The sequence below is a fragment of the Streptomyces sp. NEAU-YJ-81 genome (genome assembly GCF_017592595.1).
GTDB classification, from domain to species: Bacteria; Actinomycetota; Actinomycetes; order Streptomycetales; family Streptomycetaceae; genus Streptomyces; species Streptomyces hygroscopicus_B.
In genome coordinates, this window is sequence record NZ_JAGFNO010000004.1 from 225,752 (window position 1) to 340,199 (window position 114,448).

The following is a 114,448-nucleotide window of genomic DNA, read 5'->3' on the forward strand; positions in this document are numbered from 1 at the left end:
ACAGCGGCCTCAGCAGCCGCTCGCGCGCCGGGGAGTCGGCGGCTGCGAGCATCCTGACCGGGCTGTGGTGCTGGGCCTGGACGAAGTAGGTGGAGCAGCAGGCCCCGGCCAGGATTTCGGCGATCTCCCGGGCGACCGCGTCCGGCACCTGCGCCCCGCCGTACGCCACCGGGCCGCTCACCCCGAGCACCCCGGACCTCTTGACCTCGGCTATCGTGGCCGGGGAGACGCCCTCGCGGTCGGCGGACTCGGCGCCGGGCGCCAGCACCTCGTCGGCGAGGCACCGGGCCGCCTCGATCAGCGTCGGGGCCGGGGCGGTCATGACCGCTCCTTTCGTTGGCTCGTCGGCGTGGGTGATGCGTCGGCTTGTCGGCGTGGGCGATGCTTTGCGGCGTCGAGCAGCTTACGCGTGAGCGTCGGGGTGGCGGCGGCCCTGGTCGGCGCGGCCGGAGTCCGAGGAAGCGGGGCAGCCGGGATCACAGCGGCACGCGGAGTGAGGACCGGCCCTCCCGCCAGACGCCCAGAAGCTCCTCGGCGAGGCGGTCTTCCAGCAACACGCTGGCATCGACGCCGAACGCCACGTCCGCGGCCAGTCCCGGTTCGCGCTTCAGAAGCTCGTCGATCACCCCATGGCGTACGACCTGCTCGTGGACTGCGTCCGCCTCCACATGCTCGGTGTGGAAGAACACCGCCGCCTCGCCCCCACCCAGCCGTCGCAGCGCCTGGGCCAGCCGGTCGGACGCGGGCGAGGAGGTGATCTCGACCGTCGCGAAGTGTCCCACCAGAGCGCCACGCAGCGCCCTGTGCAGCCCCAGCAGCGACATCATGTTGACCACCGCCAGCATCCGCGCCGACGTGGCGTCCAGATAGTGGTTGTACGTCGGATCCAGAGCCAGGTCGGCCATCAGATCGGCGAACAGCTCCGCATGCACCCGCTCCCCGCGCCCGGCCCCGAACTCGTCGTACTCCACCGCCGCCATCGCAGCCTTGGCCTGGCCCCGCAGCCGCGGAATGACCCACACATGCGGGTCGGCCTCCTTGAGCTGGTACAGCGACCGATGCGCGATGTACTCACGCAGCTGCCACAGCTCACCCTCGTCCCGGAGATAGTGCGACACGCCCGCCCCGTCGGCCGGCTCCACCAGCAGCCCGGCCAGGGCGGCGTCCGGGTCGTCGTGGGTGGTGGCATCGGAGCGCAGCGCATCCAGAAAGCGGCGTTCCAGGGCCTGCCGCATACGGAGCAGATCCGGGTCCCACTCCCACGCGTCGTCCACACCTGAGAAGCTCTGGTAGTGGAGTTCGTAGCACATGTACAGCGCTAGCTGCAGATCCTCGCCGTAGGGGCCGGCCTCCCGGAGCGACCGGCCGACGGGCGGTGTCGCCCGGCCGGGCTCACGTACGAGGGCGTCGACGAGCGCACCGGACACCTCTCCCCGTGCCGTGGGCAGGGGCGTCAGCCGGGTCGTTTTCGCCGGACGCGTTTCGCTCACTGTTCCTTCCACCTCTGTCGCGGCGGGCCGTCCCTGTCGTGGCGGGCCCCGCCCCGGCCACTCCGGAAGGTGAACACGACGTGCGAGGCCATGAGTCGGTGGCGAGGAACGAGAGAGACACCGGCACAAGGCCCTCCGGCGGTCCGTACGACGCCACCGCGGCCGGGGTTCCGCGAGCGGTCACCTCAGCTCGCCCCGGTCACCTACAGCACGGCGATCGCGAACGCGATGCAGAAGGCCGCGAACAGCACCACAAAGGCCCAAATGATGATCGTGGGGCCGGTCGACCAGCCTTTCGTGGGGTTGTATGTCTCCTGGGGGCCCGCTTCCGAGAGGCCGTCTTCGGCCGGTGGGGTCTCCCCCGGGGGCACGCCCACGCTGGGCCGTAGTCCGGGAGTGCGCTCGGGGTCCGGGACTGGGTTTCGCTGATTCATCTCCGATGCGCTCCTTTCCGCCTTCGGGGCGCCGCCTACCCGGGGCCCGCCACCCCGCACGACCCGTACGAGGCGCTGTCCCCGGTGGACTCTTCCCACGATACGGCGGAAATCGCACCCGGCACGGCGTGGCGTTCGCGGCCCACCGTGAGCGTCACGGTTGCTTCGCGTTCGAGGCCGTGCCGGTGGTGTGGAACACCAGGTGCCCGTCCGCGACCTCCACCCGGGCCCGGTCGCCCGGGACGTGCCCGGTTTACACCTGCGCCCCCGACCCGTGCGGCCGTCACGGACCACGTCGTGGCCGGGCGTCCCCGTGCGCTCGATCGCATGGCTAGGGTGATCCGGCATACCGAGGACGTCGCGTGACCAGCAGGAGGTGGCGAGTGGGGTCAGCCGATCCCCTGGCGATACGGGTCCCGGTCGGGGAAGGCTCCGATCGCTGGGCCAGCCGGGCCACCCCTCGCCGCGTCCTGCTGGTGGTGCACAACGTCACCTCTGCCGGACGCCTGCTGGACGTGCTGCCGCTGTTCCACGACGACTTTCGGGTGCAACTGCTGGCCACGTCGACGGAGTCATCCGCCTTCCAAGGAGGGATCCGCGAGCTGTTCGCCGAGCTGGGTCTGCCCGTGCTGCCCTGGGAGCAGGCGCTGGCAACACCGGTGGACCTGGCGGTTTCCGCGAGCTTTGGCGGTCAACTCGACCGGCTTCACGGCAGGTTAGCCGTACTGTCCCATGGCGTCGGATACACCAAGAAGCTGGTGGTGACGGAAGCCGGAGAACGCGAGCCGACGTTCGGGCTGTCCCCGGAGTGGCTGCTCGCGAACGGCGAACCCTTCGTGGACGGCCTCGTGCTGTCCCATCCGGAGCAGCTGGAGCGGTTGCGGCGGGTATGCCCCGAAGCCGAGGAGGCGGCCGTCCTCGCGGGCGACCCGTGCTTCGACCGCCTGTTGGCCGGCCGTGCCTACCGTGAGCGGTTCCGGCGGGCTCTGGGTGTGCGGCGCGGTCAGCGGCTCGTCGTTCTCAACTCCACCTGGAATCCGGAGGGGTTCTTCGGGAACGGCGGTGACCATGACGTCCTGCCGAGTCTGCTGCCCCGGCTCGCCGCCGAGTTGCCGGCCGACGACTATCGGCTGGTGGCCGTGTTGCATCCGAACATCTGGTACGGACACGGTCCGGGGCAGATCCGGGTGTGGCTGGACCGGGCCCGCCGCAGCGGTCTCACGTTGATCGACCCCGTGCACGCATGGCGGCAGGCGCTGCTGGCGGCGGATGTCGTGGTGGGGGATTTCGGGGCGGTCTCCTACTACGCCGCGGCGCTGGGCATCCCCGTACTGCTGGCGTCCGCCACCCAGGACCGGCTGGATCCGGCGGCGCCACTCGCCACGTTCGTCCGGGAGGCGCCGCGGCTCGATCCGCACGGCCCACCACGGGATCAGCTGGAGGAACTGCTGGCGTGGCACCGCCCGCTCGCAGGTCCGGCGGAGTTCACCAGCTCGGCCCCGGGCGCCTCGGCGGCGCTGCTGCGGCGGCTCTTCTACGGCCTGATGGATCTCCCCGAGCCCCCGGCCCCCGCGCTGCTGGAGCCGCTGCCCCTGCCACCGTACGATCCCCCACGGCGCACGGCTCCCCTGAACGTCCGTACCCGTGTGCAGGGAACCGAGGTCCGCATCGAGCGCACCACGGGGCACCCGTACGACGCCGTCGGCGAAACACACCTCGCCGTGCACGAGGACACCCGGGACCCCGGCGACCTGGCCCTGGCCGACGTGATCGTACGCGAGGGGCAGCCGGACGACCCCCGCCTCGGTGGCCCGGAGGAGTGGAGCGCGGAGGTGCTGGACCGGCATCCGCACTGTGCGCTCGCCGTGTACGTGAGCGGGCCGGACCGGTGCACGGTGCGCGACCGGGATCACGGCGTGTTCCAGCTCAAGGCGGGCCCGGGGGCGGACGCCGACCCGGCCGCGTACGCCTCCTCGCTGCACGCCTGGCTGGCGGGCGGCCAAACCGTGCCGCCCGGTGGGACGACGCTCCGGGTGCACACGGCCGGCGGCGTGCACCCGGTGGCGGTGATGCCCGCTAGCGCGGGGGTTGGCAGCGCAGCCGAAGGCGGGCGAGATGGTTCAGGTGCGGAGTCGCCTTCTCCGGGTTGAGCAGGCGCTCGGCCTCGGCGATCTTCGTCAGCGCCTCGGCGTCGTCGCCGGCGTCGTGCAGCGTCTCGGCGAGGTCGGTGAGGGCGCGGGCCTGGTTGTACGCCTCCCCCCGTTCCGCGAAGAAGTCCCGCGCGGTCTCCAGGCGGACGCGGGATTCCTCCAGCCTGCCCAGACCGCGCAGAGCACGCCCCTGGTGGCGTTCGGCCAGGGCGAGGGCACGTGGCAGATCCTCCGCACCCTCCTGGCCGGGAGCGATCCGCCGGTAGATGCGCTCCGCCTCGACGAACCGCTCGTACGCCGCGTCGTACCGCCAGTGGTTCAGATTCAGCAGGCCCAGCATCTCGACGGACGACGCCTCGCCCCGTGCGTGTCCCGCGGCGCGTTCACACGCGGCGGCGGTGTGCACCGCGCGGTCGGCCTCGTCCCACAGCCTCAATTCGCCCAGACAGTGGCCCAGTTGGAAGTGGAGCGCACCCGCCATGCGGGGATCCGCGTGATGCCGGTCGGCACACCGGGCCGCGATCCGGAGGGCGGGCAGCACCTCGTCCCAGAACCCGGCCTTGAGCTGCACCGGCCACAGCGCGCGGGCCATGCGCATCGCCGTGTCGATGTGCTGGTACTCCTCCGCCACGGATACCGCCCGGACCACGTTTCCGGTCTCGGCCAGCAGCGCCGCCATGCCCTCGGCCTCGTCACGATACCGAGTGCCCCGCGCCGGTGCCGGCTCGGTCCGCCAGCTCTGCGGCAGCGCCGCGTGCGCGGCGTGCAGCGCTCGGTTCAGCAGTCCGTCGAGGGCCCGGGACATCGCCGCGGAGCACTCCGGGATCCCGTGTTCCAGGGCGGCGGTGTCCGCCAGAACGCGACGCACCTCGGGCCGGAAACGGTACCGGCCGTCGCCCAGGGCCTCCACCAGCTGTGCGCCCGCCGCTTCGGCGAGCATCCCGGCGGCTTCCTCCTGGCCGACCGCGGCGGTGTCCGCCGCCAGCCGGGCGTCGATCGCGGGCCAGCCGCCCAGAGCGGTCAGCCGGCAGAGCCGTGCCGTGTCCGGCCTGAGGCGGCGGCAGGCGCTCCGCACCATGCCGTGCACCGGATTGCGTGCCGTGGACCCCGCCACGTCCTCCGGCAGCGGCGGCTCATCGGCCAGCAGGCTCATCGCCGCGGCCTTCAGGGCGAAGGCGTTGCCCGCGCAGTGGCCCAGCAGGGACGGCATCCGAGGCTTCGCCAGCGCCACCTTCTCCGGCCCTGCCACCTTGCGCAGCATCTTCACCGCGTCCCGGTCGCTCAGCGGCGGTACGGCGATGCGCTCCGCCTCCAGCGCGAAGGCCGGACCGGAGGCGACCACCAGCAGGAAGACCTCCGGCGTGGCCGGGACAAGGCCGCGGACCTGCGCGGCCGAGGACGCGTGATCGATCACCACCAACGCTCTGCGGCCGGCCAGCAACCGCCGATAGAGGTCCACGCGCGCCGACTCCGCGGGCGGAATCTCCTCGGGCTCGACGCCCATCTGCCCCAGCAGACGCAGCACGACGGCGGACGGCTCCAGTCCGCTCTCCCCGGCGGCATCGCGCAGGTCGACGTAGAACTGCCCGTCGGGGTACTGCGCGACCTGGTCGGCGCCCCAGTGGAGAGCCACCGCGCTGGTTCCGATCCCGGGCGGCCCGTATAACAGCGCGACCCGTGGCCGCCCCGCCGCGGCGCGGGTCGCCTCCCGCTTCAGCCGCCGCAAGACGGCCTGACGGTCGGTGAAATCCCGTGCGGCAGGCGGCAGTCCGGCACCGGCATGCAGCGTCACCTCGGAATCCTGCAAGGTCCGCAGCAGAATGGCCCACTCACCACCGCGCCGCGGATCCCCGCTGAGGCGCGGATGCATCTCCCGCGCCAGCACCTGCCACCCCTCCGGGGTGGCCGGCAGCGGCGTCTCCCGCCCCAGGGTCCGCCTCACCAGTGCGCCCGTCGACAGCAGCATCTGCTTGCCCATCTCCCCGGCGGCGCCGTTCCCCACCGCGGTGAGGAACGCGGTGAGCGCACTCACCGTCACGACCTCGAACACACCAGCCCCTCCCCTGGTACCCATCCGGACCTTGGCCGGACTGTATCCCCGCGGCCACCACAGGAGACAGCCGAGTCTCCCCAACTCCGCTCGACGGCCACCCGCACGACCACGATAGGCCACAAGGACACGACACACTGTTACTTCCATCGGGATGCGGAACCGGCGGCGGCCGAGCCACCGGTGGCAAAACCCTCGCGGTGCGACGGTCGCGTTCTTGCGGGACGCTGGAGACAGGGGAGCGTGCCCGGGTAGTGCGACGGGCCGCGGGGTCGCGCCCGGCAGTGGCGCCGCACATCCGGGGTGACCTCCGCACCTAGTGAGGAAGGCGGGCCGTGATGAGCGCTTCGGATACGGACGCCATGAGGCGGAGCCAGGGCGAGCCGGCCCCACTCTCGGCGATCACGTTGAACGTCAACGATCAGGTGCGGCGTCTCGAGGTGGATCCGCGGACCTCGCTGCTCGACGCACTGCGCGAGCAGCTGCGCATGAGCGGGACCAAGAAGGGGTGTGATCACGGGCAGTGCGGTGCGTGCACGGTGCTGATCAACGGCCGGCGCGTCAACTCCTGTCTGACGCTCGCCGTCATGCATGAGGACGACGAGATCGTGACGATCGAAGGCCTGGGCGATCCCGACCACCTGGGTCCCATACAACGGGCCTTCGTCGAGCGTGACGGCTTCCAATGCGGCTACTGCACTCCCGGCCAGATCTGTTCGGCTGTCGGCATGCTCGCCGAGGTGGCGGCGGGTTGGCCCAGCCACGCCACCGCCGACGTGTCCGCGCCGCGGATCACCTTGACCGATGACGAGATCCGCGAGCGGATGAGCGGCAACATCTGCCGGTGCGCCGCCTATCCGAACATCGTCGCGGCCATCCGCGACAGCGCGGAGGGAGGCCCGGGATGAGGTCCTTCACCTATGAGCGGGCGACGGACACACAGGCCGCCGTCACCGCGGTGGCGCGATCCGGCGCGAAGTTCATCAGCGGCGGCACCAATCTGCTCGACCTGATGAAGCTCGACATCGAGGATCCGAGCCATCTGGTCGACATCAGCCGGCTTCCGCTGCGGGAAATCGAAGAGCTGCCGGACGGCGGACTGCGCATCGGCGCCCAGACGCGAAATTCCGATGTGGCCGCCGACGTCCGAGTGCGCACGCGCTATCCGGTGCTGTCGGAGGCGCTGGTATCGGGCGCCTCGGGCCAGTTGCGCAACAAGGCGTCCACCGGGGGAAATCTGTTGCAGCGCACGCGCTGTCCCTACTTCTACGACACGGCGGCGGGCTGTAACAAGCGGGACCCCGGATCCGGCTGCGCGGCGATCGGCGGGTTCAACCGGATACACGCGATCCTCGGCGCCAGCGACTCCTGCATCGCCACCCATCCCTCGGACATGGCCGTCGCGATGGCCGCTCTCGACGCGGAGATCGAGCTGCTCCGGGCCGACGGCTCGGTGCGCCGCGTCGCCATCACGGACTTCTACCGGCTGCCGGGCGATACCCCGAACATCGAGACCGTGCTGGCTCCCGATGAGATGATCACGGCCGTGGCGCTGCCCTCGCCCCCGACTGGACGGCAGATCTACCGCAAGGTGCGCGACCGGGCGTCGTACGAGTTCGCGCTGGTCTCGGTGGCCGCCATCGTCTCGGCCGATCAGGGAACGATCAGTGAGGCGCGCGTAGCGTTCGGCGGAGTGGCGCACAAGCCGTGGCGGTCCGTCGAGGCGGAGGACGCGCTGACGGGCCGTCCGGTCACGATGGCCACCTATCGCGACGCGGCCGAGGCGGCGATGCGCGACGCGGTCGGGCGGGGTGACAACGACTTCAAGATCGAGCTGGCCAAGCGCACGCTGTGCCGCACGCTGGCGCAAGCGGCCCAGGCGAGCTGAGGAGGCGAGATGATCGGGCAAGCCATGCAGCGTGTCGACGGCCCGCTGAAGGTCGCCGGCCGGGCCGCCTACGCCTACGAGCACTGGGAGGCCGGCCAACCGCTCTACGGGTTCATCGTCGGCGCGACGATCGGCAAGGGCCGCATCATCGGGATCGACACCGAGGACGCCGAAGGCGCACCTGGAGTGCGCATGGTGATGACGCATCTCAACGCCCCCGAGCAGGGCATCCGCGATGAGTCCATTCCGTTCGAATACTGGCGCGCCCAGCCGGTGCTGACCAGCCCGGACATCCACTACTACGGCGAGCCGGTGGCGCTGATCGTCGCCGAGACCTTCGAGCAGGCCCGGGCGGCGGCCGAGCTCATCGAGGTGGAGTACGCGGGCGGGCGGGGGCGGTTCGCCTTCGCCGAGCACGAAGGCGAGGCGTACGTCCCGAAAGCGGTCAACGCCGGACTGCCCACGGACACGTCAGTGGGCGATTTCGATGCCGGATTCGCCGGCGCGGCGGTCAAGGTCGACCAGCACTACACGACGCCGTATGGGTTCTCCATGCCCATCGAACCGAACGCGTGCCTGGTGGCACCGCGTGACGAGGACCTGATCGTCTACGTCAGCTCCCAGATCGTCGACGCGGCACAGGCATCGATCGCCAACACGCTGCGGATCGACCCGGCGCGGGTTCACGTGTTCGCCCCCTTCGTCGGCGGCGGGTTCGGATCCAAGCTGGGCATCCACGCCGAGACGATCCTGGCTGCGCTCGCCGCTCGCGAGCTGGACCACCCGGTCAAGGTCGCAATGACCCGGCAGCAGATCTTCCAGCTCGTCGGCATGCGCCCCACGTCGAGCCAGCGGGTCCGGCTGGGCGCGGAGCGCGACGGACGGCTGGCCGCGATCGCCCATGACGTCACCATGCACACCAACCCGGACGTGGAGTACGCCGAGCAGACCGCCGCCACCAGCCGCAGCCTCTATGCCGCGCCCCACCGGCTCACCAGTCACCGGCTCACTCCGCTCGACCTGCCGCGTGGGACGGACGTCCGCGCGCCGGGCGAGGAGCCCGGCCTGCTGGCGGTCGAGTCGGCGATGGACGAGCTGGCCGATACGCTCGGGATGGACCCGGTCGAGCTGCGGATCCGCAACGAGCCCACCCTCGACCCCGAGCGAGGCGTGCCGTACAGCGACCGGCATCTCGTCGAATGCCTGCGTGAAGGCGCGAGCCGGTTCGGCTGGGAGCACCGCCCCGCCACTCCTTCGAGCAGGCGCGAGGGACGGTGGCTGGTCGGCTTCGGGATGGCCGTGGCCATCCGGGTGCATCTCCAGGGGTCGGCCGCGGCGCGGGTGCGGTTGGAGGCGGATGGCACCGCCGTCGTCCAGACGGACATGACCGACATCGGCACCGGCACGTACACCATCCTCACTCAGGTCGCGGCCGGTGGGCTCGGCCTGCCGCCCGACCGGGTGCGCATTGAGCTCGGGCGTTCCGACTTCCCCACCAGCTGGGGGTCCGGTGGCTCGTGGGGCGCCGCCAACTCCAGCACCGCGGTGCACCGGGCGTGCACGACGCTGCGCGAGAAACTGCTGGCCGAGGCGCACGACGACGCGCGCTCCGCGCTGCGGGGCCTGGACCCGGCGGACGCCGTGTTCTCCGACGGCGACGTCCGCATCGGTGGCGCGTCGGAGCCGCTGAGCGAGATGGTCGCACGCAACCACCCCGGCGGTGTGGAGGCAGAGGGCGAGACCCGCTTCATGGGCGATGAGCCCAACTACACCAACTACTCGATCCACACCTACGGAGCCCATTTCGCCGAAGTGGGCGTCGACGCGGACACCGCCGAGATCCGTCTGCGGCGGATGCTCGGCGTGTTCTCCGTGGGCCGCCTGCTCAACCCGAAGACGGCCCGCTCACAACTGATCGGCGGCATGATCTGGGGTGCCGGCGCCGCCCTCGAGGAAGAGGCCGTCGTCGACCCACGCTCCGGCGCCTTCGTCAACCGGGACCTCGCGCAATACCTGGTGCCCGTCAACGCCGACATCCCCGACGTCGACGCCGTCGTCCTGGACGGATACGACGACAAGGCCAACATCCTCGGCGCGAAGGGCATCGGTGAGCTGGGCATCTGCGGATCCGGTGCGGCGGTGGCGAACGCGGTGTTCAACGCCACCGGTGTGCGTGTCCGCGACTTCCCCATCACGCTGGAGAAGCTGTTGCCCGGGCTACCGCCCATGGACGCCTGAACACGCGACGGCCGTGCCGATTAGTGTGTGACATCGCGAAGGTCACCGACCGGCCCGGAGCTGCCATGCCACCGCAGATGAAGCTGTCCGCGATAACACTCGACTGCGCCGACCCCCTAGTACTGGCAGCGTTCTATCAGCAGGCCACCGGCCTCGAAACGCATCCGAAGTCCAACGCCGACTTTGCCGGTCTCAGCCGTGAGGACGGACTCTTCATCGGTTTCCAGCGGGTCGACGAATACCAGCCTCCCCGCTGGCCCGACCAAACCGTTCCCCAGCAGTTCCACCTTGACTTCGACGTCGACGACCTGGACAAGGCCGAGGCTTGGCTACTGGATTTGGGTGCGGGCAAGCCGGATTACCAACCGAATGAAGATGGCTGGCGGGTCCTCACCGATCCGGCTGGGCATCCCTTCTGCGTGGTGGCCAGAGGCTGATCTTGCTCCCAGAGGCTGCGCAGCCTGGGGATCGGTGACCGCAGCGGCCGCCTCGGCGACGGCGTCATGTGCCGGAGCCGCCCACGGCCGGTCGCTGGAGGCGGTCGACCAGTGCGGCCATGCTCCGCGCGGTCCTGAAGTTGTCCATCTGGAGATCCGCGCCGCGTACGGCGATGCCGTACGTCCGCTCCAGGTGCACCACCAGCTCCATGGCGAAGAGCGAGGACAGCCCGCCGGAGCCGAAGACGTCCATGTCGGCCAGCCAGGTTTTCCCGGTACGCAGTTCGAGAAACCGCAGTAGTTCCGTCTCGATGTCGCCGGGGTCGCCCAGGGGCTCCGGAACCGCACGGTCCGATGACATGGCCATGCCCATTTCTCCCTCGTACTCGTAGAAGCGCCTTCGATCCGCCCCGGGGCCTCGTCGTCCGGCCGGCGCCGGTCGAGGTCGACCGGCGACACCGCCATCCCGTGCCCTGTCGCCTGCGCTCATTCCTCCGAGCGGCTCACCTCGGAGCTCTCGGGCCGCGGTGGGACCAGATCGCCCGAGGGTTCCGTGTAGAACTGCTGCGCCCACTGCCGGTACCGGCCGATCGGACCGTCGCCCTTGGCCAGCCGGGGGCGCGCGACGTGCTCCTGGTGGTGCCACATCAGCAGGTCCGCGCCGGTGTCGACGCTGCCCACCCGTTGCAGGATTTCGCTGAGCAGCCGGGCCAGGGGCATCACCGCCGGGCGCCCCAGCCAGTCCGGCACCCCCGGGAGTCCGTTCAGCTCCAGCTTCGTGCCGAAGCGGACCTGCATCCGCCCCGGGGCGGTCGGGGTCGCGTGGAGCATCACATAGAGGCTTCCCGCGCCCGCGGGCAGGACCGTCCGCGCCGCGATGGTGGCCAGTCCGATCACCGTGAGCGTGTAGGACTGGTGGAACCCTCGCATCATCGTGTTGCGGGCGGTCGCGGTGACCGTGCTGACCGGTTTCCCCGTCACCGGCAGGCCCTCGATGTCGACCTCCTCCAGACCGTGCAGGGCCGGCAGATGCCCCCAGTCGAAGGCGTTCTCGATGACGTCCTGCGGATGACCGGCGATGTCGAACGTGCCGCGGCTGAACGGCTGCCGGTCGTCCATCGGGAAGAGCGGGACGTCCCACTGCGGGGGCATGCCGAGGGCGTGCCACCATACGTAGACCGAGCCGTTGGCCTCGCACACCGGGTACTGCGTGAGCGACGCCTTCGGCGGCGGCTGGTCGTAGCCCGTGCGCACACAGGCACCGGACGGGTCGAACGCGAACCGGTGGAAGGGGCAGACGATGTCCTCGCCCTCGACCGATCCGCCGACGCCGAGATGGGCTCCGAGGTGCGGGCACTGGGGCCGGACCGCCCGCAGCACGCCCTTGGCCGTCCGGTAGAGGACGACCTCGGCGCCCGCGAGCCGTCGGGTGGTGAGGGACCCGGCCCGCAGTTCGTCGCTGAAGGCCAGGCAGAACCACCCGTTCGGGTAGGGCCGCGAGGGAGCGTGCAGGGTGTCGGCCGGCTCCGCGGCGTGCAGGCTGATCTCCCGGGAGCCGAGCAACTGCTTCACCAGGGGCTTGAGGTGAGGCCTCATGGGATCACTTCCCGTGCTTCACCGGGCAGGCGGCGGCGCCCGGCTGGGTGGACGGCTGGACGGAGGCGGACAGCGGTGCGGCGGCGTCGTGTTCCGCGCCCTCGGTGCCGGAGGACCGCCGCTCGGTGAGCCGCAGGCGCAGTCCCCGTGAGCTCAGACTGGTCTCCACCTTGGGCTGGAACGGCTGGTCGCCGACCGGGGACAGCTCCCAGCGGTCGACGATGGCGGTCAGCGCCAGGATGGCCTCGGTGAGGGCGAACTGGTCCCCGATGCACTTGCGGGCACCGGCGCCGAACGGGATGTAGGTGGCCCGGTCGGGCTGGGCGTCGAGCCAGCGGTCCGGGTCGAACCGGTCGGGCTCATCGTAGAGATCGGCTCGGCGGTGCAGAAGGTAGGGGCTGAGCACGATGGTGCTGCCGCCCTTGAACCGCACGCCGCCCAGTTCGGCGTCCTCCCGGACGACACGGGTCATCATCCAGGCCGGCGGATACAGCCGCAGCGTCTCGGTCACCACCCGGGAGGCCAGGCCGAGCGAGGGCAGATGCGCCGGGTCGAGCTTCCCGCCCGCCAGGACCCGGTCGGTCTCGGCCTTCAGACGGTGCTGGACGTCCGGGTTCGTCGCGAGCAGGTGCAGCGCCCAGGCCAGGGTGATGGCCGTGGTCTCCATGCCGCCGAGGAAGAACGTGAGGGCCTCGTCGGCGAGTTCGGCGTCGTTCAGCTGCCGACGGCCGTTCTCGCTCTCCTCGTCGACCGCGGCGACCAGCGTGGAGAGCAGATCGGCGTGGTCGGTCGGATCGGCCCGCCGCTCGGCGATGATCTCCGCGATGGTGGCGGCCAGCCGGGTGCGGGCGTCGTCGTAGCGCCGCTTCTGCCGGGTCGGCAGCCGCCGCAGCAGGGCAGGCGTCATCATCCGGCGGAAGAACGCGCTCACGATCACCGCGGTGTCGGCCAGGCACCGCCGCATGGTCTCCGCCGGCAGCGCGCCGCTGAACATCGTCTCCATGGTGGCCCGCGTCGTGAGCGTCATCATCTCCTGGGTGACGTCGAGGACGTCGCCGTCCCGCCAGGAGCCCGCCTTGGCCGTAGCCGCCCGCGCGAACACCGCGCCGTACCCGGCGAGGCGGGTCGGGTGGAACGAGGGCTGGCACAGTCGGCGCTGCCGCCGATGCAGGGGATAGGCGCAGGTGGACAGGCCGTCGCCGATCACCTCGCGGATCCGGTCGTAGATCGGGCCACCCTTGTCGAAGGTCCGGTCGTTCAGGAACACCTGCCGGGTCAGGTCGGGATCGCAGATCATCACGGCGGAACTCGGGCCGAGCCGGACGCGGACCATCTCGCGGTATCCGGACAGCGACATGATGAACGCCAGCGGATCACGGAGCAGCGGCAGCGCGTGGCCCAGCAGCGGCCACGCCCGCGGGGCGAGCGGCACCGACCCGGCGGAGGCCGTACTCGTGTCTGTCATGGGGAACCTCACTTCTTCGTTGAGTGGCCGTCCGGCACCGCGGTGACGGGATCGCGGGTGATCTCCAGCAGCGCGGTGGTCCAGCGGAAGCCGAGCCCGAAACTCACGACGAGGACCCGTTCTCCGGCCCGCAGCGTGCCGGAGCGGAACTCCCGGTCGAGCGCGAGCAGGACGTCGCACGGTCCGCAGTGGCCGAGGTGCCGGCCGAAGGTCCAGCTCGTGTCGGCGGCCCGCAGGCCCAGCGGCGCACCGCCGAGCAGCAGGTCGAGCACCTCCGCCCCGATCGCGATGGGCACCACACGCGCGATGCCCTCCGGCCGGACGCCGGTCTCCTCGAGGACGGTCTCGACACAGCGGCGCGTGGACTGCCGCAGCGCGTCGATGTACGGCATGAATCCGGTCTCCTCGACGAGGAGCGGCCGGCCGCTGCCGTCGGCCGCCGTCCGGGCCCGGGTCAGCACCTCCAGCTGCGGCTGCGCGGCCTGGTCGGTCGCCAGCAGCCGCGCGAAGCCCGTCCCCCGGGTGAGGACGGCGGCGGCGCCGGAGTCACCGGCCAGATGCCCCATCTCCGAGACATGGCCCCACCGCTCGGGCCGGAACCGGACACCGGCGGTCACCAGCGCGGCCTTCGCGGCCGGTTTGGCGGTGAGGTGTTCGGCCGCGGTGACCAGCGCGGCTCCCCCGCCGTCGCTGGCGGCGCCCAGTTCGATCGCGTTGGTGTCCGGCCCGCCGAGCACCCGCAGCAGATAGGCCGAGGGCGCGTAGTGGTCCTCGTCCTGGAAGTTGGCGTGCACCAGCAGGCTCAGGTCGGCGCCCGTGACGTCCGCGTGGCGCAGTGCTCTCAGACCGGCGCGGGCGGCCATCTGCGACGGCGTGCTGTCCGTGGAGACGGCGGCCGAGGTGAATCCGTTGAGCGCGACCAGGGAGGGCGGCCCGCTGTCCACCGGCTTGTCCCACGGCTCGTGTTTCTGCCGGATCGGCGGTATCCACGCACCGGTCCCGGCGATCGTGATGTCCTGCCACAACACTGCTGTCTCCTCGGCTGTCACGAATCGGCTGTCAGGAACGGACCGGTCGTGGCGCGTCGCCGCGGGGCCGGACGAGTTCTCCGCTGTGGTCCAGGGCGTGTGCGCTGACCCCGGATATCCGGGCCAGCACCTGACCGTCACCGGTCAGCGCGGTCAGCTCCCCGGTGGCGAAGTCGCAGTGCAGCCGGATGACCGGATGCAGCGCGCTGAGCCGGCAGTCGTCGCCCGGTCCGCCCAGGTCGACCTCGTCGAGGCCGGCCATCGGCCCGACCAGCGGTGGAAGGTCACCGCGCGGCGGCAGCAGCAACAGGTGCACCATCGCGTCCAGCAGGATCGCCGGTACGGTCATCCCGGCCAGGACCGGAGCCCAGGCGGCGTGGTCCAGACGGAACCTCGCGCTGTTGCCGTCCGGCCCACGGGCGTAGTCACCGGTGCCGGCGAACGGTCCGGTCAGCGAGATCGGCGGATCCGGGGAGTACACCGGCATCGCGAAATCGGGTTCGGGTTCGTGGCCCGAGAAGTCGGGCGGTCCGGAGAGCGCCGGGAAGCGGTCCGCGAGCAACACCCGCGTCTCGCACAGCAGGTCGTTGAAGCGCAGTACCTTGCCGTTCTTGCCGATCCGGTGTGCCGTGATCCTGACGGCCACCTCGGCGCGGTCGCCCGCACGGCTCACGACCCGGGCCTCCACCGCGACGGTGCGCATCGGCCCGGCGAGCCGGACCGTGATCGACGACCGGCAGACGAGACCGCGGAACCCGGTGACCCGCAGTCCAGGACAGAGGGTCGCAGCCGCCGCGGCCGCCGCCTCCAGGGTGAACGTGCCCGCGAGCGTGTACTCACCGTTGACCTGGTGATGACGCATCCACCGGCCGTCCCGCTCGGCGAGGGTGCCCGGATTCCAGGTCTTGGTGAACACGGCCCAGTCATCGCCCCGGTACAGCACGCCGTCGAGCAGCGGTGTGATCAGCTCCGGGTCCGGCGGGGCCGGAGCCGGCGCGTCCGGGGCCTCGGTCCGCGGCTCGGCGCGGGAGCCGTGGGTGCTGATGCCCCGCCGGGCCAGCAGGACGCGTTCCTCCTCCCGGATGAAGAACGCCACTCCGCCCACCGGCGGCCGGGTCACCGCGGACCGGAACTGCGCGCGTCCCTGCGCGGTGCTGATGTAGGCGTCCATCTTGTTGCGTTTGAGGGTCTCCCGCATGGTGACGCTGCTGGCGACGCCGACTTCGCGCCAGCCGCTCCACAGGACCGCGATCTCGTAACGGCCCGCCGGCCCGTGGCGCTGTGCCCTGGCGCTCGCGTACGCGAGGTACTCGTTGACGGCGCAGTAGTCGATGTCGCCGGGCGCGGGGGCGAGCGTCGCCAGAGTGCTGAAGTTGCACCAGATCCGGGGCGCGCGTCCGGCCAGGGCCCGCTTCAGGTTGCGGTAGCCGGTCGCCTTGGTGGCCCGCACGGCCCGGAAGTCCGTGAGGGTTTTGGCATGCAGCGCACGCGAGCGCAGGTCGAGGACGGTGTTGATGAGCAGGTCGATCCGTCCGTGCCGGTCGAGGATCTCGCCGAGGACGGCGGTGGTGCGTTCGGCGTCGAGGACGTCGCATACGCGGTGGTGGACCCGGTCCGGGCCGCACAGCTCCGCCAGCCGTCGCACCGTACGGCGCACCTCCAGGCGCGCCTCGGCCTTCTCGTAGGCGACGCGCAGCTCGCGCAGGGAGGCGTCGGGACGCCGTCGGCGCTCGGCGGCGATGAACTCGGCCTGCGATGGCAGCGAGTCGTCGGTGTCCGGCAGCGGGGTGCGGCCGATGACGTACACATAGGGCCGGTCGGTGCCGTGGGCCACCTCGTGCAGCAGCTCGGGAGTGATCCCCCGGGCGCCGCCGAAGGCGACCACGACCGCGCCGGAGGGCAGCGGGACGCCGTCGGACGGGGAGACGGGGTCGTCGGCCACGGCCAGGGCGAACCAGTCGTCCCCGCGGCAGGCCAGCGTGTGGGTCGGCACCTGGGCGGCGCCCGCCCGCGCCAACTGGTCCAGAGCGGTCGCCGCGTCCACCGCGTCGCTGATCAGGGTCAGTCCGCCGCACTGCGGCACCTCGGCCCGCACGGAGCGGACGAGACCGGTGAACAGCCCGCTCAGCGGGGGCGGCAGATCGTCCGGCACCTCTCCGAGCAGCAGCGCGGCGAGCGAGCCGCCGGAGCGCAGCGCGGGCAGTGCCGCCTGGAGCGTGGTGAAGGCGAGGTCCTGGAGGCCCTCCATCCGGGCGGCCTCGGCCTCCTCGCACCCGTCGTCGTCGATGGGCAGCCGGGACAGCACGCGGATGTGGCGCGGGACGAACGGCAGGCCGGTCAGCGCGCCGGGCGCGTCCTCGGGCGGGACATGGGCGGTGCCCGCGACGCCCGGCCGCGGTGACCAGACGACGGTGTCCGGGCCGGTGACCGCGGCGGCGAGGTCCGGGGCGTCGGTGATGACGACGGTGCCCGGCGGGATCGACGGCGTGGCGGGCGCGGCCTGCGGCGGGGCGATCGGCACGAGCCGGAAGGTCTGACGGCGGCCGGTGAACTCCTCGGCGTGTTCCGCACCGGCCGGTTCCGACCCGGCGTGCTCCGACTGGAGGGGTGCTGGGTCGGCGTGCGCGGATCCGGTGTTCGCGGATCCGGTGTGCTCCGCCCCGGCGCGTTCCGGGTTGGCTTGCTCCCGTTGGGCCTGTTCCGGGCCGGTGAGCGCGTCCCGCTTCCCCGTCTCCCACCGGTCCGCTGCGGGATCGTCGTCCCGCGGGCCCGCGGGCGGGGTGAACCGGATCAGCGGCGAACCGGTGGCGGCGGGCCGGACCACGGTGTCCGTCTCCGTGACGACGGCCTTGAGAACCGTGAGCAGGGCGTCCAGGGAGAGATAGGTGTGTCCGGTGCCGGCCAGCACGGGAAGGGCGTGCGAGGGCGTGACCGGGTGCCGGGGGTCGGCGACGGCGACCTCTGCGGAGAGCGTGCCCAGGACGGGAAGTCCGTGCTCCAGCGCGGTCGAGCGCCGGGTGACCGCCAGGACCGCGGCGCCTTCCGCGATGGACCGACCCTCCGGCACCAAGTGGGCGAGGTGCCGGTCCCAGCCACTGATCGGCCGCAGGCACACGGCGCCGACGAGGGCGAGGTCGCAGGCCCGGTGCCGGAGTTGACGCAGGGCCAGGTCGACGGCTGTGTGCGCGGAGTCCCGCTGGGAGTAGACGCTGGTCCCCAGGCCCTGGAAGTCGTAGTAGTTGGCGGCCCGGCCCGACAGGATGCAGGAGACCGCGCCGGTGAAGTCGTCCTCGTTCAGATCGCCGGGGATCACTCCCTTGGCCTCTGCCATGCCCTTCGCGAGGTATTCCTTGAGTACCTCCGCCTGCGCCGGGTCGGGCAGCAGGTCGAACGCGGTGGCGCACTCGGCGGCGTGCACCCGCAGCGCCGCCTGGGTGTTGTGCGTGGTCGGCAGGGTCGAGCCAATCACGATCGCCGTGGTGGGCCGCAGGCTCGTGCCCGGCTCGCCGAGCTGCTCCAGCAGCGGGCCGAGCGCCTCAAGCACCATCAGGTGGGCGGCGTCCATGTGGCGCATCGTCAGCGGCGGGATGCGCACGTCACGTGGGGAGGGCAGGGGGTACGGCGTGCCGAAATCGGGCTCCGGGAGTGGCCCGTCGCCGCGGAGCCAGGCGGGCACCTGATCGGGCTCCATGCCGGGAAGGTGGGTGTTCCAGCCCACGACGACCAGGTCCTCCCTGTCGTCGCGTACGTCGACGCCCCGCCTCCGCGCGGGGACGGACCGTGGCACGTGGTCGGACAGGACCACGTGCGCGTCCGCCCCGCCGAGGCCGAACGACGACACCCCGACGACACGTGGTCGCGCCCCGTCGGCCGGCCAGGGGGCGTCCTTGACCGGCACGGTCAGCCGCTCGCCGTCGCCCAGCAACGGATGCGGATCGGTGACCACGGGCTGGCCGGGCACCGCTCCGCGTTCGAGGGCGACCAGCGCGTGTGCGACCGAGACCAGGCCCGCCAGTACCCCGGTATGCCCGAAGACCTGCTTGTTCGACGTCAGCAGACAGGTCCGCTCGCCCGGTCCGAGCCGGGACAGCAACGAACGGAGTTCGATCTCGTCGCCGACCGGCGTTCCGGTGCCATGCGCCACGACCCAGTCCACGTCGTCGGCCTCGACGCCCGCGTCGGCCCAGGCACGGGCGATCGCCAGCTCCTGCCCACGCGTGGCCGGGGCGTGGATGCCCTTGCCCCGCCCGTCGGCGGCGAGTCCGGTGCCCCGGATGACGCCGAGCACCCGGTCGCCGTCCGCGACGGCCCGCGCGTACGGCTTCAGGACGAGCGCGACGGCGCCCTCGCCGATCAGGGTCCCGTCGGCCGCCCGGTCGAAGGGCCGTACCCGGCCGCTCATCGAGATGCCCTGGGCCCGGCAGAACAGCGTGAACCCGATCGGCTCGATCACCGAGGTGCCACCGGCCAGCGCCACGTCGCAGGAACCCTCGCGCAGCGCCTTGACCGCCGCGTCCAGGGCGAACAGCCCGCTGGCACAGGCCGCGTCGAGGGTCAGGTGCTGTGTGTCACCGGGGATCAGCCCGCGCAACGCGTTGCGGACGACGGACGCGGGCAGGTAGGACTGCGGGTCGCCGCCGTCACCGCCGTAGTGCGCGCTGATCGCGTGGTCGGCAAGCTCCGCCAGCCAGTCGCCGTCCCGGTCGGCGGGGATCGCCTCGCGCACCATGCGCCGGTACTCGTCGCCGAGGACGATGCCCTGGGGGCCGAGCCCGGTCTGGTCGTGGATGCCGGTGGTCGCGGTGAGCCAGCGGTCGGTCGGACGCCGGTGCACCCCCGTCAGCGCCTGGACGGCACAGTGCCGCAGCCAGCGGGTGGTCCGCGGCCAGCCGGGGTGTCCGACGTTCCCGTCCGGTTCGGCGATCGACGCGGGGTCCGGCACGAAGTCGTGGAGGTATCCGGCCTCGCGGACGTAGAAGGCGTCGGTCTCCTCGCGGGTGGGAGCCCAGAAGTGCTTCAGGTCGAAGGCGGATGGCTCGCTGGAGAGCAGGACGCCCTCCCGCAGCCGGTCCCAGAACTCCGCCGTGTTGTTGGCCCCGGGCAGTGCCAGGCCGAGTCCGACGACCGCGACGGCACCGGGATCCGCCTCCGCCGACCGGTCCGGCACCTCGTCCGACACCGGGGTCACCACTGGCCGGGGTGCTGGTGGCGGTGCGGGTACCGGTGCGGTCGCGGATGGCACGGGGGCGGGTGCGGTCGCTGACGGTGCGGACGCTGACGGTGCGGGGACCGGTGCGGACGCAGACGGCGCGGTCGCGGATGGTGCGGGGACCGGTGCCGGGCGGACCGGCTCCGGTCGTCCGGGTGCGGGCGGGCTCGCCTCTCGTCCGGGTGCGGGCGGGCCCGCCTCGGACGCTGTCGGCACCGACGCCGACAGGACCGGGCGGCGGGCGGGCTTGCTCACCTGGTCGGCCAGCCTGCTGTGCAGTCGCAGGCCCTGCATCCCGCCGATGCTGATACCCCCGTCGGCGACGAGGGTCTGCCCGGTGATGAAACCGGCGTCCTCGTGGAGAAGGTGCACGATCAACCGGGCCGCCTCCGGCGTCGAGAGGGTGCGGTTCATCAGTTCGTCGGCCGCATCCGCGCCGCCGACCGTCGCCGGGCCGTCGAGGTTCACGACGATCTCGCTGGCAACGGAGCCCAGCAGCACGGTATTGACCCGGATGCCCTGGCCGACCAGTTCCAGCGCGAGATAGCGGACCAGCGACTCCAGGGCCGCCTTGGTGACACCACCGGGACCGTAGCCCGGAACCGGCTGGTGCGCCCCGACGCTGGAGAGGCAGAGGATGCTCGCGCCCTCGCGTCCCGTCATCAGCTCGGCTGCCCGGCGCGAACAGTGGTAGGCCGCCATCACGTTGGTGGACCACGCCCGCTGCCAGTAGGTGTCGTCGATGTCGAACAGGGGCAGGAACGCCCCACCCGCGGCGTTGTTGATCAGGATGTCCAGGCCACCGTGGCGCTCCTGGACCAGGTCGAACATCCGGTCGATCTCGCTGGTCTTGGCCACGGAGGCCCGGATGAACTCGCAGCTGTGGCCGGCCTGTTCCAGTTCCTCCTGGAGCAGCTTCGCCTGGTCGACCGAGTGGAAGTAGTTCACGATCACATGGGCGCCGCCCCGCGCCAAGCGGCGCACGATGTCCGCGCCGAGGCTCTTCGCGGCGCCCGTTACGAGGGCGATCTTGCCCCGCAGGCTGTCGTCCGTCACCCGGCGGCCTCCGCCCGGCCCTGTACGACGCCCTCCGCGATCCGACGCAGCGTACCGGCGGTCAGCAGCGAGGTGTTCGACTTCAGATCGGGCAGGTCGTACCGCTCGGAGACCCGGCCGAGCAGGGTGACCTGCTTGAGCGACTCCACGCCCAGCTCGGACTCCAGACCGTCGTCCTCGCCGAGCAGGTCCGGCGGGTAGCCCAGGAAGTCACCGTAGAGCGTGCGCAGCTCGGCCAGCACCGTTTCGTAGTCCAGCCCGGCAGACGGCGGGGCGACCGCGTCCACCGGAGCGGGCGGCGTGACAGGAGCGGCTGGAGCATGGGCGGTGACCGGAGCGGGCGGAGCGTAGGAGACGACCGGAGCGGCCGGGGCGGGCGGGGCGGGCGGAGCGTAGGAGACGGCCGGGGCGGGCGGAGCGGCGGAGATGACCGGAGCGGGCGGAGCGGCGGGCTCCGCGTAGTACGCCGGGGCGGCGGGCACGGCCACGGAGACCCGGGCCGGCGCCTCGGCGACGGCGACCGCCGAGGGCGGACCGGCCGGTTCGGGCGCGCTCACCCGCGCGGAGGGCAGGAGCCTGTCGCTCGGCCGTACCGGGGGGCGCGAGTAGAACGGGCCGATCGCCGAGGAGTCCTCGGCCAACGCCCGGACGGCTCCGACCGGATCGCTCTCGCTGAGCGGTACGACACACCGCACACCCGGGATCGATGCCTCGACGAACTTGGTGACGACGGGCCACTCCCCGCACTCGACGAAGACGTCGGCACCCGCCGCGTGCAGCTCGCGGACCGTGTGCAGCATCCGGACCCGGGCGGTGAGCGCGCCGGCGACCAGGTCGACTGGGTCGTCGTCGCCGACGTCCCGCCCCAGCCAGGGGGAGCGCACCCGCCAGCGTCCGGAACCGTACGCGGCCCTCGGCGCGGTCGCCCGGAGATCCCGCGCGGCCTGCGCCATCGCCGGAGTGTGCGTCGGGTGCGGGACGTCCAGGGGAAGGCTCGGCCAGCCGAGCGCGTCGGCGACCCGCTCCACATGCCGGATCAGTTCCTCGGGCCCGCTGATGACGCTCTGTCGAGGGGCGTTCTCGCAGGCCAGTACCAGGTGGGGATGGTCGATCAGCCCGGCGAGCGACTCCGCCCGCCGACCGTCCACGCCGACCGCGAGCATCTTCCCCCGCCAGCTCTGCCGGGTCAGCGCCTGGGACCGGGCGACGGCCAGGCGCGCGGCGTCCTCCACCGGCAGGTGGCCCGCGGCGGCGAGGGCCCACAGCTCCCCGATGCTCTGTCCGACGATCGCGATGGGTTCGACGCCTTCGGCGACCAGCATGTGGTGCGTCGCGAGGCTGACGGCGAAGATTTCCAGATACTGGACCTCGGGACCGCGCCGGTCGCTCGTGCCGTTGTCCTCGATCAGCCTGGTGCTGATGTCGGGTAGCCCCAGGCCCCCGGCTGCCTTGTCGATGCGGGACAGTGCGTCACGGACGGTCTCGTAACGGTCGTGGAGGTCGCGAAGGACGCCCCCGCGCGGAGCGGCCACAGTTCCGGGCATGACGAAGACAGCATCCACCTGTGCATCACCCTCATTTCGGTCCCGGCCTCCGGCGAGGCCTCATCCGCCGACCGGGCTCCAAAACGCCATGACGGCGCGACAAAACCCGCGGCAATACGTTCGCTTACTGCGCTATACCGGAGTGGTGGGTCCAGCGAAATGGACCCCGGGCAGAAATTTGTTTCCCTGCGCATTTCGCGTCGTACGGGGCCCGCATTTACGGTATCCGGGCCTCTTCCGGAGCGGCAATGATGTTCAGGCAACTAGTTTCAGCCTAAATCGATCATGCATTTCAATTTGGCCAATCGCACGTAGGCGCCCTTGTCGCCGCGCGAGGTCGCATGCTAGTCCCGGCTGTCCCGCCGCAAGAGCGGTCACCTCATGGTCGTTTCATCACGATTTACTTCCGGGCATTCGCGCACGATTCAACCGCACAGAGGGTCTACTTTGACGATCCGACGTGACCGGGACCGGTCGCACGGCCAGGGCCGGTCCCGTACCGTGGCCCGCCCGCTCCGGTCCGTCCGTCACGTTCACCATTTCGTTATTCGGCCAATCAGCCGACACATGAGGCGGGGTCATGTTTATCGGCGACACCGCCGGACGACCAACGGAACGGCGCCTCTTCGACGGCGGCCCGCGGACCATGACCGTGCCGCCGCGATGACCGGATTCCGGCGGCAGAGACAAGCCGATGTCCGGCAGGCCGGGGGAACGGTCGTCGAGACCGGTGATTCGCCACGGCGTTCCGGCAGGTGAGCACGCCGACCAAGGGACGGAGCGACCACACCCGCGTCGGTTTCCGCACCCTCCTCGGCCGCGGGCGGGCGCGCACGGCGGTCCCGCCCGCGGGCCGCGCCGACATCTGCTGCCGCCCGGCTCTTGCCCTCGTCTCTCAGCAGCGGTAATTCCGTGAGGTGACGCCGTTCTCGTCGCGTCCGGCTGATCCGGACGATCCGCGGTCCGCGGTCCGCGGGCCGCCGTCCGCATGAAGCCGAGGAGGCGTCCATCGTCGACACCGCCGACTGGCGTGGGGGCAGAGGGAGACCTTATGGATCAAGGACTCGCGGCCTTCTTCGCCAGCATGGCGGCCCTTCTCGGTGCCCTCATCGGCGGCGGTTTCTCGGCGCGCGCGGCGCGGATCGGCGGCGAGAAGACCGTGGAGGCCGCGCGCCAACAGGTGAAGGACCAGGCGCAGGCGGAGTCGGAGCGATGGCTCCTGCAGGCTCGGCATGACGCCTATCAGGTCATCTTGGGGGCCATCGACGCGTACGCGGACGCGCTCATCCTGCCTACGACAGAAGCAGAAGCCGCAGAGACAGCGAAACAACGGTTCCGCTCGGCTGAATTACGAGTCAAGGTAGTAGGTCCCGAGACGGTCCGAAACGCCGCCCACGAATTGTCACTTACCTTTATCAGCGTGCAACGTGTCCTCGACGACGGGCAGCCGATCGAGTCCTGGATGGCGAGTCGGATCGAGGAACGTCACAGCGCGTTCGTCAACGCCGTAACCGCGGTGTACGCGTGGGAGCCCGAGACCGCGCACGACGTTCCATGAGGGGATCGGCAACCGCTCAGCGGGATGTGCGAGCCTCCGCATCAGGCGGCCCGCCCTTGGGCTTGGGCGGTACGCAGAACCATGCGAGACCCGCGGCGGCCAGATACGCGAGTGCGCCGATGGCCATGCTGGTGCGCAGCCCCTCGCCGTAGTCGGCGGCCGTGGCCAGCAGGGTGCCACCGAGCGCCACGCCGATGGCGCTTCCGAGCTGGCGGGTGGTGTTGAACAAGGCGGAGGCGGTCCCTGAGTACGCCGGGGGCGCGGCGCTCATGATCGTGGAGGCGGAACCGGTGAGTGCGAAGGAGGTGCCGAATCCCGCCGCCATCATCGGGGCCACCAGCAGCGGGTAGCCGGGGTCGACTCCCGCCGCGACCCAGCCGGCCAGCCCCAGGCCCGCCAGAAGCATGCCGGTGAACACCAGCGGACGGTCGCCGGTCGTGCGGGCCAGTCGCCCGGACAGAACGGAGGCGAACATGGTCATCGCCACCGCGGGGAACAGCGCCAGGCCGGTGACGAGGGCGCTGTAGCCGCGCTGGTGCTGGAAGTCCAGGCTGGCGGTGAACACCATGCCGTAGAAGCCGAAATTGAACAGCAGGCCGATGACGGCTCCGCCGCCCAGCGCACGCGAGCGCAGCAGGCTCGGCGGAACGGCGGGCGAGCGGGCCAGCCGCTCGCGCACCAGGAACGCCATCGCGGCCAGTACGGACAGGCCCACCCCGGCGAGGACGGCCGGATCGGACCAGCCACGCCGGCCGGCCTCGTTGAGCGCGGCGGTCAGCAAGGCCACTGCCGCCACCACCGCGCACTGCGCCGGCCAGTCCAGAGCCCGGGCGGTGAGCCGGTCGGAGGGTGCCACGTGGCGCAGCGTCAGCACCAGGCAGGCGACGCCGACGGGCAGGTTGATGAGGAACACCCACCGCCAGCCCACGGTGGAGACCAGCAGCCCGCCCAGCAGCGGCCCTGCCGAGGCCGCGATGCCCGCGATGGAGCCCCATACCCCGAAGGCCCGCGAGCGGGCGGCCGGAGCCGGGTATGCCTGCTGGAGAAGGGCCAGCGAGCCGGGCACGATCAATGCCGCGCCGAGGCCCTCCACCGCCCGGGCGGCGATCAGGACGGGGGCACTCGGCGCGAATGCGCACGCGGCCGAGGACACGGTGAACACCACTACGCCGGTGCAGAAGATCCGGCGGTTTCCCAGCCTGTCCCCCAGCGCACCGCCGCTCAACAGAAACCCGGCGAAGACCAAGGTGTACCCGTCGGTGATCCACTGGATGCCGGTGAGCGAAGCCGACAGCTCCGGGCCGATCACCGGCACGGCCACGTTGATGACCGTCACGTCCAGGATCACCATGAAGTACCCGGCACACACGGCCAGCAGCGGGACCCAGTACCGCATGCCGGACACGGGGCCGGACGCAGGAGAGGACGCGGGCTCGCCGCCACCGGCCGACTCCGCGAACGCCACGTCCGACTCCGTCCCGCTCGCGAAGGCTCTACAACAAAAGGCACCATAAGGGATGAATGGGGTGCGCAGCGGGAATCAGCGGCCCGGATCACGCCGTGGATACTGGACACGTGGCCCACCCTCGCGAAGATCCGCGGTCCCTCCCCACCGAACTGCGGCCCTACCTGGAGGAACTCGTCCGGCGCACCCGCACGGTGTGCGGACCCCATCTGGTGAGTGTCGTCACGGTCGGTTCCCTCGCGCTGCGGGACTATCGGCACGGGCGCAGCGACGTCGATGTGACGGTTGCCGTGGAGCCGTCACTGCCCGGACCGGCCCTGCACGACCTGGCCGAGGCCCTCGCCCACCCCCAGCTGCCCTGTCCGGCGGCGGGCCTGGAACTGGTGGTCTACGGAACGGATTTCCTCAGCCGCCCCTCCGGTGCGGCCGGGTACCTTCTGGACCTCAACACCGGCCCGCTGCTGCCGAACCGGGCCAGCTTCGACGCGGCGCGGTCGCCGGCGTTCTGGTACGTCATCGACCGCTCCGTCGCCCACCAGACCGGGCTCTCGCTGTTCGGCCGCCCCGCACGGGAGGTGATCGCCGCGCCGGAGCGACCGGACCTGCTCACTGCGATCCGCGCTTCTGTCCATGAGCACAGCGACGGCGAGGGTCACCTCGCGGACAACCGTGTGCTCAACGGCTGCCGCTCGGTGGTGTTCTGCCGTACGGGTCGCTGGATGGCCAAGCGCGGGGCGGCGCGGGAAGTCGCCCTGGCCGAGGAGGACTTCCGGCCGCTCATCGAGGCCGCGGTGCGCAGCTTCGAGCGCCCCCGCTCCTCCGCGATCCCCCTGCCCGCCGCCGAGGTGCGAGCCCTCCTGACCTGGGTACGCGAACGGGTCGATCAGACCGCCCGGGCGACCGGCGCCTGAGTGGGGAGGCCAGGCGAAAGGCCCCATCGGCAGAACGGCCCTCGCCAACAGCAGAGTCGGCTCAGGGGCGCAACAGGATGCGGATCGGGTTGCCCTCCCGGTCACGCAGTCGGCGGATGGCCTCGTTCACTTCCTCCAGTGGCAGAACCGCGCTGACCGACCCGGAGATGTCCAGACGGCCCCGGGCGGTCAGCTCGACCAGGTCCTCCAGGTGCTCCATGCGATACCCGGTGTGCCCGATCACGGTGTGGCGGTTGCGCACGAAGTGGAGTTCGGGGCCCACGGACAGAGGGTCGGGAGAGATGCCGACGAGCACCAGGCGACCCCGATGGCCGAGGGCACGCTCTGCCTGGGTGAAGGAGGGCGCACGGCCGACGCAGTCGAAGGCGACGTCCAGGCCCTTGCCCGCCGTGATCTCCTTCAGCCTGGCCCGGGTGTCCTCGTCCGTCGGGTCGAGCGCGAAGTCGGCGCCCAGGGCGAGGGCGCGCTCGCGCGCGGCGGGCAGGGGGTCGAGGGCGACGATCGGGGAGGCGCCGCAGATGCGGGTCAGCTGCACGAGGTGGGTGCCCAGGCCCCCCAGCCCCCAGATGCCCACGGATTCGGCGGACCGCAGCTGGGCGGTGTCGATGGCGCCGTACGGGGTGGACACGGCGTCGGCGAGCACGGCGGCGTGTTCCAGGGGTACGGAGTCGGGCACGGCGATGAGCGTGGTGGCGTCGGTCAGTACGTACTCGGCCCAGGCCCCGTCGTAGTGGAAGGCCATGACCTGGAGGTCCTCACAGGTGTTCGTGCCACCGCCGAACCGGCAGGCGGGACACGTGCCGCACGCCTTGCCCGCGCCCAGGACCACCCGGTCGCCCGCCTTCCAGTGCGCGGCGCCGTCGCCGACCGCCGCCACCACGCCCGACGCCTCGTGCCCCGGGGTGACCACCGGCAGCCGGGGCGCGATATGGCCGTCGAGCTGGCTCAGGTCCGACTGGCAGATGCCGCACGCGGCCACCTTGACCACGACCTCGCCCGCTCCCGGCCGGGGCACGGGCACATCCTCAACCGTGAGCGTGCCCGCTGCCGTGTCGAACCGCGCCGCGCGCATCGTGGCCGGGAGTGCGTCCGCCACGGCGTCTGCCGTTGAGTGCGCGCCGGAGCGTATCGGTCCTGCGTTCAAGGTCATCCGTGCTTCCTTTCAGGTGCTTCGCCGGGTGGAGCGGCCGGTCACCGCGCCGGTACGGGACGGCGAGTGATCATGATGCCGCACGCAGTCTGCCGTATGCGGCGCATCCGCCGGCCAGCCCCTGAGACCCCGTCACCGATGCGCGTCGCGCAGCAGAGTGTCAACGGTGCGGTCGACGAACGTGGTGAGTTCCTGCGCGTCCTGGCGCCCGAAAGTGGAGGTCCACAGGGCGAAGCGGCCGAAGAGGGCGGACCACAGGAGGATCGCGGTCTGCTCGGCACCATCCGGCCAGCTCAGTCCTTCCTCTTCACATGCGTGGATGGCGTCCAGCCACTGCCGCCACAGCAGGCGGGCCGGGTGGGTCTGGCCGGGCTCGCCGAAGCTGGACGAGTTATGACCGAACATCAGGCGGATGACACCGCGCTCGGTGCGGGCGAAGGTGCAGAAGGCGTTCGCCTGGGCGCGGAGGCGTTCGCCCGCATCGGCTCCATGGTCGGCCGCCTGGGCGTCGGCGTCGCGCATGGCCGCGACGACACGTTGGTAGCCGTCCTCGGCCACGGCGCGGGCGAGCTGGTCCTTGTCGGCGAAGTGCAGATACATGCTCTGAGCGGCGATGCCGACTTCGCGTGCGACCTCCCGGAGGGACACCGGCAGCGGGTTTCCGGTGAGCTTCTGGTCGAGGAGCCGTGCCACGGCGGCCAGAATCTCCGCGCGGAGCCGGTCCCCCTGGCCGCGGGGATTGCGCCTGCGGGTGGTGTCGGTGGCGGTGTCCTCGTTCATGCACCTCATTCTGCGATACCTCGACGGCCAGTCCTTCCGTCGTCAGGGGCCCGCCCGGCTCACCAGGTGACCGGAAGGGAGTTGAGGCCATAGACGATGGAGTTCTTCTTGAACGGCAGCTCATCCTGGGCGATGGCGAGCCGCAGCCCGGGGATGCGTTCGAAGAGCCGCGGCCAGGCGACCTGCATCTCCACCCGCGCCAGGTTCTGGCCCAGGCACTGGTGGGAGCCGAATCCGAACGCCACGTGGCGACGGGCGTTGCGCGCGATGTCGAGCGTGTCCGCGGGACACTCGCCCTCGTTGGCGCCGAAGGCGCGGGGGTCCCGGTTTCCCGCGATCAGCGAGACGATGATCCCCTCGCCCTTGCGGACAAGCTGCCCGCCCACCTCGACGTCTTCAAGGGCCACACGCCGCGGATCGGTGGAGACGATGCTCCAGTAGCGCAGCATCTCCTCCGCGGCGCTCGGGGCCAACTCGGGGTGGGCCCGCAGCCGGTCGCGCTGGTCAGGGTTGACCAGGAGCGCCACCGTGCCCAGGCTCAGCATGTTGGCGGTGGTCTCGTGCCCGGCGCCGACCAGGATCCCGACCAGGACGGGCATCATCTCGGGCGCGAACCCGTCCGGGCCGGTGTGGTGGGCCAGCAGCCGGCTGATCATGTCGTCCGAGGGCTCACGGCGTTTGCGCTCGACGAGGTCCTCGTAGTACGCGAACGCCTCCCGCTGTGTACGGGCGCGCTCCTCGTGGCTGACGTCCAGGTCCGTCCCGGCGTTGGCGTGCCGCTCGAAGAGGTGGTGGTCCTCGTAAGGGACGCCGAGGATGAGGCAGATGGCCCGGGAGGGCAGGGGCAGCGCGAAGTCCCGGATGAAGTCGGCCGGGCCACCCTTGGCGAGCATGGCGTCGATCAACTCGTCCGTGATCCGCAGCAGATTCTCGCGCATCGCCTGTGTGCGCTTGACGCTGAACTCCTTGGTGAGCATCTGCCGCAGCCGGGCGTGCTCAGGGTCGTCCAGCCGCAGGAACAGACCGCCCTCGTGTTCGGGCTGGTTGGAGTGGACCAGCGGGAAGTCGGGGTTGCGCACATCGGCGCTGAAGGACGGGCTGGAGAGGACGGCACGGATGTCCGCGTGCCGGGTGGCCAGCCAATGTGTGGAGCCGTCCCAGATGGTGACCTTGTGGAGACCGCCGGCTTCCCGGAACGCGGTGTGCCGCGGAGGTGCGCTGAACGGGCAGGCGCGCGGGGCGGGGAAGAACGGTGCTTCCTCGGTGGAAGCGGTCTCGGATGCGGTGGTCGTCATCTCGCCTTCCTTGCTGAGGAGTTGATGACAGCCTGACACGCTTCACCTTACGAGTGTCAGGCTGAGCGAGGCAAGGACTGTCCGACCGTCAGGACATGGCCACCGAGAGGCCGACCGCGTGTGCACCTCCTGCGGTGACCGCGGCCACCGCGCCAGCTCAACGGCGGCCTCCACGTGGCAATCACACGGATGTACCATCCAGCACCAACGTGGTGTGCGCCCAGATGAGGGAGCTTGTAGTGGATACTCCTGCCGATAACACCAGCCTGAAATCCCAGTACGCGGCTCAGGTTGCCGCCGATCTGGAACGCAACTCCGCCGAACACGAGCGTCTCAGCTCCGAAATCGCCTCACTGCAACAGCAGTTGGCGGTGCTGGAAGGCAACCGGACGCTTCTGCTCAGCATGCGCGAGACTCTTGGTGACGACGCCGCCTGTGGCGCACCGGAGAACGGTGGCGTCAGCGGCCCTGAGGATGATTCGTCCGCGACACGGGAATCCGCGGCGCTGCCTGCCACGCGCAAGCCCCGGAAGAAGGCCGACGCGACCAGCGGAAAGCGGAAGGGCGCGGAGTCAGCCGACAGCCGCCCGAGCCGCAAGCCGGTGCGCGAAGCGGGCGCGCCCACGCTCCGGGAGCTCGTGCGCGATGACCTCACCCAGCACGGCGAGCCCCGCTCCGCAGCCGAGATCACCGCCACTCTCACCCAGGCTCTTCCGGAACGCGACATCAAGCCCACGGTCGTCCGCAGCACCCTCGAATCACTCGTCGCCAAGGGCCAAGCACACCGCACCAAGCAGCAGAAGTCCGTCTTCTACTCGCCTGCCACCCCGGACGCGGACACCGGTGCGGCCGAGCCCAGCGAGGCACGCGCTTCCTGAGAGACCACGGGCGACGAGGCAAGCTGTGCCGCTGCCCGCTCGGCACTCACGCACGCGTGCCACGTTCCGCACTCACGAGCGCGTGTGTCACGTTCAGCGCGGTTGACGGGCGCGGCGGCGCTCCCGGAGCAGCACCCGAGCGGTGGTCGACAGCGGAGGACGGGCGGGGGCGCGGAGCACGCCGGGACCCTTGGCGGCGGCTGCCGTGGCCGTGAGCTGCTCGATCTCGATCATGGCGCGGAACAGCGGGCGGCCCTCGGGCGGCGCGAGGCCGACCAGGCTCCGGCTGGTGGACAGGGACTGGCGAGCCTGGCCGAGCAGGTGCGCCAGCAGGCTCCGGGTTCCGGCGGTGTCCCGGGCGTTCTCCAGGTCGACGCGGGTGACACCGTGTGCGTCGAGGGTCTCCCGCACCAGATTCAGGCGCCCGTCGGCGAGGTCTTCGGACAGGTCGTTGACGAAGTCCAGGCGCTGACTGCCGTCGATGTACACGCGGCATGCCTCGCGGTAGCCCACCGCGGTGTCCTCCCCTGCGATCAGGCCCGCGATCAGCATGAACGCCGGTAGCGCATACGTGTCGACATAACGCTGGTAGTCCGCTTCGGTGGCGAATCCGGTGAACTCCAGCTCCAGTGGGGCCGCGTCGAGGAAGTCCTCGACCCGGTCGCGCAGCCCGGGGTGCGCGGAGACGGTGTGCAGCAGCGGCCGTACGGCGGCATGCTCGCTTTCGCCACCGGCCAGGCCGTCACGCACCTGTTTCGCCCATTCCGCGAAGGCCCCGGCACGCTCCTCGGCGGGGCCGCTGTCCAGGAGTGTGTCGGTGCGATGCATGAAGGCGGTCGCGGCGATCAGATGCGGGAGCAACGGCGGGGGCAGCAGCAGGCGCGCGGCGAGGTAGGAGCTGCGCCGGTAGCCCGCCACCAGTTTCCGCTGGTGCGTATAGTCCTCCCGTAGCCGGGGGTCACTGATCCCCGCGGCATCCAGCGCCTTGCCCCACAGGCTCATGCCCGACCCTCCCGATGTGCTCAAGTCTCCTGGCGGCCGTCCGCGGACTCCGGCAGGCCCCGACCCCGGCCACCAGAACGCTCCCCCGTACGGCCACCCGGTGGCACTCCGCACCGGCGTGTGAATGCGCCGTACCCGCGTGCCGCCGTCCGCGGTAGAGGCTACCGCCGGCATCCCGCACCACCAGGCAGACACGGGGCACGCCCCGGCCTCCCGTGCCACGCACTTCGACGCACGCCCTAGCGGCGGCTGCGCACGAGCAGTTGGAGGAAGTACGGCGTGCCGATCACCGCGGTCATCAGGCCGGCACCGAGCTGGGCCGGGGCGATCACCGTGCGGCCCAGCAGGTCCGCGGTGCACACGAGCGTGGCGCCGAGGAGGACCGCGACCGGAACCACCCGGGCGTGCTGACGGCCCACCAGGGCCCGGGCCGCGTGCGGTGCCACGAGGCCCACGAAGCCGATCGTGCCCGCGGCTGCCACGGCGGTGGCGCTGAGCAGGACGCTCAGGGTGAGGAATCCCAGGCGTCCCCGTGCCAGACGGAGTCCCAGGAGCCGTGGGGTGTCCTCGTCCAACGACACCAGGTCGAGCTCCGTGCGCCCCACCATCGCGACGAGCACACCCACGGCGAGCACGGCCGCGAGAGGCGACACATCGGACAGGGAGCGCCCGTAGGTGGAGCCCGACAGCCAGGTGAGCGCCTTCGTCGCGTTGAACGGATCGGTGAGGACGATGAGCAGGTTGATCAGCGCGGCGGTTCCGGTGGCGACGCCGAATCCGACGAGGACGAGCCGGTTCTGCTGGAACCCGCCTCTGGCGGCGAGCCCGAAGACGAGGACGGAACTGACCGCGGCACCCGCGAACGCCGCCCCGGCCATCCCCCACGACCCGGCCACGGGGGCCGTTGTCACGAGGAGCACGGCGCCGAGCGCGGCCCCGCCGGAGACGCCCAGGACGGCGGGCTCGGCGAGCGGGTTGCGGGTCACGGCCTGGACGAGTGTTCCGGCCAGGGCGAGTGCCGCGCCCGCGAGAAGCGCCGCGAGCACCCTGGGGATCCGGGTGTCGAGGACGAAGGAGACGGTCCGGCCCGCCCTGCCCTGTGCCCAGTTCACCACGTCGCCCAGCAACAGCTTGCTGTCCCCCAGCAGCACGGCGGCGATCGTCACGCCGACGAGCACCGCCGCGAGCACGGCCGTGGTGGCCAGGAAGACGGCCCGGCTCCGGATGCGCAACCGGTCGGCAGGGGGCGCCCCGGCGCCGTCCCGGACCCGGGTGGCCATCACGACCAGGAAGACGGCGCCGACCAGGCTGGTGGCAACACCCGTCGGTACGGCGACCGCCACGTCCGCCGGTACGGCCGCGCGCAGCAGTACGTCCGAGCCGAGCAACAGCACCGCACCGGCCAGGCCCGCGACGGGAACGCCGGCCCGGGTCCGCGAGTACGCGCGGAACCTGCGGGCGAGGGGGCGGACGAGGGCGGGCGCGCACAGGCCGATGAAGCCGATCGGTCCGGCGAGGGTGACGGCCGCCGCGGAGAGCAGCGTCGCGAGCACGACCACCGTGACCCGGGTGGCGCGGACCGGGACGCCGAGGCCGCGGGCGGCGTCGTCGCCGAGCGCCAGGGCATCCATGCGGCGGGCGAGGAGCAGCAGTCCGGCGAGCCCGATGAGGCCGATGGGCGCCATCTGCACGACGCCGTCGAACCCGTTCTGGGAGATGCTGCCCTGGTTCCACTGGAAGAGGCCCTTCGTCCGCTCGGGGAAGAGCAGGAGCAGCCCTTCGGTGACGGCGGAGAGGCCGAGGGCGAGGGCGCTGCCGGCGAGCACGAGCCGGACGCTGCCCGTGCCCAGGCCCGACAGTCCGAGCACGACGGCCGCCGCCACAAGCCCGCCGATGAACGCGACACCGGAGGAGGCGAGCAGCGGGAGTGAGGTGCCGGTGACGGCGGCCAGGCCGAGGGCCAGGTAGGAGCCCGCGTTCACCGCGAGGGTGTCGGGCGATGCGAGGACGTTGCGGCTGACCGCCTGGAGTGCGGCGCCCGCCATCCCGAGCACGGCCCCGACGAGCAGCCCCGCGGCCATTCTCGGGAGCCGGGAGGCGATGACGACGGACGCGTCCGCCGGGTCGGCCCGGCCGGTGAGCGCCTTCCAGACCTGGGACGCGCCGACTTCGGCCGTGCCCTGGGTGATGTCGATGATCGCGAGGCATGCGGCGAGCAGGAGCAGGGCGACCGTCACCGCGGCCGCGCCCGTCCGGGACGTGGCCGCCGACGGACGGGTGGCGGGAGTTGTTGCGGTGACGGCCATGGTGTTACTTCGTCAGCGCCTTCACGATCGCGTCGATGTACGCCCCCATCGACTGGGGACCGCCGAACATCCAGATGCCGTCGGGCAGCCGGTGGACCTCGCCCTTCTTGACGAACGGCAGCGACTTCCACACGGAGTCCTTGGCCAGGGCGCCGTTGAACGGGGTGCTGTTCGCGTCCCCGTCGCTGCCGATGTAGGCGAACCGCACATCGCCGAGCCTGGTGAGCCCTTCGACGTCGGTGGTGGCGAGGCCGTAGTCCTTGTCGCCCTTGACCGTCCAGGCGTCCTTCAGGCCGAGCTTCTCGTTGACCGCACCGATGAGCGAGCCCTTGGTGTACGGCCGGATCGAGACCTGGTTGGAGGTGATGTATCCATCGGCGAAGGCGAGCTTCTCCCCGTCGAGTCCGGCGGCGGCCAGGGCCTTCTTCCCCTGGGCGGCCTTCGTCTCGAACTGCTTCTTGAGCGTCCCGGCCCGCTGTGTGGTGCCGGTGGCCCGCGCGATGAGGTCGAGGTTGTCGGTCATCTGCCCGATGGGGTCGGAGGCGTCGGCGGCGCGTACCTCCAGGACCGGGGCGACCCTGCGCAATTGCTTCACCGCGGCCGGGGGCAGGTCGGTGGTGGCGACGACGAGGTCCGGCGACAGGGAGGCGATGGTGTCCATGCTCGGCTCACCGCGCGTCCCGATGTCCTTGGGGTCGTTCCTCAGCGGGACCGCGGTGTCCCACATCGTGTAGCCCTTGACGTCGGCGACGCCGATGGGGTCGACGCCCAGTGAGATCAGGCTCTCGACGGCGTTCCACTCGGTGCCGACGACCTTCTTGGCGGGCCCGTCGAGCGTCACCTTCGCACCGGACGCGTCGGTGAGGGTGATGCGCTCGGCGGATTTCTTGCCCTTGTCGTCGGCGGCGGGCTCGGTGGTCCCGCACGCGGTCAGGGTGAGGACCGCGGCGGTGGCGACCGCAGCGGCCATCAGGAGGCGTCTCATGAGGTGGTGCTGAGCCTTTCGCTTCGCGCGTGGTGTCGGCCGATCGCGCGGGTGCGCAACCGGCCCGTGAGGGGGTCGGTGTCGACGTCGATACGGATGCCGTAGGTGTCGGTCAGACGCTCGGCCGTCAGGACGTCCTCGGGGCGGCCGTCGGCGGTGATCCGTCCCTCATGGAGCAGCACGATCCGGTCGGCGACCGCCGCGGCCTGGTCGAGGTCGTGCAGCACGGCGCCGACGGCGATCCCGTGGTCGTCCGCCAAGTCGCGGACGAGGTCGAGGAGTTCGACCTGGTAGCGCAGATCGAGGTAGGTCGTGGGCTCGTCGAGGAGCAGCACACCGGTCTCCTGGGCGAGGCAACTGGCGAGCCAGACCCGCTGGAGCTGTCCTCCGGAGAGGTGCTCGGCCCCGCGATCGGCGAGTTCCGTGACCCCCGTCATGGCGAGGGCACGCTCCACCGCGGCCCTGCCGTCCGGGTCCGCCTTGCTCCAGCGGCTCCGGTACGGATAGCGGCCGAACTCCACGACGTCGCGTACGGTCAGCCCGCTGGGCGTGGGGCGCCCCTGGGTCAGCAGGGCGACGCGGCGCGAGAACTCACGAGGGGTGAGGGCCAGGCCGTCGGTGTCGGCGTCGAGGACGAGCGTGGCGGCCCTGGGCCGCTGCAACCGCGCGATCGTCCGCAGGAGCGTCGACTTCCCGCTGCCGTTCGGACCCACCAGGACGGTCACTTCTCCGGGCCGCAGGGTCACCGATGCGTCGTGCAGGACGTCGACGCCTTCGTAGGCCACGGTGACACCGGTGGCCGACAGTTCATGACCCCGTGGGCTCTTGGCCTCGGAGATCTCTTCAGCAGCTCTCACGAAACGAAGGTTAGCCTAACCTTATTTCGCCCGCGCTGGGGAGGGGTCGCCCGGCCGGTCGACGCGACGGTTACATGACCACGCGGACAAGGGACACGCCTTCGGTGGCGCCTTCACATGATCTTGCCTGGTGCCGCGGGCGCCAACCGTGCCACCGGCGGCAGCGGTGAGTGCTGCGGGGAGGCGCGGAATGCCTGGATGACGAGCGCGGCGAAGCGCCGGGAGGCCGCGACCCGGGTGGCCTTCGATGTGGTGTGGATGCCCCTGTTGGCCATGAGCATGAGAATCAGGTCGTCCAGGACGAAGTCGGGGCGCAGATGGCCGGCGTCCTTGGCGCGGTGGGCCAGTTCGGCGATCGACCTCAGCGCGTACGCACGCTCCGCGGCGATGTCCATCGCGTCGGGGAAGGTCGACATGAAGGCTTCGGTGAAGCCTCGGCTGCGGGCGTGCAGCTCACAGGTCTTCTCGATCACGAGACAGAAGCCACGCCATGGATCCGGCTCGGCGAGCCCCTCGTCGATGAAGACGTGGCACGCGCGCATCTCGTCCGCGAAGGCTTCGGTGGCCAGCATCTGCTTGGTCGGGAAACGGCGGTACAGGGTGGCGGGGCCGACCCCGGCGTGCCGGGCGATCTCGCGCATCGGCACGTTCAGACCTTCGGTGGCGAACAGCGCGCGGGCCGCGTCGAGGATGCGTTCGCGGTTGTCCAGGGCGTCGGAGCGCAGGGTATGAGGCAAACGGTCGGTCACCGCTCTCACTTTAGCCAAACGGACGGGGGCGTCCGTTAGCGTCCGAAGGCATGGAAGCAGGGCGCTTCTCCGGGTGCGGCCCCTCGGCGCCGGGACCGGGGTCGGCCGGTCCCGACCGGTCCCAGCCGGTCCCCATCGATCCCGGCCGCCCCCCAGGACAAAGGAGACGACATTGAAGGCAGTCGCGATCCAGGCGTTCGGACGCCCCGAAGGTCTGGCACTCATCGACCTCCCTGCCCCCACTCCCGCCGAGGGGCAGGTGCTCATCGCCAATGAGGCGATCGGCGTCGGCGGCGTCGACGTCGTGATCCGACGCGGTGTTCTCGCCACCTACGGCTTCAAGGAAGGCCATATCCCCGGCAGTGAGGTAGCGGGCATCGTGACCGCGGTCGGCGACGGCGTCGACACGTCATGGGTCGGTCAGCGCGTATGGGCGTTCACCGGCGTGAGTGGCGGCTACGTCGAACAGGCGATTGCCTCGGTCGAGGAGATCCTGCCCCTCCCCGCGAACCTGTCGCCCGTCGACGCGGTGACGCTCGGGAGCTCCGGAATGGTGGCCCACTTCGCCCTTGCTCATGCCCACTTCGCGCCTGGCGAGTCCCTGCTGGTGCGCGGCGCGGCCGGCAGCATCGGGATCATGACGGTCCAGCTCGCGGCTCGTGCCGGCGCCGGCGCGGTGGCGGTCACGACATCGTCGGCCGAGCGTGGTGACCGCCTGCGTAAGCTGGGCGCGACCCATGTGCTGGACCGCTCCGGCGAGAGAGCCGAGGACGCTCCCGAGGGCTACGACGTCATCATCGACATCGTCGCCGGCGCGGACATGCCGTCCTTCTTCGCCAAGCTCAACCCGAACGGTCGCATGGTGGCCGTTGGCATGGTCGGGGGCCAGCCGCCGGCGGACTTCGGCATGACGATGATGGCGGCGTTCCAGAAGTCGATGTCCTTCGCCACCTTCAGCGCCGACACCGTGGCCGAAGCCGATCGACGTGCGGTGCGGACCGAGCAGTTCGCCGCCGCAAGCCGCGGCGAGCTGCCCATGGTGGTGCACGAGGTGCTGCCGCTCGAGGAAGCCGTTCTGGCACACCAGAAAATGGACGCCGGCGAGGTGTTCGGCAGGATCGTGCTGACACCGTGATCGTGGCGGCCGTGGGGCCGTGACAGGGTACGTACCCCGGGGAAGTTCCCCGGCTCGGTGCAGGGAGGGCGCGTGGAATCCGTGAGCGGGCAGGGCGACGGCGGCACGTGGCCCACGGGGCTTGATGAGGCGATACGCGCCACCGCGGCCGAGATCGCCACAACGCTGCGCGACGCCCCCGACACCGGGGCTCCGGTACCCGGGTCACGGTGGACGGTCGGGGAGGCGGCGGCGCATCTGGCGCAGGCCAACGAGCTGATGGCGCACCTCGCGGACGGGAAGACACGCAGCTACGGGGACGGCACGCCGCACGGGCTGGCCGAGGCCAACCAGCTCGCGCTCGCCGCGTTCGCCGAGCGCCGGGCCGGGCCGCTGGCCGCCATGATCGTGGAGCAGGCCGACGCCTTCCTCCGGTCGGCGGCCCGGCCCGCGTCACACGGCGAACTGGTCACCCCGATGGGCCCGATGAGCCTGGACGTACTGGGGTCGTATCTGCTGACCCATATGCTCGGCCACGGCTATGACCTCGCCCGTGCGCTGGGCCGCCCGCATATGCTCAACCGGGCCCGGGTCGAGCTGACCCTGCCGTTCCTGATCACGGCCATGCCACGGGTGGTCGACACCACGGCCACCGCCGGGCTCACCGCCCGCTTCACCATCCGCCTCAGGGGTGGCGCCCGCTTCGGCGCCACCTTCACCGACGGGGCTGTCACCGTGACCCCGCACCCGCCGAGCCGCCCGGACTGCACCATCCTCACCGAGCCCGTCGCCTTCCTTCTGATGGCGCTGGGCCGCCTCGGCCCGTGGGGCGCCGCCGCCAGGGGCCACGTCCTCGCCTGGGGCCGTAAGCCCTGGCTCGCCCCACGGTTCCCCACACTCTTCACCGCACCCTGATCCGGCCGGGGAGCGGACCGGATCAGAGCGGACTGGGATCGGAGCGGTTCGGGTGGCCTGCCGCGGATGCCCCGCGGCTCAGGTGGCGCAGGCCGGATGGCCCCAGCCGTCGGCGTTCTTCATGATCGTCTCACCCTTGGCGTAGGGCGTACCGCAGCGGCACCGGCCGGGGAACTTCGCCTTGATGGACGCCTTGGAGCGGGTGCCTGTCCCCCGCTGTGCCGCCGTCGTGCGCGGGCGCGCCGTACCACCGCGGCCCGCTGAGCGTGTCGCCGTCTGGGCCTCGGGCGGTGGCAGGGCGGACCCGAGCGAGGTGCCCGCGGGCTCCTGGGTGCGGGCGGTGTGGCTGGCCGCCTGGTCGGCGGCCGCGTTGAACGGGTCCCCATCGACCTGGTGCGCCGGAACATAGACGAATTCCACCTTGCGGCCACCCAGAAGCTCGTCGATACGCATCACGAGCTCGCGGTTGGCCACCGGCGATCCCGAGGCGGTCTTCCACCCCTTCTTCCGCCACCCGGGCAGCCATGTGGTGACCGCCTTCATCGCGTACTGCGAGTCCATGCGCACCTCCAGCGGCACGGCCGCGTCGGTGGACTCCAACAGCCTCTGCAGTGCGGTGAGTTCGGCCACGTTGTTGGTCGCGGTGCCAAGCGGCCCGGCCTCCCAGCGCTCCAGCGCACCGTCGGTGCCCGCGATAACCCATGCCCAGGCCGCGGGCCCGGGGTTTCCCTTCGATGCCCCGTCACACGCGGCGATGATCTGTTCAGCCATACGTCGATACTGCCAGCACTCCGCATCCGGCACGGCGGAGACCTGGTCATCGGCGGTCTGCCGGCCGTGCCGATGGCGGGCCAAGCCGCCCACGCCCGCTCCACACGCGAGTCCTCACGCGAGCCGCGGTCGACGTCGGCCGGTCCTTCCCTTGACCACGGGGCGTTCATCGGATCCACGCCGAACGGGCACACTATGTACACGCGTTCGGGCTTCGCGCATGGGAATCTCCCAGAGCTCGTGCCTTGAACGTCCGTACTCGCGGCGCCGGTTGGCGGTCCGGGTACTCATCTAGGAGAGGACACCCCCCACATCATGTCCACTCATCGCCCGCGCCGATCACGGCGCCTCCCCCTGCTGGCCGTAGTGGCCGTGGCCGGTATCGCCGCCCCTTCGGTCGCCGCCGCCGACACACCGGCCACGACAGACACCAACCGGCCCACGGCCGTGCAGGCGTCGCTGGACGACTACTACCAGGACGCGATGGGCAAGAACGGCCCGGAGCTGAAGGCCGCGCTGCACACGATCATCAGCGACCAGACCAAAGTGTCCTACGACGAGGTCTGGGACGCGCTGCAGTCCACGGACGAGGACCCGGACAACGCGTCAAACGTCATACTCCTCTACAGCGGCCGCTCCCAGGCCAAGGACGCGAACGGCGGCAACCCCGACGACTGGAACCGCGAGCACGTCTGGGCGAAGTCGCACGGCGACTTCGGCACGGCCACCGGACCCGGCACCGACCTGCACCACCTGCGCCCCGAAAACGTCACGGTGAACAGCATCCGCGGCAACAAGGACTTCGACAACGGCGGCCAGGACGTGCCCGACGCTCCCGGCAACCGAACCGACGACGACTCCTTCGAACCCCGTGACCAGGTCAAGGGCGATGTCGCCCGGATGATCCTCTACATGGCCGTCCGCTACGACGGAGACGACGGCTTCGCCGACCTCGAGCCCAACGACAACGTCGACAACGGCTCCGCGCCCCATATCGGCCGCCTGTCCGTACTGAAGGAGTGGAGCGCCGAGGACCCGCCCGACGCCTTCGAGAAGAACCGCAACCAGGTCATCTACGACAGCTTCCAGCACAACCGGAACCCGTTCATCGACCACCCCGAATGGGTCGACTCCATCTGGAAGTAACCCGCGCCCCCGCCGCTGCCCCGGCACATGCGCCGGGGCAGGGGCGTCGGCCGTGGCTCCCGTGGTAGGCAGTCCTCGTGCGTATTCTCTTGCCGCTGCCCGACCGGGACTTCGACGTCACCGAGGTGGCCGTGCCCTGGAAGCTCCTGACCGACCTCGGCCATGAAGTGGTGATCGCCACCGAACATGGCGACGGCCCGCCGGCCGCCGATCCGCTGCTGATCACCGGAGTGCTCTTCGGGCAACTCGGCGCGGAGCCCGAGCCCAAGGAGTTCTACCAGCAGCTCACCGACGCGACCGCCTTCCGCCACCCCCTCGCATGGGCGGACCTCAAGCCCGAGGCGTACGGCGGGCTGATCCTGCCCGGCGGCCACGCCCCGGGGATGCGCCAGTACCTAGGCTCCGATGTCCTGCGCGAGAAGATCGCGGAATTCTGGCGGCTGGACCGCCCGGTCGGCGCGATATGCCACGGCGTCCTCACCCTGGCCCGCACCAGCGACCCGGCCACCGGCCGCAGCCTCCTCGCCGACCGGCGCACCACCTGCCTGCCCGCGTACATGGAGCGGACCGCCTACTACCTCACGGCCTGGCGCCGCGGCCGCTACTACCGCACCTATCCGGCCTACGTCCAGGACGAGGTCGTCGCCGCCCTGAACGACCCCGCCCAGTTCGAACGCGGACCCGTCGAGCTACGGCGCCGCGGCACGGCCACCGACGACACCCCCGCCTTCGTCGTCCAGGACGGCCGATACCTTTCCGCCCGCTGGCCCGGCGACGCCTACCTCTTCGCGCGGCGCTTCGCCGAGATGCTCACCTGAACGACCCTGCCCTGCCCTTCCGGGTAGGGCAGGGCAGGGCAGCACCGACAATGTCAGTCGGCCCCGACACATAGGCGGAGTGTCAGGGCCGACGGTGAATACGCTCAGACTCAAGAGCCCTTAGTCATCAACGCACTTGGGGTACTTCGAGCCCCGGTTGCAGTCGTGGTAGTCGTACTTGCTGACCCGGAACTTCTTCTCGTCGCCACCCTTGGCCGGATCGACGACCAAGTAGAACTTCTTCCCGTCCTTGACCTTGTCGGAGACTGTCCCATCAGGACCCCGGTCAAAGTCCTGCGCGCACCCGGCGAGTGTGAGGGCTGAACATGCCAGGAGGGCAAGGGCAAGGCGACGCATGTCGTGCTCCGATCAACGTGAGGATTGCGAGATAGTCTAGGGGCCTCCGGATCATGCGCAGGCCAGGGGTGTCATTCACTCGCACTCATGGAAACGCTCGATGTGCGGCGGCGAGGGAAACGGCAGAAAAACACGCAACAAAGGTCGTCCGGGATGCGAGCCCGGCCGACGCACGCTCCTGAGCGGTCAGCCGCCGCGCCGGGCTCTTGTCAGTGCCCGGTGCAGCACCTCCTCGGCGTATGCGGGCAGCCGTGCTTCGGTGGCGGGGCCGACTCCGTACATGCCCAGGTTGAGGACGATGTTGTCCTGGCGCACCAGCACCTGGCCGCCGCTGTCGAATCGCCGCCAGACCGCTTCCTGCCCGAGCTCGAGGGGCGACCTGCGGCCGCTGCCGTGCTCTCCGCTGATGGTGTCCGCGCTGCGGAACACCATCACGGCTTCCTGGACAGCGCTCTGACCCGCTTCCGCCTGCCCGATGGTGACCACCAAGTAGATGCTGGGTACCATCTCGCCGTCGGTCGCCCAGTCGCAACGGGACTGCCCATTGCGGAAGGGTTCTCGGGTCGTCGATTCCGGTCGGGGTATGACCCGGGCGGCCAGGCGCTCATCCACCAGCTCACAGGCTTCGGGTACGGATCGGTAGCGTTCGTCGTCGGGGGTGCTGAGGCTGATGACCAGCCCCGGCAGCATCAGGCAGAGCACGAGCGGGGGGAGTGCCGGGACGAGCACCTGCCATGGCGAGGGCGCATCGGGTGTCGGGACGGGGGCCGGCGGGCTCGACCGGGGTGGTGCCAGCCGGTCCTGGAGAGTGCGGTGCCGGAAGGACAGAACACCGCCGGACTGGCGGAGAGCGCCACGTTGGCAGGCGTCCTCCAGGAATTCCATCAGGTGCCAGGGGAGACGGCCGGTCGCGGCCAGCCAGAGTCTGGCGACGCCGAACTTCCCCCACGCCGAGAAGGCGAATCCGTAGAGGAGCAGTGCCACCGCGCTGGCCAGGCACACCAGCAACCAGTCCCCGCCGGTGACCAGTTTCTCGCTGTGGGCGGGGGGCGTCACGCCCGGAGGGTAGTACGTCGTGAGCTGTTGGCTCAGGAACAGCGCCAGCGGCGACAGGAGGCACAGCGCCGCGGCGCAAGCATGGCGGGAGTCCGCGAAGGCGCGCGTGCCGGGCAGCGCCAGTACGGTCCGGCGGTCCGAGCGCAGCAGCGCTCGCGGACTGCGGGCCAGGGCGTGGTCGGCGGTGTCCTGCCAGACCGCGCCGCCCACGAGCAGTACCAGCGGGACCACCGCGTACAGCGACGATCGCAGGTCCGCCGCCGTGGCGGCCATGACCACGAAGACCGCGAACGGGACGACGGCTGTCGTCCTCCGCAGGAGGAGGGGGATCCGGCCGCGGGCCGTGAGTGTGCGGGGCTGCGGGGTGTCCACCGCGTCGTCGATGACGGCGATGACACCGAAGAGGGCCGCTACGGCGAACAGGGGCGGCGAACCCATGCCGAGCGGCCCCTCCACGGGCCGGCTGTAGCCGGTGGGGGTCAGCGCCACCAGGCCCATCGCCATGGCGGCGATCACCGCCGCGTGGCGTACCGGCCACGGCAGCGCGCGTGGCAGGCTCCACCAGGTCACCTCCGGGGTGCCCAGGGTCCGGGCGTGGCGGGCGAGGAAGGTGAGCCAGCGGTGTGCGTCCTCGGCGTCCCAGCGGCGCCCCGGGCTCGCGGCGGCGAGGGAGGCGTCGTAGGTGGCGGGCACGAACTGGTCGAGGAGGTGTGCCTCGATGGCCGCGCTGTCGGGGAAGCGGCTGGGGTCCAGCAGTTCGGCCGGGTTCCGGCCGGTGTCGCTGTACGCCTTGCGGGCCAGCGACACCATCAGCGGGGTGGCCAGCGCCTCGCCCAGGGCCCGGGCCCGCGCCGCGCGCGCCGGGTCGGTCGTGCGGGGATCGAGAACCTGCCGCCAGGAGCTGTGGTGGGGCCGTCCGCCGACGCTGGGGGACGGGGCGGCGGTGCGGGAGAGGTAGGCCGTGAGGTCGGCGAGGGTGAGCGGGCGCACGCTGACTGCGGCGGCGCCGGTGAGCACACGCGCCTCCCCCGCCGCTTCGCGGTACTCGCCCTCGCGGCTGGTGAGGACGATCTGTGCGGCGCGGTCGAGAGTTCCGTTCAGGGTGCGCAGGGCCTGCGGCCGCACCGCCGCGGGCAGTTCGTCGAATCCGTCGAGGATGGGCAGCAGGCGACCGGTGCGCAGCAGTTCGCGTGCGATGTCGCGGGCGGAGGCGGTGCCGGTGGCCAGTGAGGCGTAGCGGGTGCCGAGCAACTCGGCAGCCCACTCCCATAAGTCGGGCTGGGCCTGGGGCCGCCAGGAGGCGAGGGGCAGGATCACCGGGATCCTCTCGCCGGGGGCGCGGCGTTCGAGGCGGTCGAGTGCGAGACGGACCATGAGCACGGACTTCCCGGTACCGGCCGGGCCGAGTACGACGAGCCGGCCCGACGGCACCCGGTCGAGAACATCGGCGATCTCCTCGAACCGCCCGCCGAGATCGACCGGGCCGCCGCCGGTGACGTTCGCCCAGTGGTCGATCAGGTCCTGGCGGGCGGTGTCCCAACGGACCGGGATCGGCGCCGGGTCCTGGAGGCGGCGCAGCCGCTCCTCCCGGCCCAACTGCTCCCGTACGGCGCTCGCGAGCTGGTCAGCAGCCGCGTTCAGCTCCGGGCCGGAGAGGTCGCCCCACAGGACCCTGGAGCGGCGGTGGCGCAGGATGGCGCGGACTGCCAGCCAGACGCCGAACGTGCACAGCGCCATTGCCGCCGGCCCGAGCATCGAACCGGGCAGCGCGGAAGCGTCCCCGTCGTCCCGTGCCCTGAGCACGAACAGACTCGCGCCCACCGCCACCGAGCAGCCCGCGAGCAGCAGTTGACCTGCGAGCCGAAGGCCGGTGACCGGGCGGCGGCCGTCGTTGAAGTGGATACCGCCGTAGATGGTGTGCGCCTGGATCACCGTGTGCGCGGTACCAGAGAACTCGTTGCGCGCCACCGGCTCGCCCTGCATGCGCTCCCCCTTACGCATCCCCCCGCACATGGTGACGCAGGCGCCGCACGGGTGTACAGCCCGGCGGGGCGCCCTCCGTGGCCGACTCCCCCGTGGCTAGGGGCGGATATAGGGCCGGGTGATGATCTCCATGTTGTGGCCACCGGGATCGTCGAAGTACGCGCCACGGCCGCCGAAGAGACGGTTGATCCGTCCGGGGTCGGTGTGGCCGGGGTCGGCGTAGTAGGTGACGCCGACCGCTTCCAGGCGGGCGATCATGGCGTCGAACTGCTCGTCGGGCACGAGGAACGCGTAGTGCTGCGGCTGTATGGGCTCGTCGCGCTTCTCGTAGTAGTCGAGCGTGACGCCGTTGCCGAGATCGACGGGCAGAAACGGGCCGAACGGGGCGCCGACCTCCACCCCCAGAATCGCGGCGATGAACTCGGCGGACAACTGCCGGTCGTAGGCGTAGACGGCGGTGTGATTCAGCTGGACGACGGTGGCCAGGGGCTCGGAGTCGTGCTGGTACTGCGCTTGGTGGGGCATCTGTGGTGTGTCTCCGTATCGTGGAATCCGCTGGAACAGGCGCCACGTACGGGCGCCAGAAGGAATGACACGGAGGAAAGGGCGGGCCTCTGGCCCGCCTCGGGCTCACGCCGAGGCCGGGCGCCTCACTCGTGCGTGGCCCATGGCCGACCCGGCAGTCACCTTGCCGACTCTAGCAGCGCCCGCCCGCCCGTCCGGCTCCAGGGCAGTTGGCGGTGGCGCAGGGCCGTGACACGGTGCGCGGGCACTCGTTGATCCGAGCGTATGTCCGAACACCACGCTGTCCGCCCCCGCATGCCACCCCGCCCGCATCGCTCGACCCCGGCCGCGTCGCCCCTCGTGTCGACGGTCCGCTAGCCTCCGATTTCGATTCCGTGGACCACACGGGACTCGGGGACTCGGGGACTCGGGGGATGAGCGAGGAATGGCCCATGGGTGATGAGCAGCGGATACGGCAGGACGGGGAGCGGTGGGCGGCGGTGGAGGAGCGCGTCCGGCGCGGCTGGGGGCTCCAACTGCCGGAGTCCTTCCTGCGGTTCTTTGTCTTCCTCCAGGGGCTTGGCGTGGCCGAGCGGCGGGTGCTCGCGGACATGGACGTGGCGCCGGTCGGTATCTCCGATCTGTTCGACGACCCCGGGCTGTCCGCCCGGCCGGGGATCGACGCGCGGGCGCACGGACGCTACTACCGCGATCCGCCGGAGTTCCTGACCTTTCTGCACGGCGGGTCGGACGGGCTGCACTACGGACTGTGGTCCGACGACGGATCGACCTGCGACACCGTCGCCTCCTACTACACCCATGACGGCGGCGACATCGACACCAACGCGCAGACGCCGCTGGAGGCGATACGTGTGCTGATCGAACGCCACTGGCGCGACCTCGCCGACGACGACGGGGACGCGGACCAGATGGCCGCTCGGCGTCACGGGCTGGAGCTGTTGCGCGAGGCGCTCACCAGGCTGGAGACCGGCGACCGCGATGAGACCGGCGCCTTGTATGTGCGCGCCTACGACGTCGTGGCCGCGCCCGCCGCCCCCGCGCGGGTCGCCACCGTGGATGGTGCCGGTGCGCTCGTGACCGGCGAGACCTCACCGGAGCGGCCGGTGCACCGCGGGCCCGGTGCCCACCGGTTCGCCCATACCCTGTATCCCCTGCTCGACGACCCCGCGGGCGCAGCCAGGCTCGCGGAGGACGCCCGGCGGCGCCTCGCGCACGGGGATCCGGCAGAAGCGCTGGCGCTGGGCCGTGATCTGCACTGGGCGTCGGCCGGTGACCCCGCCAGGGAGGCGCTGGCGAATGAGCTGCTCGTCGGCGCCTACCAGGCGCTGGGCCGGTCTTCCCTCGCGGGGATCGCCCAAGCCCATCACGACCACCGCGACCTGGCCAACGTCATCGTCCTCGGCCCTCGCTAGCACCGGCCCACGCAGGCTTCTCCCCCGCGTCCACGGGACCGGGAGCGCCATGTCCGATTTCCGCCAGCGCGCTTCCCCTCCCAGGGCGCACAGTGGAGGTGTGATGAGCGACGACAGCAGGTACGAGGCGGTGTGCAGCCGCGACGCACGGTTCGACGGCGAGTTCTTCTTCGGTGTCGCCACGACGGGGATCTACTGCCGGCCGAGCTGCCCCGCGACCACGCCCCGGCGCAAGAACGTCCGGTTCTTCCCGACCTCGGCCGCCGCGCAGGGCGCGGGGTTCCGGGCCTGCCGCCGCTGTCGGCCGGACGCCGTGCCCGGCTCCGCCGACTGGAACGCGCGGGCGGACGCCGTCGGCCGCGCCATGCGGATGATCGGGGATGGAGTGGTGGACCGGGAGGGAGTGGCCGGGCTCGCGGCGCGGCTCGGCTACAGCGCCCGGCAGGTGCAGCGGCAACTGACCGCCGAGCTCGGCGCCGGGCCGGTCGCGCTCGCCCGCGCGCAGCGCGCCCACACCGCGCGGATCCTGCTGCAGACCACTGCCCTGCGGGCCTCGGAGATCGCGTTCGCGGCCGGGTTCTCCAGCGTCCGGCAGTTCAATGACACGCTCCGCGAGATATACGCCGCCACCCCCACCGAGCTGCGTGCCGCCCGGCCCGCGAAGTCCTCCCTGTCCGGGCCCGCGGTGGCCACCGGCGGGGTGCTGGGGACAAATGGCGGGACGGCCGGGGTGCCGCTGCGGCTCGCCTACCGTGGTCCGTACGACACCACGCAGGTCTTCGACTATCTCGCCCGGCGCGCCCTCACCGGCCTGGAGGAGATGGTGGGCGCCCCGGGCGCCCGGACCTACCGCCGCACCCTGCGGCTGCCGCACGCCTGCGCCATCGTCGAGATCGACGAACGGCCCGGAGACGGCTGGCTGGAGTGCCGGCTGCGCCTGACCGAGCTGCGCGATCTGACCACCGCCATCCAGCGGATTCGGCGCCTGTTCGACCTGGACGCCGATCCGTACGCGGTCGCCGAGCGCCTCGGCGCCAACGCCGCGCTCGCGCCCCTGGTGGGCGCACGGCCGGGACTGCGTTCCCCGGGCACCGCCGACCCCCATGAACTCGCCGTGCGCGCCGTGCTCGGCCAGCAGGTCTCGGTGGCCGCCGGGCGCGTGCTGGGCGATGCGCTGGTCGCCGCGTACGGGAAGCCCCTGGCGCGGCCCGACGGCGGGCTCACGCATCTCTTCCCGCGCGCGGAGGACCTGGCCGAGGCGCCGCTCGCGGAGCTCGGCATGCCGGAGAGCCGACGCGCCACGCTGCGCACGCTCGCCACCGCGCTCGCGGACGGCACGGTGCGGCTGGACGCCGGCGCCGACCGCGACCGGGCCGAGAAGGAACTCCTGGGGCTGCGCGGCATCGGTCCCTGGACGGCCGGCTACGTCCGGATGCGGGCGCTGAGCGACCCCGATGTGCTGTTGGAGTCGGATGTCGCCGTACTGGCCGGGGCTCGCGGCGCCGGGGCGCATCTGGAGGACTCCGAGGGCTGGCGCCCCTGGCGCTCGTACGCCATGCACCACCTATGGAACGCCCCGCGAGCCCGGCCCCAGTGAGCGCCCCCGAACGGAACCGCGCCCACCAAGTCGTCGGTGCGTCGGTGTGGGTGGCGGTGGCGGTGGTGACGTACGTGCGGGGCAGGACGGCGTACCGCATGCGCGCCGGGCCATCCCGCCACCGGGCCGGTGAGCGGGCTCAGCGGACCGCCAGGTCGCGGACCCTGCGCAGCCCGGCGGTGACATCGGCGAGGGTCGCGCAGTCTCCCACCGCCGCCCCCGCGGGCAGGACGAGGTCCGTCGGCGGGCGGCGGGCGGCGACGGCGTCGGCCAGGTCGGACAGCGCGGCCCGCAGCCGGGCCGCGAGGGCGGGCTCGGGCTGCGGGGCGCCCTGATCGAGCCGTACGCCGCAGGCCGTGGCCGCGTCCACGATCTCCTCCAGTGCGAAGACCACCGGAGCCCATGCCGCCAGGTCCCGGCCGAACGGCGGGTGTTCGGCGCTTGCCACCTCCACCGCGCGGCGGGCGTCGGCGAGGGCGCGGTATGCCTCGCGGCGCAGCCGCAGCCGGGTGGCATACGGCGCTTCGGCGGTGAGCACCCGGTCCAGGTGGTCGCGGGTGGCGCGGACGGCGAGCGACAGCCGCACCGACACCTGGGCGCGCGGGCCGCCGAGCCCGGGCAGCGCCCCGGCGGCCAGCACCACACCGCAGGCCAGCAGCGTGTCGGTGAGCCGGGTGAACCCGGGGTCGGTGTCGCCGCCGAGGTAGACGAGGGACAGCAGCAGCGGTGTGAGCACGGCGGTCTGCAGGGCGAAGTGGCGTACGGAGACGGGGATCAGCGCGGAGCAGACCGCCGCGACGACGACCGGCCAGATGGCGGGGGCGCCCGCATCGAAGGTGACGCCCGCACCCGGGCTGAACAGCGTGGCGAGCCCACCGAAGACGGCCACGCCCACAGCCGTGCCGAGGGCTCGGGAGAGGGCCCGGGAGACCAGCGGGCCCATGTCGGGCTTGACCAGGAAGGCGGCGGTGGCGGGGAGCCAGTACCAGTGCTCGCCCGGCAGTTGCTGGGCGAGCACGGTGCTGACGCCCACGCACAGCGCCACCCGGGCAGCGTACTCCCGGCCCGCCGGGCCGAGCGCGCGGCGCAGCCGCTGCCGGTGGCCGGGGACGACCGCGCCGACGGGGGGCGCCGGTTCGCCGTCGAAGACCCGGGCGGCGAGCAGCACGGCCCGGTGCATGGCCATGTTGCCCGCGGTGTCGGGTACGGGGGCGGGCAGTCGGCCCGGTGGCAGTCCGGTCCGCACCGAGCGGGCCAGTTGGGCGGGGGTGCGTGCGATGCGGTCGGGTACCGGTTCGCTCTCCCACAGGAGGGTCAGGACGCCCTCGCTGAGTGCTCCGGCCACCGCCAGCCGGTCGCGCAGCCGCCGCTCCTCCTCGTCGAGGCGGTGGAAGGGGAGCCGGTGGGCGTAGAGGGCTTCGTACGCGACGTCGTAGGCGGCGGTCAGCCGACGCCGGGCGGCCTGGCCGCCGTCGGTGCCGACCGCCGTCATCAGGTCGGCCAGGGCGTCGTATACGGCGGCCACCGTTTCCCGTTCATCGGAGGGCGCGGTCTGGCGTGCGGGGATGACGCGTGGCAGCAGCGCGGCCATCGCGATCACCCATACGGCGCCGATGAGCAGCAGACCCGCCTTGACCGGCGGGGGCACCGGGACGGGCATGCCCGCGCCGACCACGGCGAGCACCATCAGCTGCACCCCGGCGGCGGAGCTGACCGGCCCGATGGCGCTGATCGCGCCGGAGACCAGTCCGACCGCGGCGAGTGCGAGCGCGATCCATATCCCGAGGCCCAGCGTGCCCAGCCCGGCCCCGGTCAGCAGGCCGACGGCCCCGGCGAGGGCGGGCAGGCCGATGCGCACGGTCCGGGTGGCGCGGGTGGCGGGGCGGTCGTTGATATGGGCGAACATCGCCCCCAGCCCGGCGAGCATCCCGAAGGGCAAATGTCCCGACGCCACGCCGACGGCCACCACCGGTCCCACGCCGAGGGCTCCGCGGACCACCGCCGCCCACGGTATAGGGTCCCGCAGCGCCCGCGCCCCGCGCAGGGGGTGCGTCAGCCAGTCGGGCGGTGTGGGCCGCGTGCGCAAGGATCCTCCGTGAGGTGGAAATCGTGGACCTCTTCGAACCGTACGTGAGCAATGCGGAACTTTCGTAACCTGCGTATTTCCGCCATGTGAGGCGCTGATGCCCCACCTCGCGCCACGGCGGTCCGCGACCCGGATACCCGGGTGTGACCTGGTGGTTTGGACAGCGTCCCCGGTCCGACCGGACGGCCTGCCCGGGGTGCACATGCCAGGCTCATATGTCTCGCTGCGTGGCCAGCTTCTTGCGGAGCGTGTTGTGCTGGGTACGCAGGAGAACTAGCCTCCCTTCCGCCCGTTACCGAACATTCGTCTGGTAACCGCCTTCCGTTGATCCCCCAGTGCCGGAGAACGCCATGCAGGTGACCTTGCATCAGGACAAATGCGTCGCCTCGGGGCAGTGCGTACTCGCCGCCCAGGACGTGTTCGACCAGCGGGACCAGGACGGTGTCGCCGTCCTCCTCGACGAGCGCCCACCGGCGGAACTGCACGACGACGTGCGTCAAGCGGCCGCCGTCTGCCCCGCCCTGGCCATCGCCCTGGCCGACGCGTGAACACACCGGGGAATGTCGTGGTCGTGGGCGCCTCGGTCGCGGGGCTCACCGCGGCCGTCACGCTGCGCACCCTGGGATACGACGGAAGGCTCACCCTGATCGGCGACGAGCCCCACACCCCCTACAACCGGCCGCCGTTGTCCAAGCAGATCCTGGCGGGCACCTGGGAGCCGGACCGGATCAAGCTGCGCACCGACGAGGAGCTGTCCGACCTCGACGCACGGCTGCTGTTCGGCAAGTCCGCCACCGGTCTGGACACCGCCGCCCGCCGGGTGGTGCTGGAGGGCGGCGACAGCGTCTCCTACGACGCCCTGGTCATCGCCACCGGGGTGACCCCCAACAGCCTGCCCGGCGCCCACCATCTGGCCGGGGTGCATCTGCTGCGCACCCTCGACGACGCCCTCGCGCTGCGCGCCGATCTGCGCCACAAGCCCGATGTGAAGGTGGCGGTGGTCGGCGCGGGTTTCCTCGGCTCGGAAGCCGCGGCGGCGGCCCGCAGGATGCGGTTGGACGTCACCATGATCGACCCCCGGCCGGTGCCGATGCGGCGGCAGTTCGGCGACCGGATCGCCGGTCTCGTCGGGCGGCTGCACACAAAGAACGGCGTGTCCATGCGCTGCGGCACCGGGGTACGGCGGTTCTTCGAGTCCGGCGGCCGGGTGACCGGTCTGGAGCTGACCGACGGCACGCTGCTCGACGCCGATGTCGTAGTGGTCGCCATCGGCGCCGCCCCGGCGGTCGGCTGGCTGGCCGGATCCGGACTGGAGCTGGGCAACGGTGTCGAATGCGATCCCACCTGCCGTGCCGCGCCCGGTGTCTACGCGGCCGGTGATGTCGCCTCATGGCACAACGACCACTTCGGCTGCCGGATGCGGCTGGAACACCGGCTGAACGCGACGGAACAGGCCCAGGCCGTGGCCCGCAATGTGCTCGGCGCGGGCCAACCGTTCGCCCCCGTGCCGTACTTCTGGACCGACCAGTACGACGCCCATATCCAGGCGTACGGCATATTCCCCGCGGAGGCCGAACTCGCCGTGCTCCACGGCGAGCTCGAAGGCGGCCACTTCGTCGTGGCCTACGGACACCGGGGCCGGGTGGTCGGGGTGCTCGGCTGGAACAGCCCGTGCGAGCTGCGCAAACTGCGTCAACTCGTGGTCGACCGGGCACCATGGACATCGATCCTGCCCACCCCGCCGGCGGTGTGGCCCGGCCGACACCTCTCGGCCAGTCTCCGGTGACCGCGACGTCAATTTCCGGCCATGCGCTCTCGCGACCCTGGCGGGGTGCTGCGTCGTGTTCTCGTCCAAGGTGTCGCCGTCGCTCCGGGTCACTGCCGGCTTCTCGGCCTCGCTGGGTCAGTGGCCCTGGCGGCGGGCGGGGCGGCGGCCGGAGCGCTGCCGGTGGGGGATGCCCTCACCCCTGACTCCGGGAGAGAGGCGCTCGGGCTGATCAGCACCTATTTCGGGCTGGTGCTGCTGGTCGCGGCATGGTGGCTGCTGGGACGCGAGGTGCGCGGACCGCGCCCGCCCGGCCCCCGCTCCCTGCTGCTCACGCTCGCCATCTGGGCTGCTCCGCTGCTGCCCGGGCCACCGCTGTTCAGCCGGGATGTGTACAGCTATCTCGCTCAGGGCGCCATGGTGCACGCCCGCATCGATGTCTACACCCATGGCCCCATACGGCTCGGCGGGCCGCTGGCGGACGAGGTGGCACCGGTGTGGCAGCACACCCCGACGCCGTACGGCCCGGTCTCGCTGGCCTTCGAATCCGCCGTCGCCCACGCCTCGCGCGCCGAGCCGTCCCTCGGGGTGATCGGGCTGCGGCTGATCGCGCTGCTCGGTGTGGCGGTGATGGTTCTGGCGCTGCCCATTCTGGCCCGCCGCTGCGGCACCGACCCGAGCGCCGCCCTGTGGCTGGGGGCGCTCAACCCTCTCCTGCTGCTGCATCTGGTGGGCGGGGCGCACAATGATGCCGTGATGCTCGGGCTGCTCGGGGCCGGGCTGGTGGCCGCGACGGGCCGATGGCCGGCCTGCGGCGCGGTGCTGGTCACGCTCGCCGCCCTGGTCAAGGCTCCGGCCGCGCTGGGGCTGCTGGCGGTGGCCACACTGTGGGTGCGCCGGGTGGAGGACCGCAGGCGCCGCGTCGGCGCCGTGGCGGCCACCGGGGCGCTGGCCCTGGCCACCACCGGAGTGGCGACGGCCGTCACCGGCACCGGCTACGGCTGGATCTCGGCGCTCACCACCCCGGCCTCACCGGACAACTGGGCGCTCACCAGCACCCTGGGCCGCGCCACCGGCGCCCTGCTGGAGGCCGTCGGCAGCGGGCTGGCTCCGCTGGCCGCCCCCGCGTGGCACGGTCTGGGGCTGCTGGCCACCGCCGTGGCCATAGGGGTCGCCTGGCTGCGTCCACCCCGCCCCCGGCCCGTGTACGCGCTGGGGCTGAGCCTGATAGCGGTGGCCGTGCTGGGCCCGGCGATCCGGCCCTGGTACGTGCTGTGGGGGCTGTTCGTGATCGCGGCGGCCGGGCCGGGCGGAACGGTGCGCAAGGCGGTGGTGGCCGGGAGCGGGGTGCTCACGCTGGCCGTGCTGCCCAACGGGTTCGCACCGGATTCGCGGCAGCTCACGTTCGCCGTGTGCGGGGGCGTGCTGGCGGTGTGCGCGCTGTGGTGCGTACGCCACGCGCCGGGGTTCGCCACCGGCACTCCGCTCTCCACCGTCCACAGCGGCCACCGATCGGAGCGTTCGGCATGACGGGGCCCACCACACCTCGCGGACGGCTGGTACTGTCGCTCGCCCTCACCGTGGCGGTGGGGCTCTTCCTGGCCTTCGTCCCGCTGCACCGGGACTGGTTCGACCTGAACGTCTACTACGGCGCCGTGGGCCACTGGCTGCGGGACGGCCGGATCTACGACTTCACCATCCCCGGCGCGGACGGGGCGGACTACGGCTTCACCTATCCGCCCTTCGCCGCGCTGTGCATGCTGCCGATGGCCCTGTTCGACTGGCCGGCCGCGATCACCCTGAGCATGGTGCTCAATGTGGCCGCCTCGGCCACCCTGCTGACCTGGCTGATCGGGCCGATCGTCCGCCGGCACGGCTGGAACAAGTGGTTCGCGTTCGTGGTGGCGGCCTGCCTGTTCGCGCTGCTGGAGCCGGTGCGGGACACCTTCAGCTTCGGGCAGGTCAATCTGCTGCTGCTGGTGCTGGTGTTCTTCGACGCCTGGCTGCTGTCCACGGGGCGTGGCCGGTTCGCGGGCTGCGGTATCGGGCTCGCCGCCGCCATCAAGCTCACCCCGGCGATCTTCATCGGCTATCTGCTGATCACCCGGCGGTGGCGCGCCGCCGCCACGGCCACGGCCACCGCCGCGACGGCCACCCTGCTCGCCCTGGCGGTGGCGCCGGGGGCCTCGCGGGTCTACTGGACCGAGGCGCTGTGGGACACCGACCGGATCGGTGTACTCAGTTACGTCTCCAACCAGTCGTGGGAAGGGGTGCTGGCCCGGCTGGTCGACCCGGTTCCGCCGAGCGGGGTGGTGTGGGGGCTCGGGGTGCTCGCCGTGCTGGCCGTCTGGGCGTACCGGGTGCGCTGCGCGGCGGCCGCCGGGGACGAGCGGGCCGGATTCGCGCTGACCGGAGTCGCCGCCTGTCTGATCAGCCCGATCACCTGGGTGCACCATCTGGTGTGGCTGATTCCGGCCCTGGCGGTGCTCGTCGACAGCGGGCTGCGGCCGGACGCGCCACCGGCCCGGCGCAGGCTGCTGCTCCAGGTCTGTGCGGTGGTGTACGTGCTCCTCTGCAGCAGCGTGGTGTGGCTGTGGCGGTTCGACTCCACCGGGGTGGACGGTTTCCTCGGCAGCAACGCCTACGTGTGGATCTGCCTCGGCCTGCTGATCGCGCTCCCGCTGCGCGGCGCGCGTTCCGCGAACATGCTGAGCCAAGAGCCGTATCCGGCACGTACCCCATGACCAGAGGAGTGTCCGGACCGATGCCTGACGTGATGCCGTGCCCCACGGGGCAGCCGCTGGACCAGCCCGTGGAGCAGCCCAAGGAGCGGGCGGGGCGCTGGGCCCTGCTCCGGCGGCTTCCGCTGCGCCAGATCCTGTGCCTGCTGCCGCTGCTCGTCGTCGGTTACTGGGTGGTCCAGCACCGGTCGCTGATCGGCTCCGGCGCCCGTCAGATGTTCACCGCCAATCCGTACTGGCTGCTGACGGCGGTGGCCACGACCGGGCTCGGCTGGGTGGCCGTGTCGTTCGCCCGGCAGGGCACGGTGCTGGAGCGGCTGCCGGCCAGGCGGCTGTTCGCCACCCAGTTCGCCGCGGGGGCGGCCAATCATCTGCTGCCGTCGGGGATCGGCGCGAGCGCGGTGAACATCCGGTTCATGACCGGCTGTGGGCTGCCGCCCGCCCGTTCCTCGGCGGCGCTCGCCCTGTACTTCCTGGCGGAGGCCACGACCCGGGTGGGGCTGCTGGTGGTGCTGCTCCTGGTGTTTCCCCAGGCGCTGCGGCTGGGCCCGCTGCTCCCGGAGTCGGTGAGCGGCATGGTGGTGGCCGGCGCGGTGGTGGCGGCCGGGGCGCTGGTGGCCGGGGTGGCGCTGATCCGGCCGGTGCGCCGGATCGTGGTGAGGTTTCTCCGCACCGCGATGGCCGACGCCCGGTCGCTGCACATGCGGCCGTCCAGGGCGCTGGCGCTGTGGGGTGGTTCGCTGGCGTTTCCCCTGCTGCAGGCGGCGGGGCTGGTGGCGGTCGCGCTGGCGCTGGAGCTCGAGGTGCGGCCGGCGCATGTGATGCTCGCGTATCTGGCCGCCACGGCGGTGGCCGCCGTCGTCCCCTCCCCCGGTGGTATCGGCTCGGTCGACGCGGCGCTGGTCATCGCGCTGGTCGCGGCGGGGGCGCCGGTCGAGGCGGCCACGTCCACGGTGCTGGCGTACCGCTTCATCACGGTGTGGCTGCCGCTGATCCCCGGGGCGCTGGTGCTGGGCGGGCTGGTGCGCTCGAAGATCGTCTGACCCGGCGGGGTCAGGGCCGGCGCAGGGTGAGGACGTCGTCGGGCCGGACGTCGATATGCGAGCCGAGGCCGGACCCGGCCCGGTCGAGGGTCGCGCCCAGCCATGCTGCGTCCTCGTGGCCGGTGTGCTCCAGCCGCATCCGCCGTGACCGCAGGGGCACCATGCGCAGGCTCATCAGGCGGCCGGTGTCCGGGTCCACCTCGGGGAAGTAGAGCAGCCGCAGATCGTCACGGTACCGCTCGTAGCCGCCGATGCCCTCGTAGTCGTCGACCATGTCGCCGCAGCCGTAGAGGATCAGCTTGCCGCGGTACACCTCCAGTGGGCGGGGGTGGTGGGAGGAGTGGCCGTGGACGAGGTCGACACCGCCGTCGATCAGGGCGTGGGCGAAGTGGATCTGGTCCGGTGAGACGCCGTATCCCCAGTTGCCGCCCCAGTGGACCGAGGCGACGGCGATATCGCCGGGGTGGCTGAGCTGCCGTACGCGGTCGGTGATCGCGGCCGCGCGGGCGTCGGAGAGATCGGGCAGGAAGTCGACCCCGGGCCGGTCCCCGGTCGCGGCCCACCGGCCCGGAATGCCACTGGAGGCCGCGCCGAATGAGAACACCAGCACCCGGCGGTGGTCACCGGCCGGGACGACGGCGGGGCGTCGTGCGGCGGCCGCGTCACGGCCCGCCCCGGCCACCCGGAGTCCGGCCGCCGCCAGGGTGTCGAGCGTCTCCTCCAGCCCGCGCCGGCCGCCGTCGAGCACATGGTTGTTGGCCAGGACGCAGACGTCCGGCCGGACGGCGGTCAGGCACGGGAGGTTGTCCGGGCTCATCCGGTAGTGGACGTCCTTCCCCGGGGCGAACTCATCGCTGCGGGTGACACTCGTCTCCAGGTTGAGCACCCGCACATCGGGTGCCGCCTCGTCCAGTACCGCCAGGGCGTCGCCCCAGGGCCAGCAGAAGTCGACCGGGCGCGGGATCGGGCCGTTCGCCTCCTCGGCCAGCTCGACATAGGCCCGGGAGTCGCGGATGAAGGGCTCGTGGAGCTCCGGGTCGCCGGGGTGCGGCAGGATCTGGTCCACACCGCGGGCGAGCATCACATCGCCGCAGAGGAACAGCGTCACCGCCGTGCCACGCATATCTCAACGATCGCATAGCCCGCCATGAGTGACCGTGGCCACGGCGGGGACCCGGCGGTGTGGACGCACAGGGAGGTGCGGCGGATGAACAGAGCGGAGACGAGCGAGAGCCCGCTGCGGCCCCGGGATCTGGAGGAGGCCGCGGCCCGGCTGTCGGAGCAGGCGGACCGGCTGCGGTCGCAGCTCGCCCGGACGGAGGAGGCCGCATCCGCGTTGCGCGCGGACTGCGATCTCGACGCGGGGGACACCGGCGCGAAAGCCATGACGCTCCGGGAGCTGCGCACGCGTGCGGAGGCGGATGAGGTCCTGCTGGAGCGGACCGCCGCGGCGCTCGACCGGCTGCGCGCCGGATCCTTCGGGATCTGCACGCGATGCGGCCGGCCTCAGGGCCGGGAGCGGTCGCTGGCCCTGCCCCACGCGGAGCTGTGCGTCGTATGCGCCGAGGAGCGGGAGGCCGGACCGGGCGGATGAGGCGCGCACCGCTCACGGTGTCCCCGCTCACAGCCTCCCCGCTCACCGCGGCTGGGCACGGGGCGGTGGTCGCCGGGGCAGTGGCCGCCACCGGGAGCGCGGTCGCCGGAGGCGTGGGCGCTACGCGGCACGCGCGCCGACCTCCTCGCCCAGGCGGGCGCAGGTGCGGCTGATGAGCCGGGAGACATGCATCTGGGAGATGCCGAGCCGGTCGGCGATCCGGCTCTGGGTCTCGTCGCAGAAGAACCGCAGGTAGAGGATCTCCCGTTCGCGCTCGGGGAGCCTGCGCAGACAGGGCTTGAGGGATTCGCGCTGGACCACCCGCTCGTAGGAGGACTCGGTGGAGCCGAGGGTGTCCACCAGCGCGTAGCCGTCGTCCGCGCCGCGCAGTGCGGCGTCCAGCGACAGCGTACGGAAGCTCTCGAGCGCCTCCATGCCGACGAGGACGTCCTCCTCGGCCATGCCGGTGTGCCGGGCGATGTCCCTGACGCTGGGCGAACGGTCGTCCGGTGAACGGGTCAGCTCCTGGACGGCGGTACGGACCCGGTTGCGCAGCTCCTGGACCCGGCGCGGCACGTGCAGGCCCCACATATGGTCGCGGAAGTGCCGCTTGACCTCGCCGACGACGGTCGGGACGGCGTAGCTCTCGAAGGCCGAACCCCGGTCCGGCTCATAGCGCTTGACCGCCTTGACCAGACCGACCATGGCCACCTGCCGCAGATCCTCGGGCGTTTCACCGCGGTTGCGGTACTGCGAGGCGATGCGCTCGGCCATCGGCATCCAGGCCCGGACGACTTCCTTCCGCAGGGCCTCCTTCTCCGAGCCGTCCGGCAGTTCGGCGATCCGGCGGAACGCGCCGGAGGTGTCGGGGGCGTCGTCGTGCGTGTGCTTGGGGTGTGCTCGGGGATGTGCTTGTACGGCCGTCATGAGCCGGTGCCTCCCTTGGCTGTTGTCGGTGTCACCACAGGAGGACATTCCAGACAACTCGGGCGACCGTGAACACGCCTTGCCCAGCCGGGCTGTTCCCGTGGCGTGCCTCCGGTCCGAAGCACACTGCTCGCGTGCCCGTCCTCGGCCCCGCGAAACGGAGTTCGCCCCGGCGGATACCGGCTCATCCGATGCGTCATGCGTCACAACAGCCCGGAAGGCGCTGGCAGGAGCCGACGGAAGCGTGCGCGGGGGCGGCGGCAGAGTTTCGGCCCGCGATCAAGATTTACGGAGGCTTTCCCGCCGTTTCGCCCATTTGCCGTTGTCCGTACCGTCCCGGCGGAACAGACTGCACCGATTCCGCTACTTCCCCTCGAACGCCATAGAAAACCGGAGCGCCATGACCTCCTTCGATCGTCGACGATTCATGCAACTGGCCGGGGCCGGTGCGGCCACCTCCCTGCTCTCCGCCAGCATCGCGCGCGCCGCGGAGATACCCGCCAACCGCCGGACCGGAAGTCTGCGGGACATCGAGCACATCGTGGTACTGATGCAGGAAAACCGTTCCTTCGACCACTACTTCGGCAGCCTACGCGGGGTGCGGGGATTCGGCGATCCGCGGCCGGTGCGGCTGCCAGGCGGCAAGCCGGTGTGGCACCAGTCGGACGGTTCCAAGGAGGTCCTGCCGTTCCGGCCCGAGGTGAACGACCTCGGACTGCAGTTCCTCCAGGACCTGCCGCACGGCTGGGGCGACGGCCATGTCGCGTTCAACGACGGCGCGTACGACAAGTGGATCCCCTCGAAGTCGGCCACCACCATGGCGTATCTGACGCGTGAGGACATCCCCTTCCACTACGCGCTGGCCGACGCCTTCACCATCTGCGACGCCTACCACTGTTCGTTCATCGGCTCCACGGACCCCAACCGCTACTACCTGTGGTCCGGTTACACGGGCAACGACGGCAAGGGCGGCGGCCCGGTGCTGGACAACGCGGAGGCCGGCTACAGCTGGACCACCTACCCCGAGCGCCTGGAGCAGGCCGGGATCTCCTGGAAGATCTACCAGGACATCGGCGACGGGCTGGACGCGGACGGCGGCTGGGGCTGGATCGACGACGCCTACCGCGGCAACTACGGCGACAACTCCCTGCTCTTCTTCAACCAGTACCGCAACGCCTCGCCCGGCGACCCGCTCTACGACAAGGCCCGCACCGGCACCAACGCCAAGAACGGCGATGGTTTCTTCGACATCCTGCGGGCCGATGTGAAGGCCGGGAAGCTGCCCCAGGTCTCCTGGATCGCGGCGCCCGAAGCCTTCACCGAGCACCCCAACTGGCCCGCCAACTACGGCGCCTGGTACATCGCGCAGGTGCTGGACGCGCTCACCTCCAACCCCGAGGTGTGGAGCAAGACCGCGCTGCTCATCACCTACGACGAGAACGACGGCTTCTTCGACCACGTGATGCCGCCGTACGCGCCCGGCGACAAGCGGGGCGGCTCGACCGTGGACACCACCGGGGAGCTGTTCCCCGGCTCCTCCTCGCAGCCCGCGGGCCCGTACGGGCTGGGGCAGCGGGTGCCGATGCTCGTGGTGTCGCCGTGGAGCAAGGGCGGCTGGGTGTGCTCGCAGACGCTGGACCACACCTCGGTCATCCGGCTCATGGAGCGGCGCTTCGGCGTCGAGGAGCCGAACATCTCGCCGTGGCGGCGGGCGGTGTCCGGCGACCTGACCGCGGCCTTCGACTTCTCCCGGACCGATGTGAAGGTCCCGGCCATGCCGGACACCAGCGGCTACCGGCCCAAGGACAACGAGCGGCACCCCGACTACGTCCCGGCGCCGCCGGAGCACTCCTCGCTGCCCCGGCAGGAGCCCGGGCTGCGCCGTGCCCGGCCGCTGCCGTACGAGCTGTCGGCCGATGCCTCGACCGCCGCCGACGGCGGCCTGCGCGTCGACTTCGTCAACCACGGCCGGGGCGCCGGGGCGCACTTCCATGTGACCTCCGCGAGCCATGCGGGCGGGCCGTGGGGCTACACCGTCGAGGCGGGCAAGCGGCTGTCCGGCAGTTGGCAGCGCTCCTCGGCGGACAAGGGCGCCTATGACTTCCAGGTGCACGGTCCGGCCGGTTTCCTGCGCCACTTCACCGGCCACGCCACCGGCACGGGCCCCGAGGTGAGCGCCCGTCACGACCGGTCGACCGGGGAGGTCAGGCTGACCCTCGTCAACCAGGGCGACGCGACGGTGCGGCTCACCGTCACGGACGGCTACGAGGAGGAGAAGCCGGTGCACTACCGGCTCCGGCCGGGGGCGCGGGTGGTGCACACCGTGCGCACCGGGCGTAGCCACCAGTGGTACGACCTGTCGGTGGTCTCCGACCACGACAGCGGCTATCTGCGCCGGCTGGCCGGGCATGTGGAGACCGGCCGTGCGGGGATGAGCGACCCCGCGCTCTCGGCGGACTGAACCACCGCCACCGGCCCCTCGTCGCGCGCCCGCCCGGCGGCTCCCCGCCGGGCGGGCGCGCGGTGTGTCTCCCCGCCGCGTACGGCCCTCGTAGCCCTCGTACGCCGCCAACGGGCCCTCGTAGCCCTCGTACGCCGCCAACGGGGCCTCCTAGACCTCGTACGGTCCTCATGCGCCGCGTACGGCTCTCGTGCGGCCCCGCGGGCGGGCCCCGGGCCGTCAGTGCCGGGTGCCCGAGGCACGGGTACGGAAGCCGGCCGGGGTCTCGCCCGCCCGGCGGCGGAAGAACTTGGTGAAGACGGTGGCGTCCGGGAAACCGAGCCGCTCGCCGATGGCCGTGGCGGACAGATCGGTGTGCACCAGCAGCCGCTTCGCCTCGAGCAGCACCCGGTCGTCGATGAACCGCTTGGCGCCGCATCCGGCGGTGGCGCGGGTGGCACGGGTCAGGGTGCGGACGCTGTAGCCCAGCCGGGCCGCGTAGTCCTCGACCCGGTGGGTGCGGGTGTAGTCGCGCTCCACGGCCTGCTGGAAGCGGCGGAACGCCTCGCTGACCGCCGTGTCCCCGCTCCGGGCGCCGGGCAGATGGGCCAGCCGCAGCACGAGCACCGCGACAAGATGGCGTACCACCTCGACATGCGCCTCCAGCGGCCCGGACACCGTCCGGTACTCGCCCTCCAGCAGGTCCAGTACGCCACGGACGGCCTCGGCGTCGGCGCCTTCGGGAACCACCAGCGGGGACCGCGACGCGGGCCGGTCCAGCCGGGCGACCGCGGCGGTGGCGGTGCCGAGATAGCCGGGCGGGAAGAGCACGGCGGCGCCCTCCGCGGCGCCGAGCGGGGAGCGGAACTGGTGGATCTGCCCGGGGCGCGCCCACATCCAGCCGCCCTCGGTCAGCTCGTGCTCGGTGAAGTCCACCGAGCAGCGCAGCATCCCGGAGCGCACGGTGATCAGCTGGTGGAAGGCGAGCCGCATCGGGGCGTGAACATCGAGGCCATGGCTCCGGGCGCGGGAGGCCAGCCCGGGGAAATCCAGGACGGCCGCTCCCGGCGGGGCTCCCACGGAGGGCCGGAACGGAACCTCGGTGACATCACGGTGTCCGTTTCTGTCCATAGCGCGTCCTCAGTGTACGACTGGTGTGCCCTGGTCCGCATCTAGCGTGGAGTGCGTTGCGATGAACGGGTGACCGAAAGAGTCCCCGGATCACCGCGTCCCCTTCCACCGACCGCAGCCGAGGGAGCGCGCCACCGTGCGATTGATCGTGGGCATGACAGGAGCAACGGGTGCCGTGTTCGGCGTCCGTCTGCTGGAGACGCTGGCCGAGCTGCCCGGGGTGGAGACCCATCTGGTGCTCAGCCGCTGGGCGCGCACCACGATCGAGCTGGAGACCGGCCGCTCCGCCCGCGAGGTGGCCGAGCTCGCCGAGGTGACGCACTCCCCCGAGGACCAGGGCGCCACCATCTCCTCCGGCTCCTTCCGCACCGACGGCATGATCATCGCGCCATGCTCGATGAAAACCCTCGCCGGGATCCGCGCCGGATACGCCGACGGTCTGGTGGGGCGCGCCGCGGACGTGGTCCTCAAGGAGCGGCGCAGGCTCGTGCTCGTACCGAGGGAGACCCCGCTCAGCGAGATCCACCTCGAGAACATGCTGGCGCTCTCCCGGATGGGCGTGCGGATGGTCCCGCCCATGCCCGCCTTCTACAACCACCCACGGTCGGTGGACGACATCGTCGACCACCTCACGGCCCGCCTCCTCGACCAGTTCGACCTGCCCGCACCCGCCGCCAAGCGGTGGGAGGGCATGCGCGCCGCCCGCGGCCCGAAGCCCACCGCCGCCGATTCCTCCGCCGCCTGATTTCCCCCCACCCCCACTTGGAGTTCCCATGGCCTACGACGACTTCCGCGGCTTTCTCGACGCCCTCCGGAAGGAGGGTCAGCTGCTGCACATCGCCGACGAGGTGATGCCGGAGCCGGACATCGCCGCCGCCGCGAACGCCGCCCCGCGCCTGGGCGGCCACGCCCCCGCCCTGTACTTCGACAACGTCAAGGGCTTCACCGACGCGCGGATCGCACTGAATGTGCACGGCTCCTGGGCCAATCACGCGCTCGCGCTCGGCCTGCCCAAGGAGACCGGCACCAGGGAGCAGGTCGAGGAGTTCATCCGCCGCTGGGACACCTTCCCGGTCGCCCCCGAGTGGCGCGAGAACCCGATGTGGGCCGAGAACACCCTGGAGGGCGAGGACGCCGACATCTTCCGGGTGCTTCCGCTGATCCGGCTCAACGACGGCGACGGCGGCTTCTACATCGACAAGGCGGCCGTGGTCTCCAAGGACCCGGCCGACCCCGAGCACAGCGGCAAGCAGAACGTCGGCATCTACCGCATCGAGGTCAAGGGCAGGCGCACGCTCGCCATCCAGCCGGTGCCGATGCATGACATCGCCCAGCATCTGCACACCGCCGAGGAGCGGGGCGAGGACCTGCCCGTGGCCATCACGCTCGGCAATGAGCCGGTGATCTCCATCGTGGCGTCCACCCCGATGGAGTACGAGCAGAACGAGTACGAGCTGGCCGGCGCCCTGCGTGGCGCTCCCGCCCCGCTCTCCCGGGCCCCGCTCACCGGGCTGCCCGTGCCGTGGGGCAGCGAGGTGGTCATCGAGGGCGTCATCGAGGGCCGCAAGCGGGAGATCGAGGGGCCGTTCGGCGAGTTCACCGGCCACTACTCCGGCGGCCGGAACATGCCCGTCATCCGCATCGACCGGATCTCGTACCGCACCGACCCGATCTTCGAACACCTCTACCTCGGCATGCCGTGGACCGAGGTGGACTATCTGATCGCCGCCAACACCTGTGTGCCGCTGTACAAGCAACTGCGCCGCGACTTCCCGGAGGTTCAGGCGGTCAACGCGATGTACACCCACGGGCTGGTCGTCATCGTGTCCACCAAGAAGCGCTACGGCGGTTTCGCCAAGGCCGTCGGCATGCGGGTGCTGACCACTCCGCACGGCCTCGGCTACGCGGCCACCGTGATCGTGGTGGACGAGGACGTCGACCCGTTCAACCTCCCCCAGGTGATGTGGGCGCTGTCCACGAAGATGAACCCGGCCGGCGATCTGATCCAGATCCCCAATCTGTCGGTGCTGGAACTGGCCCCGCAGGCCGTCACGCCCGGTATCACCGACAAGCTCATCATCGACGCCACCACCCCCGTCGCCCCCGACCGCCGCGGCACCTACGGCACCCAGGTGCGCGATCTGCCCGAGACGGCCGAGTGGCTGGCCCGGCTGCAGAGGCTCACCGCCGCCCGCTGACCACACCACCCCACACCACGGAAGGACTTCGGATGTCCGACACCATGCCCCTGTGCCCGCGCTGTGCCCACGAGACGATCGAGCACATCACCGGCTCCCCCGTCCCGGGCGTCTGGGAGGTGCTCCAGTGCGGGCGGTGCCTGTACATGTGGCGCACCACCGAGCCCGCACGGCGCACCCGGCGCGACGCCTACCCCGAGGAGTTCATGCTGACGCCCGAGGACATCGGCACCGCGCCGGAGGTCCCGGCCGTTCCGCCGCTGCGCATGCCCGGCGCCGGGGCGGCTACCAGGTGATGGGGAGTTCGTAGACTCCGTAGATCACCGCGTCGTACTTGAAGGGGATGTCCGCCAGGTCCGTCGCCATCCGCAGGGTGGGGACGCGGCGGAGGAGGGTGGGGTAGACCACCTGGAGTTCCATCCGGGCCAGCGGCTGGCCGAGGCAGTGATGGGTGCCCACGCCGAACGCCTGGTGGTGGCGGGCGTCCCGGCCGATGTCCAGCCGGTCCGGCTCGGGGAAGACGGCCGGGTCCCGGTTGGCCAGTTCGCCGAGGAGGATCACCCCTTCGCCGGCCCGGATAGTCCGGTCGGCGATCTCGATGTCCTCCAGCGCCGTCCGGCGGCGTCCGAGGTGGACGACGCTGAGGAAGCGCAGGAGTTCCTCCACCGCGGAGGCGATCACCTTGGGGTCGTCGGCCTCGCGGACGCGGGCGAGCTGTTCGGGGTGCTGGAGCAGCAGCAGCGTCCCCATGGTGATCATGTTGGCGGTGGTCTCGTGTCCGCCGAGGAGCAGCAGCACGCCCATCGCGGCGGCCTCGCGGCGGGTCAGCTCGCCCGCCGCGATCTGCCGGCCGAGGCCGGAAAGCAGGTCGTCACCCGGCTTGGCGACCTTCTCCCCCACCAACTGGTCCAGGTATTCGTACAGGTTGGTGTGCGCGGCGCTCCGCTCCTCGGGCGTGGCCACGGCGGAGACGAGGACCTTGCTGTTCGTCTGGAAGAACGCGTGGTCCTCGTACGGGACGCCCAGCATCTCGGAGATCACCAGCGAGGGAAGCGGCAGTGCGAGCGCCTGGACCAGATCGGCCGGTTTCGGCCCGGCCAGCATGCGGGTGATGAAGTCGTCCACCATCTCCTGTACGACGGGGCGCATCGCCTCGACCCGCTTGATGGTGAAGGCGCCGCTGACCATGCGGCGCAGCCGGGCGTGTTCCGGATCGTCCATGCCGACGAAGCTGAGGTCGGTGGCCTCCCGTTTGCCGCCCGTATGCGGAACGGGGCTCGGAAAGCCGGGGTGGGAGAAGTCGGCGCTGAGCCGGGGGTCGGAGAGCAGGGTCTTCTGCTCGGCGTGGCCGGTCACCACCCAGGGGGTGCTGTCGTTCCAGGACCGGACCCGGGTCAGCGGGCCCCACTGCGCCAGGCCGCGCAGCTCCGGGGACGGGTCGAAGGGGCAGGACGCGGCGCGCGGCTGGGGGAAGGCGGGGATCTCGGCCGGCGCGTCGCCGGTCACGGGCGAGGTGGTCATGGGTTGGTCCGGGCCTCCTTGGCTGGGGAACGGGGGGTGACGGGGGCGAGGAGCAGGCCGGTGATGGCGTCGGTCAGCGCGCCGGCCGTGTCATCCCAGGACGGCTGGCGCGTACTGGTCCCCTCGGCGAGGGCGCGCTCCCGTTCGGCGCAGGTGTGCGTGATCAACTGGCGGGCCATGTCGCCGCGTTCGGCCCGCACCTCGGCGGGCAGCGCGTCCAGGCAGCGGCCCAGGCCGTAGAGGGTCCCCCGCAGCGGTTCCCGGGTGAGGGCCTCGTCGGTGACGATCGCCCGCAGCAGGGGGTCGGTCATCACCTGGACGGCGAACCGGGCGTACCAGGAGGGGAGGCCGAGGGTGGCCAGGTGCTCGGGGGCGGGGCGCACCAGGCAGGCGACCCAGTCCCGGACCTCCCGGCTGCCGCGGGTCTCCTCCAGCATCCGCTGCCGGATCCGCTCGATCGCCTCGGAGTGCTTGCCCATGATGGCGCGCACCAGATCCGCCCGGGTGCCGAAGTGATAGCCGACCGCGGCGACATTGCCCTGTCCGGCCGCCTCGCTGATCTGACGGTTCGACACCGCGACCAGGCCGTGCTCGGCGTAGAGCCGTTCCGCGGCGGCCATGATGGCTTCGCGGGTCTCGGTGGAGCGGACGGTGCGTGCTTCGGGCACCGTGGCCTCCCGTCTCGATCGTTCCGGTGAGCGCTGCCGCCGCCACTTTAAAACACTCGAATTAAACAAGCAACCCACAGAGACATCGGATCTGTCATCGACTGCCTTTCAGGCGATAGAAGCAACTAAGCGAGAAATATCCCCTAGTCTCTCGGCCACACCTCCAGCCATTCCCTCCCCAAGCGTTGACCCCATCCGATGTTTCTCCTACGTTGCGGTCGAATCCCAACCGGGGAGGCTGTAGATGAGATCCGCGCTCAGGCGCATATCCGTGGTCGCCGCCGTAGCGGCGGTCCTAACCGCGCTGCCGGGCGCCGCATCGGCCGAAGGACGGCACCAGGGGCGCACGTTTCACGTCGCCACCTGGGGTGCCGACCGCGACAGCGGCAGCTCGCTCCATCCGTTCCGCACCATCGGCCGCTGCACCGAACAGGTCCGGCCCGGGGACACCTGTCTGATCCACCACGGCCGCTACCAGGAGCGCGTCGCCCCGCCCTCGGGCACGAAGGACGCTCCGATCACGCTCGCCGCGTACGGCGACGGCGCGGTCACGGTGGACGGGACGAGGACCGTCACCGGCTGGCGGGACGCGGGCGGCGGTCTGGTGGCCGCCGATGTGGACCTCCCGCTCGACCGCAGCGAGAACGCGCTGTTCCTGGACGGCGAGCGCGCCATGGAGGGTCGCTGGCCCAACTCCGGCCCCGATCCGCTCAATCCGTCCTGGGCGGTGGCCGAGCGCTCCTCCACCGATCAGCACATCGACGACCCGGAGCTGCCGGACGGCGACTTCACCGGCGCCACCGTCCATCTGTGGGCCGGTTCCAACCCGTGGAGCCAGCAGACCGGCACGGTGACCGCCACCAAGGCCGGGGCGCTGGACTTCACCGGTGGCAACTACCGCTGCACCCCGCTGTGCATGGGCGACCAGAACTACCGCAACTACTACCTGGTGGGCGCCAAGGCCACGCTCGACCAGCCCGGTGAGTGGTACTACGACAAGGACGCGGGCCGCCTCTATCTGGTCCCGCCCAAGGGCGGCGTCGCGGGCCACACCGTGACCGCGAAGCACGAGAGCTGGGGCGTGGACCTCTCGCACAGCTCGCATGTCACCGTGCGCGGCCTCGACCTGTGGGGCACCTCGCTGCGCACCGGCGCCGACAGCACCGGTGTGCTGATCAAGGGGGTGCGGGCGCGCTACATCTCGGAGTTCTCCACGCTCCCCATGCCGCGCGACGACGAGTTGGCCATCCCGCCCGGCGAGGGACACATCGTCGCCTCGCGGGTGCTGAACTCCGGTGTCCAGATCCTCGGCAACGGCAACACCCTGCGCGACAGCGACATCGGCTACTCCGCCGGCACAGGGGTGCTGTTGCGCGGCAGCGGCAACACCGTCAGCGGCAACTACATCCACGACGTGGGGTGGATGGGCAGCTACACCCCCGGTATCGAGATCAACGGCAGCGGCCAGACCGTCACCCACAACACCATCCGCCGTACCGGCCGCGCGAGCATCGACACCGCCTGGCAGTTGAACGGCGTGCCCTTCCACGACAACCGGATCGCCTACAACGACCTCTCCGAGGCGATGCGCACCTCACGTGACGGCAGCCCGTTCTATGTCTGTTGCAACCTGGACGCCAAGGGCACCAGTGTCGACCACAACACCGTCCATGACGCGGACGGCCAGGTCGGCTACTACATCGACAACTCCTCCAGCCAGTTCCTGCTGCACCACAACGTGGCGTACAACACCGGCGCCCGTGGCACCTTCTACAACGGCCACAGCGGGGTCAGCCTCGGCAACCGCGACCACCACTCCTCCTACGGGCCCGGGGTGACCACCGCCGTACGGCTGAGCGGGGCGACCGACGCCACGGGGACGTATGTGAGCAATGACGTGGCGCTCGGACCGATGGAGATCTCCGGCCCCGGCGATCCGGCCCCGGTGGTACGGAACAACCTGCTGCCGCCCACAGATCCGCGCTACACCGACGCGCGCAACGGCGAGTTGTGGCCGCGCGCGGGCTCCCCCGCCATCGACGCGGGTGAGACCGTCGACGGGGTGACCGGCGAGGTCCGGGGCGACGGGCCCGACCAGGGCGCGTATGAATACGGGGCGCCCATCTGGTCGTCCGGCTGCCGGCTGCCGGGCTGCGAGACCCGGGTCCGGGGCGGCGGCTGGAAGGCCACCGCCTCAGGGGGCGCCGATGCCTCGGCCGCCGTCGACGGGGTCCAGACCACCCAGTGGAAGGGGAGTGCTCCCCAGTCCTCCGGTCAGTCGCTCACCGTCGATCTGGGCACCGCGAAGACCTTCGGCCGGGTGGCGATCGACGCGGGGATGGATGCCACCGGGCACCCTTATGGCTTCACCGTCTCGGTCAGCCGCGACGGTGACCACTGGGGCACGCCGGTGGCCCGGGTCAGTGGCCGCTCCTTCACCCAGGACGCGGTCTTCCCGCAGCACACCGCTCGTTATCTGCGGATCGAGCTGACGGCGCCGGGCGAGAACCCCTGGGCGGTGAACGAGATCCGGCTCTACGCCGACGGCCCCGACGCGGCCGCCACCTTGCAGGCGGAGCGCGCCGAGGTGGTCCGGGGCGCCGAGCGCGGCGAGGCGGCCACCTCGGTCCTGGGGCAGGGGGACGCGATCGGCTTCCGGGGCGTGCGGTTCGGTGCGGGCGCGGACACGCTGACGGTGCGGCTGGCATCCGGCGGCTGCGGGGACTGCGCCCTGCGGCTGCGCCTGGACTCCCCGGACGGACCGGTGGCGGCCACGCTTCCGGTGCGCGGGACCGGCGGCACGAACAGCTGGCGGGAGCTTTCGGTACGTCTCCCCCGCACGGTGACCGGCTCCCATGACGTCTATCTCGTCGCCACGGGCGGCCACCGGGTGGCCGCCGTCGACTGGCTGACGCTGCGTCAGGCGAGCTAGACGCGCCAGATGTGTTAGAAGGGACGAGGTGGGGGCGTGGCCGCTCCCTGGCGCACCGCGCGCCCCACCTCCGTCCGCAGCCCGATGAACTCCGGCAGCCCCCGGGTGGCGATCTGATCGCGGTCGGCGGGCAGCGCCACCGGCAGATCCGCCCGCACCCGGCCCGGCCCCGGAGCCAGCACCACCACCCGGTCCGCCACATAGACACTTTCGTCGATGTCATGGGTGACCAGCACAGTCGTCATCCCCTGGGCCCGGTGCAACCGCAGCAGCAGATCCTCCAGATCCTCCCGCGTCTGGGCGTCCAGCGCGCCGAACGGCTCGTCCATCAGCAGCAGCGCGGGCCGGGCGGCCAGGGCGCGGGCGAGGGCGACGCGCTGCTGCATTCCGCCCGATAGCTGCCAGGGGTGGCGGCGGGCGGCGTCGGCCAGACCCACCTGCTCCAGCATGGCCACCGCCGCCGCATGGCGCTCCGCGCGAGGCAGTCCGCGCCGCCGCAGCGGAAGGGCCACGTTCTCCCGTACCGTAAGCCAGGGGAAGAGGGAGCGGCTGTAGTCCTGGAAGACGACACCGAGCCGGTCCGGGACGCCGTCCACCACCTCCCCGTCCAGGGTGATCCGCCCGGCGGAGGGGCGGACGAGGCCCGCGACACAGCGCAGCAGAGTGGACTTGCCGCAGCCGGAAGGGCCGACGAGGGTGAGCAACTGTCCCTCGGGGACGGTGAGTTCGATGCCCTGGAGCACATCGGGGCCGTCGCCGTAGCGATGGCTGAGGTGGTCGATCCGCAGCATGTCCGCCTCACCGGGCCCAGGGCTCGTACGCCGGGGAGTCGTCGGCGGGGACCCGGATCTGGAGCAGCACCGGGCCGTCGTCACGGCCGAGAGCGAGGGCCCGGTCGAGGGCCTTGGGAAGCTCGTCGGGCCGCTCCACCAGGTCGGCCGGGCAGCCGAAGGCCCCGGCGAGCGCGGCGAAGTCGATGCCGCCGATCTCGGTGCCCGGCACCGGTGTGATGCCGATGCGGCGGCCCAGCGCCTTGACCGCGCCGTAGCCGCCGTTGTCGAGCAGGAGGTAGGTCACCGGGGCGCGGTGCCGGGCGGCGGTCCACAGGGCCTGCACCGAGTAGAGCGCCGAGCCGTCGCCGACCACGCACACCACCCGTTCGCCGTCCGCGAGGGCGCGTCCGACCGCGAGCGGCAGCCCCCAGCCCAGCGCACCGCTGCCGGTGGTGAGGAAGCGGCCCGCGCCGCTGATGGGGAGGCGGGCGTGGAGGGCGTCGCGGTGGCTGGGGGTCTCCTCCACCAGCACGGTGTCCCGGGGCAGCCGCTCGCGGAGCAGCTCCATCACCAGCTCGGGGGAGATCTCCTCGGCCGAGGCGGGCAGCGGCTCGGGGGCGGGCCGCACCTTTGGCGCGGGCCGATCGGAGGGCTGGACGAGGTCGGTGAGGGTGCGCAGGGCGGGGCGGAGGGTGGTGACGATGCTGGTGCCCACGGGGAGCCACGCGGCCTGCGCGGGGTCGCAGTCGAGGTGGTACAGCTCGGTGCCGTCGGCGAGCGGCGGGCCCTCGGTGTGCACATGGTAGGTGAACAGCGGGGCGCCGAGGGCGACCACCAGATCGTAGGGGGCCAGCCGCTCCGCCAGCTGGTCGGCGACGGGCGGCAGAAAGCCCTGGAAGAGCGGGTGGCGTTCGTCGAAGCCGGAGCGTCCGGAGAGCGGGCTGATCCACACCGCGGCCCGCAGCCGCTCGGCCAGTTCGGCCACTTCGCGTACGGCGTGCTCGTCGTCCACGCCGGGCCCGGCGACCAGCGCGGGGCGGGCCGCCGCGTCGAGCGCGCGGGCGAGACCGGCCAGCGCGCCGGGGTCGGCGGTGTAGCCGCCGTGGACGGTGCGCGGGGCGACCGGCTCGGCGGGGCGGTCCCAGTCGTCCTCCGGTACGGAGAGGAAGACCGGGCCCCGGGGGTGGCTCATGGCGACGCGGTGGGCCTCGGCGAGCGCGGCGGGCACATCGGCGGCCCGCTCCGGCTGCCTGCTGAACTTCACGTACGGGCGCGGGAACCGGGCCGGTTCGTCGGCGCCGAGGAAGGGCCGCAGCGGGAGCAGCGCACGGGACTGCTGGCCCGCGATGATCACCACCGGCACCCGGTCCCGGTAGGCGTTGAACACCGCGCCCAGGGAGTGGCCGACACCCCCGGCGGAGTGCAGGCTGACCAGCGCCGCCCGCCCGGTGCCCAGGGCGTGGCCCGCGGCCATGGCGACGGCGGTCGACTCCTGCAGTCCGAGCACATAGCGGAAGTCCTCGGGCCAGTCGCGGAACATCCGCAGTTCGGTGGAGCCGGGGTTGCCGAAGACGGTCGTCATGCCGGTGGCGCGGCACAGTGCCAGCACCGCGTCGCGGACCGTGGTGGTCGGTGGGTGGGCGGGGGGCGCGGCCATGGGGCCACCTCCTCGGCTGGGTGCGGGGGCGGGTCCTGCGTACGGGTCGTCAGGAGCGGTGCGCGGCACGGTGTCTGCCGAGAGCCATGCGTTCGACGGTGAGCAGCACGCTGTTGAGCAGATGGCTGAGCGCTCCGAGCAGCACCATCACCGCCCACACCGTGAGCAGATCAGAGCGGGTCTGGGCGTCGGTGAGCTGGAAACCTATGCCGTCGGCGGTGCCGGGCAGCAGCTCCGAGAACACCATCAGGATCAGCGAGAGTGACAGGCTCAGCCGAAGCCCGGCGAAGATACGCGGGAGCGCGGCGGGCAGATACAGCAGCACGATCCGCTCGGCGGGCCGCATCCGCACGGTGGCGGCGACGTCCAGCCGCAGCGGGTCGATGCCGCGAACGCCCTCCGCCGTGTTGATCAGTACGGGCCAGATCGCGCCGAAGACGATCGAGGCGAGCTGCATCGGCGTACCGAGGTCGAAGACGACGACGAAGACGGGCACCAGCGCGGGCGGGGGCACGGCGCGGGCGAACTGCAGCACCGGGTCGCACAGCGCGTACACGGTGCGCGAGCGGCCCAGGGCGAGCCCCAGCACGATGCCGAGGACCGCGGCGAGGGCGAATCCGGCGAGCACCCGGCCGAGGCTGGGCAGCAGATCGCGGACCGCCGCGTCGGTGAGGAACGCCTGTCCGGCGGGGCCGGAGAACCACAGGTGATAGCCGTGCTCGACGATCCGGGCGGGAGTCGGGAAGAACACACTGCCGTGGGCCCGCGCGGCGAGCTGCCACAGCACCACCGCCACCACCGGTACGCCGAGGCGCAGCGCGAGTGTCCGGGGCAGCCGCCGGACGGTGTGGAGTGTGGCCGACGCCGTCATGTGCCGCTCCCGCGATGTTCGGGCGCCCAGGGGAACAACCGCCGTTCGACCGCGGTGAGGACCAGATTGACGACGAGGCCGAGCGCTCCCGCCCACACCACACCGGCCAGCACATCGCGGGTGCCGTCGGTGGCCATGCCCGCCTGGGCGATGAAGGTGCCAAGACCCTCGCCGAATCCCGCGAGGATCTCGCTGGCCACGGCGAGGATCAGGGCGGTGGCCGCGGCGATGCGCACCCCGGCGGCGATGAACGGGGCGGCCGAGGGCAGACCGGCCCGCAGCAGGACGGCCGGCCGCCCGAAGCCGAAGGCGCGCAGCGTGTCCTTGGCCAGCGGATCGGTCTCGCCGAGCCCATAGACGGTGTTGAACAGCACGGGCCAGACACTGGCGTAGGTGACGAGGGCGACCGTCGTCTCGCTGCCGGCGCCGAGCAGCAGTGACACCAGCGGGATCAGGGCCACCGACGGCACCGGGCGCAGGAATTCGATCAGCACCCGCGCGGCCTGCCCGGCCGCCGGCACACTGCCCAGCAGCAGCCCGAGGGGGATCGCGAGGGCGCAGGCCAGGGCGAGCCCGGTGGCCCATGCCTCGAGGGTGGCGGCGACGCCGTTCAGGAAGGCGGTGTCGCCGCCGAGTTCGACGGCCCGTACCAGCACCTCGGAGGCGGGCGGCAGGAACGCGCGCCGCACCATCCCGGAACGGCTGAGGGCCTCGCAGACGGCGAAGGCCACGAGCACGCCGACGGCGCCGAGCAGCGCGTCCCTGGCCCGCCCGGTGCGCTTCCGTCTGGCCGTGGCGGGGCTCACTTGGCGGGCTGGTAGAGGACGGCGGCGGGGTCCAGGTCCTTGGTGAGCAGCTTCTGCGCCCGCATCAGGGAGATGAGCCGCTTGAGCTGAGCGGCACTGGAGGTGGCCGGGTAGGCGGGCAGGCCGATGGCGGCGGCCTCCGCCGGCTTGATCTTCGTATAGCCGGGCAGCGCCTTCTCCACGGCGCCGCGGTCCTTGGCGGCGACGGCCTGGGCGGCGGTGATGGCGCGCTGGAACGCGGCGGCGGACTTCGGGTACTTGTCGATGAACGTGTCGGTGGTGACATAGCCGCTGAGCGGCAGTCCGGCGGTGGGTGCCGCGTTGCCGTCGATCACGGTACGGGCCTTCAACTCGCGTTTGAGCGCGGTCACGAACGGCTCGGCGGCGTGCACCGCGTCCACCTGGCCCCGCTCCAGCACCGAGCCCATCTGCGGGAACGGGACCTGCCGGTACTCGGGCAGCCCGGCCCCGGCCTTGCCGAGGACGGCGTTGAGGGTCAGCGACTGGATGTTGTTGAGGATGTTGACCGCGATCTTCTTGCCCTTGAGGTCCCGCGGCCCCTTGATCTTGGAGTCGGAGGGCACCAGCACCTCCATCATGTGCGGGGCGTTGCGCGCGCCCTCGGCCAGCACCCGGGTGGCCAGGGTGCCCTTCTCGCGGGCCTGGAGGAACGTCACGAAGTTGGCGCCGCCGATGACGTCCACCTGACCGTGGGCGAGCGCGGGCAGTGCCTGGACGCTCTGCTGGACCGGCTGGACGCGGACGTTCAGCCCCTCCTTCTCGAAGAGCCCCCGATCGATGGCGATGTGCAGCGCGGCCACATCGGCGAGCGGCAGTCCCGCGACCGTGATGGTCTTCTTCTCCGGCCCGCCCCGGGCCCCGGACTCCTCCTCGGAGCCGCCGCATCCGGCGAGAAGCACGGCGGTGACCGTGGCGGTCGCGGCCAACTTTGCTGAGCGGAAGCGCAGTTGGACTCTCATGGCATTTCACGATAGGGGTCGTCAGCTATTCACACCATGGCCGGGAACACCTCGTCGAACAGGGCCTCGGGCCGGCCGGTGTATGGCAGGGGCGGTTGCGACCTGGCAGAGTGCGGCCATGGACTATTCAGCCCATTTCCACCGCGAGATCGTGGCGTTCGAGCAGGCGGCCCGCGGCGCCGCCGACGGGGCGGACGCGCCGCTGATCCCCTCCTGCCCCGGCTGGACGATGTCGGACCTGGTGCTGCACCTGGGCGGGGTGCATCGCCTGGTCGCCCGGGTCATCCGGGAACGGCTCAGCCGGCAGCCGGACATCACGGACGTCACCCTCTTCGAGCTTCCCGAGGACCGCGAGGGCTGGCCGGCGCCCACGGGCGGGCCGCATCACGGCCCGGTGCCGGTGGGCCTCGTCGACTGGTTCGCCGAGGGGGCCGCCCGGCTCGAGGCGCTGTTCCGGAGCGAGGATCCGGGCCTGGCGGTGTGGACCTGGTCGGCGGAGCACACCGCGGGATTCTGGCTGCGGATGCAGACCATCGAGGCGGCCCTGCACCGCTGGGACGCCGAGCAGGCGGTCGGCGCGCGGGCCCGGCCGGTCGAGCCCGGTCTCGCGGTGGACGCCGTGGCCCAGACCTTCGAGGTGATGGCCCCGGCCCGGCGGGCGTGGCGGGAGGCCCCTCCCGGGGCGGGCGAGCGGTTCCGGTTCCGCCGGACCGACGGCCCTGGCCTGTGGACGGTCCGCTTCGACGGCGACGACGTGCGGCTCACCACGGGCACCGCGGACGATGAAACCGACGAGGGGTTCTGCGATGTCGAGCTGGCCGGGACCGCGTCGGACCTGATGCTGTTCCTGTGGCGGCGGCTCCCCGCGGACCGGCTCGACAAGGTGACGGGCGACCAGGCGGTGCTCGACCGCTACTTCACCCTCGTCCCGCCCGTGTGAGTCGCGTCCGTCCCGCCCGCGTGAGTCGCGTCCCGGCGAGTCGGCACCCCTCGGCCCGCACCGCGGGGTGAAACCATGGCCGGAAGGTAACCACGAGCGAGGGAGCCGTGAATGAACAGCGCCGATCTGCTGGCCGACGCCTTTGAGCGGGTGCGCGAGGAGGTGCAGGCGGCCGTGGACGGGCTCTCCGAGGACGAGCTGGCCGTACGGCTCGACAGCGGGGCCAATTCGATCGCCTGGCTGGTGTGGCATCTGACCCGGGTCCAGGACGACCACATCGCCGACGCGGCGGGCACCGAGCAGCTCTGGACGTCCGAGGGCTGGGCCGAGCGGTTCGGCCTGCCGTTCCCGCCGGACGCCACCGGCTACGGCCACCGGAGCAAGGACGTGGCGGCGGTGCGAGCGGACGCCGACCTGCTCGCCGGGTACTACGACGCCGTCCACGAGAACACGCTGGCCTTCGTGCGCGGCCTCCGCGACTCCGATCTCGACCGGATCGTGGACGAGCGGTGGACCCCGGCGGTGACCCTCGGCGTCCGGCTGGTCAGCGTGATCGGGGACGATCTGGAGCACGCCGGGCAGGCGGCGTTCATCCGCGGCGCGATCCGCAGGCGGTAGCGCGGAATCACGGAGAACGGGGGCCGTCACAGCGCTCGCATTGACATGCAGGCAATCGCCTGCATAACGTGCGGTGTGAGCTCAGAGATGGACAAGGTCTTCAAGGCGCTGGCCGACCAGACCCGGCGGTATCTGCTGGACCTGCTGCATGAGCACAACGGCCAGACGCTGGGCGAGCTGTGCCGGCGGCTGGAGATGACCCGCCAGTCCGCGACCCAGCATCTGGCCGTCCTGGAGGCCGCCAATCTGGTCAGCACGGTGCGGCGGGGCCGCGAAAAACTCCATTACCTCAACCCCGTCCCCCTCAATGAGATCCAGGAGCGCTGGATCGACAAGTTCGAGCGCCCGCGGCTGCGCGCGCTGAGCTTGGTGAGACGGCAAGCCGAGAAAGCGATGGAAGCGATGGCCGACAAGCCCGCGTTCGTGTACGTCATCTATATCGAGAGCACACCGGAGAAGGTCTGGCACGCGCTGACCGACGCCGACCTCACGGCCGAGTACTGGGGCCACCGCAATGTGTCGGACTGGCAGGTCGGCTCCCCGTGGGAGCATCAGCGGACGGACGGCTCCGGCACCGCCGATGTCGTCGGCACGGTCGTGGAGAGCGCACCGCCCACCCGGCTGGTGACCACCTGGGCCGCGCCCGACGCGGATGCCGCCGCCGAGCCCTCCCGGGTCACCTTCGACATCCAGCCGCATGGCGACATCGTCCGGCTCACCGTGACCCATGAGAACCTGGCCGACGAGGCCGAGCGGACTGCGGCGGCCGGTGGCTGGGCCGCGGTGCTGTCCAACCTGAAGTCGCTGATCGAGACGGGGAGTCCGCTGCCGCAGCAGCCCTGGCTGATCCCCCAGTGACCCGCGCCGTCGGCACACCGCCGGTCGCGGCGCGGCGGCCCACCGGCCCGTCCGCCGCGACAGGCGGCACGCGGGCACTCACCGCGCGGCCCCACCGTCCCGTACCGTGATCCCCAGAGCATCGGCGAGCATCGGCGCCAGCTCCATCAGCTGCCCGCTGCCGATGGTGGCACCGCCCATTGCGTCATATCCATCGGCGATCTCCAGCCGGGTGGCCCCCCGCAGATCGACCTTCGCCATCCGCGCCTTGCCGAACCGCACGTCCTCCAGCGCCGACCCCGGAAACGCCACCTCGGTCAGCCCCGCACCGCCGAGGTCGACATCGCGCAGCAGACAGTCCACAAAGGTGACGTTCCGCAGCGTGGCGGTGCGCAGATTCACCGACTCCAGCTTGCACCGGTGGAAGACCACCCGGTGCAGCCGCGCGGAGAACATCTCGAGGCCGGCCAGCACACAGCCGCCCAGCTCGCCGTCCAGCCAGTCGGTGTCCGCCAGATCGGTGCCGACCCATCGCACCCCGTCCAGCCACACCTCATGGAACCGGGCCCCGCGACCACGGCCCCCGGTGAAGGTCACCGAGGAGAACGCGGATTCGAGGAACCGGGCGTTGTCGCAGGTGACCCCGTCGAACGCGTCGCCATCCAGATGAACGGTGTCGTAGTCGCCCCCTTCCGCCAAGACCCCGTCGAACGGCCGCAGATGGTCGGCGAAGGGCAGATCGGCGAGTTCACGGGGGGACGGCGCCATGCGGGGCTCACTTTCCTGGGGGGCGGACGGCGTGCGGGGGCGATCCTGCCATCCGGGTCGGACATCCCCGCGGGGACCGACTGACACCGGAGGGGATGACGTACGCCGTGCGGGTCACTCCACGGTGCGCTTACCCGACTTTCTCCGGCGCTTCTCCGTTAAATCTGATCGTCAGATATCTCGCTCTGCGACGACACGGAGGAACCCATGCAGATCGCGAAGAAGGCCGCCCTGCTGGCCGCGACCGCCGGCACCCTGGTGCTCCTCGGCACCGGCACCGCAGCCGCCTACGGCAACGGCGGCAGCTACGACAGGGGCGTCGACACCCCCACCAGCATTGACATCTCCAGCTTCATCTTCCAGAGCAACGAGTGCGACACCGCCAACGGCACCGCCCTCTCCACCGGTGCCGCTGGTCCGAGCGGTGAGATGAAGATCGGCAGCACCTGCGTCAACAACATCGGCGGCTAACCTCCGGCGAAACCCCGACGACCACGATCGCTGAACCAGCGCGCTCCCCTCACCGCTCCGGCGGTGAGGGGAGCGTTCCCCTTTCAACCGAATAGTGGGCCAGTCGGGTCACTATCCGGTGCGCTTACGTGACTTCGTCCCGTTTTTATCCGTTAAATCTGATCGTCAGATATCTCGCTCTGCGACGACACGGAGGAACCCATGCAGATCGCGAAGAAGGCGGCGCTGCTGGCCGCGACCGCCGGCACCCTGGTGCTCCTGGGCACCGGCACCGCGGCCGCCGAAGGCTACGGCGGCGGCTCCGACAGAAACACCGGCACCCCCACCAGCGTCGACTTCTCCAGCTTCATCTTCCAGAAGAACGACTGTGACACCCTCAACGGGGGCGCCTACTCCATCGGCGGGGCCGCCCCGAGCGGTGACGTCACCATCGGCAGCACCTGCCTCAACAACATCGGCGGGTAACCTCTGGCGAAACCCCGGCGACCACGATCGCTGAACCAGCGCGCTCCCCTCATCCTCGCAGCGGTGAGGGGAGCGCGCTGGTTCACCGCCGCACTTGGATCAGCGCATGGGCGCCGCTGGTGCGCCAGTGGTCCTCATGCGCGTCCAGCGCGGCCACGGTCCGCTCGTCGAGGCCGACGATGACATCCGACTTCAGGGTGCGCAGCGCGGCCACCGGGCCGGGGAAGTACGCGGTGCGGTCGGCGAAGGAGGTGGTCGGGGGCCACAGCCGGTCGCCGACGAGGCGGCGGTAGTTCAGATCGCCCTTGAAGACGGTGAGCGTGGCCTCGGCGAACTCACTCCGCAGATCGCCGGGCATCTCCTGGTACGGCAGCGGGGCGCGGAAGAAGTCATGCGCGCGCACCACGAGCCGCCCGTCGCCCATGGCGGCCCAGAGCCGTCTGCCGGTCCCGGCCGCAGCGCCCTCCGCCCGCAGCAGACGGCGCAGACAATCGACGACATCCTCGGTGGTGGCGTCGGAGACGTAGTACGGATACGGCTTCACCTGCAGCACCACCCGCTCGGCGCGCCCGTGGTGGAGCACATGGTCGATGAGGACGAGGTCGGGGAGCAGCTCCCGCCCGGCGTTGTCCGCCACCACGCACAGCGTGGCCGGGGAGCCGGCGGGCAGCAGGGACCACAGCGCCTCGGAGTCGTCCGCGACCAGCGGCGGGGTGTCGGCGCCGCTCGCGTCCGCGGCCGATGAGGAGATGCGGAAGCCCAGGTCCGCGCGGTTGCCCCACAGCGAGCCGTACACCAGCGCGTCGGCCTGTTCCCCGGCGGGTTTGCGCAGGATGTCGTCGAGGGTGGCCAGTTCGGCCTCGGTCTCAGGGGTGTGCAGCTCGGCCTGTTTGAAGGGGCGGAACGGGTCGACGCCCCGCCAGGGACCGTCGGCGAAGTAGCCCACGGCTTCCAGGAGCCGGCGGTAGAAGTAGCTCTCCGACCACAGGAACGGCACGTCGAACCAGGACCGGCCGAAGTGCTCCCGGCCCCACTCCGCCCACCGGTCGTGGTCGTACGCGGTGGGCGGGAGCGGGGTGATGGCGCCCTCGGCGGCGTTGTCGCGCAGCGCGTCGAGGGCACGGTGCTGCCCGGGACCGTACGGGAAGGCGTCGCGCACCTTCTCGATCAGTGCGGGATGGCGCTCGGCCAGCACACTCCGGGCGAACGATCCGGGTTCATCGCTACGGATCACGGGCGCGTCGACGGTGTCGGACATGGCAGTCAGGGTCGCACACCGCGCGGTGGCGAGGAGGGGATCACCAGTGCGCGGGGCGGGTGAGGGACGGCGGCAGCCGGGTGGCGGCGTCGCCCTTGGCCGCGGCGAGCTGGGCCTGGGTGAGGAAGATGGCGCCCCGGAGGTCGGCCGCGCTCAGGTCGGCGTCACGGAAGTCGGCCCCGATCAGATCGGCCGCCGTCAGATCGGCTCGGGTGAGGTCCGCGGCGATGAGCTGGGCCCCGCGGAGGTTGGCGCCCCGCAGATCGGCTCCCCTCAGGTCGGCGCCGATGAGATCGGCTCCCCTGCGGTTCTTCTTCTTGCCCGGGATCCGGGCCCGTATCAGCTCGCTCGTCCGCAGCAGAAGCTGATTGACCTGGTCGCGGTGGGCCGCCACATCGAGCTCCATCAGCTCGGAGGCGCTCCCGTGGGTGAGGCGCTCCGTCTCCCGCAGCGCCCGGCGCACCGCGCCGTGGACGGGCCGGGCGGCCGGCAGGGTCAGGGCCTCGGTGAGGTACCAGAGCAGCTCATGGAGGTGGCGCATGGTGGGAAGGACGGCGAACATCTCGGAGGCCGTCCCGGGGTGCCGCCGCCAGTCGCGGCCCTCGAAGGTGAGTTGGGAGACCTTCTGCCCGGCGCCGAAGCAGTCGTAGACCGTGCAGCCCTTGAAGCCCTCTTCCCGCAGCCGGGAGTGGATACCGCAGCGGAAGTCGGTCCGGAGGTTACGGCAGGGCTCCCCCGCGCCCTTGCCGATCGCGAAGTCCGCGGAGGCGGCGAAGGGCAGGGCGACACAGCACAGCCCGAAGCAGTTGCCGCAGTCGGCCCGCAGGGCGGTACGGTCCGCCGCGGCCGGGCCGGAGGAAGGGGTTTGGGTCGGATATGACACCGTGCGTGGTCTCCCGCGTGGACGAGAGCACCGCGATGCGGGCGGTGCTCGGTGGTTCCATTGTCGCAAGCGGGCTCAGCCGGGAATGATCAGGTCGATTCCATAGGCGGCGATCGCCAGACATGCGGCGAAACACACCACCGCCGCGCCCGCCGCCACCGAGTCCGAACGGCCGCGGCGCGCTCCATGGCGCGGTACGCCGCCACCGGCGCGGGCCCAGGCGGCGACGCCGAGGGAGAACATCACGACCACCAGGACGGTGACCCCGAGGCTGACCCCGAAGACCCCGCCGATGGTGCCCCAGGTGGCGCCCATACGGATCAGCTCCTCAACGAGGTCGTATCCGGGTCAGACGGTCGTGTCCAGAGTGCGCTCGGCGGGCTCGGGGACGCCCGGCTCGTTCACGTTGTCCGGGTTCACCGGGCGACGGCGCGAGAGCGCGTAGAAGCCCACCGCCGCCGCGACGGCGATGCCCGCCACCAGGACCACCCCCGCGTTGCCCCGGCCCGCCACCCAGGCCGCGACACCTCCCACGGCCGCCGCCGCGGGCAGGGTCAGCAGCCAGGACACGGCGATCCGCCCGGCGATCCCCCAGCGCACTTGGGCCAGCCTGCGGCCGAGCCCGGCCCCCAGGATGCTGCCCGTGCACACCTGGGTGGTGGAGAGGGGGAAGCCCAGATGTGACGAGGCCAGGATCACCGCGGTGGCGCTGGTCTCGGCGGCGAAGCCCTGAGGTGGCTGGACGTCGGTCAGCCCCTTCCCCATGGTCCGGATGATCCGCCACCCGCCGACATAGGTGCCGAGCGAGATCGCCAGGCCCGCGGCGAGCACCACCCACCACGGGGGCCCGGAGCCGTGGCCGAGCACACCGCCGGCGATGAGGGTGAGGGTGATGACCCCCATCGTCTTCTGCGCGTCGTTGGTGCCGTGGGCGAGGGCCACCAGGGAGGCGGATCCCACCTGGCCCGCGCGGAACCCCTTCCCTGCCGCGGGGGCGGCCGCCCGGTGGGTGATCACGTAGGCGAGATAGGTCGCCAGCATGGCCACCGCACAGGCCACTATCGGTGAGGCGACCGCCGGAATCAGGATCTTCTCGACGATCGCGGTGAAGCGCACCGCGGATTCCCCGGCGCCCACCCACACCGCGCCGATCAGCCCGCCGAACAGGGCGTGCGAGGAACTCGACGGCAGCCCGGCGAGCCAGGTGATCAGATTCCACAGGATCGCCCCGATCAGCCCCGCGAAGATCATGACCGGGGAGACCTTGGCGTCGTCGACGATGCCATTGGAGATCGTCTTGGCCACTTCCGTGGAGAGAAAGGCCCCGGCCAGATTGAGCACCGCGGCGACGCCGACGGCGATCCGGGGCGACAGCGCCCCCGTGGCGATGGACGTGGCCATCGAATTGGCGGTGTCGTGGAAGCCGTTGGTGAAGTCGAAGGCCAGTGCCGTGAGGATGACGGCCACCAGAAGGAAGGAGACGGAGTCCATTCCCGACCTCCCGCACCAGGAGTGGTCCGGCACATCGCCGCGTCAGACCGTCTCGTGAAGACCGCTGTCTGATGTCCACGCTAAGCGGGGTGTCAGGAGGGCGCCAACGCTGGCATCCGGCCCAACGACCGGGCCGGGTCGGCGCCGTGGACACGGCACCGACCCGGCCGCGGCGCGGCAGTGGCCGGCACGGTGCGCTCCGCCCACCCCCTCCATCCCGCCGTCCCCCTCCATCCCGCCGTCCGGACGGCTCACCGGCAGCTCAGGGAGACGCGGGTGTTGAGCGTGCGGACGTCGCTTCCCGTGGTGTCCCGGTAGGTGTCGGTGACGCGGGCGAGCTCCTCGGGGGTCCGCGCACCGGCCCGGTTCATGGCCCGGTTCGCCCGTACGACGGCCGCCGTCGCCTCGCGGCGCTCGGTCTCGTAGCGGGCCAGCGCGGTCGGCACATCATCCGCTCGCGCGAGTGCGCGGGCGAGGACGCGGGCGTCCACGACGGCCTGGGACGCGCCGTTGGCCCCCACCGGATACATCGGATGCGCGGCGTCGCCGAGCAGGGTCACCCGGCCGCTCCCCCACCACGGCAGCGGCTCGCGGTCGACCATCGGGTATTCGAGGATCTCGCCGCTGTTCATCAGCAGGCCGGGAACATCGAGCCAGCCGAGCCGCCAGTGGTCGAAGTACGGCAGCACATCGGCGAGCCGGCCCACCCGGTTCCAGGCCGCGTCCCCGGTGAGCGGCCCGGGCTCGGACACCCGCACCTGGCAGACCCAATTCACCCGGCCGCCGCCGATCGGATACGCGACCAGCTCGGCGTCCCCGTCGCGCACGATCACCATCGAGCGCCCGGTCAGAAACGGCTCGGCTCGCGTCGTGCCCCGCCACATCCGGATGCCCGACCACAGCAGCGGACCGTCCTGCGGGTGGAGCGCGGCGCGCACCGCGGAGTGCAGCCCGTCGGCGCCGATCAGCGCCCGCGCGGCGCTCTCTTCGACCGTCCCCGTCGCCCGGTCGAGGACGCGCACGCGCACGCTGCCCCGCTCCCTGGGCCCCGTCCCTTCCCCTGAGCTGCCCAGCTCCCCCGGCCCCGCCCCTTCCCCGGAGTCGTCGAACCCCACGACCCGCGCCCCGGTGCGGACCGCGCCCGCGCCCAGGCGCTCGCGGACCGCTGTGAGGAGCAGCCGCTGCAGCTCCCCGCGGTGGACCGAGTACTGCGGCCAGCGGTAGCCCTGGGCCATGCCCCGCGGTTCGGTGAAGACCCGTCGGCCGAACCGGTCGCCGTACACGTTCTCGGCGGTGGCCACGCCGATGGCGGCGAGCTCATCGCCGAGGCCGAGTTCGATGAGCTCGCGCACGGCGTGCGGCAGCAGATTGATCCCGACGCCGAGCGGCCGGATCTCCCGGGCGCTCTCGACGACCGCCGACCCGACACCGGCCGCGTGAAGGCTCAGGGCGGCGGCCAGCCCGCCGATCCCGGCCCCGGCGATGAGCACGCTCATCACTCGGCTCCGGCCTCGGGGCGGATCTCGGGGCGGTCCATGATGCGCAGCCAGGTGCCGTCCGGCCGGCGGCGGGCCAACTGCACCCGACCGCCGGTGTTGTCGGCGGGGCGGGTCGAGGTGAGGGCCAGATCCCCGTAGCGGACGGTTGGCAGCGCCTCCTCCACCTGGAAGGGGCGCGGGGCGTGCGCCAGCATCCGCTCGCAGACGGCGCGGATCGCCTCCCGGCCGACGGTCATGGCACCCGGCGGGTAGGCGAGCACCGCGTCGTGCTCGTAGAGCTCGGCCAGCCCCTCGGCGTCACCGGCGTTGGCGCGCTCCACGAACAGCCGGGCCAGATCCTCGGGGGTGGTGGCGCGGGCACGGGTCTCGGTCATGGTCGACTCCTTTCGACTGCCTTCGACTGCCTTGGGGCTGTCTTTCGGCTGTCTCCACCCTCCGGCGGGCGCGATCAGAAGTCCAACAGATGGTATGTCTGATTGCTAGAATCATTTGTTATGGAACTGCGGCAGCTTGAATACTTCGTGGCGGTGGCCGAGGAGCGGAACTTCACCCGGGCCGCGGAGAAGGTGCATGTGGCCCAGCCCGGGGTCAGTGCACAGATCCGCCGGCTGGAGCGCGAGCTGGGCGAGCAGCTGCTGGACCGCTCGGGCCGCTCGGTGCGGCTGACCGAGGCGGGCGCGGCGGTGCTCCCCTACGCACGGGCCGCGCTCGCGGCGGTGGAGGGCGCCCGGCTCGCGGTCGACGAGCTGACCGGACTGCTGCGCGGCCATGTCGCGGTCGGGACGGTCACCTCGCACAGCGTGGATCTGCCGGGGCTGCTGGCGGAGTTCCACGACGCCCACCCGGCGGTGGAGATCACCCTCACCGAGGCCACCTCGGATGAGCTGCTGGAGGGCCTGCGCACGGGACGGCTCGACGCGGCGATCGTCAGCGTGGGCGCCACGACTCCGGCGGGTGTCGAACTGGAGGTGATCACGGACCAGCCGATCGTGGCCGCGGTCAGCCCGGACCATGAGCTCGCCGTGCACTCGGCCATCTCGCTGGACACCCTGCGCGGCCGTGCGCTGATCAGCCTGCCGCGCGGCACGGGGCTGCGCACCCGAATCGACGAGGCGTGCGCGGCCGCCGGTTTCACTCCGCATATCGCCTTCGAGGCCAGCGATCCGGAGGTGCTGGCCCAGCTCGCCGAGCGGGGGCTGGGCGCGGCGATCCTGCCCGGTGCGTTCGCCGAGGCGCGGTCGGACCGGCTGCGATCGGTCCGCATCGACCGGCCGGCCCTGCGCGGGCGGCTGGCCTTCGCCTGGCGGGCGGACGGCCCGAGCGGCCCGGCCGGCCGGGCCCTGGTCGAGCGCGCCCGCACCGCCCTGGCGGCCGGAGCGTCCGCCACGTCCGCCACGTCGGCCCCTGACCGCGCCGCCGAGTAAGGAGGCATCTCCCCGCACACGCATGGCACCCCCCATTGACAGCCCACCAGGGCAGATTCCAGAATTGCCGCATGATCAGGCACCGGTTCGACTCGACGGGACACCTTCGCGCCCCGGACCGGACCGGGTGTGAGCGCTCGGGCCTCTAACCGGGACTCTCCGCATCCCGCGGCCATCGCCCCCGCGCCCCCGAGGCCACGCCGGTCATTCCTCTGACGATCGCCGGCCATTCCCCTGCCGATGCCGGACATCGCGACGATCCGGACGACGTTCCCGTGGTCCCCCTCGGCACGAGGGCATCTCCGCCCGCCTGCCCCTGCCCGTTGTCACGCATGAGGAGACGCCATGACCGTCGTCGAGACCACACCAGCGACCCTGCGCGAGGCCCCCATCCCGCCGGACGGGATGTACGAGGGCCGGCGCATCCTGCGGCGAGTGCCCGAGGGGTGGGAGGAGCGTCCGTACGACCGGTTCGAGGTCGCGCCCCTCGGACGCGTCATCGGGGCCGAGATCCGCGGGCTGGACCTGTCCCGGCCGCTGGAGCCCGCGCTGCGCGAGGAGCTGAACCGCGCCCTGCTGGAGTGGAAGGTGCTCTTCTTCCGCGGCCAGCACCTCACCCCGGAGCGGCAGCGCGGATTCGCCCGCCACTGGGGCGAGTTGGAGACCAATCCCCTGCTGGCCGCCGGTTCCAGCGAGGATGTCGTCCGCTTCGACAAGGGTTCCGGCGCCACGCCGACCTTCGAGAACATCTGGCACACCGATGTCACCTTCCGCACCCGGCCCGCGCTCGGCGCCGTGCTGCAGTTGCGCGAGGTGCCGCCGGTGGGCGGGGACACCCTGTGGGCGGACATGGCGGCGGCGTACGACAACCTCCCGGCGGAGGTGAGGGACCGCATCGACGGCGCCACCGCCATCCACGACTTCATCCCCGGCTTCGCCCGCTTCTACGGGCCCGAGCGGCTGGCCCCGTTCCAGGAGATGTTCCCGCCGGTGGAGCACCCGGTCGTGCGCACCCATCCCGAGACCGGCCGGCGGATGCTGTTCGTCAACACCTCCTTCACCACCCGGATCACCGGGATGGAGCGGGAGGAGAGCGACCGGCTGCTGAGCTTTCTGTGCCGGCAAGCGCATGTCCCGGAGTACCAGGTGCGTTTCCACTGGCAGCCGGGCGACGTCGCGTTCTGGGACAACCGCGCCACGCAGCACTATGCGGTCAACGACTACGCCCCGCATCGCAGGGTCGCCGAACGCGTCGCCATCGAGGGCGACCAGCCGTTCTGACCCCCGGCCGAGCCGCGCGGTGGCCCCTGGTGCGACGATTTTCGGTCATCCGCGAAGCCCGCGAAAGCCCGTAGAAGACCCGCAGGAGAGCCCGTAGAGGGCCCATGGGAGTCTCATAGAAAGCCCTTACCCGGTGCGGACTCGTTCCGGGCGGATGAAACGATGTCCGGCAGGGGCCACACCGGAGGTATAACCGTTGCGGAGTGGTCAGTTGACGAGCCGAGGGAAGGCGACGGGTGCGATACCGGGTGCTGGGAGCGCTTGAGCTGCGCGACGGCGAGGGGTGGGCCTCCCTGGGGCCCGCCAAGTGGCGGACGCTGCTCGCGGTGCTGCTGTGCCACGCCAACCAGACCGTCTCCACCGAGCGGCTCCTGGACGAGCTCTGGGGCGAGGACGGGGCGCCCCGGAGCGCCACCAAGCTGCTGCAGACCTATGTCTCCCGGCTCCGCCAGACCCTGGGCGACGAGGCCGGGCAGACCCTGATCACCGAGAAGCAGGGCTATAAGGCGCAGGGCTACCGACTGGCGGTGGAGGCCGCCGAGTTCGACGCCCACCGCTTCGAGCAGCTGGTCGAGGAGGGGCGGCGGAGCCTCGACCGGGAGGCGCCCGAGACCGCGGCGGAGCGGCTGCGCGAGGCGCTGGCGATGTGGCGCGGCACCCCGTTCGCCGATGTGCCCCCGACCCCGGCGGTGGCGGCGGAGGCCACCCGGCTCGAGGAGTGCCGGCTGCAGGCCGTGGACGCCCGGATCGACGCGGACCTGCGATGCGGGCGGCATACGGCTGTCCTGGGCGAGCTGGAGGCGCTGACCGCCGAGCATCCGTTCCGTGAGGAGCTGCGCGGCCGGCTGATGCTGGCCCTGTACCGGTCCGGCCGGCAGGCCGATGCCCTGGCCGCCTACCGTGATCTGCACCGGCTGCTGAGCGAGGAGCTCGGGGTCGAGCCGACCCCGCCGCTGCGCGGCCTCCACGAGCGGATCCTGAACGCCGACGCCTCCCTGACGGCGCCGCCCGCCCCGGAGGCGGACCGCCCCGCGCCCGCCGCTCCCCGCAAGGCCCCCCGGGGCCCCCGCCAACTGCCGCCCGCCAGCCCCACGTTCACCGGCCGCCATGGCGAGGTCGCGGTGATCCAGGCGCTGATGGACGCGGCCGGGGACCCGGAGGCGGGCGAGAGCGGGCGGTCCGTGGTGCTCGCGGCCATCGACGGCACCGGCGGGGTCGGCAAGTCGACCCTGGCCATTCACGCCGCGCATCAGCTCGCCGACCGCTTCCCCGACGGCCAGCTCTATGTGGATCTGTACGGGGCGACCGCCGGGCAGTCGGCCCTGGACCCCGGCGAGGTGCTCGGCCGGTTCCTGCGCGCCCTCGGCGTGGACGGCTCGAGCGTGCCGGGCGACACCGACGAGGCGTCCGCGCAGTTCCGTTCGCTGGCGGCGGGCCGGCGGCTGCTGGTGATCCTCGACAACGCCGCGAGTGTGGACCAGGTGCGGCCGCTGATCCCCGCCGGGCCGGGCTGCGCCGCGCTGGTCACCGGCCGCGAGATGCTGACCACCCTGGAGGGCGCCACCCATCTGCATCTGGATGTGCTCCCCCAGGACCAGGCGGTGGCGCTGCTGGAACGGGTCGTCGGCGCGGAGCGGGTGCGGGCCGAGCCCACGGAGGCGGAGGAGATCACCCGGCTGTGCGGCGGGCTGCCACTGGCGCTGCGGATCGCCGGCGCCCGGCTGGCCGCCCGCCCCGCATGGCCGCTGCGCACCCTCGTGGCGAAGCTGACCGACGCCCGCGGCCGGCTGGACGAGCTGCGGTTCGGCGATCTGGCCGTCCGTATCAGCTTCCAGGTGAGCTACGAGGCGTTCCGGCTCGGCCGGCGCTCCGACGACCTGGACGCGGTCCGCGCCTTCCGGCTGCTCAGCGTGGTGCACGGGCATGATGTGAGCCTGCCGGTGGCCGCCGCGCTGCTGGACCTGCCCGCCGACCGCACCGAGAACGCGCTGGAGCGGCTGGTCGATGCCCAGCTCCTGGAGAGCCGGGACTCCGTCCGCTACCACATGCACGATCTGCTGCGGCTGTTCGCGTCGGAGCAGGCGGAGCAGGAGGAGTCCGAGGCGGAGCGCTCGGCGGCGCTGGAGCGGGCGCTGTCCTGCTATGCGGCCACCGCCCAGCAGGCGGTCATCCTGCTCGACCCGCTCCGCCCCTGGCCCCGGCATCCCGGCGAGGGCCCGGCGGTCCCGCTGACCGGCCAGGACGAGGCCGAGAGCTGGCTGAAGGCCGAGCTCCCCAATCTGCTGGCCGCCGTCGCCCACGCGGCCGAGCCCGCCCAGCCCGAGGCGATCGTCCGTCTCGGGCTACGGCTGACGCGGGCGCTCCAGTGGTTCCTCTTTCCCCGGGCCCACGCCCAGGATCTGCAGACGGTCAACGAGCTGGCCATCGAGACCGCCCGCCGCCTGGGCGACCCGGCGAGCGAGGCATGGGCGCTGGACGGCCTCTCCGCCGCGTACTGGCTGCAGCACAGCTATGACGAGGTGCGGACCGCTCTGGAGTCGGCGCTGGAGATCTGGCGCGAACTGGGCCACTGGGAGGGCGAGTTGCGCTCCGCCTGTAATCTCGCGGACGCGCTGTGCGAACTGGGTCTGTTCGAGGAGGCCATCACGGCGCAGGAGCGGCAGCTCGCCCTCGCCCGTGAGGCCGGGGATCTGCCGGCCGAGGTGATCGGCCTGGGCAATCTCGGGCGGGCCCACCGGGGCATGGGCCGTCCCGAGGACGCCCTGACCTGTTTCAAGGAGAGCCTGGAGTACGCCCGCCGCACGGGCAACATCCACCATGAGGGCTTCGCCCTCTACGAGATCGGGATCACCTATATGGAACAGGGCAGGTTCGTCGAGGGCCGGGCCCATATGGACCAGGCCCTGCCCGTGTGGCAGCGCCCCGGTACCTACGAGAGCTGGCGCGGGCATACCTGGAGCGGGCTCTTCCCCGCCTGTATGACTCTGCAGATCGGCCCCGGCCCGCGCTGAGCAGATCGGCCCCGGCCCGCGCTGAGGCGGGATCCGGGGCGGACGTCGGACACCGGGGGGTACGACGTCGGACACCGGGGGTACGACGTCGTACACAGGGGGTGGCGTTACGGCTTGCGGGCCACCCCGCCGTAGGCCCACACCCGGCTCGGGTCGGACTCGGCGCCGATGCCCGGGCGCCAGGAGGGCAGTTGCACCAGGCCCGGGGCGAGCAGGTCGAGGCCGGTGAAGAACTCCATGATCCCGGCACGGTCGCGGGCGACCAGGCTGACGGGGTCCCCGAAGCTGATGACCTCCCACTCCCGGTCGGTGTCGAGGGTGAAGTCACCGGTGGCATGGGAGAGGACCAGACAGCTGCCCGGTGCGGCCCAGTCCATGAGCCGGCGGACGATACCGATGGGGTTCTCCAGGTCCTCGATGTAGTCGAGGACGAGCGTCAGCAGGATCGCGACCGGCTGCGCGGGGTCGAGCAGCCGCCGCAGTTCCTCATGGCCGAGGAGGTCGTCGGGCGAGCGGACATCGGCCCTGACCATGGTGGTGCCGGAGACGGAGAGACGGGCCTGGCCGTGGCTGGCCACGATGGGGTCGTTGTCGGCGTAGACCACACGGGCCCGGGGATTCACGGCCTGGGCGATCTCGTGCACATTCGGGTTCGCCGGCAATCCCGCGCCGATATCCAGGAATTGGCTGATTCCACTGGACGCGAGATGACGGACGGCACGGTGCAGGAATCTCCGATTGGAGAGCGCGGTGTCGCGGACTTCCGGTGCGACTCCGAGAAATCGCTGGGCCTGCTCGTAATCGGCGAGGTAATTGTCCTTACCGCCGACCAGAAAGTTGTAGACCCTGGCCGGATTCGCCTCGCTGACCGCGAGACGGCCGTGGTCGGCCGGCCGCCACGCCCTTGTCCTGAGGAGCCCTATCCCGGGTCCGCTGCTCTTCATCGTGATTCCCTTACCAATAGCACTGCCTCGCCTCACCGCGGACGGTTCCGGATCACTGCGGATGCGGAGCCGCGCCCGGACGCCAGGTGACCGTCTTACTGGGCCCCGGTTCGGCCCAGGCGACCGGATCCCGCGCCCATAGGTGGAAGGGCAGTCCGACATCGGCGGACACCCGGCTGAGCTGCCCCCAGGAGTACGCGCCGGAGTGGGTCGCGGTGGCCTGGAGTGCCGCTTCCAGACAGGTGCGAGCGGTGTGTTCGGCCCGGCAGGTGCCGCTCGGGCCGGACCCCTCCACCCCGCCGCAGAGCTGGAAGGTGCTCCAGGCGTAGAGGGGTTCGTCCTCGGTGCGAGGCTGATGCTGCTGGTCGACGTTCACAGGCCCTCTCCAGACGCGTCCCTGCCGGGCGGCTGTAGCGATGCGCCCAGCATGGAAGAGGGCGGACCAGCGGCGGTATACCGGCGGTAAAGCGACGGCCGCGGCGGCTCGACCGGATCCGCCCCGGTCGAGATCCCCGCCGCGGCCGCATCGCGTTCCGCATGGGAAAGGCCCTGGTCACACGCGATGTGGCAGCAAGGCGTGCACCCAGGGCCGCCCGGTCACCCGGCGAGCCAGGCCAGGACCTCCCGGTTGATCCGCTCGGGCGCCTCCAGGTGGAGGAAGTGCCCGGTGCCCTCGACCAGTTCCATGCGCGAGCCCGCCGGGAGGTGGTCCTTGGCCCCCTGGACGACATCGGCGCCGATGCAGCCGTCGTCGGTGCCGTGCAGATAGAGGATGGGGGTCTCCCCGGTGGCCGTGATGGCCTCCTGCTCGGCCGCGTACGCCGCCACATGGCGCGACGGGTCGAACAGGGCCCGGTAGTAGCCGATCGCGGCGGCGAGATGGGCCGGATCCCGCAGGCTCTCCTTGACGTGCGCGATGTCCTTACCGGCGTCCTGGTAGCCGGGCGACCAGTCGCGCCACAGGCCGTCGATCAGGGCCATGTCGTGCGCCGCCGCACCGGCCTCGGCCAGCGGCGTCTGGAACAGGAAGATGTAGAAGGAGCGCTTGAACTGCCCGTAGTCATAGTTGAAGAAGTCGGCCAGCACCCCGCCCAGCGGGGGCACCGACATCGTGACCGCGCGCCGCCAGCGCCCGGGGGCGCTGCCGGTGGCGCCGTACGTGGCGATGGCGCCCCAGTCGTGGCCGATGAGCACGGCGTCACCGTCGCCGCCGAATGCCTCGTGGAGCGCGTTGGCGTCGGCGGCGATCGCACCCGCCTGGTAGGCGCCGTCGGCCGGTATGCCGGACGGCGCGTAGCCCCTCAGAAAGGGCGCGACGGCGTGGTAGCCCGCGTCCGCGAGCGCGGGAAGCAGATGACGCCAGGAGTGCGCGGTGTCCGGGAAGCCGTGCAAGCAGAGCGCCAATGGGGCGTCGGCCGGGCCCGCTTCGAAATACCCGAAATCAAGTCCATTTGCGTTGATGTTCTTCAGCTCTGTCACGCCCGAGGATGCTAATGCACCGTCAGGATGCCGTCCATGTATGGCCGGAACGGGCTGCGCGCCGGGCCGGGGAAGTGGCAGACTGCGCTATACCGTCCGGAAATTCGATGACGCACCTGAAGTGTTTTCGCCGGCCGAGCCCCAGGGAGGCCCGATGACCAGCCCCAGCAGCACCGTCGCGGACCACCGCGACGCCATGATGCATCGCGGATTCCTCTATCGCGACGAGGACGAAGTCGTCGACGTGTGCGTCCCCTTCCTCCGCGAGGGCCTGGAGGCGGACGACGCCGTGGCCGTCGTCGCCGCCTCCTCCAACATCGGGGCGCTGCGGGACGCGCTCGGGCAGGACGCCAAGGCGGTGCAGTTCGAGGAGGCGCTCAGCTGGTACCAGCACCCGGTCAAGACCATCGCCGCCTATGACTCCTTCGTGAAGGCCGAGAAGCCACGCCGGGTCCGGGTGATCGCCGAACCGGTGTGGCAGGGCCGCACCCCGCTCGAGGTGGTGGAGTGGGCGCGCTACGAGTCGATCGTCAACGCGGCCTTCGCCCACTCCGGCGCCCGCGCGATCTGCTGTTACGACCGGCGCCTGCTGCACCCCGAGATCCTCGCGTACGCGCGCCAGACCCACCCCGAGATCATCGACGGCCAAGGGCCGGAGCGGAGCGACGCCTACACCGACCCCGGCCCGTTCAGCGCCACCTGCGACCGGCGTCCCCTGCCGCCCGCCCCGCGCATGGCCGAGTCGGTGTCGATCGTCTCGACCGATCTCGACGCCGTGCGCACCTTCGTCGCCGAGCGGGCGAGCCGGCACGGCATGGGCCATGACGCGCTGCGCAACATGGTCGCGGCCGTGAGCGAGGTGTCCACCACCGCGATCCGGCACGGCGAGGCCCCGGCTCGGCTGAGCACCTGGGTTCATGACGGCGATCTGGTCTGCGAGATCTCCGGGCCCGGCCACTGGTACCCGGACGCGCTGTGGGGCTTCACCCCGCCGGCCGACGCCGAGCCCGGATTCGGGCTGTGGGGCGTGCGCATGCTGTGCGACGTCGTACAGATGCAGGCCGACGCGGACGGCACCCTCATCCGGCTGCGCACCCGCATCTGACATCGCGTCGCCCGCGGACCCGCGCGGCCGGGCCGCGGGGCGGATGGGAAGCTCGCCCTCCCGGCCTCCCACCCGCCACCCGCCAGCGCCCCCGCTCCCGCTCCCCGCGCCACGGCGCCTGACCTGGCAGGCGCCGGCGGCCACTCCGGTGCCGGATGCGGCCGGGGCGGTGCGGAGCGACACTGGCGGGGAGGGCAACAGCGGTGATGCGGAGTGTGCGTATGGATGGGCTGCCGTCCGTCTGGGAGAGCACGCGATGAACACGCCCCACAGGCGCCGGGGCGCCCAGGGCACCCCGAGGGTGCGGGACCTCCCCACCCGCATCGACGCCACCGGCACCCGGCGGGAGACGGACGCGCTGGGGACCGTCGAGGTTCCCGCCGACCGCTACTGGGGCGCCCAGACCGAGCGGGCCCTGGTCCACTTCGCGATCGGTGACGACCGTATGCCCAAGGCGGTCTACCACGCCTACGGCTATATCAAGAAGGCCGCCGCGCTGGTCAACGGCCGGGAGGGGCGGCTGGCGGGGTGGCAGGCCGATCTGATCGCGCATGTGGCCGACGAGGTGATCTCCGGTGCGCTGGACGACCACTTCCCGCTGTATGTGTGGCAGGCCGGCTCCGGCACCCAGACCAATATGAACGTCAACGAGGTCATCAGCAATCGCGCGATCCAGCTGGTCGGCGGCGTCCTCGGCAGCAAGGACCCGGTGCACCCCGACGACCACGTGAATCTGGGCCAGTCCGCCAACGACACTTTCCCCACGGCCATGCACATCGCCGCGGTGCGCATCCTGCACGACCCCCTGCTGCCGCAGGTCAGCCTCCTCCAGGAGGCCATCGCCGCCAAGTCCCGCGCCTGGTACGACATCGTCAAGACCGGCCGCACTCATCTTCAGGACGCGGTTCCGCTCTCGGTGGGACAGGAGTGGTCCGGCTACGCCGCCCAGCTCTCCGACGCGCTGGAGCGGCTGCGCGCCACCCTGCCGGATCTGTACCAGCTCGCCATCGGCGGCACCGCGGTCGGCACCGGGCTGGGCGCCCCCGAAGGGTTCGGACCGGCGGTGGCCCGGGAGATCGCCGGGGCCACCGGGCATCCGTTCAAAGTGGCATCCAACTCCTTCGCGGCCCAGAGCGGTGTGGACACCATGGTGGCCGCCTCCGCCGGGCTGCGGGGCCTCGCCGTCCCCCTGATGAAGATCGCCGACGATCTCCGCTGGCTCGCTTCCGGCCCTCGCTCCGGGCTCGGGGAGCTCACACTGCCCGCCAACGAGCCCGGCAGCTCCAGCATGCCCGGCAAGGTCAACCCGACCCAGTGCGAGGCCATGATGATGGTGTGCACCCAGGTGCTCTCCGACGACAGTGCCGTCGCACACGCGGGCACCCGGGGCAACTTCCAGCTCAACGCGGCACGGCCGCTGGTCATCAGCGACTTCCTGCACTCCGCCCGCATCCTCGCCGACGCCTGCGAGAGGCTGCGCGAGTACTGCGTCGAGGGCATCGAGCTGAACCGCGAGCGGATCGACGAGCATCTCGCCCGCTCGCTGACGCTGGTCACCGCGCTGTCCCCGGAGATCGGCCACGACAAGGCCGGCGAGATCGCCCACAAGGCCGCCGCCGAGGGGACGACCCTGCGCGAGGCGGCCATCGCCAGCGGCCACATCAGCGCCGAGGACTTCGACCGCATCGTGGACCCCCGGAAGATGGCCCGCCTTCGCGACGGCTGACCTCATCGCCGTATCCCGTGCTCGGCCAACGGCCCCACCTCCAGACCCGCGGCCCGGCATTCCTCCACCACCGCGGGCAGCGCGGCCAGCGTGGCGCGCCAGCAGCCCGTGGCCGCGGCGCGGTCGGTGTCATGCAGCACAACGGTGGCACCGCCGCACAGATCGCGCCGTACGGCGGCGGACACCGACCGCGCGGTGGCGTTCGCGGACCAGTCGCGCCCCCAGGCCGACCAGAGGACGGGGGTGAGCCCGGCCCGTGCCGCCGCCAGCCAGCGGCCGCCGGTGAGGATGCCGTACGGCGGCCGGTACCACAGCGGTGCCACGCCGGTGGCCAGCCGTATCGCGCGGGCGGCACGGGCGACCTCCGTGACGTCCCGGGACACCGTGGGAAGCCAGGGGCGGCTGTGGGTCCAGCCGTGGACGGCGAGCTCATGGCCCCGGCGGACGATTTCCAGCGTGGTGTGCGGGAAGCGCGTGACCCCGTCCCCCAGGACGAAGAAGGTGGCCCGGACGCCCAGCTCGTCCAGCACCCGGAGGAAGCGCGGTGTGGTGCGCGGATCGGGTCCGTCGTCGAAGGTGAGGGCCACATGGTCGCAGCGTCCGCGGCCCGCCAGGGCGGGGAAGAGGGCGCGCCGGGGCCCGGGCAGCCAGGTGCCGGCCGGTGCGATATGCGCGGTCGCGGCCAGCAGCGCCGCGTTGCGCACCAGGACACCGGAGCGGTGGCGCGCGCTCATGGTGTTCCCTCACCGCCGTCCGGGCTCCGCCGCCGTCCGGGGAGCGGTGTCCCGGCCTGCCGCGGCGGCTCGGGGACTGCCTGGTCCCAGCCGCCGCACATGGCAGGCGAGCGGGTCAGCCCCACGATGCCGGCCGCCATCAGCAGGATGCCGGCCACCTCGGGCACGATGTGCAGCCCCAGGTCGACGCGCTCGCCGAACAGCACCCAGCCCAGCGCGATGCTGACCAGGGCGTCGCCGAGGGTGAGCGCGGGCTGCGAGGCTGCCAGGGTGCCCGCGCGCAGGGTGCTCTGCAGCAGCAGGAAGCTCAGCAGCCCTACGACACACACCGCGTACAGCGGCCAGTCGGTGAACACCGCCACCACCCCACCGGCGAACCGCCCGGTCAACTCCTTGATCAGCGCCGCCGTGCAGGCGAAACAGGCGGCGGTGGCGCTTCCGAGGGCGACGGCGCGCGCGGGCCCGCGCAGCGCACGGGCCACCGCGATCAGGACGCCCACGGCGATGGCCACCACCACGCCCACGGGCAGCCACTCGCCGTTCTGCGCCGTGGTCTCGCCATGTGAGGGATCGGCCGCCACCAGGAAGAGCGCGAGCCCGGCGGCGAGCATCACGAACGACAGCCAGGTCCGGCCGTCCGGGCGGTGGCGGAAGACCAGACTGCCGACCACCAGGGTGAACAGCAGCTCGCTGACCAGCAGTGGCTGGACCACGGAGAGCCGGCCGACCGCCAGCGCGCCCACCTGCGCCGCCGCCGACACCATCATCGCGGCCAGCCCGGCCAGCCAGTACGGGCGGCGCAGCAGCCGCGCCAGCCGCAGTAGGTTCCGCTTCGGACCCGGGGCGCCCCGCTCCTCCCCGACCTGGTCCATCGCGGCCCGCCGCTGCAGCACCGAGGCCATGCCGTTGCCCAGGGCGGACAGCAGGGCCAGCAACACCACCACGACGCTCACCGGGGGTCACCCAAAGCGTGAGGCCAACCGGTGATACAGGCCGGGGGCCACGGCGCGGGCCACCGCGGGCAGCCGCATCCAGGCCGGTACGTACACCTCGTCCCGCCCACGCTCGACGGCGTCCCAGACCGCGTCGGCGACCCGCTCGGGCGGCAGCGGACGCGGCAGCCGGCGGGCGTAGGGGGCGCCGCGCCTGGCGAAGAACGGGGTGTCCACCACGCCGGGGACCACATGGGTGACCCGCACCCCGGCCCGGGTCAGCTCGTAGCGCAGGGCGTCGGCGAACACGCCGAGCGCCGCCTTGGCCGCGGAGTACACCGCCTCGCCGCGCACCCCGACAGTCCCGGCCACCGAGCCGATCAGCACGATGTGTCCCCGCCGCTCGGCCTCCATCCGGGGGACGACCATGCGCACCAGGCGCATCGCGGCGAGCAGATCGACGCGGATCACCTGGTCGATGGCGGCGGGCGGCATGGTGGCGAAGGGGCCGGCCCAGCCCACGCCCGCACCCGCGACCAGCAGATCCACCCGTCCGGCGGCACGGAGGGCGTCCTGGACGAGCGCCTCCGGGCCCTCCGGCGCGGCCAGGTCGACGGGGAAGGCGAGCGCCGATGTCCTGGCGGCCACGCGGTCGAGCCGTTCCCGGTGGCGGCCGCTGACCAGCAGCCGCCAGCCGCCCTCGGCCGCGATCCGGTCGGCGATGGCGGCGCCGATGCCCGAGGAGGCACCGGTCACCAGCGCGACCCTGGTCCCGGTGGTGGCGGCGTACCCGGTGTCCCGCACGTGGCCGCGATCGAGGGGTGCGTCCGGGAGGGGGCGGATCATGGCATCTCCCTGTCTCGCCGCCGACCGGCCGCTGGCCCTGGGTCACCGGCCGTCGGGCGCGCGGTTTGACGGCGTGCGGAGCGGATACCTCCAGTGAGCCATGAGGAGCCGCGCCTCGCACCATCGGAGGTGGTCATGCACCAGCCGTCGGCACGTTTTCTCGTTGTGAGCGCCGGGATGGGGGCCGGACACGACGCGGTCGCCGCCGAGCTGGTGCGCAGGCTGGAGGACCTGGGCCAGGGGGCCGGCCGGGTGGATGTGCTGGAGTTGCTGCCACACCGGATCGGGGCGGGGCTGCGTTCGTTCTATCGGACGACCATCCGCCGTGCCCCGGTGGTGTACGAGGGCATCTACCGGGCGTTCTTCCGCCCCGGCAGAGGCCCCCGGCCGGGCAGCGCCCCGCTGGCCGCGCTCGCCGAGGACCGGCTGCTGGCGCTGGTGGAGCGGGAGCGGCCGGACGTCGTCGTGCCGGTGTTCCATCTGGCCGCGCAGCTGACCGGCAGGCTCCGGGCGCGCGGGGCCCTGGGGGTGCCCAGCGCGGTCGTGGTGACCGATTTCGCGGTGCACCGCCAGTGGCTGCACCCGGGCAACGATCTGCATCTGTGTGTCACCCCGGAGGCCGCGGACACGGTGCGCCGGGCGCTGGGCCGTCCGTCGGTGGCCACCGGACCCGTGGTGGCGCCGCGCTTCTTCGCCCCGGCGCCGGGGGCGGCGCGGTGGCGGCGGCATTTGTGTGCGCTCGCGCCCGGGAGGCCGCCGGTGCTGCTGTCCGTGGGAGCGTGGGGCGCCGGGACACGGGTGGTGGACACGGCGCGGCTGGTGGCCGGGGCGGGGTATCTGCCGGTGGTGCTGTGCGGCCGGGACGAGCGGCTGCGCGCCGAGCTGTCGCGCCGGCCGGATGTGGCGGCCTTCGGCTGGGAACGGGACATGCCCGGTCTGCTGGCCGCCGTACGGGCCGTGGTGGACAACGCGGCCGGTCAGACCGCACTGGAGGCGCTGGCCACCGGGGTGCCCGTGATCGGCTACCGCCCCATCCCGGGCCATGGCCGCGAGGGCGTCCGGCGGATGGCCGCGCTGGGGCTCTCGGACCATGCGCGGGACTCGTGGGAGCTGCTGCGGCTGCTCGACGCGCTCACCGAGCCCTCCGCGTGGCGGGAGCGCCGTATCGCGGCGGGCCGCCGGCTGTTCGCCGACGACGCCGCCGTCCGGCTGACCGGGGCGGTCGCGCGGACGGCGGCGTCGGGCTGAGCCCGTCGAAGGCTGGGCTGCTTCGAAGCCGCTGCGCTGTGCGAAGGGTGCGGGGAGGCTGCGCCCTTCGGATTTCGGCCCTCGGGGCCCCTAGCCCGCCTTCTTGACGAACTCGGTGGTGTAGGTCTTCTTCAGATCCACCGTGGCGTTCTTCAGGTTGGGGTTGAACGCCTTGAGGACGCGCTCGACCGTCGCCGGGCCGTCCGCCGGCATCACCCCGTCCTTGGTGAACATCGGCAGGGTGCTCTTGATGGCCTCCACGTAGAGCTTCGCACCGCCCTGCGCGTAGTCGCTCGGCATCTTGGCGGCGATGTCCTCGGCCGAGTGGGTGGACATCCACTTCAGGGTCTTCACGAAGGCGTTGGCCATCTTCTGCACCGTGTCCTTGTGGCCGTTCACCCAGTCGGTGTTCATGTAGAGCGAGGAGGAGGGGTACAGACCGCCGAGCGCCTGCTTGGATCCCTCGGGTGTGCGCATGTCGATCAGGACCTTGCCGATCTTCTGGTCCACGATCTGGGCGACCGTGGGATCGGTCGTCATACCGCCCTGGATGGAGCCCTGCTTGAGGGCCGAGATGAAGGTCTGGCCCGCGCCGACCGCCACCGGGGTGAACTCGCTGGTCTTCACGCCGCTGTCGACCGCGAGGTACTTGGTCAGGAAGTCCGTGGAGGAGCCCAGACCGGTGACACCGAGCTTCTTGCCCTTGAAGTCCTTGGGGGACGCCATCTCGTCCGCCGCCTTGTTGGACACCACCTCGACCTCACCGGGGGCCTGGGCGAGCTGGACGACGGACTCCACCTGCTTGCCCTTGACCTGCAGATCGAGGGTGTGGTCGTAGAAGCCGACGACGCCCTGGACATCGCCCGCGATCAGTGAGGTGGTGGCCTGCACCCCGGCGGGCTCGGTGAGCAACTGGACCTCGAGGCCCTCCGCCTTGAAGTAGCCGAGCCGCTGGGTGAGCATCGCGGGCATGTAGATGACCTTGTCCAGGCCACCCACCATGATCTTGACCTTGCCGTTCTCGCCGCCGGAGCTGGAGTCACCGCCGCAGGCGGTGAGGCTGGTCAGAGCGAGCGCCGCGGCGACCGCGGCCGCGGAGAACTTGGCACTGCTGCGCATGGGTCACGTCCTTGTGAGCGGTGATGAGCTGGGAAGAAGAAGGCGGGGGCTCAGCGGTCTTCGCCGGGCTGGGCGGGCTTCCAGCGGAAGAGCCGCTTCTCCAGGAAGGTCAGCAGCCCCTCGGCGAGCAGGGCCACCACGGCGAGGATCACCATGGCGGCGTACACACCGGCGGCGTTGAAGGTGCCCTGCGAGGAGGACACCAGCAGGCCGAGCCCCTTGGTGGCGCCGATGTACTCGCCGACGATGGCGCCGATCAGGGCGAAACCGAAGCTGACATGGAGGCTGGTGAAGATCCACGAGGTGGCGGAGGGGATCACCACCTGGAGGGTGACCTGGCGGTTGCTCGCGCCGAGGATCCGGGAGTTGGCCACCAGGTTGCGGTCGACCTCCCGGGCGCCCTGGAAGGCGTTGAAGAAGACGGGGAAGAAGACCAGGACGACGGCCGAGGCGACCTTCGAGGCCGGGCCGAGGCCGAACCAGATCAGGAAGATGGGCGCGAGGACGATGCGCGGCAGCGCGTTGAGCACCTTGATGTACGGGCCGAGCACATCGGCGAGGAAGGCGACCCGGCCGAACGCGATCCCCAGGACCACACCGGCCACGACGCCGATGCCCCAGCCCAGGAGCGCCTCGTAGAGCGTGTACCAGATCTGCTCCCACAGCGAGCCCTGCGCGGTGCCGTGCAGCGCCCACTGCTTGAGCTGGTCCCAGATCTTGGAGGGCATCGAGAAGTTGAAGGGGTCGATGACGGCGGCGCGGGCCAGCCATTCCCACAGCCCGATGACACCGAGGAGCACCAGTGCGCGGCTGGTCTGGACGAGGATCGCGCGGTTGCGGGCGGCGCGTGCCCGGGCCCTGGTGCGCGTACCGGGTGTCTTGTCGAGGGCGGGCGCGGCCGTGGCGGACATGGTCTCAGGCATCGACGGCACCCCTCTCACGGGTGATGCGGACCTCTTCGCCGAGCGAGGACCAGATCTCCCGGTAGATCTCCACGAACCGCGGCTCCAGCCGCACCGACTCGACCTTGCGGGGCCGGGGCAGATCGATCTCGAAGACCTCCTTGACGGTGGCCGGTCCGGCCGTCATCACGACGACCTTGTCGGCCAGGGCGATGGACTCCTCCAGGTCGTGGGTGACGAAGACGACGCAGGCGCCGGTCCCCGCCCACAGCTCCAGCAGCTCGTCCGACATCAGCGCACGGGTCTGCACATCGAGCGCCGAGAACGGCTCGTCCATGAGCAGGATCTCGGGGTCGTTGACGAAGGTCGACGCGAGCGCCACGCGTTTGCGCTGACCGCCCGACAGCTGATGCGGATAGCGGTCCTCGAAGGAGGAGAGGCCGACCCGGGCCAGCCACTCACGGGCCCGTTCCTTCGCCTCCTGCTTGGGCACACCGCGAAAACGCGGGCCGGCCATCACATTCGACAGCACGCTGCGCCAGGGGAACACCGCGTCCTGCTGGAAGACGAAGCCGACGTTGGAGGCGATGCCGCGGACCGGTTCACCGGCCACCAGGACCTCGCCCTCGGTGGGCTCCTCCAACCCGCTGACCAGCGTCAGTGTCGTGGACTTTCCGCAACCGGTGGGCCCGACGACGGCGACGAACTCACCGTGCCCAACCGTCAGGTCGAGATCCCTGACCGCGGTGTGGAGGGCCCCGGACGGTGTCCGGAACGCCTTGCTCGTTCCCCGCAGCTCGATGGCGGGGCTGGTGTGGCTGCTCATGGCCGGGAGGCTAGAAGTGACCTGGGCCACAGCGGCAGTCTTCTGGGCACAACCCGCTGTTGCGCCCACAAACCGCGTTCTGCTCGTTTTGCTCGCGCCCTGGCAACGAAAACGCCACGGAGACTGGGCATACGCCCCGGGCGCCTTTACGGTGCGTTCACAGCACCATAAACGGACGAAGTACTACCGCTCGCGCATGGGACCACACGGGATGAGCGAGACGGGAGACAGGGGGCCCATCATGCGCATCCGATGGCCCCGGCGTGTCTCCGGCCAGGTGCTCGCCGCGCAGCTTTCCATCACCGCCGGGGTGATGGTGCTGGCGACCGCGCTGTTCCTGGCCCCGCTCAGCTCCGAGATCGACAACCAGGCGATGCACCAGGCGCTCGCCATCGCCCAGACCACCGCGGCCGATCCGGACATCGCGCGGGACCTCGCCGCCACCGAGCCCACCCCCTCGGGTCCGGTGCAGCGGGCGGCCGAACGGATCCGCCGGGCCACCGGAGCGCTGTACATCGTGGTGATGGACTCCCGGGGTGTGCGCTGGTCGCACACCACCACCGCCCGGATCGGCGAACACGTCTCCACCGATCCGGGCGAGGCGCTCTCGGGCCGGGAGGTCCTGCAGATCGACGTGGGGACGCTCGGCCGCTCGGCCCGCGCCAAGGTGCCGCTGCACTCCGGGGACGGACGGATCGTCGGGGCGGTGTCGGTGGGCATCGGCTACGGCAGCGTGCGCGACCAGCTGCTGGCGGCGGTGCCCCGGCTGCTGCTGTACGCGGGGGCGGCGCTCGGGGTGGGTGTCCTGGCGGCGATCGCCGTCTCGCGCCAACTGCGCCGCCGTACGCACGGTGTCGCGTTCGCCGACATCTCGGCGCTGCTGGACGAGCGGGAGGCGATGCTGCACGGCATCCGCGAAGGCGTCGTGGCCTTCGACCGGCACGGCCGGATCCGCCTGATCAACGACGAGGCCGGGCGGCTGCTCGGGATCCGCCCGGACGCCACCGGGCGCACCCTGGAGGAGTCACTGCCACCGGGCCGTACCACCGATGTGCTGGCGGGGCGGGTGGACGGGGCGGATCTGCTGACGGTCAGCGGCGCCCGGGTGCTGGTGGCCAACCGTATGCCGACCGAGGACGGCGGGGCGGTGGCGACCCTGCGCGACCGCACCGAGCTGGAGTTGCTGGGCCGCGAGCTGGACAGCACCCGCGGGCTGCTGGACGCGCTGCGCGCCCAGGACCACGAACACGCCAACCGGCTGCACACCCTGCTGGGGCTGCTGGAGCTTGGACTGCACGAACGCGCGGCACAGTTCGTGGCCGAGCTCACCAACGCCCGGCGTGCCTCGGCCGAGCAGATCTCCGAACGGGTGCACGATCCGCTGCTGTCGGCGCTGCTGGTCGGCAAGTCGGCCATCGTGGCCGAGCGCGGCGTGGCTCTGCGTATCTCGCCCGCGACCCTGCTGCCCGGGCGGGTGGTCGATCCGCGCGATCTGGTGACCGTGCTCGGCAACCTCGTCGACAACGCGCTGGACGCGGTGGCCGCACACCCCTCCCCCACCCCGTTCATCGAGGTCGAGTTGAGGGCCGAGGGCACCACCGCCGTACTGCGGGTGAGCGACACCGGTCCGGGGGTGCCACCGGGGATGCGCGAACAGATCTTCACCGAGGGCTGGTCCACCAAGCGGCCCGCCCGCCCCGGCTCCCGGGACGCCCGACCCGATGCCCATGAGGGGTTCGCCACGGTGTCGCCGCGCGGCCGGGGCATCGGACTGGCCCTGGTACGGCGGCTGGCCGAGCGATACGGGGGCATGGCCCGGGTCACCGCCCGGGCGGGTGGCGGGGCGGTGTTCACCGTCGTCCTGCCCGAGGCCCTCACCGGGGACGACACACCCACTCATGAGTTCACCGCAGCAGGAGAGTCACGATGATTGACGTTCTTGTCGTGGACGACGACTTCCACGTCGCCGAGATCAACGCCGCGTATGTGGCCCAGGTGCCCGGCTACCGGGTCACCGCCCGCGCCCATACCGCCGCCCAGGCCCTCGCGACCCTCGAACGCACCCCGGTCGACCTCGTCCTGCTCGACCACTATCTGCCGGACGAGACCGGGCTGACCCTGGTGCGGCGGATGCGCCAGCTCGGCCACCACGCCGACGTCATCATGGTGACGGCCGCCTGTGATGTGGCCACCGTCCAGGCCGCCATGCGCCATGGCGCACTGCAGTACCTGGTCAAGCCGTTCAGCTTCGCCGGGCTGCGGGCCAAGCTGGACGGCTACGCGGGGCTGCGCCGCACCCTCGAAGGCGTCGGCGGGCGCGGCGAGACCGGCCAGGAGAGGGTGGACCGGATCTTCGGCGCCTTCGCAGCCGCCGACACTTCCGGCCCCGCCCTCCCCAAAGGCCACTCCGCGCCCACCGTCGACCTCATACGGCGGGTCCTGGACCAGGCCGACCAGCCGCTCTCCGCCCACGAAGTGGCGGAGCGCACCGGTATCAGCCGCTCCACGGCCCAGCGCTATCTGAAGTACCTCGAACATGCGGGCCGCATCAGCCTCACCCTCAAGTACGGGGACACCGGCCGTCCCGAACACCGCTACACATGGGTGGCGGTGAACTGACGGCACCCTCAGCTGGTGGCCGAGGCCTCGTACAGGCCACGGCCGGAACGCTGGGCCCGGTCCGAGGAACGCAGCCGCTCGAGGGTGTTGCGCACCGAGTTCACATTGGTGCGGGTCTCGTCGCGGCCCAGGGCATCGTTGACCTCGGAGGCCCGCATGGGACGGCCGGCCTTGCGCAGCGCGGCCAGCACGCTGTCGGCGAGCCCCGTGGAGCGCTCGGAGGTGGCGACCGTCTCCTTGGTGGCCTTCTCCGCAGCCTTGGTGGCCTTCTCCGCCGGCTTCTCGGCGGCGACCTTGGTGGCCTTGGCGGGCTTCGCGGTGGCCTTGGTGGTGGCCTTGGTAGTGGCCTTCACCGTGGCCTTGGTGGCCTTGGGAGCCTTCGCCACGGCCTTCGCGGCGGTCTTCTTGGCGGCGGCGGTCTTCTTGCCCGCCGTCTTGGTGGCCCGTCCGGTGGCCGGTGCCTTGGCCGCCTTGCCCCTGCTGCGCTGACGGCCGATGGCCGCCTTGCGCGTGGCGGCGGAGGTACGGCCGGTGGAGGCCGTGTCCTCGGCGGACTCCGGCTCGGTCTCGGCCGTGGCCTCGGTGGCCGGCTCCGCGGCCGGCTCGGCCGGGGTGGCCTCGGCCACGGGCTTCGCCACCGCCACCGGGGCGCCGTCCACGGCCTGCTCCGACACCGTGGCGATGGAGAGCGTCTGCAGGCTGCTCAGGGCGGTGCTGACCGCCTCCAGCCGCTTGGTGACGGCCTCCAAATCACCCTTGAGTGCCTCCTGTTGCTTCTGCAGTTGAGGGAGTTCGGCCTCCAGTACCTCAATGGTCGAACCCACACTGCTGTCCGCGCTCAACGCGTTCACTTCACTTCGTCCCCTTTCTGGGCGTCTGCGCCCATCGCAGCTGTGATTATGCCTGCTGTTCAGACGGTGCGGTGCCCTGTGTGCCACTACGCAAAACAACCACACGTGTCTCAGCACCCCTTGAGAGGCCAACTTTCGGTGAAAACACACGCCTGTCACACCGCGACCGCACCGCCGATGTCATCCGGAAGGGTGGCGCCGCAAACGCGGTGACGACGTGTCAGGCCCCAGTTTTCGGGGTGGCTTCACACGGGTGGTAGAAACACCGTACCCGTCCGAGGAAACAGAGGTAGTCCCATGAAGCTGCGCTGCGCCGTGCTCGACGACTATCAGGACGCGGCGCTGTCGGCGGCCGACTGGTCCGGTGTGCTCGACGCGGTGGACGTAGTGCCGGTCCATGAGTACATCGCCGATGAGGACGCGGTGGCCGAGGCGATCGGGGACTGCGAGATCGTGGTCATCATGCGGGAGCGCACGCCCTTCCCCGCATCGCTGTTCGCCCGGCTCCCACGGCTGAGGCTGCTGGTGACCACGGGGATGCGCAACGCGTCGGTCGACCTGGAAGCCGCCGCCCGCCATGGTGTCACCGTGTGCGGCACGGGCGGCGGCTCGCAACCGACCACCGAGCTCACCTGGGCGCTGATCCTGGGGCTCGCCCGCCATGTGGTGCCGGAGAGCACGGCGCTGCGGGACGGCGGCCCATGGCAGAGCACCGTCGGCACCGATCTGTACGGCCGCCGTCTGGGGTTGCTGGGGCTGGGACGGATCGGCGCCCAGGTGGCGCGGGTCGGCCGGGCCTTCGGCATGGAGGTGGCCGCCTGGAGCGAGAATCTGACGGCCGAGCGCGCGGAGGCGGAGGGGGTGCGGCCGGCCGGCTCCAAGGAGGAGCTGTTGGAGACCAGCGACATCGTCTCGGTGCATCTGGTGCTCAGCGACCGCACCCGGGGGCTGCTGGGCGCGGCGGAACTGAGGCGGATGCGTCCCACGGCGCTTCTGGTGAACACCTCCCGCGCGGCGATCGTGGACCAGGCGGCGCTCGCGGAGGCGCTGCGGGACGGCTGGATCGCGGGCGCGGCGGTCGATGTGTTCGAACGGGAGCCGCTGCCGCCGGGCGATCCGTTCCGTACCCTGCCGAATCTGCTGGCCACCCCGCACCTCGGCTATGTCACCCGAGGCAACTACGAGCGGTTCTACGGCGATGTGGTGGAGGACATCCGCGCCTATCTGGAGGGTGCGCCGATGCGCCGGCTGAGCCCGCCCGCCTGACCGCTCCCGAGCGGCATCCTCCGGTTCCGCCCCGCTCCGGCACCCGCGGGGACCGGCGGCCGGGCCAGGGCGCGATTCGACCGCGAGCGGCGTCAAAGGGGCTTATCCCAGGGCACGTTGGGCCCATCGGTGGCCCGGCCGCCCTCGTTCGAACCTCCCACCCCGAATCACCGGTCGTCTTCCCGGGCTGAAAGCGACGCATGCCCTCCGCCCGGTGGACACTATTCCGTTTCGCCTTCGTCATACCGGACAGGCTGCCTGGCACGGACAACCCATCGGCCCGCACAACAGACCGGTGCCCGGTCCACCGACCCGGCACCGCGGACGGAGGGAACGTGGCTCACAGCACACCCGGAATGCCGGCAACCGACAGGGCATCGGCCGGGCAGGACGCCCTGCGGCACGGCGACGGCGGCGGCGGATCGGGAACACCGCCACCGACCCGGCGCGGCATGCTCTCGGTGGCCGCGGCGGCCGGGATCGGCCTGCTCGCCGGCTGCGGTGAGGAGTCGGCCGGTTCGCCCTCCGGAGCGGGCCCGCAAGGCTCCGGCAAGGCGGAGCGCTCCCCGTCCGCCACCCCGTCCGCCACTCCATCAAAGAGTTCCGCCTCCCCCACCCCGAAGCCGCGGCCGGAGCTGCCCCGGGGCGGCCGGGACCTGTCCCGCTACCGCCTGGTGGGCTACTGCGGACTGCCCGGCGCCGCCGCGCTCGGCCGGCTCGGCATCGGGGACCTCGACGACCAGGTGCGTCAGATCGAGAAGACCGCCCGCGCCTACGCGGCGGACCGCGAACCGCAACCGGTACTCGAACTCCTCGCGACCGTCGCCAACAGCAGCGCGGGCCCCGACGGCACCTACCGCTCGCGCACCTCCCCCGACACGATCCGCCGCTTCCACGACGCGGCCAAGCGCCATCGCGCCCTGCTGCTGCTGAACATCCAGCCGGGCCGGGCGTCGGTACTCGGCGAGGTCAAGGCGTTGCGCGAATGGCTCGTCCATCCCGATGTCGGCATAGCCCTGGACCCGGAGTGGGAGATGGGTCCGGGCGAGGTTCCGGGGGACACCTACGGCCACACCAGCGGCAAGGAGCTCACCGATGTGGCCCGCTATCTCTCCGGGATCATCGACGAACACGATCTGCCGCAGAAGCCGCTGGTCTTCCACCAGGTGGCCGTGTCCGTCGTCAGCGAGCAGTCCGCGCTGCGCCCGCAGCCCGGTGTGGTGGTCATCAAGAGCGCGGACGGCATCGGATCGCCGGGGATGAAGCGGGACACCTGGCGGCAGTTGGTCAAGGACCAGCCCGAGGGCGTGCGCACCGGCTTCAAGCTCTTCTACGAGGAGGACGCCGAGGGGAGCCGGCTGATGACCCCGGAAGAGGTGCTGGCCCTGCGGCCACGCCCGGATTACGTCATGTTCGAGTGAGAGCGGCGGCGCGCGCCACCGACGCGGCCGCCCCCGGCCGGAAGGCGGCCGGGGGCGGCTGGGAGAGGGACGCTCAGGGGCGTGGCGCCGTCTGCACGGTGAGTGGTTCATGGCTGGTGACGTCGCCGGAGCCGCGGCGGGTGAAGCGCATGGCGACACAGGCACCCACGTACAGCACCGCCACGACCAGCAGCAGCGCCTGATAGCCCGTGAGCAGGGCCAGATACTCCAGGGTGCCGCCGAACAGGGAGCCCAGCAGGTTGGCGCCGAAGGCCGCCGTGGGGTCGGAGGTCGCCGCCAGCCGGTCGGAGAAGATGAGGTTGGCGCAGAAGATGGGGGCGAAGGCCAGCGCGATCGCGGCGGCCAGCCGAGGGGCGAAGGGCAGTCCCAGCACCAGATGGGACGGGATCAGCCAGGCGATCGCGAGGCTGGCGAAGAGCATCAGCTGCAGCACGAGCTGATTGACCCGGCGCAGCCTGCGCCGGACCTCCACCGCGCACAGCACGGCGACCAGCACCCCCGCGAAGACCATGGCGTTGACCAGCCACGTGGTGCCGAAGTAGAGGGCGAAGCCGATCACGTTCTTGGTCTCCAGCAGCATGAACGCCGCGCCGAGCAGGAACATGTCGACATAGCGGGCGGTGCGCCGCAGCCGGACCCCGGTCAGCCGTACGGACACCAGGGTCACCAGCAGGATCGCGCCCAGGACCCCGATGTAGAGGGTGGGGATGGTGCGGTGCAGCAGATACGGGAACGGATGGTCGTCACTGGCGGCCGGGGGCACCGGGCCCGAGGGGCGCCAGGCGGAGGCGGTGCATGACTGGTTGCTCGAGGTGACACCGGCCACCAGGATGGCCGCCTTCTTGCCTCCGTAGTGGGTGATGCAGGGGGCGTGTCCGAAGACGGAGGTGAGCGTGGAGCCGAACCGGTCGATGAGCCAGTTCTGCCGGTAGTAGTTGTACATGGCGAACGCGCCGCCGGGGGCGAGGTGGCGGTGAGCCGCCTCGAATGCCTGCCGGGTGAACAGATAGCTCTCCAGGCGCAGGTTGCTGGCGCCCGAGACCAGGGTCAGGGAGTCCGGCAGGGCGAGGACGACCAGGTCGTAGCGGGTTTTGGTGCGTTCGAGGAAGGCCCGGCCGTCGTTGATGTGCACGTGCACCCGGGGGTTGGCGTAGGGCCGGGCCGGGTGCAGTGACGCACCGATCTCCTGCAGCCGGGGGTCGATCTCCACCGCGTCCACCCGCTGGGCGCCGTGGGCGAGCGCCATCGCCACGTCGTTGCCGTTGCCGGCGCCGATGACCAGCACCCGGCGGTGGGAGTTCCTCGGGGTTTCGCGGTAGGGCTGCTCGTACGGGGAGCCCGGGCGTCCGAGCACCTTGAGCGGTGCGATGGACTGGTGCGGTACGCCATTGGCGGAGATCTTGTAGTCCCGGCTGCCGGAGGTCGGCCTGGTCACCTCGATCTTGTAGTACGGGGACCAGGAGATGCCGCTGGCCGCCGTCTCCAGCGCCAGGACGGCCACCATCAAGGCGAGCGGGACCGTATACCGGATGGTGTTGCGGCGGCCGCCGAGGGTCAGCAATGCCACCGCGGCGAGCACGCCCCACACCACCGACGGTGCGCGCAGCCAGGACAGCAGCGCGAAGGACACCGAGCCGGTGAGCGAGCCGAGCAGGTCGTAGCGGTAAGCCTCCAGCGAGGGCAGCTGACGGAACTGATCGGCCGTCATCTTCCCGATCGCCATCATGATCAGCGCGGTCAGTCCGAAGAGCACCGGCAGGGTCACCCACTGGGGCAGACCGGTGGTCTTCACGGCGGTGAAGTAGATGACCTCGCCGCTGGTCTGCCGCACCTGCACGGGGAACTCGCGCACCAAGACGACGAGAACGGCGAGCGGGACGGGCGCCCAGCGAGTGAGCCACTTCCCGCGGCCGGCGGGCATGAGGAATCCCAGGCCGATCCCGAGGAACGAGCCCAAGAGGATGAAGTTCGAGAAATAGCTCAGATGGACGATATTGGCGCCGGTCCACCGGATCAGCGCGAGCTCGACGAAGAGCATGGTGGCGCTGGCCAGCAGCAGCCTCGCGCGCACGTTTTGCGGTCCTGGGCTGTGCTCCATGTCGGCCACGCTGTCATCCGCGACGGGGCAGGTCGAGCACCCACACGGCCCGTGCCGTCGGCCGGATGGCGGGCATCCGGAGCAGCGGGAAGCGGCCCCGGCCACTCGCCTTCCGTCCGCGCGCCACCTCGCCACCTCTCCCCTACCGAGGTCATTCGCGCAGGTCAGCCGGGTGGCATGGGGTGCGGTGCACCGGCCGCGCGGTGTGTGGTGGCCACGCCGCGGCACGTGGCCCGGGCCCGCTGCCCGGGTCACCGCCGTACGGCGTTCGGGTCATGGTCCGGGCGGTGTCCGTCACCTGCCCGGGCCAACGCCGGACGCCCGCGCGGAGGAGGCGGAAGGAATCCGCGGAGCGGGGCGGTGCCGCGAGCGCACGGTGAGAACCGTCGCCGCGGCCACGGTGGCGGCGAGTACGCCCCAGGAGATGAGGTCGCCCGTGCGGGAGTAGGGGTGGGCGAGCCATGGGTGGGAACGTCGGCGTACCAGATGCCCGAGTCGGTGGTGGTGTCCTTCGTGGACAGCAGCCGTCCGGTGGCGTCGTGGGCCCCGGACTGGCCGTTGAAGTCCTGCCGGACCAGCGCGTAGCCGTTCTCGATCGCGCGCGGCCCGGCCATGGCGGTGTGGGTGCGCCCCATCTCGGGCCAGTCCCCGCCGGGAACGAAGACGATGTCGGCGTCGATGTGGGTGGCTGCCGGGAAGTCGGCGTCGTAGCAGATGAGGTTCGCCAGCCGGCCGTACGGGGTGTCGATGACGGGGACGCGGCCATCGCCGGGCGTGTAGATCTCGAGCCCGGGAATGGGCCGTGCCTTTTCGTAGCCCCACAGCTTTGTGCCATCCGGGCCGAAGAGATGCGTCTCGTCCCTGCCGTGGGGGGCGTCCGGCAGATACGTCAGATCGGCCACCAGGAGATGGACGTTGTTCGCCTCCGCTGCCGCCGACGCCTGCCGCAGGTACGCGCCGTGGTCTTCGTCGGCCACCCGCGCGGCGTTCTCCGACCAGACGACGATCCGCGCGCCGGCCGCGGCCGCCCGGCGGTCTGGTGGAAAAGGTCGCCCAGGAGCGGCCCCGCGGCCCGGCGCACATCGGCCCGGTCCACCGGCACCTGGTCGCTCGTTCACGGACTGAGCACACTTCTGCTCGACGAACGGCTCGGCACGCGGACGCGCGCCGAGGCCGGTGCCCTGGTGGAGACGGTCGTACGCACCATGCTGGGCACCGGCCCCGAACGGCCGGACGGGTAATCCGGGGCCGGGTGAACACCGCTTCGGTCAGCGCGCGTTCACCCGATCGTTCACCCGGTCAGCTCCCCGCGGTGGCGAAGAAGGGCTTGCACACGGTGCCCACGTAGTCCGTGGCGATCTCCAGCACACGGCTGCCGTCCGCCGAGGGCAGCAGCGCCGAGCTGTAGTTGGGGCACCAGTCGACCACCTTGGAGTCCACCCGCACCGGTGCGGGGATCGAACGCCACGCCCCGGTGCCACCGTTGCTGTTGGTCCACACGGTGGCACCGCTGCCGGCGGCGGTGCTGCCGTCGGCGTTGTTCAGGACCTGGCCGATGAGGAACAGCTTGCCCCGGGGGTTGCCGGCCTCGGGGGCCCAGGCGAGGTTCGGCGTATGGGTGAAGTACTTGCCGTCGGCGGTTTCGGGACGGTAGCCGAGGTGAGCGGGGTCGCCCCAGTTCCAGCCGTCCTGCGAGGTCCGGTAGTGGACCACGCATGAGTACTGCCCCTGGGCGGCGCAGATCTCGTATGCCATGAAGTACTGCCCGTCGGGGAGCTTGCGCACGATGGGCATACCGGGCCGGTCGGAGGCGAGGTTGCTGGCGACGGTGGCGTGGTGCCCCTCCCAGGTGATCCCGTCCGCGCTGCGGGCGGCGATCAGCTTCTGGCTGTGGGCGGGGTCGGTCTCGTCCGAGTAGTGGGCCACCAGGCGCCCACTGGAATCGATGGAGAACTCCGGCTCCCACAGCCCCTTGGTGCTGGGCGCGGTGGCCACGGTGGACAGATAGGACCAGGTACGGCCCTGGTCATTGCTGCGGAAGACGCGGATGGCCATCCGGCGGTCCGGCTCGTCCTGGCCGATGGAGGCGGACCACAGCAGGGTCCCGGCGGGCATGCCGCCGACCGCCTGCGGCAGTTCGTACAAGGTGGCGCAGCATTCGCCCTGTCCGCCCGACGCCTCGGGGTCGGCCACCTCGCCCACCTGGCGGAAGGTGGCGCCGTCGTCGGTGCTCTCGTAGATGGCGCCGATCCCGTCCGAGCCGCGGAAGGTGACCACCGAAGCGAGGACGCGGCCGTTGGCGGCGCCGTTGTGCGCGAGCCGCAGGGCGCGGGGGTAGAGGCCGGTGCCGTCGCGCAGCAGGGTGCCGGAGGCGGCCGCGGCCGGGGGCGCCTGGACGGCCAGGAGCGAGCCCAGGACGGTCAGGAGAGTCAGCAGAGTGGGCAGGAGGTGTCTTCGGTACAGCGTGGTCATGCACGCTCCCTCGGGAGGAGTGGTGGAGGGGGAAGAGCGGCCCGGGCCGTGCGTGGCGCAACGTTAAAGAGAATTTCCAACGTTGTAAATCCCTTGCGCACGCTTCCGCGAGGGCCGAGCGGGGCCTGACGAGAGCCAAGCCGGGCCGAGGTCGGCACGCGCTTCCGCCCCGTTACGCCGTGTCGTAACGGGGCGGACGGGGTGGCTGGGGCAGCCGGGTCAGTGCTCCTGGGCGGTGGGGCGCACCATGATCTCGTTGACGGCGGCATGCGCGGGCTGGACGACCATGAAGGCGATCGCGCGGGCGATGTCCTCGGGGTGCAGCCAGGACTCGCGCGCCATGCCGCGTGCGACGGAGGCCGTCCTGTTGCCGGCGGTCATCTCGGTGACGGTCATGCCCGGCTCGACCAGCCCCACCCGGACACCGCGGGCGGTCACCTCCTGGCGCATGGCCTCGCTGAAGGCGCCCACCGCGTGTTTGGTGGCCGAGTAGACGCTGTTGCCGGGCCGCGCCACCCGGCCGCCCACCGAGCTGACGTTCACCAGGTCCGCCACCCCGCGCGGGCCGTCGGACGCCGTCCGCAGCAGATGCGGCAGCGCCTGCCGGGAGGTGTGCAGTACGGCCTCGACGTTGAGGTCGATCATCCGCTCCCATGCCTCGGGGTCGCTCTCCTCGACCGTGCCGGTGGCCACATAGCCGGCGTTGTTCACCAGCACATCGAGCCGTCCGCACTGCTCCGCCGCGTCCTCGACGCACTGACGGGCCTGCGCCGCGCTCCGCAGATCGGCGGTGAGGACGGCGCAGGAGCGGCCCTCCTTCCGGAGGGTGGCGGCCAGGTCCTCCAGCCGATCGGTGCGCCGGGCCACCAGTGCGAGATCGGCTCCCTGCCGGGCCAGCGCCAGGGCGGTGGCCGCTCCGATGCCGCTGGACGCGCCGGTCACCAGCGCCGCGCAGCCCGACAGCGGGCCGTCGGGGGGCGCGGCGTTTCCGGTCTGCCGGTCGTTCCCGGTGTTCATGTCCGTCACCCTGGCTCCCTGGTCTCGCGGGGGTGGGGAGGCCACGGGGCCGCGTGGCCCGGGCCGTACGTCGGGTACCCCGGCGGAGGCCGCCCATCGTCGCGTTTCTCCTTTCACGCCTCCTTTCCGACCAGCGGGAGGGGCCGGGGGGGACGGACCAGGGGCGCCTCAGGGGCGAAGGTGGCAGCGTCGCGGATGGTCGGAGGCCCCGGCTTGCGGGTCTTGTCGCCGCCGAAGGCCAGTCCGCTGTTGCAGTCCTCGCGCTTGGCCCAGACGCTCGCCCCGCCGAGACGCGCGCCCCGCCCAGACGCTCGCTCAGCCGGTCCAGGGGGTGGACCTGGCGGGACCGAACAGCAGGGGATGGCGCTCGAAGTCATCGAGGGACATGGGTGACTCCTCATGGGTGGTGCCGGATGCCGCATGGGTGGTGCCGGATGTCCGCCGATCCCTGCCCCGCCGCTCCCCGCCGGCACACGAGCCGGAACCTCCCCAATGCCTCCCCTTCTGCACACGACCGGCGTATGCCTGTAGGCCGTTGGAGTCCCGCTGCTGTCCAGCCTGAGCACCCTGCCGCCGGGTCGCGGAGACGATCTGTTCCTGAACCCTCATACCGCTGCCGCCGCGACGGCGCTCGACCGCCGAGTCCACCCCATCCGCCCCACTCGCCCAGGGAGCCGAGTTCATGCCCCAGTACTTCCGCGACTCGCCCGAGTCTCTCGTTCCCGACGCGCTCGCGGGCTTCTCCGCCGCCCATGCCGATCTCGTCGCCTACCACCCCGACCACGGATACTTCCGCACCCGCCACTGCGCACCCACCCGCCGCGTCGGGCTGGTCTCGGGAGGCGGTTCCGGCCATGAACCCCTGCACTCCGGCTTCCTCGGTACGGGGATGCTGGACGCCTCCTGCCCTGGACGGATCTTCGCCTCGCCCCACAACCGGCAGATCTTCGAGGCCAGCCGGGCCGTCGCCCGGCCCGATGGCGTGCTGCACATCGTCAAGAACTACACCGGTGACCGCATCAACTTCAGCATCGCCGCCGAGCGCCTCGCCCACGAGGGCATCCGCTGCGCACGTGTCCTCATCGACGACGACATCGCCAGCGACTCCGAGGACATCGCGGTCGGCCGACGCGGCACCGGCGCCACCCTGATCATCGAGAAGATCCTCGGGGCCGCCGCAGACGAGGGGCGCGGCCTGGAGGACCTGATCGCCCTCGGCACCGATGTGACCCGACGGGCCCGCAGCCTCGCCGTCGCCTCGGCCGCCCACAACACGCCGGCCTCCGGGGCACCGGCCTTCGGCCTGCCCGACAACGTCCTGGAGTTCGGGGTCGGCATCCACGGCGAGCGGGCCGAGGGGACCACCCCGCACGCACCGCTCGGCAAGCTGGTCGAGACCATGACGGACCAGCTGCTGGCCGCGCTGCCCGACACCGCCGGGACACGGGTGCTCGCCCTGGTCAACGGGCTGGGCTCGATCACCTCGCTGGAGCTGTACGGCATCCGC

The 114,448-nt window shown here is 71.7% G+C and carries 96 protein-coding genes and 1 pseudogene (2 of these 97 cut by a window edge); 42 read left to right on the plus strand and 55 right to left on the minus strand.

Going from position 1 to position 114,448, the window contains the following annotated elements:
* The 3 genes from J5X86_RS12235 to J5X86_RS12245 all read right to left on the minus strand — a co-directional run.
* On the minus strand, positions 1 to 322 hold the start of the coding sequence (locus J5X86_RS12235) for an acyl-CoA dehydrogenase family protein (RefSeq protein ID WP_208516766.1). Its footprint begins 731 nt before the window's first position; the window shows 322 of its 1,053 coding nt (coding positions 1-322); its start codon is at positions 320 to 322; the stop codon falls past the left edge of the window.
* A 154-nt stretch (positions 323 to 476) separates the two neighbouring features.
* Positions 477 to 1,490 carry an iron-containing redox enzyme family protein gene (locus tag J5X86_RS12240; RefSeq protein ID WP_208516767.1) on the minus strand — a complete coding sequence of 338 codons (1,014 nt, stop codon included), beginning with the start codon at positions 1,488 to 1,490 and terminating at the stop codon, positions 477 to 479.
* 203 nt (positions 1,491 to 1,693) lie between these two features.
* A complete protein-coding gene (locus J5X86_RS12245) occupies positions 1,694 to 1,924 on the minus strand; it encodes a DUF6480 family protein (protein ID WP_208516768.1) in 231 nt (76 codons plus the stop codon).
* 383 nt (positions 1,925 to 2,307) lie between these two features.
* Between J5X86_RS12245 and J5X86_RS12250 the strand changes: the two genes are divergently transcribed.
* Positions 2,308 to 4,074, plus strand: a complete 1,767-nt coding sequence (locus tag J5X86_RS12250) for a hypothetical protein (protein WP_208516769.1) — start codon at positions 2,308 to 2,310, stop codon at positions 4,072 to 4,074.
* On the opposite strand, the gene J5X86_RS12255 is transcribed toward J5X86_RS12250, so the two are convergent.
* Complete coding sequence (locus J5X86_RS12255) at positions 4,001 to 6,124, minus strand: ATP-binding protein (protein ID WP_208516770.1); 2,124 nt, start codon at positions 6,122 to 6,124, stop codon at positions 4,001 to 4,003. The two genes, J5X86_RS12250 and J5X86_RS12255, sit on opposite strands and share 74 nt — an antisense overlap.
* Before the next feature lie 338 nt (positions 6,125 to 6,462).
* On the opposite strand from J5X86_RS12255, the gene J5X86_RS12260 reads away from it, so the two are divergent.
* The 4 genes from J5X86_RS12260 to J5X86_RS12275 all read left to right on the plus strand — a co-directional run bounded on the left by J5X86_RS12260 (position 6,463) and on the right by J5X86_RS12275 (position 10,687).
* Complete coding sequence (locus J5X86_RS12260) at positions 6,463 to 7,032, plus strand: 2Fe-2S iron-sulfur cluster-binding protein (RefSeq protein ID WP_208517011.1); 570 nt, start codon at positions 6,463 to 6,465, stop codon at positions 7,030 to 7,032.
* Positions 7,029 to 8,012, plus strand: a complete 984-nt coding sequence (locus tag J5X86_RS12265; RefSeq protein ID WP_208516771.1) for a xanthine dehydrogenase family protein subunit M — start codon at positions 7,029 to 7,031, stop codon at positions 8,010 to 8,012. The genes J5X86_RS12260 and J5X86_RS12265 overlap by 4 nt, the downstream gene beginning before the upstream one ends.
* Before the next feature lie 9 nt (positions 8,013 to 8,021).
* Positions 8,022 to 10,250: a xanthine dehydrogenase family protein molybdopterin-binding subunit gene (locus J5X86_RS12270; RefSeq protein WP_208516772.1), complete on the plus strand. Its 2,229-nt coding sequence runs from the start codon at positions 8,022 to 8,024 to the stop codon at positions 10,248 to 10,250.
* A 65-nt stretch (positions 10,251 to 10,315) separates the two neighbouring features.
* Complete coding sequence (locus J5X86_RS12275) at positions 10,316 to 10,687, plus strand: VOC family protein (protein WP_208516773.1); 372 nt, start codon at positions 10,316 to 10,318, stop codon at positions 10,685 to 10,687.
* Positions 10,688 to 10,751: 64 nt separating this feature from the next.
* On the opposite strand, the gene J5X86_RS12280 is transcribed toward J5X86_RS12275, so the two are convergent.
* The 6 genes from J5X86_RS12280 to J5X86_RS12305 form a co-directional block, all read right to left on the minus strand.
* The gene (locus J5X86_RS12280; RefSeq protein ID WP_208516774.1) at positions 10,752 to 11,060 is read right to left on the minus strand and encodes an acyl carrier protein; all 309 of its coding nucleotides are present in this window, start codon (positions 11,058 to 11,060) and stop codon (positions 10,752 to 10,754) included.
* Between the two features lie 113 nt (positions 11,061 to 11,173).
* On the minus strand, positions 11,174 to 12,283 hold the full coding sequence (locus tag J5X86_RS12285) for an aromatic ring-hydroxylating dioxygenase subunit alpha (protein ID WP_208516775.1): 1,110 nt from the start codon (positions 12,281 to 12,283) through the stop codon (positions 11,174 to 11,176).
* Between the two features lie 4 nt (positions 12,284 to 12,287).
* Positions 12,288 to 13,748: a cytochrome P450 gene (locus J5X86_RS12290; protein ID WP_208516776.1), complete on the minus strand. Its 1,461-nt coding sequence runs from the start codon at positions 13,746 to 13,748 to the stop codon at positions 12,288 to 12,290.
* An 8-nt stretch (positions 13,749 to 13,756) separates the two neighbouring features.
* Positions 13,757 to 14,797, minus strand: coding sequence for a 3-oxoacyl-[acyl-carrier-protein] synthase III C-terminal domain-containing protein (locus tag J5X86_RS52455; RefSeq protein ID WP_208516777.1), 1,041 nt, complete (start codon positions 14,795 to 14,797; stop codon positions 13,757 to 13,759).
* A gap of 10 nt (positions 14,798 to 14,807) precedes the next feature.
* The gene (locus J5X86_RS12300) at positions 14,808 to 21,041 is read right to left on the minus strand and encodes an SDR family oxidoreductase (RefSeq protein ID WP_208516778.1); all 6,234 of its coding nucleotides are present in this window, start codon (positions 21,039 to 21,041) and stop codon (positions 14,808 to 14,810) included.
* Positions 21,038 to 22,585 (minus strand): acyltransferase domain-containing protein, encoded by a 1,548-nt coding sequence (locus J5X86_RS12305; RefSeq protein ID WP_208516779.1) that lies wholly within the window; start codon positions 22,583 to 22,585, stop codon positions 21,038 to 21,040. Before J5X86_RS12305 ends, J5X86_RS12300 begins: the two co-directional genes overlap by 4 nt.
* 1,051 nt (positions 22,586 to 23,636) lie before the next feature.
* Between J5X86_RS12305 and J5X86_RS12310 the strand changes: the two genes are divergently transcribed.
* On the plus strand, positions 23,637 to 24,143 hold the full coding sequence (locus tag J5X86_RS12310) for a hypothetical protein (protein WP_208516780.1): 507 nt from the start codon (positions 23,637 to 23,639) through the stop codon (positions 24,141 to 24,143).
* Between the two features lie 16 nt (positions 24,144 to 24,159).
* On the opposite strand, the gene J5X86_RS12315 is transcribed toward J5X86_RS12310, so the two are convergent.
* Positions 24,160 to 25,608 (minus strand): MFS transporter, encoded by a 1,449-nt coding sequence (locus J5X86_RS12315; RefSeq protein WP_208516781.1) that lies wholly within the window; start codon positions 25,606 to 25,608, stop codon positions 24,160 to 24,162.
* A 110-nt stretch (positions 25,609 to 25,718) separates the two neighbouring features.
* On the opposite strand from J5X86_RS12315, the gene J5X86_RS12320 reads away from it, so the two are divergent.
* Positions 25,719 to 26,519, plus strand: a complete 801-nt coding sequence (locus J5X86_RS12320; protein ID WP_308124520.1) for an aminoglycoside adenylyltransferase domain-containing protein — start codon at positions 25,719 to 25,721, stop codon at positions 26,517 to 26,519.
* A 61-nt stretch (positions 26,520 to 26,580) separates the two neighbouring features.
* On the opposite strand, the gene J5X86_RS12325 is transcribed toward J5X86_RS12320, so the two are convergent.
* The 3 genes from J5X86_RS12325 to J5X86_RS12335 all read right to left on the minus strand — a co-directional run bounded on the left by J5X86_RS12325 (position 26,581) and on the right by J5X86_RS12335 (position 29,765).
* Entirely contained in the window at positions 26,581 to 27,690 is a 1,110-nt protein-coding gene (locus J5X86_RS12325; RefSeq protein WP_208516783.1) for a zinc-binding dehydrogenase, read from the minus strand.
* Positions 27,691 to 27,822: 132 nt separating this feature from the next.
* Positions 27,823 to 28,470 (minus strand): TetR/AcrR family transcriptional regulator, encoded by a 648-nt coding sequence (locus tag J5X86_RS12330; protein WP_237298400.1) that lies wholly within the window; start codon positions 28,468 to 28,470, stop codon positions 27,823 to 27,825.
* Between the two features lie 59 nt (positions 28,471 to 28,529).
* Entirely contained in the window at positions 28,530 to 29,765 is a 1,236-nt protein-coding gene (locus J5X86_RS12335; RefSeq protein WP_208516784.1) for a cytochrome P450, read from the minus strand.
* A gap of 239 nt (positions 29,766 to 30,004) precedes the next feature.
* Here J5X86_RS12335 and J5X86_RS12340 point away from each other — a divergent pair, with 239 nt between their 5' ends.
* Positions 30,005 to 30,643, plus strand: a complete 639-nt coding sequence (locus J5X86_RS12340; protein WP_308124521.1) for a hypothetical protein — start codon at positions 30,005 to 30,007, stop codon at positions 30,641 to 30,643.
* Positions 30,644 to 30,736: 93 nt separating this feature from the next.
* On the opposite strand, the gene J5X86_RS12345 is transcribed toward J5X86_RS12340, so the two are convergent.
* The 5 genes from J5X86_RS12345 to J5X86_RS12365 all read right to left on the minus strand — a co-directional run bounded on the left by J5X86_RS12345 (position 30,737) and on the right by J5X86_RS12365 (position 36,542).
* Positions 30,737 to 31,669 (minus strand): squalene/phytoene synthase family protein, encoded by a 933-nt coding sequence (locus tag J5X86_RS12345; protein ID WP_308124522.1) that lies wholly within the window; start codon positions 31,667 to 31,669, stop codon positions 30,737 to 30,739.
* 215 nt (positions 31,670 to 31,884) lie between these two features.
* Complete coding sequence (locus tag J5X86_RS12350) at positions 31,885 to 33,951, minus strand: iron ABC transporter permease (protein WP_208516786.1); 2,067 nt, start codon at positions 33,949 to 33,951, stop codon at positions 31,885 to 31,887.
* 4 nt (positions 33,952 to 33,955) lie between these two features.
* On the minus strand, positions 33,956 to 34,936 hold the full coding sequence (locus J5X86_RS12355; RefSeq protein ID WP_208516787.1) for an iron-siderophore ABC transporter substrate-binding protein: 981 nt from the start codon (positions 34,934 to 34,936) through the stop codon (positions 33,956 to 33,958).
* Complete coding sequence (locus tag J5X86_RS12360) at positions 34,933 to 35,793, minus strand: ABC transporter ATP-binding protein (RefSeq protein WP_208516788.1); 861 nt, start codon at positions 35,791 to 35,793, stop codon at positions 34,933 to 34,935. The genes J5X86_RS12355 and J5X86_RS12360 overlap by 4 nt, the downstream gene beginning before the upstream one ends.
* 113 nt (positions 35,794 to 35,906) lie before the next feature.
* Positions 35,907 to 36,542 carry a TetR/AcrR family transcriptional regulator gene (locus tag J5X86_RS12365; RefSeq protein ID WP_208516789.1) on the minus strand — a complete coding sequence of 212 codons (636 nt, stop codon included), beginning with the start codon at positions 36,540 to 36,542 and terminating at the stop codon, positions 35,907 to 35,909.
* 172 nt (positions 36,543 to 36,714) lie between these two features.
* Here J5X86_RS12365 and J5X86_RS12370 point away from each other — a divergent pair, with 172 nt between their 5' ends.
* Together J5X86_RS12370 and J5X86_RS12375 are read left to right on the plus strand one after the other, a co-directional pair.
* Positions 36,715 to 37,677 carry a zinc-dependent alcohol dehydrogenase family protein gene (locus J5X86_RS12370; protein ID WP_208516790.1) on the plus strand — a complete coding sequence of 321 codons (963 nt, stop codon included), beginning with the start codon at positions 36,715 to 36,717 and terminating at the stop codon, positions 37,675 to 37,677.
* Between the two features lie 72 nt (positions 37,678 to 37,749).
* A complete protein-coding gene (locus J5X86_RS12375; RefSeq protein ID WP_208516791.1) occupies positions 37,750 to 38,571 on the plus strand; it encodes a maleylpyruvate isomerase family mycothiol-dependent enzyme in 822 nt (273 codons plus the stop codon).
* Positions 38,572 to 38,649: 78 nt separating this feature from the next.
* On the opposite strand, the gene J5X86_RS12380 is transcribed toward J5X86_RS12375, so the two are convergent.
* Positions 38,650 to 39,342, minus strand: a complete 693-nt coding sequence (locus J5X86_RS12380; protein WP_208516792.1) for a ribonuclease H — start codon at positions 39,340 to 39,342, stop codon at positions 38,650 to 38,652.
* 315 nt (positions 39,343 to 39,657) lie between these two features.
* On the opposite strand from J5X86_RS12380, the gene J5X86_RS12385 reads away from it, so the two are divergent.
* Together J5X86_RS12385 and J5X86_RS12390 are read left to right on the plus strand one after the other, a co-directional pair.
* Entirely contained in the window at positions 39,658 to 40,488 is an 831-nt protein-coding gene (locus J5X86_RS12385; RefSeq protein ID WP_208516793.1) for an endonuclease I family protein, read from the plus strand.
* Between the two features lie 77 nt (positions 40,489 to 40,565).
* A complete protein-coding gene (locus tag J5X86_RS12390; protein WP_208516794.1) occupies positions 40,566 to 41,306 on the plus strand; it encodes a type 1 glutamine amidotransferase domain-containing protein in 741 nt (246 codons plus the stop codon).
* A 543-nt stretch (positions 41,307 to 41,849) separates the two neighbouring features.
* Here the strand turns inward: J5X86_RS12390 and J5X86_RS12400 are convergent.
* Positions 41,850 to 44,702 (minus strand): NACHT domain-containing NTPase, encoded by a 2,853-nt coding sequence (locus J5X86_RS12400; protein ID WP_208516795.1) that lies wholly within the window; start codon positions 44,700 to 44,702, stop codon positions 41,850 to 41,852.
* Between the two features lie 96 nt (positions 44,703 to 44,798).
* Positions 44,799 to 45,227 carry a VOC family protein gene (locus tag J5X86_RS12405; RefSeq protein WP_208516796.1) on the minus strand — a complete coding sequence of 143 codons (429 nt, stop codon included), beginning with the start codon at positions 45,225 to 45,227 and terminating at the stop codon, positions 44,799 to 44,801.
* Between the two features lie 431 nt (positions 45,228 to 45,658).
* Here J5X86_RS12405 and J5X86_RS12410 point away from each other — a divergent pair, with 431 nt between their 5' ends.
* Together J5X86_RS12410 and J5X86_RS12415 are read left to right on the plus strand one after the other, a co-directional pair.
* Positions 45,659 to 46,639 carry an ADP-ribosylation family protein gene (locus J5X86_RS12410; RefSeq protein WP_208516797.1) on the plus strand — a complete coding sequence of 327 codons (981 nt, stop codon included), beginning with the start codon at positions 45,659 to 45,661 and terminating at the stop codon, positions 46,637 to 46,639.
* Positions 46,640 to 46,742: 103 nt separating this feature from the next.
* Entirely contained in the window at positions 46,743 to 48,236 is a 1,494-nt protein-coding gene (locus J5X86_RS12415) for an AlkA N-terminal domain-containing protein (protein WP_208516798.1), read from the plus strand.
* Between the two features lie 139 nt (positions 48,237 to 48,375).
* Here J5X86_RS12415 and J5X86_RS12420 read toward each other — a convergent pair whose 3' ends face one another.
* Positions 48,376 to 50,322: an FUSC family protein gene (locus J5X86_RS12420; protein WP_208516799.1), complete on the minus strand. Its 1,947-nt coding sequence runs from the start codon at positions 50,320 to 50,322 to the stop codon at positions 48,376 to 48,378.
* 350 nt (positions 50,323 to 50,672) lie between these two features.
* Here J5X86_RS12420 and J5X86_RS12425 point away from each other — a divergent pair, with 350 nt between their 5' ends.
* The 5 genes from J5X86_RS12425 to J5X86_RS12445 are packed head-to-tail and all read left to right on the plus strand — an operon-like array spanning position 50,673 to position 55,871.
* Positions 50,673 to 50,870, plus strand: a complete 198-nt coding sequence (locus J5X86_RS12425; protein WP_078638382.1) for a ferredoxin — start codon at positions 50,673 to 50,675, stop codon at positions 50,868 to 50,870.
* Positions 50,867 to 52,108, plus strand: coding sequence for an NAD(P)/FAD-dependent oxidoreductase (locus tag J5X86_RS12430; protein WP_208516800.1), 1,242 nt, complete (start codon positions 50,867 to 50,869; stop codon positions 52,106 to 52,108). The genes J5X86_RS12425 and J5X86_RS12430 overlap by 4 nt, the downstream gene beginning before the upstream one ends.
* Positions 52,109 to 52,129: 21 nt before the next feature.
* Positions 52,130 to 53,617 carry a polyprenol phosphomannose-dependent alpha 1,6 mannosyltransferase MptB gene (gene mptB / locus J5X86_RS12435; protein ID WP_374229245.1) on the plus strand — a complete coding sequence of 496 codons (1,488 nt, stop codon included), beginning with the start codon at positions 52,130 to 52,132 and terminating at the stop codon, positions 53,615 to 53,617.
* A complete protein-coding gene (locus J5X86_RS12440; protein ID WP_208516802.1) occupies positions 53,614 to 54,831 on the plus strand; it encodes a glycosyltransferase 87 family protein in 1,218 nt (405 codons plus the stop codon). Before mptB ends, J5X86_RS12440 begins: the two co-directional genes overlap by 4 nt.
* Before the next feature lie 20 nt (positions 54,832 to 54,851).
* The gene (locus J5X86_RS12445; protein WP_243980151.1) at positions 54,852 to 55,871 is read left to right on the plus strand and encodes a lysylphosphatidylglycerol synthase transmembrane domain-containing protein; all 1,020 of its coding nucleotides are present in this window, start codon (positions 54,852 to 54,854) and stop codon (positions 55,869 to 55,871) included.
* 10 nt (positions 55,872 to 55,881) lie between these two features.
* Here the strand turns inward: J5X86_RS12445 and J5X86_RS12450 are convergent, their stop codons facing one another.
* On the minus strand, positions 55,882 to 56,994 hold the full coding sequence (locus tag J5X86_RS12450; RefSeq protein ID WP_208516803.1) for a CapA family protein: 1,113 nt from the start codon (positions 56,992 to 56,994) through the stop codon (positions 55,882 to 55,884).
* A gap of 84 nt (positions 56,995 to 57,078) precedes the next feature.
* Between J5X86_RS12450 and J5X86_RS12455 the strand changes: the two genes are divergently transcribed.
* Positions 57,079 to 57,465 (plus strand): TraR/DksA C4-type zinc finger protein, encoded by a 387-nt coding sequence (locus tag J5X86_RS12455; protein ID WP_208516804.1) that lies wholly within the window; start codon positions 57,079 to 57,081, stop codon positions 57,463 to 57,465.
* 120 nt (positions 57,466 to 57,585) lie between these two features.
* Here the strand turns inward: J5X86_RS12455 and J5X86_RS12460 are convergent, their stop codons facing one another.
* Positions 57,586 to 58,392 carry a SigB/SigF/SigG family RNA polymerase sigma factor gene (locus tag J5X86_RS12460; protein ID WP_208516805.1) on the minus strand — a complete coding sequence of 269 codons (807 nt, stop codon included), beginning with the start codon at positions 58,390 to 58,392 and terminating at the stop codon, positions 57,586 to 57,588.
* A 400-nt stretch (positions 58,393 to 58,792) separates the two neighbouring features.
* On the opposite strand from J5X86_RS12460, the gene J5X86_RS12465 reads away from it, so the two are divergent.
* Positions 58,793 to 60,853 (plus strand): phosphocholine-specific phospholipase C, encoded by a 2,061-nt coding sequence (locus J5X86_RS12465; RefSeq protein WP_208516806.1) that lies wholly within the window; start codon positions 58,793 to 58,795, stop codon positions 60,851 to 60,853.
* Between the two features lie 219 nt (positions 60,854 to 61,072).
* On the opposite strand, the gene J5X86_RS12470 is transcribed toward J5X86_RS12465, so the two are convergent.
* On the minus strand, positions 61,073 to 61,963 hold the full coding sequence (locus tag J5X86_RS12470; protein WP_208516807.1) for an AraC family transcriptional regulator: 891 nt from the start codon (positions 61,961 to 61,963) through the stop codon (positions 61,073 to 61,075).
* 136 nt (positions 61,964 to 62,099) lie between these two features.
* Here J5X86_RS12470 and J5X86_RS12475 point away from each other — a divergent pair, with 136 nt between their 5' ends.
* The 3 genes from J5X86_RS12475 to J5X86_RS12485 are packed head-to-tail and all read left to right on the plus strand — an operon-like array spanning position 62,100 to position 64,457.
* On the plus strand, positions 62,100 to 62,708 hold the full coding sequence (locus tag J5X86_RS12475) for a non-oxidative hydroxyarylic acid decarboxylases subunit B (RefSeq protein ID WP_208516808.1): 609 nt from the start codon (positions 62,100 to 62,102) through the stop codon (positions 62,706 to 62,708).
* 28 nt (positions 62,709 to 62,736) lie between these two features.
* Positions 62,737 to 64,161, plus strand: a complete 1,425-nt coding sequence (locus J5X86_RS12480) for a non-oxidative hydroxyarylic acid decarboxylases subunit C (protein ID WP_208516809.1) — start codon at positions 62,737 to 62,739, stop codon at positions 64,159 to 64,161.
* A 32-nt stretch (positions 64,162 to 64,193) separates the two neighbouring features.
* Positions 64,194 to 64,457 (plus strand): non-oxidative hydroxyarylic acid decarboxylases subunit D, encoded by a 264-nt coding sequence (locus J5X86_RS12485; protein WP_014058059.1) that lies wholly within the window; start codon positions 64,194 to 64,196, stop codon positions 64,455 to 64,457.
* On the opposite strand, the gene J5X86_RS12490 is transcribed toward J5X86_RS12485, so the two are convergent.
* Positions 64,447 to 65,682 carry a cytochrome P450 gene (locus tag J5X86_RS12490; RefSeq protein ID WP_208516810.1) on the minus strand — a complete coding sequence of 412 codons (1,236 nt, stop codon included), beginning with the start codon at positions 65,680 to 65,682 and terminating at the stop codon, positions 64,447 to 64,449. The genes J5X86_RS12485 and J5X86_RS12490 overlap by 11 nt on opposite strands.
* Complete coding sequence (locus J5X86_RS12495) at positions 65,679 to 66,302, minus strand: TetR/AcrR family transcriptional regulator (RefSeq protein WP_243980275.1); 624 nt, start codon at positions 66,300 to 66,302, stop codon at positions 65,679 to 65,681. The genes J5X86_RS12490 and J5X86_RS12495 overlap by 4 nt, the downstream gene beginning before the upstream one ends.
* A gap of 292 nt (positions 66,303 to 66,594) precedes the next feature.
* Here J5X86_RS12495 and J5X86_RS12500 point away from each other — a divergent pair, with 292 nt between their 5' ends.
* Complete coding sequence (locus J5X86_RS12500) at positions 66,595 to 69,282, plus strand: carbohydrate-binding protein (RefSeq protein ID WP_208516812.1); 2,688 nt, start codon at positions 66,595 to 66,597, stop codon at positions 69,280 to 69,282.
* Positions 69,283 to 69,296: 14 nt separating this feature from the next.
* Here J5X86_RS12500 and J5X86_RS12505 read toward each other — a convergent pair whose 3' ends face one another.
* From J5X86_RS12505 to J5X86_RS12525, 5 genes are read right to left on the minus strand one after another with little or no spacing between them, the layout of a single operon-like run.
* A complete protein-coding gene (locus J5X86_RS12505) occupies positions 69,297 to 70,073 on the minus strand; it encodes an ABC transporter ATP-binding protein (protein ID WP_208516813.1) in 777 nt (258 codons plus the stop codon).
* Positions 70,074 to 70,080: 7 nt separating this feature from the next.
* Positions 70,081 to 71,712 (minus strand): benzoylformate decarboxylase, encoded by a 1,632-nt coding sequence (mdlC, locus tag J5X86_RS12510; protein WP_208516814.1) that lies wholly within the window; start codon positions 71,710 to 71,712, stop codon positions 70,081 to 70,083.
* A gap of 49 nt (positions 71,713 to 71,761) precedes the next feature.
* Positions 71,762 to 72,583, minus strand: coding sequence for an ABC transporter permease (locus J5X86_RS12515; RefSeq protein WP_208516815.1), 822 nt, complete (start codon positions 72,581 to 72,583; stop codon positions 71,762 to 71,764).
* On the minus strand, positions 72,580 to 73,389 hold the full coding sequence (locus J5X86_RS12520) for an ABC transporter permease (RefSeq protein ID WP_208516816.1): 810 nt from the start codon (positions 73,387 to 73,389) through the stop codon (positions 72,580 to 72,582). Before J5X86_RS12520 ends, J5X86_RS12515 begins: the two co-directional genes overlap by 4 nt.
* Positions 73,386 to 74,369 carry an ABC transporter substrate-binding protein gene (locus J5X86_RS12525; protein WP_208516817.1) on the minus strand — a complete coding sequence of 328 codons (984 nt, stop codon included), beginning with the start codon at positions 74,367 to 74,369 and terminating at the stop codon, positions 73,386 to 73,388. The genes J5X86_RS12520 and J5X86_RS12525 overlap by 4 nt, the downstream gene beginning before the upstream one ends.
* A 118-nt stretch (positions 74,370 to 74,487) precedes the next feature.
* On the opposite strand from J5X86_RS12525, the gene J5X86_RS12530 reads away from it, so the two are divergent.
* The 3 genes from J5X86_RS12530 (at position 74,488) to J5X86_RS12540 (ending at position 76,785) form a co-directional block, all read left to right on the plus strand.
* Positions 74,488 to 75,309, plus strand: a complete 822-nt coding sequence (locus J5X86_RS12530) for a maleylpyruvate isomerase family mycothiol-dependent enzyme (RefSeq protein WP_208516818.1) — start codon at positions 74,488 to 74,490, stop codon at positions 75,307 to 75,309.
* A gap of 111 nt (positions 75,310 to 75,420) precedes the next feature.
* Positions 75,421 to 75,927, plus strand: coding sequence for a DUF664 domain-containing protein (locus J5X86_RS12535; RefSeq protein WP_119984420.1), 507 nt, complete (start codon positions 75,421 to 75,423; stop codon positions 75,925 to 75,927).
* 87 nt (positions 75,928 to 76,014) lie between these two features.
* Positions 76,015 to 76,785 carry a metalloregulator ArsR/SmtB family transcription factor gene (locus tag J5X86_RS12540; RefSeq protein ID WP_208517014.1) on the plus strand — a complete coding sequence of 257 codons (771 nt, stop codon included), beginning with the start codon at positions 76,015 to 76,017 and terminating at the stop codon, positions 76,783 to 76,785.
* A gap of 78 nt (positions 76,786 to 76,863) precedes the next feature.
* On the opposite strand, the gene J5X86_RS12545 is transcribed toward J5X86_RS12540, so the two are convergent.
* A complete protein-coding gene (locus tag J5X86_RS12545) occupies positions 76,864 to 77,532 on the minus strand; it encodes a pentapeptide repeat-containing protein (protein ID WP_208516819.1) in 669 nt (222 codons plus the stop codon).
* Between the two features lie 207 nt (positions 77,533 to 77,739).
* Between J5X86_RS12545 and J5X86_RS12550 the strand changes: the two genes are divergently transcribed.
* Entirely contained in the window at positions 77,740 to 78,003 is a 264-nt protein-coding gene (locus tag J5X86_RS12550; RefSeq protein ID WP_208516820.1) for a hypothetical protein, read from the plus strand.
* 201 nt (positions 78,004 to 78,204) lie between these two features.
* On the plus strand, positions 78,205 to 78,468 hold the full coding sequence (locus J5X86_RS12555; RefSeq protein ID WP_208516821.1) for a hypothetical protein: 264 nt from the start codon (positions 78,205 to 78,207) through the stop codon (positions 78,466 to 78,468).
* A gap of 82 nt (positions 78,469 to 78,550) precedes the next feature.
* Here J5X86_RS12555 and J5X86_RS12560 read toward each other — a convergent pair whose 3' ends face one another.
* The 6 genes from J5X86_RS12560 to J5X86_RS12585 all read right to left on the minus strand — a co-directional run bounded on the left by J5X86_RS12560 (position 78,551) and on the right by J5X86_RS12585 (position 83,973).
* Complete coding sequence (locus J5X86_RS12560) at positions 78,551 to 79,726, minus strand: damage-control phosphatase ARMT1 family protein (protein ID WP_208516822.1); 1,176 nt, start codon at positions 79,724 to 79,726, stop codon at positions 78,551 to 78,553.
* A 40-nt stretch (positions 79,727 to 79,766) separates the two neighbouring features.
* Positions 79,767 to 80,609 (minus strand): pentapeptide repeat-containing protein, encoded by an 843-nt coding sequence (locus J5X86_RS12565; RefSeq protein WP_208516823.1) that lies wholly within the window; start codon positions 80,607 to 80,609, stop codon positions 79,767 to 79,769.
* A gap of 75 nt (positions 80,610 to 80,684) precedes the next feature.
* Positions 80,685 to 80,924, minus strand: coding sequence for a hypothetical protein (locus J5X86_RS12570; RefSeq protein WP_208516824.1), 240 nt, complete (start codon positions 80,922 to 80,924; stop codon positions 80,685 to 80,687).
* Between the two features lie 33 nt (positions 80,925 to 80,957).
* Positions 80,958 to 82,100 (minus strand): inorganic phosphate transporter, encoded by a 1,143-nt coding sequence (locus J5X86_RS12575; protein ID WP_208516825.1) that lies wholly within the window; start codon positions 82,098 to 82,100, stop codon positions 80,958 to 80,960.
* A gap of 251 nt (positions 82,101 to 82,351) precedes the next feature.
* Complete coding sequence (locus J5X86_RS12580; RefSeq protein WP_208516826.1) at positions 82,352 to 83,596, minus strand: FAD-dependent monooxygenase; 1,245 nt, start codon at positions 83,594 to 83,596, stop codon at positions 82,352 to 82,354.
* Entirely contained in the window at positions 83,596 to 83,973 is a 378-nt protein-coding gene (locus tag J5X86_RS12585; protein WP_208516827.1) for a nuclear transport factor 2 family protein, read from the minus strand. Before J5X86_RS12585 ends, J5X86_RS12580 begins: the two co-directional genes overlap by 1 nt.
* Positions 83,974 to 84,093: 120 nt before the next feature.
* On the opposite strand from J5X86_RS12585, the gene J5X86_RS12590 reads away from it, so the two are divergent.
* The 3 genes from J5X86_RS12590 (at position 84,094) to J5X86_RS12600 (ending at position 89,315) form a co-directional block, all read left to right on the plus strand.
* Positions 84,094 to 85,023, plus strand: a complete 930-nt coding sequence (locus J5X86_RS12590) for a LysR family transcriptional regulator (RefSeq protein WP_208516828.1) — start codon at positions 84,094 to 84,096, stop codon at positions 85,021 to 85,023.
* Positions 85,024 to 85,368: 345 nt separating this feature from the next.
* Positions 85,369 to 86,304 carry a TauD/TfdA family dioxygenase gene (locus J5X86_RS12595; protein ID WP_208516829.1) on the plus strand — a complete coding sequence of 312 codons (936 nt, stop codon included), beginning with the start codon at positions 85,369 to 85,371 and terminating at the stop codon, positions 86,302 to 86,304.
* Positions 86,305 to 86,552: 248 nt separating this feature from the next.
* Positions 86,553 to 89,315 (plus strand): BTAD domain-containing putative transcriptional regulator, encoded by a 2,763-nt coding sequence (locus J5X86_RS12600; RefSeq protein ID WP_308124523.1) that lies wholly within the window; start codon positions 86,553 to 86,555, stop codon positions 89,313 to 89,315.
* Between the two features lie 107 nt (positions 89,316 to 89,422).
* Here J5X86_RS12600 and J5X86_RS12605 read toward each other — a convergent pair whose 3' ends face one another.
* The 3 genes from J5X86_RS12605 to J5X86_RS12615 form a co-directional block, all read right to left on the minus strand.
* Positions 89,423 to 90,259, minus strand: coding sequence for an SAM-dependent methyltransferase (locus tag J5X86_RS12605; protein ID WP_208516831.1), 837 nt, complete (start codon positions 90,257 to 90,259; stop codon positions 89,423 to 89,425).
* Positions 90,260 to 90,311: 52 nt separating this feature from the next.
* The gene (locus tag J5X86_RS12610) at positions 90,312 to 90,635 is read right to left on the minus strand and encodes a hypothetical protein (protein ID WP_078638415.1); all 324 of its coding nucleotides are present in this window, start codon (positions 90,633 to 90,635) and stop codon (positions 90,312 to 90,314) included.
* A 221-nt stretch (positions 90,636 to 90,856) separates the two neighbouring features.
* A complete protein-coding gene (locus tag J5X86_RS12615; RefSeq protein ID WP_208516832.1) occupies positions 90,857 to 91,738 on the minus strand; it encodes an alpha/beta fold hydrolase in 882 nt (293 codons plus the stop codon).
* Positions 91,739 to 91,892: 154 nt separating this feature from the next.
* Here J5X86_RS12615 and J5X86_RS12620 point away from each other — a divergent pair, with 154 nt between their 5' ends.
* Both J5X86_RS12620 and J5X86_RS12625 read left to right on the plus strand, forming a co-directional pair.
* A complete protein-coding gene (locus tag J5X86_RS12620) occupies positions 91,893 to 92,843 on the plus strand; it encodes a sensor histidine kinase (RefSeq protein ID WP_208516833.1) in 951 nt (316 codons plus the stop codon).
* 256 nt (positions 92,844 to 93,099) lie between these two features.
* Positions 93,100 to 94,569 (plus strand): lyase family protein, encoded by a 1,470-nt coding sequence (locus J5X86_RS12625; RefSeq protein WP_243980155.1) that lies wholly within the window; start codon positions 93,100 to 93,102, stop codon positions 94,567 to 94,569.
* Positions 94,570 to 94,571: 2 nt separating this feature from the next.
* Here J5X86_RS12625 and J5X86_RS12630 read toward each other — a convergent pair whose 3' ends face one another.
* The 3 genes from J5X86_RS12630 to J5X86_RS12640 are packed head-to-tail and all read right to left on the minus strand — an operon-like array spanning position 94,572 to position 97,081.
* A complete protein-coding gene (locus tag J5X86_RS12630) occupies positions 94,572 to 95,303 on the minus strand; it encodes a polysaccharide deacetylase family protein (protein ID WP_208516834.1) in 732 nt (243 codons plus the stop codon).
* Entirely contained in the window at positions 95,300 to 96,256 is a 957-nt protein-coding gene (locus J5X86_RS12635) for a DMT family transporter (protein WP_208516835.1), read from the minus strand. Before J5X86_RS12635 ends, J5X86_RS12630 begins: the two co-directional genes overlap by 4 nt.
* A 6-nt stretch (positions 96,257 to 96,262) precedes the next feature.
* Positions 96,263 to 97,081 carry an SDR family oxidoreductase gene (locus J5X86_RS12640; RefSeq protein WP_208516836.1) on the minus strand — a complete coding sequence of 273 codons (819 nt, stop codon included), beginning with the start codon at positions 97,079 to 97,081 and terminating at the stop codon, positions 96,263 to 96,265.
* Positions 97,082 to 97,216: 135 nt separating this feature from the next.
* On the opposite strand from J5X86_RS12640, the gene J5X86_RS12645 reads away from it, so the two are divergent.
* Positions 97,217 to 98,329 (plus strand): galactosyldiacylglycerol synthase, encoded by a 1,113-nt coding sequence (locus J5X86_RS12645; RefSeq protein ID WP_208516837.1) that lies wholly within the window; start codon positions 97,217 to 97,219, stop codon positions 98,327 to 98,329.
* Positions 98,330 to 98,419: 90 nt separating this feature from the next.
* On the opposite strand, the gene J5X86_RS12650 is transcribed toward J5X86_RS12645, so the two are convergent.
* From J5X86_RS12650 to J5X86_RS12660, 3 genes are read right to left on the minus strand one after another with little or no spacing between them, the layout of a single operon-like run.
* Positions 98,420 to 99,448, minus strand: coding sequence for an ABC transporter substrate-binding protein (locus J5X86_RS12650; protein ID WP_208516838.1), 1,029 nt, complete (start codon positions 99,446 to 99,448; stop codon positions 98,420 to 98,422).
* Between the two features lie 50 nt (positions 99,449 to 99,498).
* Entirely contained in the window at positions 99,499 to 100,371 is an 873-nt protein-coding gene (locus tag J5X86_RS12655; protein ID WP_078638423.1) for an ABC transporter permease, read from the minus strand.
* A complete protein-coding gene (locus J5X86_RS12660; RefSeq protein ID WP_119984461.1) occupies positions 100,364 to 101,176 on the minus strand; it encodes an ABC transporter ATP-binding protein in 813 nt (270 codons plus the stop codon). The genes J5X86_RS12655 and J5X86_RS12660 overlap by 8 nt, the downstream gene beginning before the upstream one ends.
* A gap of 241 nt (positions 101,177 to 101,417) precedes the next feature.
* Between J5X86_RS12660 and J5X86_RS12665 the strand changes: the two genes are divergently transcribed.
* Positions 101,418 to 103,106, plus strand: coding sequence for a sensor histidine kinase (locus tag J5X86_RS12665; RefSeq protein WP_208516839.1), 1,689 nt, complete (start codon positions 101,418 to 101,420; stop codon positions 103,104 to 103,106).
* Positions 103,103 to 103,795: a response regulator gene (locus tag J5X86_RS12670; RefSeq protein WP_014058093.1), complete on the plus strand. Its 693-nt coding sequence runs from the start codon at positions 103,103 to 103,105 to the stop codon at positions 103,793 to 103,795. Before J5X86_RS12665 ends, J5X86_RS12670 begins: the two co-directional genes overlap by 4 nt.
* 8 nt (positions 103,796 to 103,803) lie before the next feature.
* On the opposite strand, the gene J5X86_RS12675 is transcribed toward J5X86_RS12670, so the two are convergent.
* A complete protein-coding gene (locus J5X86_RS12675) occupies positions 103,804 to 104,646 on the minus strand; it encodes a prephenate dehydrogenase (protein WP_208516840.1) in 843 nt (280 codons plus the stop codon).
* Between the two features lie 297 nt (positions 104,647 to 104,943).
* Between J5X86_RS12675 and J5X86_RS12680 the strand changes: the two genes are divergently transcribed.
* Positions 104,944 to 105,912 carry a D-2-hydroxyacid dehydrogenase family protein gene (locus J5X86_RS12680; RefSeq protein WP_208516841.1) on the plus strand — a complete coding sequence of 323 codons (969 nt, stop codon included), beginning with the start codon at positions 104,944 to 104,946 and terminating at the stop codon, positions 105,910 to 105,912.
* Between the two features lie 356 nt (positions 105,913 to 106,268).
* Positions 106,269 to 107,333: a hypothetical protein gene (locus tag J5X86_RS12685; RefSeq protein ID WP_243980157.1), complete on the plus strand. Its 1,065-nt coding sequence runs from the start codon at positions 106,269 to 106,271 to the stop codon at positions 107,331 to 107,333.
* Positions 107,334 to 107,406: 73 nt separating this feature from the next.
* Here the strand turns inward: J5X86_RS12685 and J5X86_RS12690 are convergent, their stop codons facing one another.
* Both J5X86_RS12690 and J5X86_RS12695 read right to left on the minus strand, forming a co-directional pair.
* A complete protein-coding gene (locus tag J5X86_RS12690; protein WP_308124526.1) occupies positions 107,407 to 109,425 on the minus strand; it encodes a spermidine synthase in 2,019 nt (672 codons plus the stop codon).
* A 278-nt stretch (positions 109,426 to 109,703) separates the two neighbouring features.
* Complete coding sequence (locus J5X86_RS12695) at positions 109,704 to 110,429, minus strand: carbon-nitrogen hydrolase family protein (RefSeq protein ID WP_308124527.1); 726 nt, start codon at positions 110,427 to 110,429, stop codon at positions 109,704 to 109,706.
* On the opposite strand from J5X86_RS12695, the gene J5X86_RS50625 reads away from it, so the two are divergent.
* A complete protein-coding gene (locus J5X86_RS50625; RefSeq protein WP_243980160.1) occupies positions 110,412 to 110,693 on the plus strand; it encodes a hypothetical protein in 282 nt (93 codons plus the stop codon). The two genes, J5X86_RS12695 and J5X86_RS50625, sit on opposite strands and share 18 nt — an antisense overlap.
* A gap of 58 nt (positions 110,694 to 110,751) precedes the next feature.
* Here the strand turns inward: J5X86_RS50625 and J5X86_RS12700 are convergent, their stop codons facing one another.
* From J5X86_RS12700 to J5X86_RS50630, 3 genes and pseudogenes are all read right to left on the minus strand, one after another.
* The gene (locus tag J5X86_RS12700; protein WP_208516845.1) at positions 110,752 to 111,924 is read right to left on the minus strand and encodes a sialidase family protein; all 1,173 of its coding nucleotides are present in this window, start codon (positions 111,922 to 111,924) and stop codon (positions 110,752 to 110,754) included.
* A gap of 219 nt (positions 111,925 to 112,143) precedes the next feature.
* Positions 112,144 to 112,941: an SDR family oxidoreductase gene (locus J5X86_RS12705; protein WP_208517016.1), complete on the minus strand. Its 798-nt coding sequence runs from the start codon at positions 112,939 to 112,941 to the stop codon at positions 112,144 to 112,146.
* Positions 112,942 to 113,153: 212 nt separating this feature from the next.
* Positions 113,154 to 113,328: pseudogene (locus J5X86_RS50630) on the minus strand (aminocyclopropane-1-carboxylate deaminase/D-cysteine desulfhydrase family protein); the annotation flags it as partial.
* A 295-nt stretch (positions 113,329 to 113,623) separates the two neighbouring features.
* Between J5X86_RS50630 and J5X86_RS12710 the strand changes: the two are divergent.
* Positions 113,624 to 114,448 carry the 5' portion of a dihydroxyacetone kinase subunit DhaK gene (locus J5X86_RS12710; protein ID WP_208516846.1) on the plus strand. 174 nt of this gene lie beyond the right edge of the window, so 825 of the gene's 999 nt are visible here — the first part of the coding sequence; it begins with the start codon at positions 113,624 to 113,626; its stop codon lies off the right edge, out of view.

Excerpts from the sequence above, each read along its gene's own strand:
- J5X86_RS12275 (WP_208516773.1), top strand. The coding sequence starts at position 10,316 with ATGCCACCGCAGATGAAGCTGTCCGCGATAACACTCGACTGCGCCGAC.
- J5X86_RS12705 (WP_208517016.1), bottom strand. The coding sequence starts at position 112,941 with ATGAACACCGGGAACGACCGGCAGACCGGAAACGCCGCGCCCCCCGAC.
- J5X86_RS12380 (WP_208516792.1), bottom strand. The coding sequence starts at position 39,342 with ATGGCTGAACAGATCATCGCCGCGTGTGACGGGGCATCGAAGGGAAAC.
- J5X86_RS12270 (WP_208516772.1), top strand. The coding sequence starts at position 8,022 with ATGATCGGGCAAGCCATGCAGCGTGTCGACGGCCCGCTGAAGGTCGCC.
- J5X86_RS12485 (WP_014058059.1), top strand. The coding sequence starts at position 64,194 with ATGTCCGACACCATGCCCCTGTGCCCGCGCTGTGCCCACGAGACGATC.
- J5X86_RS12335 (WP_208516784.1), bottom strand. The coding sequence starts at position 29,765 with ATGACGACCACCGCATCCGAGACCGCTTCCACCGAGGAAGCACCGTTC.
- J5X86_RS12305 (WP_208516779.1), bottom strand. The coding sequence starts at position 22,585 with ATGCCCGGAACTGTGGCCGCTCCGCGCGGGGGCGTCCTTCGCGACCTC.
- J5X86_RS12330 (WP_237298400.1), bottom strand. The coding sequence starts at position 28,470 with ATGAACGAGGACACCGCCACCGACACCACCCGCAGGCGCAATCCCCGC.
- J5X86_RS12685 (WP_243980157.1), top strand. The coding sequence starts at position 106,269 with ATGCCGGCAACCGACAGGGCATCGGCCGGGCAGGACGCCCTGCGGCAC.
- J5X86_RS12460 (WP_208516805.1), bottom strand. The coding sequence starts at position 58,392 with ATGACGGCCGTACAAGCACATCCCCGAGCACACCCCAAGCACACGCAC.
- J5X86_RS12535 (WP_119984420.1), top strand. The coding sequence starts at position 75,421 with ATGAACAGCGCCGATCTGCTGGCCGACGCCTTTGAGCGGGTGCGCGAG.
- J5X86_RS12470 (WP_208516807.1), bottom strand. The coding sequence starts at position 61,963 with ATGGACAGAAACGGACACCGTGATGTCACCGAGGTTCCGTTCCGGCCC.
- J5X86_RS12580 (WP_208516826.1), bottom strand. The coding sequence starts at position 83,596 with ATGAGCGTGCTCATCGCCGGGGCCGGGATCGGCGGGCTGGCCGCCGCC.
- J5X86_RS12385 (WP_208516793.1), top strand. The coding sequence starts at position 39,658 with ATGTCCACTCATCGCCCGCGCCGATCACGGCGCCTCCCCCTGCTGGCC.
- J5X86_RS12605 (WP_208516831.1), bottom strand. The coding sequence starts at position 90,259 with ATGAAGAGCAGCGGACCCGGGATAGGGCTCCTCAGGACAAGGGCGTGG.
- J5X86_RS12450 (WP_208516803.1), bottom strand. The coding sequence starts at position 56,994 with ATGCGTGGCACGGCGGTGACGCTGTTCCTCTGCGGCGATGTGATGCTC.
- J5X86_RS12525 (WP_208516817.1), bottom strand. The coding sequence starts at position 74,369 with ATGAGAGTCCAACTGCGCTTCCGCTCAGCAAAGTTGGCCGCGACCGCC.
- J5X86_RS12290 (WP_208516776.1), bottom strand. The coding sequence starts at position 13,748 with ATGACAGACACGAGTACGGCCTCCGCCGGGTCGGTGCCGCTCGCCCCG.
- J5X86_RS12350 (WP_208516786.1), bottom strand. The coding sequence starts at position 33,951 with ATGGCCGTCACCGCAACAACTCCCGCCACCCGTCCGTCGGCGGCCACG.
- mdlC (WP_208516814.1), bottom strand. The coding sequence starts at position 71,712 with ATGGCCGCGCCCCCCGCCCACCCACCGACCACCACGGTCCGCGACGCG.
- J5X86_RS12670 (WP_014058093.1), top strand. The coding sequence starts at position 103,103 with ATGATTGACGTTCTTGTCGTGGACGACGACTTCCACGTCGCCGAGATC.
- J5X86_RS12595 (WP_208516829.1), top strand. The coding sequence starts at position 85,369 with ATGACCGTCGTCGAGACCACACCAGCGACCCTGCGCGAGGCCCCCATC.
- J5X86_RS12505 (WP_208516813.1), bottom strand. The coding sequence starts at position 70,073 with ATGCTGCGGATCGACCACCTCAGCCATCGCTACGGCGACGGCCCCGAT.
- J5X86_RS12325 (WP_208516783.1), bottom strand. The coding sequence starts at position 27,690 with ATGACCTTGAACGCAGGACCGATACGCTCCGGCGCGCACTCAACGGCA.
- J5X86_RS12445 (WP_243980151.1), top strand. The coding sequence starts at position 54,852 with ATGCCTGACGTGATGCCGTGCCCCACGGGGCAGCCGCTGGACCAGCCC.
- J5X86_RS12500 (WP_208516812.1), top strand. The coding sequence starts at position 66,595 with ATGAGATCCGCGCTCAGGCGCATATCCGTGGTCGCCGCCGTAGCGGCG.
- J5X86_RS12590 (WP_208516828.1), top strand. The coding sequence starts at position 84,094 with ATGGAACTGCGGCAGCTTGAATACTTCGTGGCGGTGGCCGAGGAGCGG.
- J5X86_RS12575 (WP_208516825.1), bottom strand. The coding sequence starts at position 82,100 with ATGGACTCCGTCTCCTTCCTTCTGGTGGCCGTCATCCTCACGGCACTG.
- J5X86_RS12440 (WP_208516802.1), top strand. The coding sequence starts at position 53,614 with ATGACGGGGCCCACCACACCTCGCGGACGGCTGGTACTGTCGCTCGCC.
- J5X86_RS12425 (WP_078638382.1), top strand. The coding sequence starts at position 50,673 with ATGCAGGTGACCTTGCATCAGGACAAATGCGTCGCCTCGGGGCAGTGC.
- J5X86_RS12680 (WP_208516841.1), top strand. The coding sequence starts at position 104,944 with ATGAAGCTGCGCTGCGCCGTGCTCGACGACTATCAGGACGCGGCGCTG.
- J5X86_RS12415 (WP_208516798.1), top strand. The coding sequence starts at position 46,743 with ATGAGCGACGACAGCAGGTACGAGGCGGTGTGCAGCCGCGACGCACGG.
- J5X86_RS12665 (WP_208516839.1), top strand. The coding sequence starts at position 101,418 with ATGCGCATCCGATGGCCCCGGCGTGTCTCCGGCCAGGTGCTCGCCGCG.
- J5X86_RS12260 (WP_208517011.1), top strand. The coding sequence starts at position 6,463 with ATGAGCGCTTCGGATACGGACGCCATGAGGCGGAGCCAGGGCGAGCCG.
- J5X86_RS12660 (WP_119984461.1), bottom strand. The coding sequence starts at position 101,176 with ATGAGCAGCCACACCAGCCCCGCCATCGAGCTGCGGGGAACGAGCAAG.
- J5X86_RS12625 (WP_243980155.1), top strand. The coding sequence starts at position 93,100 with ATGAACACGCCCCACAGGCGCCGGGGCGCCCAGGGCACCCCGAGGGTG.
- J5X86_RS12655 (WP_078638423.1), bottom strand. The coding sequence starts at position 100,371 with ATGCCTGAGACCATGTCCGCCACGGCCGCGCCCGCCCTCGACAAGACA.
- J5X86_RS12545 (WP_208516819.1), bottom strand. The coding sequence starts at position 77,532 with ATGGCGCCGTCCCCCCGTGAACTCGCCGATCTGCCCTTCGCCGACCAT.
- J5X86_RS12400 (WP_208516795.1), bottom strand. The coding sequence starts at position 44,702 with ATGCAGGGCGAGCCGGTGGCGCGCAACGAGTTCTCTGGTACCGCGCAC.
- J5X86_RS12650 (WP_208516838.1), bottom strand. The coding sequence starts at position 99,448 with ATGCGCAGCAGTGCCAAGTTCTCCGCGGCCGCGGTCGCCGCGGCGCTC.
- J5X86_RS12515 (WP_208516815.1), bottom strand. The coding sequence starts at position 72,583 with ATGACGGCGTCGGCCACACTCCACACCGTCCGGCGGCTGCCCCGGACA.
- J5X86_RS12310 (WP_208516780.1), top strand. The coding sequence starts at position 23,637 with ATGGATCAAGGACTCGCGGCCTTCTTCGCCAGCATGGCGGCCCTTCTC.
- J5X86_RS12530 (WP_208516818.1), top strand. The coding sequence starts at position 74,488 with ATGGACTATTCAGCCCATTTCCACCGCGAGATCGTGGCGTTCGAGCAG.
- J5X86_RS12495 (WP_243980275.1), bottom strand. The coding sequence starts at position 66,302 with ATGGCCGCCGCGGAACGGCTCTACGCCGAGCACGGCCTGGTCGCGGTG.
- J5X86_RS12645 (WP_208516837.1), top strand. The coding sequence starts at position 97,217 with ATGCACCAGCCGTCGGCACGTTTTCTCGTTGTGAGCGCCGGGATGGGG.
- J5X86_RS12490 (WP_208516810.1), bottom strand. The coding sequence starts at position 65,682 with ATGACCACCTCGCCCGTGACCGGCGACGCGCCGGCCGAGATCCCCGCC.
- J5X86_RS12410 (WP_208516797.1), top strand. The coding sequence starts at position 45,659 with ATGGGTGATGAGCAGCGGATACGGCAGGACGGGGAGCGGTGGGCGGCG.
- J5X86_RS12455 (WP_208516804.1), top strand. The coding sequence starts at position 57,079 with ATGAACAGAGCGGAGACGAGCGAGAGCCCGCTGCGGCCCCGGGATCTG.
- J5X86_RS12405 (WP_208516796.1), bottom strand. The coding sequence starts at position 45,227 with ATGCCCCACCAAGCGCAGTACCAGCACGACTCCGAGCCCCTGGCCACC.
- J5X86_RS12585 (WP_208516827.1), bottom strand. The coding sequence starts at position 83,973 with ATGACCGAGACCCGTGCCCGCGCCACCACCCCCGAGGATCTGGCCCGG.
- J5X86_RS12555 (WP_208516821.1), top strand. The coding sequence starts at position 78,205 with ATGCAGATCGCGAAGAAGGCGGCGCTGCTGGCCGCGACCGCCGGCACC.
- J5X86_RS12265 (WP_208516771.1), top strand. The coding sequence starts at position 7,029 with ATGAGGTCCTTCACCTATGAGCGGGCGACGGACACACAGGCCGCCGTC.
- J5X86_RS12630 (WP_208516834.1), bottom strand. The coding sequence starts at position 95,303 with ATGAGCGCGCGCCACCGCTCCGGTGTCCTGGTGCGCAACGCGGCGCTG.
- J5X86_RS12540 (WP_208517014.1), top strand. The coding sequence starts at position 76,015 with ATGGACAAGGTCTTCAAGGCGCTGGCCGACCAGACCCGGCGGTATCTG.
- mptB (WP_374229245.1), top strand. The coding sequence starts at position 52,130 with ATGCGCTCTCGCGACCCTGGCGGGGTGCTGCGTCGTGTTCTCGTCCAA.
- J5X86_RS12245 (WP_208516768.1), bottom strand. The coding sequence starts at position 1,924 with ATGAATCAGCGAAACCCAGTCCCGGACCCCGAGCGCACTCCCGGACTA.
- J5X86_RS12700 (WP_208516845.1), bottom strand. The coding sequence starts at position 111,924 with ATGACCACGCTGTACCGAAGACACCTCCTGCCCACTCTGCTGACTCTC.
- J5X86_RS12480 (WP_208516809.1), top strand. The coding sequence starts at position 62,737 with ATGGCCTACGACGACTTCCGCGGCTTTCTCGACGCCCTCCGGAAGGAG.
- J5X86_RS12560 (WP_208516822.1), bottom strand. The coding sequence starts at position 79,726 with ATGTCCGACACCGTCGACGCGCCCGTGATCCGTAGCGATGAACCCGGA.
- J5X86_RS12550 (WP_208516820.1), top strand. The coding sequence starts at position 77,740 with ATGCAGATCGCGAAGAAGGCCGCCCTGCTGGCCGCGACCGCCGGCACC.
- J5X86_RS12355 (WP_208516787.1), bottom strand. The coding sequence starts at position 34,936 with ATGAGACGCCTCCTGATGGCCGCTGCGGTCGCCACCGCCGCGGTCCTC.
- J5X86_RS12280 (WP_208516774.1), bottom strand. The coding sequence starts at position 11,060 with ATGGGCATGGCCATGTCATCGGACCGTGCGGTTCCGGAGCCCCTGGGC.
- J5X86_RS12570 (WP_208516824.1), bottom strand. The coding sequence starts at position 80,924 with ATGGGCGCCACCTGGGGCACCATCGGCGGGGTCTTCGGGGTCAGCCTC.
- J5X86_RS12640 (WP_208516836.1), bottom strand. The coding sequence starts at position 97,081 with ATGATCCGCCCCCTCCCGGACGCACCCCTCGATCGCGGCCACGTGCGG.
- J5X86_RS12285 (WP_208516775.1), bottom strand. The coding sequence starts at position 12,283 with ATGAGGCCTCACCTCAAGCCCCTGGTGAAGCAGTTGCTCGGCTCCCGG.
- J5X86_RS12620 (WP_208516833.1), top strand. The coding sequence starts at position 91,893 with ATGACCAGCCCCAGCAGCACCGTCGCGGACCACCGCGACGCCATGATG.
- J5X86_RS12465 (WP_208516806.1), top strand. The coding sequence starts at position 58,793 with ATGACCTCCTTCGATCGTCGACGATTCATGCAACTGGCCGGGGCCGGT.